Here is a 110,318-nt window from a genome sequence, read left to right on the forward strand (position 1 = left end):
GTGACGGCTCGAGCTACACCGAAGCCAAGGTCACCGACCAGAACATCGTCTTGACGGACGCGTCGGGAGCCAAGCACACCTGGACCAAGAAGAGCGCCGGTGGCTACACGCCGCCGCAGGACGAGGACGGTGTCCTGGCGCTCGACGTGGCCGGCAAGGTCACGTTGACCGACGGCGGTGAGGTGTTCGTCTTCCGCGCCGACGGCAGGCTCGAGAGCCAGACCGCCAGCACCGATTCACGGAAGCCCGCGGCGCTGCAGTACGTCTACGACGGCACCCCGTCGCGGCTGCGCGAGATCAAGGACCCGGTCTCCGGCCGGTCTCACGTCCTGCACTACAACCGCGCCGGAGACGACTGCTACGGCGGCGTCACCCCACCACCCGGCGCCCAGGCGCTGCCGCCGTCGCAGATGCTGTGCCGGATCAGCTACTGGGACGGCACCGAGACGCGGCTCTGGTACGTCGACGGCCGCCTCGGCCGGATCGAAGACCCGGGTTCGGAGGTCACTGACTACGGCTACAACGCCGCGGGGCTGCTCACCGGCGCACGATCGAGCCTGGCGAACGACTGGATCGCCGCCGACCCGGCCAACCGGAAGGCCAACGAGGGCGACCTCACCACGGTCGTCACCTACGACACCGGCGCCAAGCCCAAGGCGACCAACGTCAGTTCGGCGGTCGCCGGGATCGGCAAGCCCCGCGAGGGCACCGGCTACCGCTACGACCCGGCCAATCGCACGACGTATGTGGACACCGCGGGGCTTTCGCCGGCGATCGGGTTTTCCGGCAAGGTCACCTACGACGACGCCGATCGCACCCTGTCCACGACGGACAGTGCCGGCCGCGTGTCGACGCAGGAGTGGGGGCCCAAGGACCTCTCACTGTCGACAACGGACCCGGCGGGTCGCAAGTCCACGACGGTGTACGACTACGCGGATCGCCCGGTCGACTCCTACGGACCGGCACCCGCATCCTGTTTCACCGGTCAGCTGCCGAGCGGAACGTGCCCCGGCGGCATGGCACACGGCCACAACGGCTATGACGAGGGCGTCAACGGCCTGGCCGTCTCGTGGTACGACAACGACAAGCTGTCGGGCGCGCCGAAGACCTACACCACCGGTTTCGGCACCGCCGACGGCTCGCTCGTGAAGAACTGGAACAGCGACGCACCGGGCACCGGGCTCCCCGCGGACCACTTCTCGCTCCGCGCCGCCGGCGACATCGTGTTCCCCGCGGCCGGGGACTACACCCTGCGGCTGCTCGCCGACGACGGCGTGCGGGTCTGGATCGACGACCAGCTGATCGTCGACGACTGGATCAACACCACGCCGAAGTGGCGCCAGGCCGTCGTGCACGCCGACGCGGCCGGGCAAGCGAAACGGATCCGGATCGACTACTACGAATTCGATCTCACCGCGCAGCTGGAACTGCATTGGACGACTCCATCCGGCACTCAGCAGCCGGTACCCGGCACGCAGCTGCGTCCGCGCTACGGGCTGAAGACGTCGACGACGGCCTCGGAGTCCGACGGGGTCGCGGACAAGACGGCCACCACCAAGTTCGGCGAGAACGGCCTCGACCCGGTGTACGGACTGGCGACGTCGGGGCTGGCCAGTCCCAACGGACTGAAGGTCGCGGGTTCGGTGTCGTACGAACCGCCCGGAACGGGCTATCTGCGCAAGACCGGCAAGACCATGCCGTCCGGCGCGAAGACCACCTACGCCTACTACGGCGACACCGAAAGCCGCGTCAACCCGTGTGCTCCCGGCAGCGCCGCGGTCAACCAGGGCGGCCTGCCGAAGCTGATCACGTCCACCGCACCCGCGGCGGGCCCGGCCCGGGTCGACGAGCAGGTCTACGACGCTTCCGGCCGGGTGGTTGCCGAGGCGTCCGGTGGCGACTGGACATGCACCAGCTACGACAGCCGTGACCGGCCGCTGCAGGAGAAGGTGCCGGCGAGCAAGGACGCCCCGGCCCGGACCGTGACGCACGACTACGCGGTCGGTGGCGACCCGCTCACGTCGTCGGTCAGCGACGACAAGGGCACCGTGACCACGGTCAGCGACCTGCTCGGGCGGGTCGTCGGCTACACCGACGTCAACGGCGTGCGCACCAGCACGAGCTACGACCAGGTCGGCCGGGTGACGTCGTCGACGATGACGCCACCCGACCCGGCGGACCCGCCGCGCACGGTGTCCTTCACCTACGACGACGCCGGACGGGTGCTCACCCAGAAGCTCGACGGCCAGGTCCTCGCGACGGTCGGCTACGACAACGGCGGCGAGCTCGCCTCGGTCACCTACGGCAACGGCACGTCGCTGGCCTCGGTCACCAAGGACAACGGCGCCCGGCTCCTGTCCTTGGGGTGGAAGACGAGCGACGGGAAGGACGTCGTCTCGAAGGTCGGTCGCACGTCGGCGGGGACGATCGTCGACGAGTCCCTCGCCGGGACCGACGCCCGTCCGAACGCGCCGAACTACGTCTACGACGGGGTCGGCAGGCTGACCGAGGCCTACGTGGCCGGCCACCACTACACCTACGACTTCACCTCGAGCGCGTCGGCCACCTGCCCGGCGGGCACCCAGGCGAACGCCGGGCTGAACACGAACCGGATGCGGCTGCTCGACGAAACCTCAAGCGGCACCGCCGAAACCCGGTACTGCTACGACGCGGCGGACCGGCTGCTGGCCACGGAAGGGGCCTCCGCGCTTTCCGGGTTCACCTACGACGCGGAGGGCAACACCACGGGGTGGACGGCGGCCGACGGCAGCGCGACGACGCTGGCGTGGGACGGCTCCGGCCGCAACATCGGCGCGAAGACCACCGCCGGGGCGGGCGCGGCGGACATCGCCTACACGCGTGACGTGACCAACCGCATCGTCCGGCGCGACCCGCGCAACTGCGACAACAACACTGTCGTGCGCTACGGCTACACCGGCGACGGGGACAGCGCGGACCTCACGCTGAGCACGGGCGGCCGGCTCACCACTCTCTCGCTGACGCTGCCGGGCGGGGTGCTCTACACGACGAAGGTGGGCTCCGACGGCGCGTTCACCCCGTCGTTCGACCACCCGTCGATCCGCGGTGACCTGGTGCTGTCCACCGATGCGGCCGGCCACCAGGCCGGCGAACTGCGCACGTTCGACCCGTACGGCCAGCCGCTGGCCGCTTCGGGCGCGGTCGACACCCAGAACGTGCCGGACAACTCGCCGGGCTCGATGGACTACGGGTGGCTCGGCCAATACCAGCGGCCTTACGAGCACACCGGTGCGCTGTCGCTGGTCCAGATGGGTGCCCGTCCGTACAGCCCGCTGCTGGGCCGGTTCCTCTCGGTCGACCCGGTCGAGGGCGGCTCGGCCAACGACTACGACTACGTGGCCGGCGACCCGATCAACGCGATGGACCTCGACGGCAACTCGTGGTTCAGCTCGATCGTCAAGGCGGTCACGAAGGTCGCCGAGGTGGTCTCCTGGATTCCGGGGCCGATCGGCGCGGTGGCCAGCGGCGTCGCCGCGGTCGGCAACGCCATCCAGGGCAACTGGGGCGCGGCCGCGATGTACGCGTTCGGCGCGGTCACCGGCGGACTGGGCGGCGCCGTCGTCAAGGCGGCGAAGTTCGTGGGCAAGGCGGCGAAGTTCGTGGGCCCGGCGGTGAGGGCCGCGGGCAAGGTCGCTTCCGCCGCCAAGAGGTCCGCGTCGATAGCCACGAAGGCCACGGCCAAGTTCTTCCGCAACGGCAACAACTACGTGCGGATCGGCAAGCCGAACAACTTGTCCAGATGGCGTGTGTCGCTCGGTCCGGCGCCCAAGCACTACAAGAAGCTCGGCCGGCTCGGAAAGGCCTTGAACCCGATCCACGTCCACCTGGAATGGCGCAAGGTCGGCATAGACTTCAACTGGTTGCACAAGTCGCATTACAAGAAGTGGTGAGCACATGACATCCGGAGCGGGCCACCGGCTCCTCGAGTTCCTCGGCGAACTGCGGGCGAGCACCGGGTGGACGGTGGTCGTCACCGACGAGACCGGCGCCTTGTCGAGGTGGCGGCTGAGCGGATCGACGTGGCAGGCCGTCGTGACGGTGGAGCCGCAGCGCTGGCTCGGCCTGGAGTTCGAAGCGCGTGAGCCGGTGACCGGCAAGCGCGCCACCTACGACATCGACACCGACCTGTACGACATATCGCGGGACGACCAGCGCCAATTCGCGGAGGAAATCGAACGGGACATCATCGAATTCCTCGACGACTTGCGGAGGGGAGTCGTGCTGCGGGGGAACGACGGGACGAAATTCGTGCTCGTTTTCCCGCTGGGCGGTTCCTATGTCCGCGTGGTCCAGGGCCGCGTCACGACCAGCGCTTCCACGCACGCCGATCTGGCGGCCGCAAGGAAGGGCGGTGACTACGTCCCGCTGGAATGAGGAGCGGGCCGGCCGGGTGTTCAGCCGGGGCCGGCCGCTGGAGCACGCCTACGGCCTGGAGGTGTTCCTCCCCGGAGAGAGGCACATGTCGATCGCCTTCGACTTCGTGTCCGAGCGACCGGGTGAGCGACGGATGATCACCTGGGAATTCGCGGAGGTCGAGGTGATGCGCATCGAGCCCGATCTGCCCACCGGGGTCGACCCCGGCTACGGGCACGCTCTCCTCTTCGGCGTCGCGCACTGGGTCGACGCCGCAACCGGGCGAGAGGGATTCACAGTGTCCACGACGACCTTCGAAGCCGAGTGCTACGCGATGGAGCTGCACTTGAAGGTTGCGCACCCGGTCGAGGTCTGCCCGTGGGGACAGGACGGGCCGGGCCCTTCGGGCAACACCGCGGTATGACGGCGCTTCTGAACAACCTGGTTCCGGTTCTGACGTCCTCGCAGGCAAAGCTTCAACAAAACTGCGAGAGGGGCGCCGAGATGGGATTCACCGCTAAGAAGACAATCAAAACGGCCGTGGTTGCCGGGGCGTTCGCCGCCGTCGCTTTGGTTTCCGCGTGCGGTGGGAACAGTGTTGCCGGCCATGGTTCTCCGGGGAAAAGCGAGGCCGTGGAGCAGGTGCCGGACGGGGGTGGCCCGGGGGTCGCCACCGGCGGTTCCGGTAGCGCGGGTTCCAGTGCCGTGTCGAACGGTGACGTCGATTGCAGCCGGTACGGCGGGCAGGTCGGCGCACCCGGGCGGCCGAAGCTGGACCTGATCGCGGTGGCGGCCACCGATGGCACCACGCCGGGCTGCACCGAGGCGTTCGACGTGATCGCCGAGTACTACCGGAAGCTGCCGCAGGCCGAAGGCCCCGGCGAGCGGGTCATCGACGTCCAGGGGAAGTGGACCTGCGCCCGTCAGGCGGGCTCCGCGGGCAGCAGCCAGGGTGCGGTGGTCTGCGGTGTGCCCAACAGTTCGCTGCAACTGGAGACCAGGCCCTCGGGCGGCGCCGGCAAGGAGCCTGTCCGCAAGTTCCCGAACACCACCCAGACGGTGCAGTTCACCGGGTACGACGCCGGGGTGCAGATGGTCCGCTTCCAGCTGGTCACCCGTCAGCAGGGCGGTCCGGACAACAGCCACTACGTGCCGGTCGACGGCAAGACCTACCGGCTTCCGCTGCAGAAGGGCGGCGAGGTGTTCAGTGCGGCCACCCTGTGCCCCGGCGAATCGGTCACCATCGACGGACAGGGCTACGGAAACGGGCCGTGCGGCCAGGATCAGCTGCTCCGGCAGCTCCAGAGCGGCGGCTCGGTGCTGGCGCAGATCATCGTGAACGGCGACGACCGGATCACCACGGTCAAGGAGATCTACCACCCCTGACGCCGCGCTGACGGCCGCGGTGAGCGACCGGACAACCTGATGGACAAATCCTTGACCGCTATGACCTGCGTCACGTAAGTTCCCCGGCAGCTTGAATCGTTTCAATCGAACCGTGCGCCCCGAACCCTCGTTCGGCGGCACAGCCGGGGAGGATCACGATGACCGAGAAGGATCCCGTGATCGGCGGGGAGTTCCGGCTGTCCCGGCGACGGGTGCTCGCGCTCGCCTCGGCCGCCGCCGTCGCCGGGACGGCCGGTGGGTGGCCCATCGCCTACGCCGCGCCGGACACCGGTGATCGCGCGGGCCGGTTCGCCGATCCGCGCCCGGACTCGCGGCCCACCGTGCTGTGGTTCTGGAATGGCACCGTCACGACCGCCCTCGTGGCCGGCGGGCTGGCGGACCTGCGGGACAAGGGCGTCCACGAAGTGCTCGTGTTCCCGTTCGAGACGGCGGCGCTGAAACCCGCGTTCTTCACCGAGGACTGGTTCGCGCTCATCGAGTTCACCTTGCGCGAAGCGCAGCGCCACGGCATGCACCTGTGGCTGTTCAACGACGACTACTTCCCGAGCGGCCGCGCCGGCGGCCTGGTCGTCGACGGCGGGAAGATCGGCGACCGGGTCTACGAGCCGCGGCCTGACCTGCGGCTCAAGGGCGTGGGGCACCAGGTCCTGACCGTCGCGGGCGGGGTGCCGGTGGCGCTGGTGAGCCGGGGGCTGTCGGTGTCGGGCGGCCGGTTGCTGGTCGACGCCGAGGCCCGCGACGGCGTCACGTTGCTGCGCGAGGGTGCCCGGTGGCAGGACTACGACGTCGTGGCGAAGGTCCGGGTCGAGCGGGCCACGGCCGGGCTGATGGTGCGCAGCGCCGACGAGGGCAACGGCGTCCTCGCCGACCTGCGCGCCGATGGCGCGGTCGACGTCTGGCAGCAGAGCGGCGGCGCGTTCGCGCTGGTTCGCAGCGGCACCCCGGTGCCGGGCTTCGACCCCGGCGCGGACCACGAGCTGGTCGTCGGCGTCCGGGGCACGACCCTGACGGTGTCCCTGGACGGCGCCGGACAGGCGCCGGCCGAGGTCTCGCCCGCCTCCGGCCGGGTCGGGGTCCGTGCGGTGGCGACCCAGCGGTCGTCGTGGGACAGCCTGACCGTGCGCGATCCGGACGGCCGGACGCTGTACGCGGAGACGTTCGACGGGGTGGCCGCGCTCGACGGCTTCGACCTCCCCGCGACCGGCGTGCCGCTGGTCGCCGCGGCCGCGCGGCCGGAGTCCTCGACGGATCCGGCCACCCTGGTGGACCTGACCGCACAGGCCCGGACGGGCGGCACGTGGACGCCGCCGTCGGGGAGCTGGCGGCTGGACCTGTTCACCGTCCGCGACCTGAGCACCCCCACCGGCACCGGGCGCGCCTATCTGGACCTGCTCGACGACGAGGCGGTGCGGCTGTTCGTCGACGCCGTGCCCGGGGAGTACGTGCGCCGGTTCCCGTGGGCGCCGGGTGCGGTCCTGCGCGGGTTCGCCGACGACGAGCCGTACCTCGCCTCGGCCGACGGGCCGTTCAACACGGTTCCGTGGTCGCCCACGCTGGACGCGGAGCTGCACGCGCTCGGGACGTCACCGGGCATCGCGCTGACCGCGGTGCACGACGGCGGCCTCGGCAACGCCGGTCTGCGGCTGCGCGGGGTGTTCTGGCGCGCGGTGAGCAACCGGTTCGCGGCCGCGTACTACAAGACCCAGGGCCGATGGCTGGCCGCGCGTGGGTTGAAGCTGATCTCCAACCCGTTGTGGGACGAGTACGGGCCGGGGGAGCAGCTGCGCAGTTCCGGCAACCTGAACACGAGCAACCAGTGGGCGCAGGTGCCGGGCACCGACCTGATCTTCGACCACTACCAGCGCGGCTACCACCGCACGCTGTCGCGCTGGCCGGCCAGCACCGCGCACCAGCTCGGGCTGGAGCGGGTCTACCTGGAGGCGATGGGCGGCACCGGCTGGCAGGTCACGCCGGCGTTCGTCCGCGAGGTGGTCGGGGCGTTCGCCGTGCGCGGGGTGAACCACACGCTGCTGCACGCGCGGTTCAGCGACGAGAGCCAGATCGTCTACCCGCCGCCGTTCCAGCCGGTCAACCCGTGGTGGGCGGTGTCCGCGCCGCTGAACGACTGGATCGGCCGGCTGATGGAAGCCTGCCGCGCGCCGGCCAGGGCCCGGACCGCGCTGCTGCAGCCGCAACGCGCCGTCGAGTCCACACAGGACACTCCGGCGATGGCCGGCCTCGACACGGCGTTCCTCACCGCCGCCCACGCCCTGGAGGACGTGCAGGTCGACTTCGACTTCCTCGACGAAGGCGCGCTCGACGCCGACCCCGCCCTGGTGGCCCACGCCCGGCCGGACGGGTCGCGGCTGGTCGTCGGGCGGCAGGCCTACGGGATCGTGGTGGTGCCCCGGACGCCGATCCTCGCGGTCGGGTCGGTGCGGACGCTGATCCGGTTCGTCCGCGGCGGGGGCACCGTGGTCGTCGTCGGCGAACCACCGGCTCACGAAGCCGGGGGAGACGACGCGGGCCTGCGCGCCGCGCTCGGCGAGTTGTTCGCCGCGCGCACGGCGGTCCGGGTGGCCGACCCGGTGGCGGCCGCGACGGCGGCGGCCGCCGCGGGTGGCGCGGCGGCGGTGCTGGAGCCGCGGCACGCCGACGTCCGGGTGCTGCGCCTCGAAGGCGACGGGTGCGCCACGTTCGTCGTGCTGAACGAACGCGCCGAGGCGGTGGATCTCACCGCGACGTTCCCGGCGACCGGGGTGCCCGAAGTGTGGGACCCCGACACGGGCGCCACGGCACCGGCGGGGGTGTGGCGGCGGGCGCCGTTCGCGGGCGAGCCCCGCGGCGGCACGGCGGTGGTGCTGCGGCTCGAGCCCAAAGCGACGCTGCTGGTGGTGTTCCGAGCCGGGCGGGAACCCGCGCACGCGGTGTCTTCGTCGGCGCCGGTGGAACGCGTGCGCATCGACACCCGGGCCGCGATCGCCACGGTGCGGGTGACCGGGCCGGGACCGGTCACCGTCACCGCGGTCGCCGGCGGCCGCCGGTACGCAGGCGGCGCCCCGGTTTCCGATCCGCTCACGGCCATCCCGCTCGACGGCGACTGGGTGTTCCGGCCCGACCGCGAGGGCGCTCCGGAGAGCACGCGCCCGCTCGGGTCCTGGACCGCCCTGGACCCGGCGTACTCGGGTGCGGCTTGGTACGAAAAGGAATTCGAAGTGGCCGCGGAGACCTTGGCCGGCCGCAAGTGGCTCCTCGACCTCGGGGAGGTCCACGAGGTGGCCGAGGTCGAGATCAACGGAAAGCCGGCCGGATCCCGGCTGTGGCCGCCGTACCGGCTGGACGTCACGGCGGCGCTGCGGCCGGGCCGGACCAAGCTGCGGGTGCGGGTGACGAACACGGGGGCGAACGCGCGTGGCGAGGCGCTCACGTCCGGCTTGTTCGGTCCGGTGAGCCTGCGGCCGTACCGCCTCGTCGACGTCCCGCTGTCCTGAACCGCCGGCCGTGGCTTGACCGGATGGTCGCCGCCGTCTTCGCCGCGATGGAGCGACATCGGCAGACGGGTGCCGGCGAGGGGCGTACGAATGGTGGCAGACACTTCCCGGACGCGGTGTTAGAACGGAAGTCATGACGCATCGGATTTCTCGGTACGCCGCAATCGTCGTCGGGGTCGTCGCACTGACCGGCGCCGGGGTCGCGCCCGCGCACGCCGTCAGTGGCCCGATCCGGAGCTTCACCGCCACCGCGACCACGCTGACCGCGGTGAACCAGTACTCCTACTTCCCGCTCGGGCCCATCATCCCGCTGCCCGTGTCGATTTCGCGGCTGGTCGACGGGGCCGCGCAGGTCGTGGCCAGTGGCAAGGGTGTCGTGCAGTACCAGTGCGACGGCACCGCGATCAACACCTACACCGCCAACGGCGTGGTACTCAGCGTGCCCTGCGGCTGACCGGGCTTCCGGCCGCGCCCGCCGGCCGGGACGCTGCACCGGTCCGCCCCGCCAGGGACTCGGACAGGGTGACCAGCTCGCGGGCGTCGTCGTCGAGGCCGGCGCCCTCCGGGATCGCTATCGGCATCGGCTCCTCCGGGGCCGGTTCGCGGCGGGCGTGCGCTCGCAACGCCTCCGTGAGGCGATCCGGCAACGGACCCTCCAGGCGCGCGACGTACGGGCTGATCCGGACCAGCCCGTCACGGCATTCGATCACCCTCCGGTAGTAACGGCGGTGGACGCCGAGCACGCTCAGCGCGTCCCACCGGCCCGGCGGTGTGCGGCTCAGCGCGTCCTCCGGGAACGCCTCGTGCAGCTTTGTCCACAACGGACGGAGGCGGTGGTACGTCCGCAGGTGCTGCCACCACACGCGGGCCGCCGCCAGGCGGGTGGCGACGCCGGGGTAGGACAGGCCGACGACCAGCAGGATCGCGCTCGGGAACACCAGCCAGACCGTCGCCTGGACCAGCAGCCGGGGGATCGCCGCGCCCGCCCAGTGCACCAGGACCACCGCGATCAGGGTCGCTCCGCCGAGCGCGCCGATCGCGAACCCCGCCGCCGCCACCGACAGCCCGCGGGCCAGCCGCGGCGCCGCCCCGCGCGCGTAGCGCCGGGCGAAGAAGCAGGCGCTCGCGATGCCGTAGGTGAGGTACAGGTCGGCCGCGAGGTAGAAGACCGAGACCCCGGCGCGGGGGTACTGCGCCGGGGGGACGTCCGGCATGAGCAGGGTGACGGTCGCCATCACCAGGATCGCCGTGCCCAGCGGTACCGCTTCCAGGCAGGCGCGCCGTCGCGCCCGGGCGGGCGGCAGGGCCGAGAACAGGAAGAAGCACGCCAGCGAGAAGACCAGACCGCAGAGGAAGATGTGCTGGAACAGCAGCGGCACGATCCGCCCGGGGTCCGGCTGGTTGACGTCCCCGGCCAAGAGGCCCAGCGGGTAGGCGGCCGCGAAGCAGGCCAGGCAGGCGGTGACCATCCAGCGGGCGACGTCGCCCGGCGCGCGGGTGAGCTGGTAGACCTTCCACAGCAGGGCGGGGAACAGGATCACCCCCTGCACCACGATGAGCGTGATCTTGCTGCTCACAGCCAGCCCAGCCGTTCGTCCAGCGCGGCGTCGATCCCCCGCGCGGCACCCCCGTCCGACGACGGCGGGGCGACCCGGTCGAGGACCGAGGCCCACTCCAGGATGATCGTCGCCACCGTCTCGGCCTCCCGCTCGTGGTCGGTGTCGTAGGAGGTGCGCAGCAGGGCCCGCCGGACCGCCTCCGGTTCCAGGCCCGGTGCCAGCCGGTCGGCCAGGTCGTGGTTCTCCTCGGTGGCGCCGTGGCCGGCCAGCAGGTGGCCCAGCTCGTGCAGGATGATGTGGCGCTGGTGGGGCTTGCTCGTGTCCTGCTGGTAGACGATGTAGTCGGCTCGGGCGGTGGCGATCCAGGCCCCGAACGGCCCGGGCACCGGGATCCGGTGCGGGATCAGCCGGATCGGGCGGCCGCGCTGGTGACCGACGCTGCGGCACAGCTCGAGGACGTCGAGCGGCGGCCGGATGCCCAGCTCGTTCAGCAGCCGCCTGCAGCGGCGCCGCAACTCGCGTTCCTTCACCAGCCGCCTTGCCATCGCCGTCGGAGCACCACGGACGGTAACCCGTTCCGCCCTTACGGTAGACGACGGCACCCCCGTCGATCATCGCCCGCCCCGGGGACCCGGAGCCGCTAACCGTTCTCCCGCGCGATTTCGCACAGCGACGCGCGCAGCGGCGAACTGCCGCTCACCGGGTCGCTCGGTCCCTGGCCCAGCACGAGGTTGAGGTTGGCGCTGCCGTCGCCGGTGACCGGATAACCCGGCTCGCCGAGCCCGGCCGCGGGTTGCCACCAGCCGTGCTGGCCGCACACCACGTCCGGGTGGAGGTTGACGTTGAACTTCGCCCGCGCCCGGACGCTGCCCCGGGGCGTCTCCAGCCGCACCCAGTCGCCGGCGGTGATGCCGCGCGCCGCGGCCGTGTCGGGGTGCAGCTCGACCTGGGGGTCGGGGGCGGACTTGCGCAGGCTGGTGACGGCGCGGTGCTGGGTCTCGCAGAAGAACAGCGACTTGGCGCAGGTGAGGATCAGCGGGTAGCGGGCCGCCAGGTCCGGCCGGGACAGCGGGCTGAGCGACGGCTCGTCGTAGCCCGGCAGCGGGGGGTAGCCCTGCCGGAGCAGCGCCTCGGAGTACAGCTCGACCACGCCGGAGGGCGTCCGGAAGCCGCGCTGCTCGTACTTGCGGTGGACCGTCCGCAACGGCAGGCGGATGCCCTCCGGCGCGGCCCGCAGCTGTTCCAGGCTGACGCCGCTGGGCGCGAGCTGGTGGCGCCAGGCCGCCTCGATGTCGCCGTCGAAGAAGTGCTCGCCCAGGCCGAGCGCGAGGGCGAGGTCGAAGATGATCCGCAGGTCCGGCCGGGCTTCGCCGCGCGGGGTGGCCAAGGGGCGGCGCAGCTGGACGGTGGACTGCGCGTCCTGGCTCGTCTCGAACCCGATCCGCAACGCCTCGGCTTCCCACGCGCTGGTCGCCGGCAACACGATGTCGGCCTGTTCCGCGGTCGGGTTCATGAACAGGTCCGTGTGCACGAAGAAGTCCAGCGCGCCGAGCGCGTCCAGTCCGCGGGCGCTGTCGCCGTGGGCCAGCACCAGGTTGGCGCCGAAGTTGACCAGCGCCCGGGCCCGGTACGGGACGCCGTCCAGCGCCGCCCGGTAGAAGTCCTCGCCGGTGACGAACTCGAACCGCGCCGGGCCGAGCGGCCGCTCGCGGATGCCGATGGCCTTGGCCCGCTGTCCGGCGGAAAGCAGCGGCATCCCGTCGACCGGATTCGCCGGCACCGGCGTGAACAGGACGTTCCCGCCGGGTGCGTCGAGGCAGCCGGTGAGGGCGTACAGCTGGCCGATGGCCCGCACGGTCTGCGTCGCGTTGCTGTGCTGTTCGAGCCCGCTCCAGGTGTAGAACGCGACCGGGCGCGCTTCCCGGAGCAGCCGGGCCGCGGCGGTGATCCGGTCCGCGGGCACGCCGGTGATCCGCTCGGCGACGCCGGGGGTGAACCGGGCGCACTCTTCGGCGATGAGGTCCCACACGCGGCGGGTCGCCACCCCGTCCGGCGGGGGTGTGCCGGGCGCCAGCAGCTCGCCGGTGTCGGCCCGGACCGCCCACGACGCGTTGGTCCACCGGGTGACGAAATCGGGGTCGTACCAGCCGTTTTCGATCATCTCGTTCGTGATGGCCAGCGCGAGTGCCGCGTCCGTGCCGGGCCGGACGCGCAGCCAGTGGTCGGCCTTGCTCGCCAGCCCGGCCCGGCGCGGATCCACCACGACGAGCTTCGCGCCGCGCCGCAGCGCCGCCGTGGTCGCGGTGGCGTGCGCGAGCCGGGACACCGACGGGTTGTACCCCCAGTAGAGGATGCAGCCGGCGTGCTCGAGGTCGGGCAGGTAGCCGCCCGGCACCGGCTCGCCCCAGGTGTACGTGGTGGCCAGGTGGCGGCCCCAGCCGCACAGCTCCATGTAACTCACGAGGTTCGGGCTGCCGAAGGCCCGCCGGAGCCGCGTCAGCCAGTCGACGGAGTCGGACATCGCCGACGTCGACGGCGAGGCGGTGCCGAACACGACCGCTTCCGGCCCGGACTCGGCGGCGATCGCCGTCAGCCGCGCCGCGACGGTGGCCAGCGCCTCGTCCCAGCCGATGCGCTCCCAGCCGGGGTCGGCCGCGCCCTTCGGAGCGGTCCGCCGCAGGGGGTGCCGCAGCCGCCCGGGGTGCGCGACGATCTCCGGCGCGGCCTTGCCCTTGACGCAGATCGCCTGGCCGGTGGGGTGGCCGGGCAGCGGGCGCAGGGCGAGCAGGCGCCCGTCCTCGACGGTGGCGGTGGCCCCGCACCGGGACACGCACAGCGGGCAGAACGTCGCCACTTCGGTCGCCATCGGCGCACCTCCGATGCCCCGTCCGGAGCAATGGAGTCATCCTCGCACCGGCGCGCCCGGCCGGCGCACTACAAGTTGATAAAGGACATTTCGTGGGGAATTCGCGGTTCGCGGTGCCGGTGGGTGATCACTATTCCTTTACGCCGGTTAATTCGGTGGCGCCGCCGACGTGGACGGAGTTAAGTCGATTCCCATGACGCAGGTGCAGGGTACGTGCGATGAGCGGTTCGGAGAAGTGCGCGACGCGCTGGCGGAGTCCTTGGCCAAAGAGGATGTCGGCGCCTCGGTCGCGGTCGTCTTCCGCGGGGAACCCGTGGTCGATCTGTGGGGCGGGTACGCCGATGCCGGTCGAACCGTGGCCTGGGAGCGGGACACGATCACCAACGTCTGGTCCAGCACCAAGACGATGGTCGCGTTGTGCGCCTTGATCCTCGCCGATCGCGGGGAGCTGGACCTCGATGCGCCGCTCGTCCGGTACTGGCCGGAGTTCGGCGCCGCGGACGTGCGGGTACGGCACGTCCTGTCGCACACGTCGGGGCTGCCCGTCTGGGACACACCCATCACCCTCGACGACCTGTGCGACCCGAGCAAAGTCACCGCGTTGCTGGCCGCGCAGAAACCGCGGTGGACGCCGGGGGAAATCGGCTGCTACCACGCACTCACGCAAGGGTTTCTGCTCGGCGAAGTGGTCCGGCGGATCACCGGGAAAACGATCGGCGCGTTCTTCGCCGCGGAGGTCGCCGGCCCGCTGGGCGCGGATTTCCATATCGGGCTGCCCGACGCCGACCACCACCGCGTCGCGCCGTCCCTCGCCCCGCCCGGCGGGCTGACCGTGCCGCCGCCCACCGAGCACTTCGACGTCGCGCCCAATCCCGAGCTGGTGCCCGAGGACACGAACACCGCGGCGTGGCGGCGCGCGGAGATCCCGTCGGGCGCCGGCTACGGCAATGCCCGGTCGGTCGCGGCCGTCCAGTCGGTCCTGTCGGCCGGGGGGACCGCCGGCGGGGTGCGGCTGCTGTCGCGGGCCGGGTGCGAGCGGGCCCTGGAGGAGCAGTACCACGGCCTCGATTACGGCCTGGGCGTCCCGATGCGGTACGGCCTGGGATACGGCATCAGCGGCCGCAACTGCTTCTGGGGCGGCATGGGTGGTTCCCTGGTGTTCAACGACCTCGACGCCGGCCTCACCGTCGCCTACGTGATGAACCAGATGGTCGACGCCATCGTGGGCGACGGCCGGGGCATGAGCATGGTGACCGCGGCTTACGGCGGTCTGGGGTGACGCGTCAGCCGATCCGGTAGAGGTGCCCGTCGCGGACCGCGAGCACGGTGAGCGGCCCGTTCGTGGGACCCGCCGTCGCCTGCCAGGCCGTCGCGCCCGATGCGGCGGCCTGGCCGGTGGTGAGCGGCAGGCCCGCGCTGCCGCCGCCGGTCACCGTGCCGGCCGGGTCGGTGACGAGCACGCAGTCCGGCTGCGTGCCTTCGAAGGCCACCCAGCCGGTGATGACCGCGCCGGGGTCGGTGGCCGGAGCGTCGAGCGCTCCGCGCACCGGCTGGGCCGTGCTCGGGTCGACGTGGTCGCCGAGTTCGGGACCGTGGCAGCCCAGGGTGAAATCGCCGGTGAACGGGTAGGCCCGCAGCGCGCGGGCCGCGGGGCCGGCGGCGCGCTGGATGTGCAGCGCCGCCAGTGCCGCGGGGGCGTCGACGCGCAGCGCGACCGCGGACAGGCTGAGCGGCGCGTAGCTGCGGCGGACCTGGTCGGCCTTGCCGCCGCCGATCGCGTGCGTCACCAGCGCCAGGGTGACGACGGCCGCGACGACGTAGCGGTGTGGCCACTGTGGACGGTGCAGGCCGGCCAGCACCGTCAGCGCGATCGTCGCCAGCGCCGCGACCAGGACGTACCGGCTGATGAGCCCGACGTTGCCGCCGGGCACGTTCGCCGTCGTGCGGCCGAGCGCGAGCATCGCTGCCAGCGTGAAGGCGTAGAGCGCGAGACCGGCCCAGCCCGCGTCGCCGGCCGGCCGGGTGGTGATCGTCCGGCGCAGCAGCAGGCCGAGCAGCGCGATCGTGAGCCCGCCGGCGATGACCGCGACGACGGCGACGTCGACCGACCACAGCCCGCCGACCGCGGCGGCGAAGACGGACAGGCGCCCGTCGGGGTCGAAGGCCGCCGTCGCGCCCGACTGCGTCCCGGCGGGCTTGGTGAGCCACCACGCGCCGAGGACGGCCACGCCGGCCACGGCGGGGATCGCGACCCGGAGCCGGGATTCCCCGCGCAGCCAGGCGACGAAGGCGAGCACGAACCAGATCGGCAGTGCGGCGCCGAAGCAGAGGCACCCCACGACGGCGGCCGCGGACGCGCCGGCCAGACGCCCGCGGTGAGCGCAGGCGACGGCGATCGTGCCCGCGGTCACGGCGGGCACCCAGCTGATGCCGTTGGTGCCCTGCAACCAGAGTTCGGCGGCGTGCGAGGTGAACAGCAGCCACGAGATGGCGGCCGTCAGCGCGCCGCGGGCGGGGTGCGCGGGCAGCATCGTGCGCAGCGCGAGCACGGCGATCGCGAGCAGACCGACCGTCAGCACGGTCAGCACGCGGTTGTCGCCGCCGAACCACGCCGCGTCGGCGTAGAAGAGCAGCGAGGGCACGACGAACGGCTGGTCGACGTGGTAGGTGAAGACCTGGCCGAGCAGCAGGTGGCCGGTGTCGTCGGTGATCTTGGCGAAGACGTGCCAGTAATCGAGCAGCACGTGCATCCGCGGCGCCCGCACCGCGGCCAGCAGCGCCAGCCCGGCGGGCAGGGCGGCGAAGAGCCACCACCCGACGACCGCCGGCCACCCGGCCGAGCGGCGTTCGGCAACCCGCGGGATCGGCGCGGTGACGTCCGGCTCGGGGGCGTCGGCGAGCGCTGGCTGGGGCATGGGTCTCCTGGCCGGGGAACGGTGGGGCCGCCGAATGGTAGCGACGGGCGAGGTCAGTGCGGCTGGGCCGGGGCCCATAGGCCGTCCGCGTCGCCGGCCTCCAGGCGACCCCGGTACACGCCGATCTTGCGGTCGATCAGGACCAGGTTCTCCTGGAGCTCCGCCAGCCTCGCCAGCACGTCGGCGCGGTGCTCCTCCAGCAGCGCCAGGCGTTCCGGCTCGTTGCCGCGGCCGGCGGCGACCAGGTCCGCGTAGCGGCGGATCGTCTTGATCGGCATGCCCGTCGCCCGGAGTTTGGTGCAGATCTTGATCCAGTCCAGGTCCAGCTGCCGGTAGCGGCGGCGGCCGCCGCTCGTGCGGTCGACGCGGGTGACCACCAGGCCCGCCCGTTCGTAGTAGCGCAGCGTGTGCGCGCTTACCCCGGTGCGGCGGGCCGCGTCCGCGATGGTCAGGCCCTCCGCGGGGATCGGCGATTTGACTTCGAGCACGCTCTAAATCCTAGCGTCGATCGCATGAACGTTCCGACCGCAAGCCGCCCGGGTCTCGTGCTCGCGATCTGCTGCGCCAGCATCGTCGTCGTGGTGATGGACATCTCCATCGTCACAGTCGCGCTGCCCTCGATCCGCCGTGACCTGGGCGCGTCCGTCTCCGGCCTGCAGTGGACCGTCGACGCCTACACGCTGGTCCTGGCGGCTTTCCTCGTGCTCGGTGGTTCGGCCGCCGACCGGTTCGGCCGCAAGCGCGTCTTCCAGTGCGGCCTGGCCGTCTTCGGCCTCGGGTCGCTGCTGTGCAGCCTGGCCCCCGGCATCGGCTGGCTGATCGCGGCCCGCGCGCTGCAGGCGGCCGGCGGCACCATGCTCAACCCGGTCGCGATGGCCATCGTCGCCACCACCTTCCCCGCCCCGGCCGAGCGCGCCCGCGCCATCGGCGTGTTCGGCTCGATGTCCGGCCTGGCGCTGGCGCTCGGGCCGATCCTCGGCGGCATGCTCGTCGACGGCTTCGGCTGGCGGGCCGTGTTCTGGGTCAACGTCCCGATCATCGCCGCCGCGCTCGTCGCCACGACGTTGTTCGTGCCCGAGTCGCGCGCGCCGCGGCCCCGCCGCTTCGACCCCGTGGGGCAGGGCTTCGTGCTGGTGGTGCTCGGCAGCGTCGTCGCCGCCCTCATCGAGTCGCACCGGCTGGGCTGGACGTCACCGTGGCTCCTCGGCCTGCTCGCGCTCGCCGGGCTCGGCGTGCCGGGCATCCTCGCCTACGAGCCGCGCCGCGCCGACCCGCTGCTCGAGCTGCGCTTGTTCCGCAGCGTGTCCTTCAGCGCGGCGATCGTCATGGCGTTGTTCGCGCTCTGCGGGTTCGGCGTCTTCCTGTTCTCGACGACGCAGTACCTCCAGGACGTCCGGGGCATGACCCCGTTGGCGGCGGGCCTGTGCCTGCTGCCGGTCGGCGTGCTCGTCCTGGTCCTGTCGCCGCGGACCGGACGGTTCGTCGGCGCGCGCGGCCCGCGGTGGCCGCTGGTCGTCGCCGGTGTCGCACTCGCCGCGGGCGGCGCCGTCTCGGCGGGGCTGGGCCCGGCGACGCCGCTGCCCGTCGTGCTCGCGACCTTCCTGCTGTTCGGCCTGTTCCTCGGCACGGTGAACCCGCCGATCACCAACACCGCCGTCTCCGGGATGCCGGGGTCGATGGCCGGGGTGGCGGCGTCGCTGGCGTCGGCCGGCCGGCAGACCGGCACCACCCTGGGCGTGGCGCTCTCGGGCGCGGGACACGGCGTGTGGTGGCTGGTCGCCGGGCTCGGGGCCGGTCTCGTCGTCCTGGCGCTGCTCAGCACCGGACGCCGGGCGGCCGCGACGGCCGACCGGGCCGCCGCGCTGTTCGACGAGCTCAGCCTCCCGCGACCGACGGGATGATCTGCACCTCGGCGTCTTCGCGCAGCACCGTCGCGGTGCCGCCGCGGTGGCGGCACTCCTCGCCGTCGACGTAGAAGTTGACGTACCGGCGCAGCCCCGCCTGCTCGTCGCGCAGCCGCCGCTCGAGCGCCGGGTACCGCTCGGCGAGCGCGTCGAGCAGGCCGGCCAGCGTGGCCGGCCCGGCGACCTCGACGTCGAGCCGGGACTCGCCGCCGGCCTTTTCCCGCAGCGTCCCGGGCAGCAGCACGGTGATCCGCACGGTTCACACCCTCGCGGCGCGGACGCTCAGCACGTCGGGCAGGTGCGCCGCGACGAGCTGCCAGCTGTCGCCGTCGTCGCGGCTGGCGTAGACGTCGCCGGTCCGCGAACCGAAGTACACCCCGGCCGGGTCGGCGTCGTCGGTGCACATCGCGTCCCGCATGACGCCGGCCCAGTACCCGTCCGGCAGGCCTGCCCCCAGCGCCTCCCACGACTTGCCGGCGTCCTCGCTGCGGTACACCCGGCACCGGCCCTCCGGCGGGAACCGCATCGCGTCGGCGACCAGCGGGAACGTGTAGACGACCTCGGGCCGGTTCGGGTGGACGACGATCGGGAAGCCGAAATCGCTGGGCAGGCCGTCGGCGATCGACTGCCAGGTCGCGCCCGCGTCGTCGCTGCGGTAGACGCCGTGGTGGACCTGCGCGAACAGGCGGTCCGGCTCGGCCGGGTGCCGCGCGACCTTGTGCACGCACTGGCCGTATTCGGGGTACGGGTCGGGCACGTGCACCGCCTTGATGCCGGTGTTGCTCGCTGCCCAGGACTCGCCACCGTCCTCGGTGCGGTAGACGCCGCCGGTGGACATCGCCACGGTGACGCGGCGGGGGTCGGTGGGGTGCGGGAGGACGGTGTGGATGGCCTTGCCGCCGCCCCCGGGCGTCCAGTGCTCGCGGTGCGGGTGGTCCCACAGGCCGCGGACGAGTTCGTAGGTGCGGCCGCCGTCGGTGGAGCGGAAGAGGGCGGACGGCTCGGTGCCGGCGTAGACGACGTCCGGCTCGCCCGCCGGACCCGGTGCGAGCTGCCACGCCCTGGCCAGGGATTCGCCGGTGTCCGCCGGGAACGCGATCGGCGCGTGGTCGGGTTCGGCCCAGGTCGCGCCCAGGTCGTCGCTGGTCGCGACGCTCGGCCCGAAGTGCTCGCTGGTGACCCCGGCGAGCAGCCGCGGCGTGGCGCGGCGCGTGTCGATGCCGACCGCGTACACCTCGGTCATCGGGTGGTGCGGGCCGGTGACCTCCCACGTCGCCCGGTCGTCGGTGCTGGTGGCCAGCCACAGACCCTTGCGCGTGCCGATCGCGAGCAGGACGGACATCGGACACCTTCCTCCGGTGATGCAGCTCACAGGTACTCTGCCGGAAAAATCTCCCCGGGGAAATGTCGAACGCCGGACCGGTGCGTTCGACGCGGGGGTGAAGGCCGGTCAGCGAGTCCGGAAGACAACCGGACCCCGGCCGAAAAGACACCAGGGAGCAAGCCATGCGTTTCCTCATGATGCACCGCGTCGACGAGCGCGACCCGCAGTCGTGGAACCCCAGCCAGGAGTTCATCGAGAAGATGGGCGGGTTCATCCAGGAGTCGGCGGAGAAGGGCATCCTGATCACCGCGGAGGGCGTCCACCCGACGGAGAAGGGCTCGCTGGTCCGCAAGCCCCGCGGCGCGGCGATCCGCGTCACCGACGGGCCGTTCGCCGAGGCCAAGGAGGTCATCGGCGGGTTCGCGCTGATCAACGCGGCGGACCGGGCCGAGGCCGTCGAGTTCGCCAAGCGGTACGTCGAGCTGTTCGACCAGGAGATCGAGGTGGAGATCCGCCAGGTCGTCGAGTTCGACGAGCTGCCGGCGCAGGACTGAGGGCGACCGGTGGCGCTACGCTGGCCGGAACGGCTCTCGGGGGGTTGAGCGATGTTCCTGGTCACCGGCGCCACCGGCAACGTCGGCGCGGAAGTGGTTTCGGCACTCGCGGCGGCGGGGGCCCCGGTCCGGGCGCTGGTGCGCCGGCCGGACGTCACGCTGCCGGACGGGGTGGAGGCCGCGGTGGGCGACCTCGGCTCGCCCGGCAGCCTCACGGACGCTCTCAAGGGTGTCGAAGGCGTCTTCCTGTTGTCCGGGTACGACGACGCGTCCGGCGTGCTGCGGGACGCGGGCGTGCGGCGGGTCGTGCTGCTGTCCGGCGGATCGGCGGCGCTGGAAGACCTGGACAACGCGGTCTCCCGCTACATGACGCTGTCCGAGCGCGCGGTGCGGGAATCGGGCCTGGACTGGACGTTCCTGCGGCCGCGCGCGTTCATGTCGAACGCCCTGCGCTGGCTGCCGCAGCTGCGTTCGGGCGACACGGTCCGCGTCCAGTTCCCGGACGTCCCGGTGGCGTGCATCGATCCGGCGGACATCGCGGCGGTGGCGGTGGCGGCGCTGGCCGGCGGGCACGAAGGGCGTGTGCACGACCTGACCGGCCCGGTGGCGATGCGGCCGGTGGAGCAGGTTTCGGCGCTGGCTTCGGTGCTGGGACGGGATCTCCGGTTCGTGGGACTGTCGAACGACGAGACGCGCGTGGAGCTCGAGGCGGGGATGCCTCGCGAGTACGTCGACGCGTTCTGGAACTTCTACGTCGAGGGCACCTTGGACGAGGCGACGGTGTACCCGACGGTGCCGGAGGTGACCGGGCGGCCGGCGCGGACCTTCGCCCAGTGGGCCGAGGCGCACGCCGGCGCCTTCCGCTGACGCTGTGAAGGGACGCCGGCGATGGCTGGGCGCCGCGCCGCCCGGGGTTGTTCGGCACGGTGGTGACGACCGGGCCGGGAGGCCGGAGGATCGCGGCCTCAGGGGATGAGGACGACCTTGCCCGCCGCGCGTCCGGCGCGGAGGTGGCCGACCGCGGCGGCGGCGTCCGCGAGGGGGTAGGTCCGGTCGAGGGCAGGCGTGAGCTGTCCGGTCTCGATCATTTCGCGCAGGGTCTCGAGGTCCGCGGCCCGAACCCGGGCGACCAGCCCGCACAACCGGTGCCGCACGAACGGGTTCAGCAGCGCCGCCCGGAAGACGCGCTGGATGCCGCCGAGCCACTTGCCGCCTTCGCCGCCGACGATCACCAGCGTGCCGCGCGGGGTCAGCGCCCGGCGCAGGTCGGTCAGCGAACGCAGGCCTGCGGTGTCCAGGATCAGGTCGTACCGCCGGGCCGCGAAGTCCTCGCGCGTGTAGTCCACGACGTGCCCGGCGCCGAGCCCGCGGACGAGGTCCGTCTTGGCGGTGCTGCACACCCCCGTGACGTCCGCGCCGAAGGCCTTGGCCAGTTGCACCGCGAAGGACCCGACGCCGCCGGCCGCACCGATGACCAGGACGCGGTGCCCTGGCCGGACGCGGCCCACGTCGCGCAGGGCCTGCAGGGCGGTACCGCCGGAGACGAGGACGGCCGCCGCCTCCTCGAACGAGACGCGTTCGGGCTTCGCCGCGACGAGGTCCTGCTTCGCGATGGCGTGCTCGGCGAACGCGCCCTCGCAGACGCCGAACACCTCGTCACCGGGCCGGACCCGCGTGACACCGTCGCCGATCTCCTCGACCGTGCCGGCGAAGTCGAGGCCCCGCACCGGCTGCTTGGGCCGGCGCAACCCGAAACCCAGCAGGCGCAGCAGGTACGGCTGCCCGGTGGTCAGGTGCCAGACGCCCGCGTCGACGCCGGCCGCGTGCACGCGCACGAGGACCTCGCCGGCCGCGGGCGATGGTCTGCCGGCCTCGCGCAGTGCGAGGACATCCGGGCTGCCGTAGCGGTCTTGGACGATGGCTTTCACGACGTCTCCTCCGGGTACTGGAACACTTCTTCGAGCGGAACTCCGAACACGTGCGCGATCTGGAAGGCCATCTCGAGCGACGGCGAATACCGGCCCTGCTCGATCGCGATGACGGTCTGGCGGGTGACGCCGAGCCGGGTGGCGAGCTCGGCCTGGGTCAGCCGGCCGTGCGCGAACCGGAGGGCGCGGAGCGAGTTCGTGACGCGGGTCGGCTTCACCACGGCTGGAAACCCCGGTGGTAAGCGAAGATCCGGGCGATCGACCCGAGGATCGCCGAGAGCGTGAACGCCAGGTAGACGGCGTTGGCGATCCAGAAGTGCGGCGCCTCGGCCATCGCCAGGAGCAGGGCCGCGACGGCACCGATGACGACGAACGAATGGCCGGCGTACTCGCCGAACCGGCCGATCTCGCGGTCGCGCTGGTCTTTACCGCCGTCTCCCGAAACCAACGCGGCGACGATGCTCAGCACGATCGTCGCGACGATGGACGCGCCGACCGTCCAGAGCAGCGTCGCGACGTAGGGGACTTCGGCCAGTGGTCGTCCGCCGGCCCGGCCGAGGACCACCACCAGGTACGCCGCGTAGCTCACTATCGCGGCGATGCCGAGGATCCAGGCGCGCTTCTCTTCGTGGGTCACCTCGTCAAGGTAAAATAAACCAGACATCGTGTCAAACTTTCTTGACATGAGAAAATCTTCGGCGAGGGTGTCCAAGGCGGCGTCGGCCGTTCGTAGTCACCGCGTACGGCAACCGAGCCACTGGAGGATCCCGTGAAGTACCTGATGCTGATCAACGCCTCGCTCGACGCGGACGGCGAGGCCATGGGCGGCTGCACGGTCGAGGACTGGCAGCTGTTCGACAAGACCATCAAGGACTCGGGGGTCTACGTCTCCGGGAACTCGCTCGCCGACTTCACCACGGCCACCACCGTCCGGGTCGACGACCACGGCGAGCGGGTCGTCACCGACGGGCCGTTCGCCGAGTCCCGTGAGGTGCTGGGCGGCTACTTCGTCGTCGACGTGCCGGACCTCGACGTCGCCCTCGACTGGGCGGCGCGCTGCCCGGGATCCCGCGGCGGCGGGCACATCGTCGTCCGGCCGCTCGCTTCGTACGGGGACTGACGGCGGTGGCGGGGCGGGCCGAGGCATCCGTCGAGGCGGTGTTCCGGGAGGAGCGCGGGCTGCTGCTCGCCGCGCTCGTGCGGCGGTTCGGCGACCTCGACCTGGCCGAGGAGGTGACGTCGGAGGCGATCGAGGCCGCGCTGGTGCGCTGGCCGGCCGAGGGCGTGCCGCCGAACCCGGGTGCCTGGCTGATGACGACGGCCCGGCGCAAGGCCGTCGACCGGCTGCGCCGTGACCAGGCCTACGCGGCCCGGCTCGCGGTGCTGCAGGTCGAGGCCGAGCGCGCGGCGCCCGCCCCGCCCTCCGACGACGGTGGCCTGCCCGACGAGCGGCTCCAGCTGTTCTTCACCTGCGCCCACCCGGCGTTGCCGGCCGAGGACCGCGCGGCCCTGACGTTGCGCTGCCTCGCCGGGTTGACGACCTCGGAGGTGGCGCGCGCGTTCCTGGTCCCGAGCGCGACGATGGGCAAGCGGATCGTGCGCGCGAAGAGCCGGATCCGCACGCTGCGGATCCCGTTCCGCGTGCCGGACGCCGCCGAGCTGCCCGGGCGGCTGCCGGGCGTGCTGCAGGTCCTCTACTCGATCTTCACCGAGGGCTACGCGGCGAGTTCCGGCCCGGACCTGCAGCGGCTCGACCTGGCGGAGGAGGCGATCCGCCTGGCGCGGATCCTGCGCCGGCTGCTGCCGGGGGAGCGGGAGGTGGCGGGCCTGCTGGCGCTGATGCTGCTGATCCACGCCCGCCACGACGCCCGGACGGGCCCGGACGGCGACCTGGTGCTCCTCGACGACCAGGACCGCGCCCGCTGGGACCGCCCGCTGATCGACGAGGGCGCGGCCTTGGTCGTGGTGGCGCTGACCGGCGGCCCGCCGGGCTGGTACGGCGTCCAGGCGGCGATCGCGGCCCTGCACGACGAGGCCGCGGACGTGGCGAGCACGGACTGGCCGCAGATCGTGGCGTTGTACGACGTGCTGCGCGGGCTGGCGCCCTCACCGGTGGTGGAGCTGAACCGCGCGGTGGCGGTGGCGATGCGCGACGGCCCGGCGGCGGGACTGGCGTTGCTGGAGGGACTGGCGGAGGAGCCGAGGTTGCGCGCGTATAGCCCGTTCCCGGCGGCTCGTGGCGATTTGCTGAGCCGGCTCGGGCGGCTCGAGGAAGCGGCGGTGGCCTACCGGGAGGCGTTGGAGCTGGCGGGAACCGAGCCGGAGCGGGTCCATCTGCGGGGCCGGCTGGCCCAGGTGGCCGAGGTGTGCGGAGAGCGGTGAGCCGCGGATCATGCAGCCTCTCCGCGGTGGTCGCTCGCTGCGGCGCTGCTTGTCCGCGCCGCATTGCGGCTGCGCCGCTTGTCCACGCCGCCGCCTCGCCCGAGGCGCTTCCTGCGCCGCCCTGCTCTCGGGCTGCCGCTTCATCGCTTCCCTTGCGCCGCCGCTACCTCAGGGGGTTCGTCCCGCCTCGTCGGCGTCGCTCGGTCCGTCGCCGGCCCGGAACTGTCGGTGGCCCCCGGTAAGCTGGATACCGGGGGCCGGAGGCCTACCCCGCCCGCAGAGCCGCCACCGCCGGCGCGAACATCGTCGCCTTGATCGCGCCCAGCGTCCCGCGGTCCTTGCCCGCCAGCGCCTGCGCTCGTTCGTGTGCCACCTTCACCACTTCGCCCTCGGCCGCGACCTCGTCCACCAACCCGATCTCCGCCGCCTCCGAGCCGCCGAAACGCCGGCCCGTCGTCATCGAGGCGATCGCCGCCGACGGGGTCAGCTTGCCCTGGATCAGCGCCGCCATCCCCGGCGTGAACGGGATGTTGATGTCCGCCTCCGGGAAACAGAAATAACCCCGGTCGCCGCGCATCACGCGGAAGTCGTGGGCCATGGCCAGCATTGCGCCCGCGCCGAACGCGTGGCCGTTGATCGCCGCGACGGTCGGGACCGGCAATGTCAGTACCCGCGCGAACAGCTCCTGGACCTCCGCGACGTACCCGGCTGCCTGGTCGCCGTGGGCCGTCAGCCATTCGAGGTCGAGGCCGTTCGAATAGAACTTGCCGCCTCCGGTGGTCACCAGGGCGCCCTCGATGTCGTCCAAAAAGGAATGGACGCGCTGCAGCCAGTCCGGTGAGAACCGGTTTTCGTCGTCGCCCAGGTCGAGCACGGAAACGGTCACGGTCGGTCCTTTTCTCGAGGGGGCACGGTCAGCGCCGCCCGCACCGCGGCGGCCAGCCTTTCCCGCACCAGGGGATCGGTGATGTCACGCCGGAAGAACGCCGTCGGCAGGTCGACGACGCACGTCGTGATCACCTCGACCGCCAGGCCGTCGCCGCGGTCCCACAGCCGGCGGCCGAGCCGGACCAGCAGGGCGACCAGGCGTTTGTCCACCGCGTGCAGGGCTTCCGCCAGCTCGCCGGGCAGTTCGGGCCCGAAGAGCCGGTCGCCCCGCACCGTCAGCAGCATCCGCGCCCCCTCGGGACGCAGGGACGCGAACACCGCGGGCGTGTCCGCCGCCGCGACGACCGCCTCCACCGGCGACGAAGCCTGCTCCACGAGCGAGGTCTGGAGGTCGAGGAAGGCCGTCGCCGCGCGCAGCCAGACCCGGGCCCGCAGCGCGCTGAGTGACCCGAACGCGTGGTAGATCGTCCCGTTCGGCACGCCCGCGGCCGCGGCCAGGCCACGCACCGTCACCTCCGCCGAGGAGGCGATGAGCCGCTCGGCGACGTCGAGGAGCGCGTCGAGGTCGTGGACGCGGGGGCGGGGCATGCCGAGACCGTAACAGAGCACGTGCTCCAAAACCAGGGCGGTAAGCTGCCGCCGTGGAGATCTGGATCAACCCGGCGTGCTCGAAGTGCCGGTCCGCGGTGTCGATGCTCGACGAGGCCGGCGCGGAGTACACCGTGCGCCGCTACCTCGAGGACCCGCCGACGGCGGCCGAGCTCGAAGCCGTCCTGGAGCGCCTCGGCCTCGAACCGTGGGACATCACGCGCACCGCCGAGCCCGTCGCGAAGGAACTCGGCCTCAAGACCTGGGGCCGCACGCCCGAAGACCGGCCGAAGTGGATCGACGCGCTGGCCGGGCACCCCAAGCTGATCCAGCGGCCGATCATCACGGCCGACGACGGCACGGCGGTCGTCGCGCGCGACCCCGAGACCGTGCGGTCGGTCCTTTAAGGAATCGCGTCGCCCTTCGCGAGCAGCGGGACGTCCAGGGCCACCGTCTCCGGGTACTTGATCCCGGCGCCGGTGTTGAGCACGACGACGTCTTCGTCGCCCTCGAGCCACCCGGACTCGCGCAGGTGCCGCAGCGCGGCGAAGCACGCGCCGCCCTCCGGGCAGACGAAAGTGCCTTCACGTGAGGCCAGTTCCCGTTGGGCCGCGAGCAGTTCCTCGTCGGTGACGGCGATCGCGGTGCCGCCGGTCGCGTACACGGCGTCGAGCACGAGGAAGTCGCCGAGCGCCTTGGGCACGGTGATGCCGAAGGCGACCGTCCGGGCGTCCGGGAACGGGGTGCTTTCCCGCGCACCGCGCGAAAACGCCGAGACGATTGGCGCGCACCCGGTGGCCTGGACGGCGACGAGCCGGGGCAGCGGGCCGGAAACCCAGCCCAGTTCCCGCATTTCCAGCAACGCCTTGTGGATCCCGATGATGCCGACGCCGCCGCCGGTGGGGTAGAGGATGACGTCGGGCAGGCGCCAGCCGAATTGCTCGGCGAGCTCGTAGCCCATCGTCTTCTTGCCCTCGATGCGGTACGGCTCCTTCAGCGTCGAGACGTCCTGGACCCCTGCACGCCGCTGAACCGCCGCGGCGACGAGCTTGCCCGCGTCGCCGATGAGACCGTCCACCCGGTACAGCTCGGCACCGGCGGCGACGCACTCGCGCATGGTGATCGCCGGGGCGTCGTCCGGCATCGCGACCAGGCTCGACAGCCCCGCGCGCGCCGCGTACAACGCCCACGCCGCGCCGGCGTTGCCGTTCGTCGGCATCGCGATCCCGCGCACGCCCAGCTCGGCCGCTCGCGAGACGCCGACCGCGGCGCCCCGGGCCTTGAACGTGCCGGTCGGGATCAGGCCTTCGTCCTTCATCCACAGGCGCGACAGCCCGAGTTCGCGGCCGTAGCGCGGGAGCCGCAGCAACGGCGTCATGCCTTCGCCGAGGCTGACGACGTGCTCGGCCGAGCGCACGGGCAGCACCTCGTGGTAGCGCCACAGCGTCGGCTCGCGCCCGGCGATCTCCTTCGGCGTCACGGCTTCGCGGACGCCGTCGAGGTCGTAGCGCGCGAGCAGCGGCGCGCCCGCCGCGGAGAGCCCCTGGACCGTGTCGGCGTCGAGGCGTTCGCCGGTCCGGGAGCACTCGAGGTGGCTGAGGAAGGAGTACGGCACGGCGCCGATCCTAGGTCCTAAGGTGAGCACATGGACGCGCTGCGGGTGTGCCTCTACGTCTTCGCCGGGGTGACGCTCGGCACCTGGCTGGTCTCGGTGCTGACCGGGGAGTACTCCTGGGTGGACCGGATCTGGTCGATCGTGCCGGTGGCCTACGTGGGGATCTTCGCCGGCGCCGCCGGGTTCGCCGACACCCGGCTCGACGTGATGTTCGTGCTGGTCACCCTCTGGGGAATCCGGCTGACGTTCAACTTCGCCCGCAAGGGCGGGTACGCGCCCGGCGGCGAGGACTACCGGTGGGCGGTGCTGCGCGAGCGGATGGCGCCGTGGCAGTTCCAGCTGTTCAACTTCTTCTTCATCTCGCTGTACCAGAACGCCATCCTGCTGCTGATCACCCTCCCGGCGCTGACCGCGCTGGAGCACCCCGGCGGGTTCGGGGTCGCGGACGTCGTCGTCGCGGTGGTGTTCGCCGCCTTCCTCGTCGGGGAGACGGTCGCCGACCAGCAGCAGTGGCGGTTCCACCGCGAGAAGCACGCGGGCCGGGCGCCGACGCGGTTCCTGCAGGCCGGGCTGTTCCGCTACTCGCGGCACCCGAACTTCTTCTTCGAGCAGGCGCAGTGGTGGGCGGTCGCGGCGTTCGGGGTGGTCGCCGGCGGTCTGCAGTGGACGGTCGTCGGCGCGGTCCTGCTGACGCTGCTGTTCGTGGGCTCGACGCGGTTCACCGAGAGCATCACGAAGTCCCGGTACCCGGAGTACGCGGACTACCAGCGGCGGACGTCGGCGGTGGTCCCGTGGCCGGTCCGCGGATGACGGTCGTCGCCGCGCTGCAGTTCGCGACCGGTGTCCCGCTCGAGCGGATCCTGGCGTTCGAGGACGAGATCCGGGGCGCCGACCTGGTGGTGCTGCCGGAGGCCGTGCTCGGTGGTTATCCGGGGCGTGTGCCGTTCGTCGAGTACTTCCACGCGGCGGTGGCCGTGCCGGGCCCCGAGACGGCGGCGCTGGCCGGGCTCGCCTCCCGGACCGGCGCGACGCTGGTGGTGGGCGTCATCGAGCGCGACGGCTCCACGCTGTACAGCACGGTGGTGTTCCTCGACCCGGAGCTGGGGCTGGTGGCCAAGCACCGCAAGCTGGTGCCGACGGCGCGGGAACGCGTGTTCTGGGGCCGCGGCGACGGTTCGACGCTCCCGGTGGTCCCGACGGCGGCGGGCCGGGCCGGCGCGGCGATCTGCTGGGAGAACCACATGCCGTTGCTGCGGGCGGCGATGTACGCGAAGGGCGTGGAAATCTGGTGCGCCCCGACGGCGGACGACCGCGACGTCTGGCAGGCGTCGATGCGCCACATCGCCGACGAGGGCCGCTGTTTCGTGGTTTCGGCGTGCCCGTACGAGGCCGGGGGCGACGACCCGTTCCGCGGCGGCAGCGTGATCGTCGGCCCGCTGGGGGACGTGCTGGCGGGCCCGCTGCGTGACGCGGAAGGCCTTATCACGGCGGAGATCGACCTTCAGGAGATCGTGGCCGCGCGGCACAGCCTCGACGTGTCGGGGCACTACGCGCGGCCGGACGTGTTCTCGCTGACGGTGGACGAGCGACCGCGGGACGGCGTCACCTTCCTGCGGTGACGCCGTCCCGCGCGGGGTCACACCGCCAGCCGGCCGCCGTCGACCGGGAGCACCGCGCCGTGGACGAAGCTCGCGTCACCCGCGGCCAGGAACGCGATCGCCGCCGCGATCTCCTCCGGGGCCGCCACTCGCCCGGCCGGGCCCGCCGCCGCCAGCTCGTCCAGGCCGTCGCCGAACGCCGCCGTGCCTTCCGTGCGGGTCGGGCCCGGGCTGACCGCGTTGACCCGCACGCCCGACGGGCCGAACTCCGCCGCCCACGCCTTCGTCATCAGCTCGATGGCCGCCTTCGACGCGCCGTAGGGCGCCATGCCCGCCATGCCGGCTGTCGCGACGATCGTGGACACGTTCACGATCGCGCCGTGGCCGCGCGCGGCCATTTCCGGCGCCAGCTCGGCGACGAGGTAGAACGGAACCTTGACGTTCGTCGTGAAGACCGCGTCGAAGTCCGCCTCCGGGAAGCCCGAAGTCGGCCCGGTCGGGAACACGCCGGCGTTGTTGACCAGCACGTCGATCGGCCCGCCCACCTCACGCGCCCGGCCCGCGAGGGCACGCGCCGACGCGGCGTCCTTCAGGTCCGCCGCGACGAAGTCGGCCTTGCCGCCCGCCGCGCGGATGGTCTCGACGGCCTCGGCGCCGCGCCCGGCGTCCCGGCCGGACAGCACCACGTGCGCGCCCAGCCCGGCCAGCGCGACCGCCGTCGCCCGGCCGATGCCGCTCGTCCCACCGGTCACCAGGGCCGTCGACCCGGACAGTTCCGCAGCTCTTTCGGGGGTCCGGGTGGCGGAGCCCCCGGCCCGGGGCGAAGCCCCGGATGTCACCGCAGTCATGCTCAACTCCTTCGGAACCGGGGTGTTTCCCCGGTCGCAGAGTTCAAGCGAGGCCGCCCGCGAAACCCTTCCGAATGAGCCTTCGGCCCTCCTTATGCCCGCGATCCGTTTCGCCGATGGTCTTCCAGCGCCGCGACGAACTCGGCGACGTCCCGCCGGCGCGACGTCGCCGGCCACACCGCCCAGGTCCGCCGGACGATCGGGTTCCCGGCCAGCGGCACCCAGCGCACGGTGTCCGGCAGCGGGTACGGCCACGCGGGTGGCGCGAACGCGTACGCCCCGCCCGCGCTGACCGCCGGGATCTTGAGCTCGATGATCAGCCGCTGCTCCTCCGGGACCTCCGGCCCGACGTCGAGGCCGTGGCTGCGCAGGATCGCGGCCAGCTCGTCGTACCAGGCCGGGCTGCCCGCGCGCGGGAAGGCGAACCACTCCAGGCCGGCCAGGTCCTCCAGCCGGACCGGCGAGCCCAGCTTCTCCGCCAGGTCCGCGGCCAGCAGGACACCGACGTCCTCGGTCACCACGAGCGCCGCGTCCAGGTCGGGCCCGGGCGGCCGCTCGCGCACCAGCCCGACGTCCAGTTCGCCGGCCCGCAGCGCGGCCACCTGGGCCACCGACGACAGGTGCCGGGCCTGCACCCGCGTGTCCGGCAGCCGCGCGAGCGCCGAGGGCAGCAGCTCCGGCGGCAGTTCCAGGGGGACGCCGACGCGCAGCACGCCGTCCGCGGTGTGCCGGGCCATCGCGGCGAGCGCCTGGTCGTGGCGGGCCAGCACCGCGCGGGCCTCGCCGAGCAACGTCGTCCCGGCGTCGGTGACCTGGACGCCGGTGCTGGTGCGCACCAGCAGCCGGACGCCGAGCCGCCGTTCCAGCGCCGTGATCGTCTGGGACAGTGCCGGCTGGCTCACGTGCAGCCGGCGGGCCGCCTTCGACATCGCGCCCGCCTCGACGACCGCGACGAACGCCCGCAGTTCCCGGATCTCCATCAGCGGCCCCACCGGATCGGCAGCGACTTGAGGCCGTTCTGGAAGTTCGACCGCAGCCGCACCGGCTCGCCCGCGAGTTCCACGAAGCCGAACTGGTCGAGCACCGCGTCGAACATCGCCCGCAGCTGCACCCGCGCGAGGTGCGCGCCGAGGCAGAAGTGCGGGCCGTGGCCGAAGGTCAGGTGGTCGTTCGGGGTGCGGCCGATGTCGAAGGTGTCCGGATCGGGGAACACCGCCGGATCCCGATTGGCCGACGAGAACCAGACCACCACCTTGTCCCCGGCGCGGATGTCCACATCGGACAGCCGGACGTCGGAAACGGCGGTGCGCCGGAAGTGCATGACCGGCGTCCACCAGCGCAGCATCTCCTCGACCGCCGAGGGCAGCAGCGATCGGTCGGCCAGGAGCCGACGGTACTCCGCGGGGTGCGAGAGCAGCGCGAGCAGCCCGCCGGGCAGGCCGTTGCGGAGGGTTTCGTTGCCCGCCACGGAAAACAGCCAGAACAGGTTCTCGAACTCGGCGAGGGAGACGCGGCCGCCGTCGTCGCCGACGTGCCGCATCAGGTTGCTCATCACGTCGTCGCCCGGGTGCTGGCGCTTGTAGTCGCCGAGCGCGTTCGCGTACGCGTAGAGGTCCGGCATGCCCGCGCGGGTCCGCGGGTCCGGCATCGACCCGGCCGGCCCCGGCGCCGGGCGGACGGCGAGCGCGGCCCGGGCGAGCTCGCTCACCTCGGAAACGGAAACCGTCGAGCTCACCGCGTACTCGGCGTCCTGGTAGCCGATCACCCGGTTGCTCCAGTCGTACATCAGCCGCCGGTCCTGTTCCGGCACGCCGAACACCCCGGCCAGGGTGCGCAGCGGCAGGTCGGCGGCCACCTGCGCGAAGTCGCATTCCCCGCGATCGGCGACCGCCGCGACGAGCTCCCGCGCCCAGCCTTCGATCTGCGACGTCAGTTTCGCGATCGCGCGCGGGGTGAACGCCTTGGTGAGCAGCCCGCGCAGCCGGCCGTGCTCCGGCGGGTCCATGTTCAGCATCATCCGGCGCACGTAGGCGAGGTCGGCCGCGTCGCGGATCTGCGTCCCGCCGAGCTGGGAGGAGAACACCGCGGGGTCGCGCAGCACCCGCCGCACCTCGGCGTGGCCCAGTACGGCCCAGAAGTCGTCGACGCGCACCACCGGGCCGGCGCGCCGCAGCCGCGCCAGCTCGTCGTACGGGACACCTTGCACGTAGGTGTCCGGATCGGTGATCCCCACGAGCCGACCCTAGCCGCGGCCCCCGACAGTTTGGGAGGCTGCGCGGATGGACACGCTCAACATGCGCACCGGCGGCAAGGGCGAACCGGCCGTCCTCCTCCTGCACGGCCTCGGCGCGACCGGCGCCGTCTGGGCCCACTTCGCCGTCCTGCTCGACCGGCGCGTCCTGGTGCCCGACCTGCCGGGCCACGGCCCGTCCTCGCCGCTGCCGCACTACAGCTTCGCCACGTTCGCCGAGGCGGTCGCGCGGGCGCTGCCGGACGGCGGCCCGCTGATCGTCGCCGGGCACTCGCTCGGCGGCGTGCTCGCGCTGGAGCTGGCGTCCGGCCGCTACGACGTCGAGGTCGCCGGCGTGCTGGCCCTCGGCGTGAAGGTCGAGTGGAGCCAGGACGACCTGAACCGCGCCGCGTCGTTCGCCGCCCGGCCGCCCCGGGTGTTCGCGACGCGGGAAGACGCCGAGCAGGCCTACCTGAAGGTGTCCGGGCTGCTCGGGATCGCGCCGACCGACCCGGCCGGGCTTCGCGAGACCGAGGGAGGTTGGCGCCTCGCGATGGACCCGGCCGCGTTCGGCCTCGGCGCACCGGACATGCCGGCCCTGCTGGCCGGGGCGCGCTGCCCGGTCGTGCTCGCCGCGGGTGAAAACGACCCGATGAGCCGTCCGGAGCAGCTGCGGGCGCTCGATCCCGACGCCGTCACGCTCGCCGGTCTCGGGCACAACGCCCACGTCGAGGACCCGGCCGCCGTGCGGGCCCTGCTCGAGCGCTTCGGCGTGTGAAGTTCCGGTGCAGCCGTCGTACCCCACGCGACGGCTGCTCCGCGAACCCCTCGCCACCACCGGACGCGAGAAAGCCTAGGAAAGCGTGGTGGACGAGCGCCTGTACCGCCCCTCCCCGCCGCCGTCACCGTCCGTACCTGCGGAAACGGTTATCTTCGCCGATCGGTGGTACAGCTCGGGCGGCACGATCGTGATGCTGGAGAGGTACGTTCCGCTCGGGGCACGCAGGAGAGGACGCCTGTGGACGAAGGCCTGTCGTTCGCCGGATGGCTGCGGGACCGGCGTGCCCTCGCCGGCCTCACCCAGGCCCAGCTCGCCGAGCGCGCGGGAGTGAGCCTGCGCGCGGTGCGCAACGCCGAGCTCGGCAGCGTCCGGCGGCCCCGGCCGGAGACGGCCCGCAAGCTCCGGGAAGCGCTGGCCGAAGCGCCGCCGGAGCCCGTGCGGCTCGGCGTCCTCGGCCCGCTGACGGTGACGCGGGGCACCGAGAGCGTGGAGATCGGCGCGGAGAAGCAGCGCCTGCTGCTGGCGCTGCTGGCCCTGCAGCCGAACCGGACCGTCCGGCGCGAGGACCTCGTCGACGTCATCTGGGACGAGCCGCCGCCGTCGTGCCTGGAGCTGCTCCACACCTACGTCGCGCGGCTGCGGCGGGCGCTGCGGCCCGCCGACCTCATCGCCACGGACAAGGGCGGCTACCGGCTGGCCGTCGGCGAGGACGAGCTCGACCTGCTGCGCTTCGAAGCCCTGCTCGCCCGGGACGCGTTGAAGGAGGCCCTGGAACTCTGGCGCGGCCCGGCGCTCGCCGACGTCGAACGGCTGCGCCAGCACCCCGCCCGGCTCGCGCTGGCGATGCGGCGCGCCAAGGCGGTGCTGGCCTACGCCGGGGTCGCCGACCCCGAAGACGCGGCGGTGCAGCTGCGGGTGCTGACCGCCGAGGAGCCGCTCAACGAGTCGGCGCACGCCAAGCTGGTGCTGGCGCTCGCCGCGTCCGGGCGCCAGGCCGCCGCGCTGGACGTCTTCGAGGAGGTGCGCCGGCGGCTGGACGGCGAGCTCGGCCTGGACCCCGGCCCCGAGCTGCGGGCGGCCCAGCGGCAGGTGCTGCGGCAGGACTTCGCCGCACCGGAGCCGCCGGCCCGGGTGCCGGCGCAGCTGCCCGCCGATGTCCCCGGCTTCCGCGGCCGGGCCGCCCAGCTGGCCGAGCTGGACGCGTTGTTGCGGCGCGACGACGGCGACACCGGCGCGCGCATCGCCGTCCTCTCCGGTACCGGCGGGGTCGGCAAGACCGCGCTCGCCGTCCACTGGGCGCAGCGCGTGCCCGCGGAGTTCCCGGACGGCCAGCTCTACCTCGACCTGCACGGCTACGGCACGGTCCGGCCGGTGGACCCGGGCGACGCGCTGTCCGGGTTCCTGCGCGCCCTCGGCGTCGCGGGCGCGGACATCCCCGCCGAGCCGGACGAGCGCGCCGCGAAGTTCCGCACCGCGCTCACCGGGCGGCGGATGCTGCTGGTGCTGGACAACGCGAACGCGGTCGGGCAGGTCCGTCCGCTGCTGCCCGGCTCGCCGACCTGCCTGGTGCTGGTGACCAGCCGGGACGCGCTGCCCGGCCTGGTCGCCCGCCACGGCGCCCGGCGGGTGCTCGTCGACCTGCTCACCGAGGCGGAAGCCCGCGACCTGCTCCGGGCGCTGCTCGGCCCGCGCGTCGACGACGAACCCGAGGCCGCCGCGGCGCTGATCGGGTACGCGGCCCGGCTGCCGCTGGCCCTGCGGCTGGTCGCGGAGCTGGCGCTGAGCCGGCCGGGCGAGCGGCTCGCCGCCCTGGCCGCCGAGCTGGCCGACGAACGGCGGCGGCTCGACCTGCTCGACGGCGGCGGTGACCCGCTGACCGCCGTCCGCGCCGTGTTCTCCTGGTCCTACCGCAACCTCGCGGCCGACGCCGCGCGCGTGTTCCGGCTCTGCGGCCTGCACCCGGGCCGCGACCTGACGCCGCCCGCGCTGGCCGCGCTCGCCGGCGTGCCCCTGCCGGAGGCCGAACGGCTGGCCGGTGTCCTGGTGCGCGCCCACCTCGCGCAGCAGACCGGTGACGACCGCGTCCAGCTGCACGACCTGCTGCGCGTCTACGCCGCCGAGCTCGCGGCCGGCGATCCCGCCGAGAGCCACGAGGCGCAGCAGCGGCTGTTCGACTTCTACGTCTCCTCGGCCGGCCAGGCCATGGACGTCGTCCTGCCGCAGGAACGGCACCTGCGGCCGCGCGTGCCGGACCCGGACGTCAAGGTGCTCGACGCACCGGCGTGGCTGGAGGCCGAGCGCCGCAACCTCCTGGCGGTCGCCGCGCACGCGACCCGGCACGGCTGGCCGGACCACCTGCGGCTGCTGTCCGGGATCCTGTGGCACTACCTCGACGTCGGCGGTTACCACGAGGAAGCGCTGGTCCTGCACACACACGCGTCGGCGCTGGCCCACCACACCGGCGACCGGGCGGCCGAGGCGGAGCCGCTGATCCTGATCGCGCTGGGCCACTGGCGGGTGGGCCGGTCGCCGGAGGCGCTGCGGTACCTGGAGGAGGCGCTCGTCCTCGCCCGGGAGACCGGTGACTGGCGCACGGAAATCCACTCGGTCAACACCCTGGGGCTGGTGTGCCGGGCGCTGGGCCGGTTCGCCGAGGGGATCCGGTACTCGACGGAAGCGCTCGCGCTGGCCAGGAAGACCGGCGACCGCACCAGCGAAGGGCTGGTCCTGGTGGTGCTGGGCTGTTCCTGCCGCGGCATCGGCCGGTACGGCGAGGCCATCGGTCACCTCGAGGAGGCCCTCGCGCTGGCGCGGGACATCGCCGACCGCACGAGCGAGGGCTACGCGCTGGTCAACCTGGGCGACTCGCTCTCGGCACTGGGCCGGCACGACGAGGCCGTCCGGGCCGTGGAGGAAGGGCTGGTGCACCTGCGTGCGATGGGCGTCCGGGTGAGCGAGGGGTACGCCCTGGGCATCCTCGGCGACGTCGAGCACGCGCGCGGCCGGTACGCCGAAGCCGCGGCGCACCTGGAGCGGGCGCTGGAAATCGCGCAGGAGACGGGAAGCCCGCCCAACCGCAGCGTCGCGCTGAAGCACCTGGGCGACGTCCGGCTGGCGGAGGGCCGGCACGCGGAAGCCGCCCGGCACCTCGAAGAGGCGCTGAGCCTGGCCCGTGAATGCGGTGACCGCGGCGTCGAATCCCGCGTGCTCAACAGCCTGGGCAGCCTGACCGCCGCGCGCGGAGCTTCCGCGGACGCGCTGCGGTACCACCGCGAAGCCCTGGCCGTGGCGAAGGAAACCGGCTGCCGTCCCGAACAGGGCCGGGCCCACTGCGGGCTCGGTGAAGTCCACAGTGGACTCGGTGACCCGGAGGCCGCGCGCGAGCACTGGGAACGCGCGCTGGCCTGTTACGCCGGGGAATGCGTGCCCGGCGCGATCCGGGTCCGCAACCACTTGACGGCCCTGGAGTGTGTCGCGGGGTAGCCGGGCCGCCGGGCGGCGAGGTCGCTTTCGAGGCGTTCCAGGTCCCGGTCGACGACGTCGGTGCTGCCCGCGAGCCGCGGCCGGGGACGCCGGGCGATCACGTCCTGCTCCCGGTGGCCTTGAAGAACGCGTAGTGGAAGGTGCCGTCTTCGCCGGCGGTCCGGTGCAGGTCCGCGACCCCGCGGTCCCAGCGGTCCTGCGTGATCAGCCCGCGGGCGACGGCGGTTTCGCCGACGCCTTCGACCATCGCGGTGAAGGTGTCGCGGGTGAACCCGGCGACCAGCCCGGGCCGCGACGCGTCGACGTAGACCGTCCGCGGCTCCACGGTGACGTCGCCGAACCCGGCGCCGGTCAGCAGCGGGTGGAGACGACGCCCGATGAGCGCGTCGCCGCCGGCGTCGGCCTGCAGCCGGACCAGGCAGTCGATCGCGGCCTGCGCGTGCTCGCTGCGCGGGTGGAAGAACGCCGAACCGTGGTCGCCCTCGATGACGGTGATCGTGCCGCCCGGCCGCAGCAGGGTCTTCAGGTGCGCGAGGGCTTTCTCCGGCTCCGGGAGGTGTTCCAGCACGAAGCAGACGAAGACGTGGTCGTACTCGCCGTCCAGGTCGAACAGGTCCGCTCGGCGGAAGTCGACGCCCTCGACCCGGGTTTTCGCCTGCCGCAGCGACGCTTCCGAGACGTCGACGGCGGTCAGGCGCACGCCCGGGCTGCGGGCCACGAGGTGGACGGTCTGCGCGCCGACGCCGCAGCCGGCCTCCAGCACCCGGCTCCCGGCGGGGTAGGCCGTTCCGGCGTGCAGGAGTTCGGCGAGGGTGTCGGCCTGGTCGCCCAGGCGGCGGGTCTCGGGTTCGGTGTACCCGTGCACGTAAGCGGTGTCCATGAGCCCAGCGTGCTGCGACAATGGTCCGATGGACAGAGCCAAAACCGCGCTCTCCGAGGGGTCCATAGGGTCGGACTTCCTCCAGCTGGACGTCCGCGAGGCACCGCCGGGCGGCCTGGCGGACTGGCTCGCCGGACAGCTGCGTGCGGCGATCGCCGACGGCCGGCTCCCGGTCGGCGCCCGGCTGCCCGCGTCCCGGGTGCTGGCCGCCGAGCTGCGCGTGTCGCGGGGTGTGGTCACCGAGGCCTACCAGCGGCTGATCGACGACGGCCACGCCGCGGGCCGCGGCCGGGCGGGCACGGTCGTCGTCGCCGCGCCCGTGCTGCCGCCGGACCCGTCGCCGGACTCACCGGCCGGTTCGCCGGTGATCACGCCCCGGCCCGGGGTGGCAGTCTTCGACGCGGTCCGCGCGGCCCCGGCCCGGATCGACCTCACCCCCGGCGTCCCGGACCTGACGGCGTTCCCGCGCGCGGCGTGGCTGCGTGCCGAGCGGGCGGTGCTGGACGAGCTGGAGCCGTCCCACTTCGGTTACGGCGACCCGCGCGGCGCGCCTTCGATGCGGCTGGCGGTGTCGCACTGGCTGGCGCGCAACCGCGGGATCCGCGTCGATCCCGGTGAAATCATCGTGGTGGCCGGGGTCGCGCAGGCGTTGACGCTGGTGGGCGCGGTGTTGCGGCAGCACGGCCTGCTTTCGGTGGCCGTCGAAGACCCGAGTTCGCTGGGGGCGCGCCAGCACCTGCACCACTGCGGGTTGGCGACGCCGCCGGTCCCGGTGGACGACGACGGGCTGCTCGTGTCCGAGCTGCGCGCCCCGGCGGTGTTGCTGACCCCGGCCCACCAGTTCCCGATGGGCGTGGTGCTGGGCGGCGAGCGCCGCCGCGAGCTGATGCGCTGGGTGGCCGGCGGCGGCATCGTCATCGAGGACGACTACGACGCGGAGCACCGCTACGACCGCGCACCGGTGCCGGCGGTCCGGTCGATGGTGCCGGAGGTCTGTTACACGGGAAGCGTTTCGAAGCTGCTGGCACCGGCGCTGCGCGTCGGCTGGCTGCTGGCGCCGCCGCGCTTCCGCGACGACCTCGTGGCGGCGAAGCGGTTCGCTGATCTGGGCAATCCGGTGCTGGCCCAGCTGGTCCTGGCGCGCTTGATGGAAACCGGCGAGCTGGAGCGCCAGCTGCGGGTGGTCCGCGCCCGGCACCGCCGTCGCCGCGACGCGATGATCCGTGCTGTCGCTTCCGGCTTGCCGGGCGCGGTGGTCCACGGCGCGGCGGCGGGCCTGCACCTGACGATCACGTTCGACGCCGACATCGACGACGTCGCGGTGGCGGCGGCCGCGCTGGCGGAGGGGGTGAAGGTCCAGCCGCTGTCCTGGCACCGGCAACGGCCGGGACGGCCGGGGCTGGTGCTGGGGTATGCGGCCCGGACGGCGACGGAGATCGAAGAGGGCGTGGCGGTGCTCGGGCGGCTGGTGCGGGGCTCGCGACCGTGACCACAGAGCGTGCCGCCTACTCGAACAGGTGCCTGTTTTCCCTGCTCCAGGCGAGCCGGCCCGCCAGCTGCTCGAGATGGCCGTCGGCAGCCCAGCCGGCCTGAGGCTGGTGCCCCGCGTCGGCCAGCCTCCGGACCTGCGCGAGCACGGTCCGCTGGACGTCGATCACGGCATCGACCAGTCCCGACGTGGACGTCAGGCCGTAGGCGCCGGCGAACACCTCCAAGCGGTGCCGCCGGTGGGGAGGACGACGATAGCGCAGCGACCGCAGGCATTCGGCGTCCTCGCGGAAGGGAGCGACGTACTCCAGGGCGTAGCAGACGTCGTGCAGCCGGGGTGCGGGACGGGCGTAGTCCCAATCGAGGATGCCGACCGGCTGCTCCCCTTGCCAGACGACGTTCCACGGACCGAAGTCACCGTGGCAGATCACCTCGCTGCCACCGGTCCCGGTCGTTCCGTCGAACCACCTGGACTCCGGCGGCGGCCGAAAGCCGGCCACCGCATCGTGGTAGTCCCGCAGCAACCGGGCGAACCTCGCCAGACCGGCATCGCCGACCACCTGGGCCCAGCCCTGCGGGCCGGACTCACCCTCCAGATAGGTCAGCACCTCGCGGCCTTCTTCGTCGAGGCCCAGGACACGAGGTGCCCACCGGAAACCCACGGCCTCGAGATGGCGGAGCAGCGCGTGGACGGCCGGCGACCACGGAAACGTCGGCCGGCGGACGGTGTCGCCGATCCGCACCACCCGCCGATGTGGCCGGTCCTGCAACACCTCTTCCGCGGTCACGCACCCGAACGGTACTCACGGCGCCGCCCGCCTCTGCGGGTCCTCTCGCCGTGAGGGGGACCCCCGGTTTCAACGTTACCGGGAGGCACCGACAGTTCCCGGCCCCGTGACCCGAGTTGTCCACACCCCGACCGGCCACGCCCGAGTTGTGCACAACCCCCGCCGTAAAGAGTCCTCAAAGGACAGTCAAGCGGCTGTGATCATGCTCTCCCGGGCAATTCGTGCTGTTGGTTGCCATACGCAAGCAAGTTGCTTAGCCTAGCTAAGGGACTTTGCGAGCAGAAGGGTTGCACAGTGGCGGAACGCCGGACGTATTCGATCGCGGAACTGGGGCCGCGGTACAAGTGGATCGCGCTGTCCAACACGACGCTGGGCATGCTGATCGCCACGATCAACTCCTCGATCGTGCTGATCGCGCTGCCCGACATCTTCAAGGGCATCGGCATCAACCCCCTGGAACCGGCCAACACGAGCTACCTGCTGTGGATGATCATGGGCTTCCTCGTGGTCACCGCGGTGCTGGTGGTGAGCTTCGGCAGGCTCGGCGACATGTACGGCCGCGCGAGGATGTACAACCTCGGCTTCGCCGTCTTCACCGTTTCCTCCATCATGTTGGCCGTCACCTGGTTCGACGGCGACGCGGCCGCGTTGTGGCTGATCGGCTGGCGGATCGTGCAGGGCGTCGGCGGTGCCTTCCTGATGGCGAACTCCTCGGCGATCCTCACCGACGCCTTCCCGGCCAACCAGCGCGGGCTCGCGCTCGGCATGAACGGTGTCGCGGCCATCGCCGGTTCGTTCCTCGGCCTGGTCGTGGGCGGGGTGCTCGCGCCGGTCGACTGGAACCTGATCTTCCTCGTGTCGGTGCCGTTCGGCGTGATCGGCACGGTCTGGGCGTACCTCAAGCTGCACGACACCGGCATCCGCAAGCACGCGCGGATGGACTGGTGGGGCAACATCACCTTCGCCGTCGGCCTGATCGCGGTGCTGATCGGCATCACCTACGGCATCCAGCCGTACGGCTCGTCCCCGACCGGCTGGGGCAGCCCGTTCGTGCTCAGCTGCCTGATCGGCGGGCTCGCGGTGCTGGTGGCGTTCGTGATCATCGAGTCGAAGGTGGACAACCCGCTGTTCCGCCTGTCGCTGTTCCGGATCCGCTCGTTCACCTGGGGCAACGTCGCGAACCTGACGGCCTCCCTCGGCCGCGGCGGGCTGCAGTTCATCCTGATCATCTGGCTGCAGGGCATCTGGCTGCCCCAGCACGGCTACACGTTCGAGCAGACGCCGCTGTGGGCGGGCATCTACATGCTCCCGATGACGGTCGGCTTCCTGCTGGCCGCGCCGACGTCGGGCATCCTCGCCGACCGGATCGGCAGCCGCCTGCTCGCCTCCACCGGGCTGCTGATCACGGCGATCACGTTCCTGCTGCTGATCATCCTGCCGGTGAACTTCGACTACTGGGCGTTCGCGGCGATCCTGCTGGTCAACGGCATCGGCATGGGCATGTTCTCCTCGCCCAACCGCGCCGAGGTGATGAACAGCCTGCCGGCCGACGCGCGCGGCTCCGGCGCGGGCATGATGACGACGTTCCAGAACGCGGCGATGGTCCTGTCGATCGGCTTCTTCTTCAGCTTGATCATCGCGGGCCTGTCTTCGAGCCTGCCGTCGACGATGAGCCAGGGCTTGATCGAGCACGGCGTCCCGGCGGCCTCGGCGGCGCAGATCGCGAACCTCCCGGCGGTGGCGGTGCTGTTCGCGGCGTTCCTGGGCTACAACCCGATCCAGCAGCTCCTGGGCGGTCAGCTGTCGTCGCTGCCGCCGGACCAGGCCGCGTTCCTGACGGGCCGCAGCTTCTTCCCGAACCTGATTTCGGGCCCGTTCCAGTCGGGATTGGCGGTGGCGTTCGGCTTCGCGATCGTCGTGTGCCTGATCGGCGCGGTGGCTTCGCTGCTGACGAAGGACGCGCGCCCGGAGAACGGCGAGTCGGTGGGGGAGGAGCTGGCCGCCGTGGCCGGGGAGTCGGGTGGCGGGCCGAGCGAACTGGTATCGCCGTCGACTGAACGCTGACGACGAAGCGAGGAAAGCCGGGTGCCGGGTGGCACCCGGCTTTCCTCGTGATTCCGCGGGGCCCTACGCCCAGTCCGGAGACAGGGTGACGCGCACGGAATTGATCAGGTCTGTCTTTTCCGGCCCGACGCGGGAAACGGTCACTGCGTAGACGACCCCGTTGATCCTGACGTGGTCGCCGTCGTCCAGCCGGCCCTTCTTGGCGGCGTCCAGCACGTCCGTCGGTGCCGGAGCCGACGTACCCGCTCGCGCTCGGCTCTCTTGCTGCCACCGTTTGACCGGAAAATCCGGAACGACCGTGGTGGCCGCTGGACCGGACGGCGCCCGAGGTGCCGGGGCGGCGGCCGCCTGGGGGCCCGGGGCAGGCCGGATCCCCGGAGAGCCGGCGATCTCCGCCAGCTCCGAAGCGAGGAAGGCATGACCACTGCGCCCGTCCGGCGCGATCGTCTTGACGATCCCCAAGCCGTTTGTGCCCTGGGCATGGCCGATGACAGCGATGCAGAAGACCGTGTAACTGCCGGCGGCACAGTTCCTCAACTCGACCTCGCGTTCGCTCCAGGAGTCAGTCGATCCCGTGGATTCGCCGGCCATCAATTCTTCCAGGCATATCCGAGTGATGTCGGGAAGGGCCGCGCGGACCGCGTCCACCACCTTGCTGAAACCGGTTCCCGGCGGCCAGAAGTTGTTGACCGCCTTGGTCTGGCCGAAGTCGAAGTGCCGGTAGGTGTGGCGTTGGCAGATGTGATGGACGGCCGCCTCGTCGACGGTCAGCGTCAGTGAGAATCCCCCGGCCGCGGTGGCCGTCCCTTGGGTGATGACCTTACCGCTCGACGAGTACCCCCGGATATCCTCGGGAATCGCCCGTTCCTGCTGGAACAGTTTCGCACCGTCTCCGGCGCCCGGGAACCATCGCAGACCTTTGCGCTGGTGCTGCTTGGTTTTCTCATCGTAGAGCCATTGTTCTTGTTTCGGACCGCTCAGGACGCCGTCGAGCTGCCGGTGCGCAGATTGTGCCGCTCGCAGGTGTTCGGTCATCTCTCGCCAGTCCTCGTCGTGGACGACTGGCTGAGCTTTCAGGCTGAAGTAGACGTCCTCGAGCTTCTTCAGGTGAGCGGACACCTCGTCCAGCCGTCGCTGCCGAGGCTGGTCGGGATCCGGCTCGGTGTCGGCGTCGAAGCCCATCCCCGGGTCGCCGGCCGGACTCGGCGGTCCCACCGACAGGTTGACCGCCATGTTCCACAGGAGTTTGTAGGGGTTACCTGCCGCCGCCTTGGCCACCTCGCTGCCGGCGATCTCACAGCACGCCTCCCAGAACTCCTGCGCACCGGCATGCCCCGGGGTGTCGGCCGAGGCGTGCCAGGAGCGCACGAGCCCCAGGCCGCCGTCATCGACGATGCCGCTCAGCGTTTCCTTGGAAATCTTGTGGTGCAGCGCGCCCAGTCCCCAAGTGGCGGGCAGCGTCATGAGCCCCTTCTGCCTGTTGATCGGCTCGACCGCCCACCTGCTCTTGTCGGCCTGGGTCTTGGCGCTCGTCGGCGGTGGGTGACGCTGGACGCTCACCTCGGCCGGTACCGGCGTCGCCGGAACAGCCGGCGTGGTGCCGAGGAGGCTCGAAACGGTCCGGTTTCCCGCACCGCGTTGAAGGGCGACGACTCCCTTTCGGTCCAGCGGCCGAATCGGCGCGGCCGGAACCGGGGAATTGCCTTTCTTTCGCGCGCCGCCCTGCCCGACCCGCGCCCCGGGCTCAACGGGGCGATCGGTCACGCGGGGAATGCGGTCCACCCCTGTCATGCTCAGCTGCCGGCTGCCCCGGCGGCACGACCGGTCGGCCGGAAACGAGGGCAGGGATTTCAGCCCGCCGGGACACGGCAGCGTCGAGAACGAATACCTGAAATCAGGCTTACCGGCCGACGGTGGCGCGCTGAATCTTCACCGGGTGCGCCGGCGCCCCGTCCAGTGGCCCGTTCGGATCGGTCGGGATGATCCCGTCCGCCACCATCCGATCAATCGCGGACATCCCCCGGATCACCCGCCCCATGACCGAATAGTTCGCCGGGATGTTCGCGAACGAGTGCACGATGAAGAACTCCGACCCGTTCGTCCCGGGCCCCTGGTTGCCCATCGCGATCGTCCCGCGCGGGTACGTCTCGGCGCCCGAGACCTCGTCCGGGAACTTGTACCCCGGCCCGCCCTTCTCGACCTCGTAGATGTCTCCGCACTGGAGAACGCCGAGACGGGAAGAATTCGAAAGCCGCCAGCACTGGGACCGGTCGTAGAACCGCTGCAGAACCAGCGAAACCATGTTTTGGACCGCGCACGGAGCGGCCCCCGCGCGGTCGAGCCGCACGGTCACCGGCCCGTAGTTGAACCGGAAGGTCACGTCCACGGTCCCGCGGGTCGGCGCCACCGGCCACGGACGGACCACGGGGCGCGCCGCCGGGTTGTCCGGGGTCGGCGTGAACGTGCACCGGACCGACGGCACCGAAGCCGAGGCCGGAGCGGCGGGTACCACCAGGGCGCCCAGAACAGCGAACACGGCCAGTCCCCAGCGCAGCTTCATGCCGGGCACGTTAGCGAATGACGAACTACCTGCGCCAGGCCGTGCGCCGCTTGCGGATGTCCAGCACCAGCAGCAGGACGAGGAACAGGGCCAGGCCGACCAGCCACACGTTCTCGGTGTTGTTCTCGTGGTTGCCCTTGATCATCACCAGCAGGATGATCGCGCTGACCCAGCCGGCGATGCGGGTGGCCTTCGGGAACGAGCCGTGCCAGCCCCAGGCCGCGGACGGCTCGTCGCGCGGGTCGACCTCGGGCCGCCTCTTCTCGACCGCCTTGCCTGCCACGATGAACTCCTCAAACCCCGTGAACCTCGGACCCGCCGATGATCCCACACCTCCGGGTGCGCCGCGGAGACCCCCCGCGCGACAATGACCGGCGATGACTACCTCGCGAAGCGTTCTCGTGCTCGGCTCGACCGGGTCCATCGGCGTGCAGGCCCTCGACGTCGCCGCGCGCAACCCGCACCTGTTCCGGGTGGCCGGGATCGCCGCGGGCGGGGCCGATCCGGCCGCGCTCGCCGCGCAGGCGATCGCCCACGGCGTCGAGGCCGTCGCCGTGACCAGGGCCACGGCCGCCGAAGACGTCCAGCTCGCGTTGTACGCCGAAGCGCAGAAGCGCGGGTACGCCCAGGGCGAGTTCAAGCTCCCGCGGCTCTTCGCGGGCACGGACGCCGTCACCGAGCTGATCGACGCGGTCGAGGTCGACACCGTCCTCAACGCGCTCCCGGGCTCCCGCGGCCTCGAGCCGACGCTGCGGGCGCTCGCCACCGGCGCCACCCTGGCCCTGGCCAACAAGGAGTCCCTCATCGCCGGCGGGCCACTGGTGCTCGCCGCCGCCAAGCCCGGGCAGCTCGTGCCCGTCGACTCCGAGCACTCCGCCATCGCCCAGGCCCTGCGCGCCGGGCACCGCAGCGAGGTCGCCCGGCTGGTCCTCACCGCGTCCGGCGGCCCGTTCCGCGGCCGCAAGCGCGCGGAGCTGGCCGGCGTCACCGTCGAGCAGGCGATGGCGCACCCGACCTGGTCCATGGGCCCGCTCATCACGATCAACTCCGCCACCCTGGTCAACAAGGGCCTGGAGCTGATCGAGGCGGCGCTGCTGTTCGGCATCGAGCCCGCGAAGATCGACGTCACCGTGCACCCGCAGTCGATCGTGCATTCAATGGTGACCTTCGCCGACGGCTCGACGATCGCCCAGGCCAGCCCGCCGGACATGCGGCTGCCCATCGCGCTCGCGCTGCACTGGCCCGACCGGGTCCCCGGCGCCGCCGCCGCGTGCACCTGGGACCAGGCCACGACCTGGACGTTCGAGCCGCTGGACGACGAGGCCTTCCCGGCCGTCGAGCTGGCCCGGCACTGCGGCACCGAGGGCGGCTGCCTGCCCGCCGTCTACAACGCCGCGAACGAGGAGCTGGTGTCCGCCTTCCTCGCGCAGAACACCAGCTTCACGTCGATAGTGGACACTGTTTCCGAGGTGGTGGGAGCCGCCGACGAATGGCGTCGCGAACCACGCGACGTCGAGGATGTTCTCGCGGCCGAGCGGTGGGCTCGTGCGCGGGCCGGTTCGATCATCGAGGGGAAGTAGCGGGTGCTCGCCTACATCATCGGTGTGGTGCTCTTCGCGCTGGGGATCTGCGTCTCAGTCGCACTGCACGAGGCCGGCCACATGGTCACCGCGAAGGCCTTCGGCATGAAGGTCCGCCGGTACTTCGTGGGCTTCGGGCCCACGGTGTTCTCCTGGCGCCGCGGCGAGACCGAGTACGGCCTGAAGTGGATCCCGCTCGGCGGGTTCTGCGACATCGCCGGCATGACGGCGCTCGACGAGGTGACCCCGGACGAGGCGCCGCGCGCGATGTGGCGGTTCAAGACCTGGAAGCGCACCGTCGTCATGTCGGCCGGGTCGGTCACCCACTTCATCCTGGGCTTCGTGGTCCTGTACCTGATGGCCGTGACCATGGGCCTGCCGAGCCCGGCGGCCGCCGAAGCGCCCAAGCCGGTGCTGGCGACGACCTCCTGCGCCGTCCCGACCACGTCGAAGGAACAGGCCGCCGCCCAGGCCAAGAACCCCACCTGCCCGCAGGGCGCGCCGACCCCGGCGGCGACGGCCGGGCTGCGGGCCGGCGACACGGTGCTCGCCGTCGGCGGGAAGCCGGTCGCGACCTGGGAGGAGATGCTCACCGCCGTCCAGGCCACCAGCGGCCGGACGGTGTTCGAGGTGCAGCGTGGCACCGAGAAGCTGTGGCTCGTCGTCGACGTGCCGAAGGTGCAGCGCTGGAACGGCTCCGCGGTCAAGGAGGTCGGCATGATCGGCGCCTCGCCCAAGGTGCCGCAGCTGACCACGCAGTACGGCCCGGTCGCCGCGGTCGGCGCCACGTTCGACTTCACCGGCATGATGTTCTCCGAGACGGCGCAGCGGCTCGTCCAGTTCCCCGAGCGCATTCCCGCCGTGGTCACCGCGATCTTCGGCGGCGAACGCGACAAGAACACCCCGGTCAGCGTCGTCGGGGCGAGCCGGCTCGGCGGCGAGGCCGTCGAGAACGGCGTCTGGGTGCTGTTCTTCCTGCTGCTGGCCAGCCTGAACTTCTTCATCGGCGTGTTCAACCTGCTGCCGCTGCTGCCGCTGGACGGCGGCCACATCGCGGTGGTCTGGTACGAGCGCGTCCGCGACTGGATCCGCACGCGGCGGGGCAAGGTGGCCGGGGGACCGGTCGACTACACGAAGCTGTCCGGGATCACGATGGTCCTGGTGCTCATCGGCGGCGCGGTGACGCTACTCACGGTGACCGCCGACATCGTCAACCCGATCCGGATCGGCCAGTAGTCCCACGGAGGGGGTGCGGTCCGCCGGTGACCGCTCACCCCCGCCGTAATGCTGCTCACCGTGACGGTTGACATGGTGAAGGTGGCCCAGTAGGGGTAGGTACGCTGGAAGCCGTGACCGTCGCACTCGGTATGCCCGCCCTGCCCCCGCCCGTCCTGTCCGAGCGCCGCAAGACCCGCCAGCTCCAGGTGGGGTCGGTCGGCGTCGGCAGCGACCACCCGATCTCCGTCCAGTCGATGACGACGACGCTCACCTCCGACGTCAACGCGACTCTGCAGCAGATCGCCGAGCTGACCGCCGCGGGCTGCGACATCGTCCGCGTGGCGTGCCCGTCGGCCGACGACGCCGAGGCGCTGCCCGCGATCGCGCGGAAGTCGCAGATCCCGGTGATCGCCGACATCCACTTCCAGCCGAAGTACGTCTTCGCCGCGATCGAGGCCGGCTGCGCGGCGGTGCGCGTCAACCCGGGCAACATCCGCAAGTTCGACGACCAGGTCAAGGAGATCGCGCAGGCCGCGAAGGACCACGGCACGCCGATCCGGATCGGCGTCAACGCCGGCTCGCTCGACAAGCGGATCATGGACAAGTACGGCAAGGCGACGCCGGAAGCGCTGGCCGAGTCGGCGCTGTGGGAGGCGTCGCTGTTCGCCGAGCACGACTTCCACGACATCAAGATCTCGGTGAAGCACAACGACCCGGTGGTCATGGTGCGCGCCTACGAGATCCTCGCCGAGCAGTGCGACTACCCGCTGCACCTCGGCGTCACCGAGGCCGGGCCGGCCTTCCAGGGCACGATCAAGTCGGCCGTCGCGTTCGGCGCGCTGCTGCGCCAGGGCATCGGCGACACGATCCGCGTCTCGCTGTCCGCGCCGCCGGTCGAAGAGGTCAAGGTCGGCATCCAGATCCTGCAGTCGCTGAACCTCAAGCAGCGCAAGCTGGAGATCGTGTCGTGCCCGTCGTGCGGGCGCGCGCAGGTCGACGTCTACACGCTCGCCGAGCAGGTCACCGCCGGGCTCGAGGGCATGGAGATCCCGCTGCGCGTGGCCGTGATGGGCTGCGTCGTCAACGGCCCGGGCGAGGCCCGCGAGGCCGACCTGGGCGTGGCGTCCGGCAACGGCAAGGGCCAGATCTTCGTCAAGGGCGAGGTCATCAAGACCGTGCCCGAGCACGCGATCGTCGAGACGCTCATCGAAGAGGCCATGCGCATCGCCGAAGAGGCCGGCGAGGCCCTTGGTGAGGGCGCGCCGGTGGTCACCGCCGGCTGAAATCTTCGAGGGGGTTCCGGGTGGCGAAGCCCCCGGCCCGGGGCGAAGCCCCGGCTGTCACAGATCTCCTTCCGGACGACGCTCTCGAGGCGTCATCCGTGGTGGCCAACCGGGCGATGAACCGCGAGCGCCGGTTGGCCGGTCGCGACGGCTATTCGCGGGTGCTCGGCTTCGACATCCCGGGCCTGCCGCCGGGCGCCCGCTGGCTCGATCTGTGCTGCGGCAGCGGACGTGCGCTCCTGGACGCGGCCGGGGCCCGGCCGGATCTGGACATCACGGGCGTCGACCTCGTCGGGTACTTCGCGGCGGCCGGGCCCGTGCGGTTCGAGACGGCGTCGATCACCGCGTGGGAACCCGCGGGCCGGTTCGACCTCGTCAGCTGCGTGCACGGCCTCCACTACGTCGGCGACAAGCTGGGCGCGCTGCTGCGGGCGGCGTCCTGGCTGCGCGACGGCGGCGTGTTCGTGGCGAACTTCGACGTAGCGGGAATCGAAGCGCCGGGTGGGGCGCGTCGGGTGCTGCGCGCCTTGCGCGAAGCGGGTTTCACCTACGACTCGCGAGCACACCGGATCCGGCGGGCCGGCCCCTTCGGCGGCTCGCTGCCCTTCCGCTACCTCGGCGCGGACGACCGGGCGGGCCCGAACTACACGGGCCAGCCCGCCGTCCGCTCGTTCTACGAATCAACCCTGTAGGTGGTGCTGGGCGGCGTCGCGGATCTGCAGGCGGACGTTCTCGAGCGCGGCCGCGACCTCGTCGATCTGCTGGGAAGCGAGCTGGATGGCGCCCTGGATCGCGGTCGCGGTGGACGTCTCCCCGAGCAGGCCGAGCACCTGGGCCTGGAGGTCTTCGAGGTCGCTCTTCGTGGCGAGCGCGATGCCGGTCGGCACCTGGTCGGCGAGCAGCTCCAGCTGCTGCGCCTGCTCCTGGATCGTCATCGGGTGGTTCCTTCCGCGGTGGGGACGCACGTCCGTGTTATCAGACCCGGAACTGGCAGTGACACCTAGGGCTTCGCCCCAGGTCGGGGGCTCCGCCACCCGAGCCCCCGAAAATGTCGGTGGTGACGATTACCCTCGCATTCGTGAGCGTGACCTGGGCCTTCCACGAGCCGCACCCGGTGGTGCGGCCCCTGGTCACGCGCTACGTGGGGTATGCGCAGGACGATGTCACGCTGGCCGTCCACCGCGGCCTGCCGTCCCGGCATGTGACGCTCGTCATCAGCCTCGCCGGGCCCGTGCGGATGGCCGGGCAGAGCTTCCAGGCGCTGGTCGGTGGGCTGCACACGCGCGCGGTGCTGATCCGGCAGGACCGCGTGCAGGAGGGGGTCCAGCTGGAACTGGACCCGCTGGGCGTGCGGACGCTGTTCGGGGTGACGGCGGCCGAGCTGAGCGGCGAGGTCGCCGACCTCGCCGACTTCGGTCTCGGCTCGCTACCGGACCGGCTGCGGGAGCTGCCATGGCGCGAGCGGTTCGCGCTGCTCGACGACGTGCTGGCCGCCCGGGCGGTCGAGCCGGTGGTGCCGCCGCCCGAGCTGGGGGAGGCGTGGCGCCGGCTGCGGGGTGCGGACGGGCAGGTGCGCGTCGCGGACCTCGCGGACGAGGTCGGCTGGAGCCGCCGCCACCTGGGCGAGCGCTTCCGCACGGAGCTGGGGCTGGCGCCGAAGCAGGCGGCGCGGGTGCTGCGGTTCGAGCGGGCCGGGCGCCTGCTGCGGAGCGGGCGGACGGACCTGGCGGCGCTGGCGGCGGAGTGCGGGTTCTACGACCAGGCGCACCTGACGAACGAATGGGGCGCGCTGGCCGGGTGCACGCCGGGGACGTGGATCGCCGAGGAGCTCCCGTTCCTCCAAGACCAGGAGGCGGAGGTGGCGCGAAGCTGACGGCATGACTCCTGAACCGAACGTCTGGCCCGCCCTCCGGTACGACGACGCCCCCGCGGCGGTCCGCTTCCTCGTCGACGTCCTCGGCTTCACCGAAGCGCTGGTGGTGCCCGAGGGGGAGCTGATCGCGCACGCCGAGCTGCGCTGGCCCGAGGGCGGTGCGGTGATGCTGGGCAGCGTCCGCCCACCGGACGGCGTCCACGACGCGATGAAGCCGGGCACGGCCGCGGTGTACGTGGTGTCGGACCAGGTCGACGAGGTGTACGCGCGGGTGCAGGCCGCGGGTGCGGAGATCACGGCCGAGCTGACGGACACCGAGTACGGCTCGCACACGTTCAGCCTGCGCGACCCGGAGGGCAACGCCTGGACGCTCGGCACCTACCGCGGCGCGGCCTGACCCGCCGCCGGGAGGGACGCCCCGCTACTGCACCGGCCGCTCGAAGGTCACCAGCAGTCCCTCGACGCCGCCGGGGCCGACCCGGCCCTTCACCTCCGCCGAGGTGATGGCCTTGAGCTGCCACCCGTCCTCGGCGTGGTCGTTCAGCAGTTTCTCCAGCTTGCCGCCCGACATCTTGCCGCCGAGCAGCTTCTCGCGGACCTCGACGACCTTGTACGTATAACGCTGCATACTTCCGATACTGCCCGGAATGCCCGGCGTCGGCTGTTCATCTCACCGTGTCGGGAGGCTTGCGTTCCGTTCAGCAGTCGAATCTGGCACCCTGGAGCCCGTGTTGCGGCTTGCAGGTGCACGGCTGCTCGATGATCGGGACTATCCGGCGGTCCGGGCCGCGCTGGCCGCCGACCCGGTGGGCAGCTGCATGGTCAGCGCCCGGGTCGAGGCCGCGGGCCTCGACCCGTGGCGGCTCGGTGGCGAGCTCTGGGCCGCCGACAGCCGTCCGGTCCGGGCCGGGCGGCTCCAAGGACTGTGCTTTTCCGGGCCCAACCTCATCCCGCTGCGCGGCAACGCGCCCGCGTTGCGCTCCTTCGCCGACCGCGCCCTGAGAAGGCAACGCACCTGCTCCTCGCTCGTCGGCCCGGCCGAGCAGGTCCTCGGCCTGTGGGACGAGCTCGAAGGCGAGTGGGGCCCGGCCCGCGAGGTCCGCGGCGACCAGCCGCTGATGGCGCTGGACAGCACCCCGCTCGTCGCCGCCGATCCGCTGGTCCGGCCCGTCCGGCCGGACGAGCTCGAGCGATACCTGCCCGCGGCCGTCTCGATGTTCATCGAGGAGGTCGGTGTCGATCCGCGCAGCGGTGACGGCGGCGCCAGCTACCGCGCCCGGGTCACCGAGCTGATCGGTGCCGGTCGCGCGTTCGCCCGCTTCGAGGACGGCGAGGTCGTCTTCAAGGCCGAGATCGGCGCCATGTCGGCCACCGTCGGGCAGATCCAGGGCGTCTGGGTGCACCCCGACCGCCGGGGCGACGGGCTCGGCACCGCCGGCACCGCCGCGGTCGTGAACCGGCTCGTCCGCGGGCTCGGCCGCACCGCCAGCCTCTACGTCAACGCCTTCAACACCCCCGCCCTCGCGGCCTACCGCAAGATCGGGTTCGAGCAGGTCGGCCAGTACGCGACGGTGCTGTTCTAACCACTCTTCCGTGGCGGTGTTTCGAAGCCACCACAACGCTCTGACCAGGCATCATCCCGCCATGAGTGCACGTCGAGGCCGCAGTGCGCTCGCGGTGCTGCTGCTCGTCGCCGCGACCACGGCCGGGTGCTCGGGCGACGGTCCCGAGGACGCCCTCTCCGCCTTCCTGGACGCCGTCGCGTCCGGGGACGTCGCCGCCGCGGCGGCGAACACCGACTCCCCGGAAGCCGCGAAGGCCGTCCTGAGCCAGGTCCGCGGCGTGCTCGGCCCCGAGGCCCTCGACGTCGACGACGAAGAGGTGAAACAGCCCGACGGCGACGTCGTGACCGCCGGCTACCGGCTCACCTGGCACCTGCCGCACGGCCGCAGCTGGTCCTACCGCGCGGACGCCCAGCTGCGGGCGGCCGAGAACGGCTGGCAGGTGCACTGGCAGCCGACGGTCGTGCACCCCCAGCTGGCGGTCGGGCAGACCCTCGGCATGCTGCCGCAGCTGCCGGAGACGGCGCCGGTCCTCGACCGCGACGGCGTGCCGCTGATGCGCCCGCAGACGGTGATCGGCGTGGTCGTCGACCCGCAGAAGGCCGGCGACGCGAGTGCCGTCGCCGGGACGCTGGCCAAGGCGCTGCACCGGTACGAGCCTTCGGTCACCGGCCGGTCCGTGCTGGACGGGATGAGCAAGACCAAGCCCGGTGACGCCTACCCGGTGATCACCCTGCGCGCCGGCGACTACCAGCGCGTCAAGCCGGCGATCTACGACCTGCCCGGTGTCCGCTTCGCCAGCCAGGAGCGGCTGCTGCCGGTGACCCGCGGGTCGGGGCAGCAGGTCCTGCCCGGCATCCGCGCGCTGGTCGAACAGCAGCTGGCCGGGGCGGCGGGCTGGCGGATCGTCACCCGTGACGTCACCGGCGGCGAGGCCGCCGAGCTCAAGGCCGAGCCGCCGCGGCCCGCGCCCGCCGTCACCAGCACGCTCAGCGCGAAGATCCAGGCCGCCGCCGAGAAGGCCCTCGAAACCGAGCCGTACTCCGCCGCGCTGGTCGCGATCCAGCCCTCGAGCGGGGACATCCTCGCCGTGGCGCAGAACGCCGCCGCCGACGAGGAGGGCTCGCTGGCCCTGTCCGGGCGCTACCCGCCGGGTTCGACGTTCAAGATCGTCACGGCGGCGGCCGCGCTGTCGGCGGGGGAGGTCGAGGCGGACAGCCCGGTCGACTGCCCGGGGACGACGACGGTCGAAAACCGCGTCGTGCCGAACGAAGGCCGGTTCGACCTGGGCCGGGTGCCGCTGAAGACGGCGTTCGCGCGGTCCTGCAACACGACCTTCGCCCGGCTCGCCGCCGGTCTCGGCGGCTCGTCGCTCACCGACACCGCCCGCTCCTTCGGCGTCGGCGCCGACTTCGTCGTTCCGGGCCTGACCACGGTCACCGGCGACGTCCCGGCCAGCGACTCCGCCGTCCAGCGGGCGGAAAACGGCTTCGGCCAGGGCCGGGTGCTGACCAGCCCGTTCGGCATGGCGCTGGTCGCGGCCACCGTGCAGGCCGGGAAGGTGCCGTCGCCGTCGATCGTCAAGGGCATGCCGTCGGCCACGAAGAACGTCGGCGATCCGCCGTCGCAGGAGGTCCTCGACGCACTGCGCGGGATGATGCGGGAGGTCGTCACCGCGGGCACCGCGACCGGGCTGCGGGACATCCCCGGCGTCGCGGGCAAGACCGGCACCGCCCAGTTCGGCGACGGCTCCCACTCGCACGGCTGGTTCGTCGGCTACCGCGGCGACCTGGCGTTCGCCGTGCTCCTCACCGACGCCGGGTCGTCCAAACCGGCGGTGCAGGCCGCGCACCGGTTCCTGGCGGGGATCGGCTGAGCGGGCCGTCGTAAAGTGGGGGGCATGTCCGTTCGTGCCCCGCTCGTTCCCGGCGTCCAGACGCCGCGCCGTGACGTCCCCAGTTCCATCGCCCGTCCCGAGTACGTGGACAAGCCGGCGCCGAAGCGGGACACCGGCAACGGCGTGCGCACGCCCGAGGTGATCGAGGCGATGCGGGTCGCGAGCCGGATCGCGGCCCAGGCCCTGGAGGAGGGCGGCAAGGCCGTCAAGCCCGGCGCCACCACGGACGACATCGACAAGGTGGTGCACGAGTTCCTGCTCGACCACCACGCCTACCCCTCGACGCTGGGCTACCGCCGGTTCCCGAAGTCGTGCTGCACCTCGCTCAACGAGGTGATCTGCCACGGCATCCCGGACTCGACGGTGATCGAGGACGGCGACATCTGCAACATCGACGTCACCGCCTACATCGGCGGCGTCCACGGCGACACGAACGCGACGTTCCTGGCCGGCGACGTCTCCGAGGAGGCGCGCCTGCTGGTGGAGCGCACCCGCGAGGCGACGCTGCGGGCGATCAAGGCGGTCCGGCCGGGCCGCCAGCTCAACGTCATCGGCCGGGTCATCGAGGCCTACGCCAAGCGCTTCGGCTACGGCGTGGTCCGCGACTTCACCGGTCACGGCGTCGGCCCGGCGTTCCACACGCCGCCGACGGTCCTGCACTACGAAGAGCCCTCGGTCGACACGGTGATCGAGGAAGGCATGACCTTCACGATCGAGCCGATGATCACCCTCGGCACCATCGACTACGACATCTGGTCCGACGACTGGACCGTCACCACGAAGGACAAGAAGTGGACGGCCCAGTTCGAGCACACCCTCGTGGTGACGGCCGACGGCAGCGAGATCCTCACCCTGCCGTGAGTCAGTGGCTGGTGGCCTTCTTGTAGCAGCGCACCGAAAGCGGCACGAAGATCGCCAGCAGTACCGCGATCCACAGCACCGAAGCCGGCACGGCGTGCTGCATCGGCCAGGCGTCGTGCACCGGCATCGCCGCGCTGGTGTTGCCGAACAGTTCCCGCGACGCCTGTGTGATCGCCGAGACGGGGTTCCAGTCCGCGATCACGCGCAGCGGCGTGGGCAGGCGGCCGCTGTCGACGAATGTGTTGGCCAGGAACGTGAGCGGGAAGATCGCCACGCTGGAGACGTTGTTGAACACCTCGGGCTTGCGCACGGCCAGGCCGAGGGTGCCCATCACCCACGACAGCGCGTAGGCGAAGGCGAGCAGCAGGAGCACGCCACCCAGCGCCTCCAGCGGGCTCGTGTGGATGCGCCAGCCGACCAGCAGACCGACCAGCCCCATGATCAGCAGGCTCGTCACGTTGAGGATCAGGTCGGCGGTGGTCCGCCCGATCAGCACCGCGGCCGGGGACATCGGCAGCGAGCGGAACCGGTCGATGAGGCCCTTCTGCAGGTCGTCGGTCAGGCCGTAGCCGGTGACGATGCTGCCCATCGCCACCGCGAGGGTGAAGATCCCCGGCAGCATGAACTCGCGGTAGGACATCCCGGGGATGTCGATCACGCTGCCGAACACGTAGCCGAAGAGCAACACGAACATCACCGGCATGAACACGATGGACCCGAGCAGGTCCAGCGACCGGACGATCTTGATCGAGTTGCGCTTGGCGACGGTCACGCCGTCGGTGACGGCCATCTGCACCGCGTTCATCACACGGCCTCCTTCGCGGGTTCGGCCGTCTCGTGGCCGGTGAGTGACAAGAACACGTCGTCGAGGGTGGGACGGCGGACGCCGACGTCGCGGACGTCGACGCCTTCCACGGCGAGCAGCGCGAGGGCCTCGGTAAGCGCTTTCGCGCCGTGGGACACGGGCACGGTGAGCCGGAAGCCTTCGGCCTGCGGCTCGCCGCTGGCCAGCCGGGCCAGCGCCCGCCGCGCGACGACGACGTCGTCGTGCGTGCCGACGGTCAGCTCGATCCGCTCGCCGCCGACGAGGTCCTTGAGCTCGTCGGCGGTGCCGCGGGCGATCACGCGCCCGTGGTCGACGACGGCGATGCTGTCGGCCAGCCGGTCGGCCTCCTCCAGGTACTGCGTGGTCAGCAACAGCGTCGTGCCGCCCGCTACCAGCTCGGTGATGACGTCCCACAGCTCGGTGCGGGCCCGCGGGTCGAGCCCGGTGGTGGGCTCGTCGAGGAACAGCACCGGCGGGTTGGCCACGAGCGCGCCGGCCAGGTCGAGGCGGCGGCGCATGCCGCCGGAGTAGCCCCGGACCGGGCGATCGGCGGCGTCGGCCAGGCTGAACCGGGCGAGCAGCTCCCGGCCGCGGGCCTTGGCCCGCTTGGTCCCCAGGTGGTACAGCCTGCCGACCATCTCGAGGTTCTCGGCCCCGGTCAGTTCCTGGTCGACGGCCGCGTACTGGCCCGAAGCGCCGATGTGCGAGCGCAGCTCCTGCGCGTCCTGCACGACGTCGAACCCGGCGACCGTGGCCCGGCCCGCGTCCGGCTTCTGCAGCGTCGTGAGGATCTGGACGGTGGTGGTCTTCCCGGCGCCGTTCGGCCCGAGCACGCCGAGCACCGTGCCTTCGGGCACCGACAAGGTCATCCCGTCGAGCGCGGTGACCTTCCCGTACTTCTTGACCAGTCCCTCGGCCACGATGGCGTCTGCCATGGATCTTCCCCTTCGCGTGTGGAGTCTTCAGGCCCGGCGGATGACGATGTCGCCGGTGTAGCTGTGGGCTTTGACCTCGACGGTCTCGGTGTTGCTGCCGGGTCCGTCGGCGGCGCTGAGCGTGTTGCGCACGGAGCCGACCAGCGAGTTCAGCTCGAGCCACGCGGCACTGCCCTCGCGGATGCCGACCTCGATCTCGCCGACGGCGGTCTCGAGGACGACCCGGTCCCGCACGACCTCGCCGAGCCGGATGTCGCCGGAGGCGGTCTTGGCGTGCACCCCGGCGTGGGCCAGGTCGACGAGGATGTCGCCGTTGGCGGTGTTGACGCGCAGGTCGCCGGTCACTTCGCCGACGCGGGTCTCGCCGTTGGAGTTCTTGAGGACCGCGGTGCCGTCGATCTCGCGGATCCGCAGCCCGCCGGAGCCGGTGCCGAGCTCGGCGTGCCCGGTGGCGCGTTCGACGGTGACGTCCCCGGTCGCCGTGGACGCCTCGAGCCGGGCGGCTTCGTCCAGGTGGATGTCGCCGACGGACGTCTTGAAGCGGCTGGGGCCGACCCGGCCGGTGACCCGGAAGCCGCCCATCGCGGCGGTGCCGGTGATCTGCGAACCGGCCGGCAGTTCGACCCGGACGTGCAGGGCCCCGCCCCGGCCCCAGAGCTTGGTGACGTACTTGGGGCCCTTGACCAGCAGCTCGCCGCCGGCGAACTCGACCCGGGTCTTCGCGACGGCCTTGACGTCCTCGTTGTCCGCCGGGTCGGCCGGGGTGACCTCGACGGTCGTCTCCGCGCCGTCACCGGCGACGATCCTGACGTCCGCGACGCTCATGTCGATCGTGGCCGTGATCGGCTCGGGGGTGGGGAAAACAGGCATGGCTGCGCCCTCCTGGGGTGCTCGGATGGCGTCTCCGCAGGTGGGAGACGTGAAGGGGGAAAGCTGTTACTGGACCCAGCCGGTGTACTTCTCGCCGAAGGCCGTCCGGCGCTGGGTGGGGCGGTCGCGGTCGGTGCCCAGCGCGCTGCTCGCGGCCCGGACGAGCCAGGCGTTGATGGAGAGGCGGTCCCGGCCGGCGGCTTCCTCGACCCGCTGTTTCAGCTGTTCGGGCAGCCGCAGGTTGATGCGCGCGACGGCGCCGTCGTCGGTCTCGGGCGGTGGCGGGGGTGCCTCGGCGGGCGCCGGTTCGGGTGTCGTGGGCAGCGCGACGGCGAACTCGGCCTCGCGCCGGCGGAGGCGGACTTCCACCGAGCCGGGGGCGAGGTCGCGGGTGATCTCGTCGGCCGCGGCCGAAAGGGCGTCGAGCAGGGTCAGCCGGATCGCCGACTCGAGCGGCGCGGTGAGCCGCTCGGCGAGGGCGACGGCGTCCTCGCCCGCCGCTTCGGCGGCGACCGCGAGCTCCCGGCGGAGTTCGTCCACGAAGGGCGTCAGGTCCATGGCACAAATATGGCACCAAAGTGGTGCCACGACAACCCTGAAATGGCACCCTTAGGGGTCGTCGATGGTGCCAAACCAGGAGAAAGCGCCGGTCAGGCGCGTTCGATGCGCTCCAGGAGCTCGTCGAGGAACCCGCAGGCCTCGGCGGCGGCGCGGTCCGGATTCCGGTCGGCGATGGCCCGGGCGAGCCCTTCGTGGCCGATCTCCGGTGAATGGTCGGCGCCCGGCGCGATGCTGGACGTCGTCGCGATGCTGGCCGCGATGACCTCCGTCAGCCCGCGGTAGAGCTCGGTCAGCAGCCGGTTGTGGCCGGCGCCGACGACCGCGCAGTGGAACTCCGCGTCCGTGCGAGCGAAGTCCTCCCAGCGTCCTTCGCGCAGCTCGACCTCGCGGCGGCCGAGCAGCGACCACAGTCCGGCGACCTCTTCCTCGGTCCGCTCGACGGCGGCGAGCCGCGCGCCTTCCACCTCCAGGGTGCGCCGGACCTGCAGGACTTCCCGCAGTTCCGAGCCGCAGAGCCGCCGGATCGCGCCGGACACCTCGCTCGTGGCGCGCACGTAGGTGCCGTCGCCCTGCCGGACCTCCAGGAGCCCGGTGTGCGCGAGCGCGCGAACGGCTTCACGGACGGTGTTGCGCCCGACGCCGAGCTGCTCGACGAGTTCGGCCTCGGTCGGGATGCGTTCGCCGATCGGCCATTCGCCCTGCGTGACCGCGGTCCGCAGCTGCTCGATGACCTGGTCGACGAGGCCTGCTCGGCGCGTGGTGGCCAGAGGCACAGGATTATCCCTTCATCCAATCATCCTACGTATGCGATAGTAGCGGGCATGCGCGTCGAACACCGTGAACCCGAACTGGACGGTGCCGTCGAGGTCCGGACGCCCGGCGTGGTCGCCGCCGGGGCGCTGCTCGCGATCGCGGTGGTGCTCACCGCCCTGAACCTGCGACCGGCCATCACCGGCGTCGGGCCGATGCTCGCCGAAATGCGTGGGGACCTGGGCACTTCCGTCGTCTGGGCCGGCGTGCTCACGACGTTGCCGACGCTCTGCTTCGCCGGGGCCGGGCTGGCCGCACCGCTGCTCGCCCGCCGGGCCGGGGTCGGCGCCGCCATCGCGATCGCGCTGTGCGCCCTCGCCGCCGGGCTGGTGCTGCGCGTGCTCGACGGACCCGCCGTGGTGCTCGGCGGGACGCTCGTCGCCACCGCCGGGATCGCCCTGATCAACGTGCTCATCCCGGTCGTCATCAAGGACTCCTTCCCGGCTCGCATCGGCCTGCTGACCGGCGTCTACACCGCCGCGCTGCAGGGCGGCGGCGCGCTCGGTTCGGCGGTGACCCCCCGGCTCGGCGACGCCCTCGGCGGCTGGCGCCCGGCGCTGGGCGGCTGGGCGGCGCTGGCCGTCGTCGCGCTGCTGGCCTGGATCCTCGCAGCCCGCGGCACCGGCCGGGCACCGCGGCCCGCCGACGGGGCCGAAGACGGCCGCTCGCTGCTGCGCAACCGGCTGGCCTGGATCGTCACCGGCTTCTTCGGCCTGCAGGCGTTCTACGCCTACGCGGCGATGGGCTGGTTCCCGCAGGTGCTGATGGACGCGGGCGTCCGGCGCGACGACGCCGGGCTGCTGTTCGGCCTGGTTTCGCTGATCGCCGTGCCGATCAGCCTCGTCGTCGCGCCGATGGCGGCCCGGCAGCGCGGGCAGAGCCCGTGGATCGTCGGGCTGAGCGTGTTCGGCGTCGCCGGGACCATCGGCCTGATGCTCGCGCCGTCGTGGTCGCCGCTGCTCTGGAGCATCCTCGTCGGGCTCGGCATGAGCACGTTCTCGCTGGCCCTGACCGTGATCGCGCTGCGCGCGCGGACCGGCGCGGACACCGCCCGGCTGTCCGGGATGGCGCAGGGCTTCGGCTACCTGTTCGCCGCGCTCGGGCCGTTCCTCTTCGGCCTGCTGCACGACCTCGCGGGCGGCTGGACCGTGCCGCTGGCCATGCTGCTCGGCCTGCTCGGCGTCCAGATGACCTTCGGCGCCCTCGCCGGCCGCCACCGCTTCGTCTGAAAGCCGGGAGTGACGCTGGAGGCGTCACTCAGCCGACGGTCAAGCGGGCTTGCAGGGCGGCGAGTTCGGTGGAGGACAGACCGTGGCCGAGGAGGAAGCCGGGCATCGTCAACGACGCGATCGTCGAGCTCAGCGACGCTTCGATGGTGGTGTTCCCGGCCGCGAGCAGCGCGGTCACCACGGTGAGCTGGTCACGGAACCCGAGTTCGTCGTGACGCTGCTTCATCCGGTCGTAGGTCAGCAGGTAGTCGGCGATGATCTCGCCCGGCGCCGCTCCGGCCAGCGTGAGCAGGACAAGGGCCAGCAGCCCGGTCCGGTCCTTGCCGCCGACGCAGTGGAACACCACGCACCCGGGTGGGGCGTTGGCGATCGTGCGCACGGCGGAGATCACCAGCTCGGGGTGTTCGGCGAGCATCGCCGGGTAGTGCAGCGGAGAACCCAAGCTGTCGATCTTCGTCCACCGCTCGTAGAACGGTGTGCCGACCGGATCCAGCGGAGTCCGCGCGGTGGTGATCCCCGCCGGCCTCGGCGCGTGGTCCGGCTCGCGCTCGCCGGGGTTTCGCAGGTCGACCACAGTGCGTACCCCGTAGGCCCAAGCCGCCGCCCACCCGGCCTCGCTCAGGCGCGCCGGCGCCTCCATCCGGACCACCGCCCGCGGTTTGACCCGGCCCAGCCCGCCCAGGTCACGAACGTTGACACACCCGTCCCAAGAAAGCTCTCTGCCACCGGTCACAGTCGCAAGACGCGCCGACCCCGTCCCGGGTTGGCGCACCGATCGGCGTGCGGGAACCGCTCAGTCGAGAGGCAGGTTGAGCAGCGCGTTCTCGATCAGCTCGGGCATCGCCGGGTGGATCCAGTACTGGCCGCGGGCCATGCTCCGCGCGTCGAGGCCGAAGCTCATCGCCTGGATGAGCGGCTGGATCACCGAGGACGCCTGCGGGCCGATGATGTGCGCGCCGAGCAGCTGCCCGGTCGCCGGGTCGGCCAGGAGCTTCGCGAAGCCCGTCGTGTCCTCCATCGCCCAGCCGTAGGCGATCCCGGCGTAGTCCTGCTTCGAGACCACATAGGACACCCCGAGGTCGCGGGCCTTCTGCTCGGTGAGGCCGACCGAAGCCACCTGCGGGTGGGTGAAGACGGCGTGCGGCACGAACCGGTGGTCGGCGGTGATCCGCTCGTCCGGGTGCAGGAGGTTGTGCTGCACCACGCGGGCTTCGTGGTTCGCGACGTGCTTGAGCTCGTGCGGTGACGAGAGGTCGCCGAGCGCGTAGATGCCCTCGACCGCGGTCTGCTGGTAGTCGTCGACCACGACGTGCCCACTGTCCATTGTGGTCACTCCGGTCGTGGCGACGTCGAGGAGGTCGGAATTCGGCTTCCGGCCGGTGGCGATCAGCAGCACGTCGCCCTCGACGGTCTCGGCGCCCTGCGGTCCTTCGAGGTCCAGCGCGACGCCGCGTTCGGTCTTGCGCGCCCGCACGGTCTTGCGGTCGAGGCGGACGTCGAACCGCTCGGCGGCCAGTTCGGTGAAGCGCGCGCTGATGTCCTCGTCCTCCGAGCGCAGCAGCCGCCCGGAGCGGTTGACCAGCGTGACCTGGACGCCGAAGGAGGCGAAGACGTGCGCGAACTCGGCCGCGATGTACCCGCCGCCCAGGATGACGATCCGCTCGGGCAGCTCGTCGAGCCGCATCACGGTGTCGGAGGTGTGGTATTCGACGCCGTCCAGGCCCGGGATGTCCGGGATGACCGGCCGCCCGCCCGCGGCGAGCACGAAGTTGTCGGCGGTCAGCACCTCGTCCGGGCGTCCGTCGGCGAAGCCGACCCGCAGCTCCTTGGGGCCGGTGAAGCGGCCTGTGCCCTCGTAGACGTCGACGTTCGCGTTGTCCTCGTGGCTGCGGCGGTACTCCGCGCCGCCCGCGGCGATCGGGTCGATCCGGCCGAAGACGCGGTCACGGATGTCGCGCCAGCGCACGCCCTTCAGCTCCTCGTCGACACCGTACTTGGCGCTGTGCGAAGGCGTGTACGCGACGTCGGCGGCGTACACGAACATCTTCGTCGGGATGCAGCCCACGTTGAGGCAGGTGCCGCCGAAGGTGCCCTTCTCCACGATCGCCGTCTTCTTGCCGGCGAAACCCGGGCCGAGGATGGAGTTCCCCGATCCCGTCCCGACGATCACCAGGTCGTAGTGGGGCACTGCATCCTCCGCGGGTCCGGGTCCGGTCGATTCACCCTAGCCAACCCCGCCGCGAAGGCGGGTGTTCCCCGTTGTGCTCGACGTCGTACCACGTGGTCAATGGCCGGTCGCGGTGAAGTGCATGCGGTCGGTCGGGCTGCGCCAGTTCCCGCCCCAGCTCCACCCGATCGCCGCGAACGCGCGCACGGTCGCGTCGCCGGCCAGGACCATGCCGGGCCGTTCGCGCGAGCGGCCGACGTACGCCGACGCGAGCTCGGGGAGCACGAGATCGCCCTGGGTGTAGGGGTTGCAGAACGGGTTGACGTCCACGGCGAGCCCGTAGGCGTGCGCCGACCACGTCGTCTGCCCGCGGGCCGGGCGGCAGACGAACGCGCTGGTCGAGTTGCCGTCCCCGGTCGGCGGCGCGGTGAGCTCGGCCGGGCTGGTCACGCGTAGCTCTTCGAGCGGGAAGCGCGCGGCGAAGAGCTGCCCGAAGACCTTCGTGATGCCCGCCGCGCCAGTGGCGTTCACCAGCATTTCGCCGGTGTGCGCGCGGCCGTCGAAGCCCCAGAAGGACATCGTCAGGTAGCGGAGGTCAGCCGCTTTGACGGGGCAGGCGGGTTGCCAGGTGCTGCGCGCGAGGACGTCCGCGGGCACGGCGCTGATCGTCGACGCGTACGCGCTGCCCGCCGGTGGGGGAAGCACGTCTTTTGTCGGAAGTGCCCGGTTCACCAGTTCGGGTGGCGTGGGCTCGACCTCGCCGAAGCCGTCGGGTCGGCGGGGGAGTGGCCGGGCACCCACCTGCCAGGCGACGGCAGGTGCGCTCGACGCCGTCGCCGTCGGGGCCGCGGTGCTCGCCGCGCTCGTCGTCGACGCAGGTGCTGCAGGCGACGCAGTTGCTGCAGGTGCTGCAGGTGCAGCTGGTGGCGTCGGCGGCGCTTCCGGCGAGCACCCGCTCATGGTGAGGGCCAGTGCCGCCCCCGCCGCTGCTTTCCGCCACATCCGGCCAGCTTGGCAGAAGCGGTCCCCGGGCGGAGACCACCCGTTCCAGTGACACCGTTTTGGGCCCCCTCGGCTTAGGGTATTGAGCGAACGTCGTTCACGCACCGGAGTCGTCCGGGTGCCGAGTGCTCAGCTCCGTGCTGCGTCGAAAAGTGCTGCGTCGAAAAGGGGAAGACCCATGTCCGTGAAGTCCCGCCGATCCCTGCTGTTCGTGAGCGGCGCGCTCCTCGCGGTCGCCGCGGTCGCCGTCCCGGTCGTGGTGGGCACGGCGGCGGCGGACCCGGCTTCGGCCAACCAGCCGCGGATCGTGGGCGGCGACAAGGCTTCGCTGTCGGACCACCCGTACGCGGTGTACCTGACCGACGCGGGCGGCAACCAGTTCTGCGGCGCGGTGATCGTCAGCTCCACCTCGGTCGCGACGGCGGCGCACTGCGCCAAGGCGGTGGCGAAGCAGGACATCCGCGTGGTGGCCGGCCGTGAGGACAAGCGCACGAGCGACGGCCAGGTCCTGGGCGTCTCCAAGGTCTGGGTCGGCCAGGGCTACACCGACCCGACGCAGGGGGCCGACGTCGCGGTGCTGACCGTGCGCGGCCAGCTCGACTACCGGCCCGCGAAGCTGCCCGGCAGCGGGGACGCGGGGCTGTACGCCAAGGGCACCCAGGCGACCGTGCTCGGCTGGGGCCGCATCGCCGACGGCGGCGCCCGCTCCGACTACCTGCGCAGTGCCGAGGTCCCGGTGGTGTCGGACAGCGAATGCCACACCGCCTACAGCGTCTACGACCAGCGGACCATGGTGTGCGCGGGCTACGACGAGGGCGGCGTCGACGCCTGCCAGGGCGACTCCGGCGGCCCGCTCGTGATCGGCGACACGCTGATCGGCATCGTCTCCTTCGGCGACGGCTGCGCGAAGGCGAACCGGCCGGGCGTCTACACGCGCGTCTCCACCTACGCCAAGGACATCGAGACCCAGGCCAAGCCCCGGCTCCTCGGCTGAGCGTGCTAAGCAGGGGGTATGCCGACCCTGCACGACGCGACCGGTCCCGAGCTGACCGCCGCCCAGTTGCACGACATCCTCCGCCTGCGCGTCGACGTGTTCGTCGTGGAGCAGAAGGCCGCGTACCCGGAGCTCGACGGCCGTGACCTGAGCCCGGACACCCGCCACCTGTGGTTCGAGGACGCCGGCGCGGTCCTGGCGTACCTGCGGGTCCTGCTCGACCCGGGTGGCATCCGCCGCATCGGCCGCGTGGTGACGGCGGCCCACGCCCGCGGCGCCGGCCTGGCGGCCCGCCTGATGGACGCGGCCCTGACGATCCCGGGCGAGTACGTCCTCGACGCCCAGACGTACGTCCAAGGCTTCTACGCCCGCTACGGCTTCGTCGCGGAAGGCGCGGAATACCTGGACGACGACGGAATCCCCCACATCCGCATGCGCCGCCGCGCCTGAGCACGTCTTCCGGTGCGGGTCAGGCGATCGCGCCGCGCGGGGCTGTCGCGGTGATGACCTTGACCGCACGGTCCACATCGGACTCCGTGAGGTCGGCCCGCGCGGTCAGCCGCAGCCGCGAGATCCCGTCCGGCACCGACGGCGGCCGGAAGCACCCGACGCGGATGCCCTGCTCCGCGCACGCCGCGGCCCACGCCACCGCCGTCTCCGCGGACGGCGCCTGCACCGAAATCACGGCGGCGTCCGGCACGCTTGCCTTCAACCCGGCCGCCTTCAACGACATCGCCAGGTTGCCCGCGTTCTCGAGCACCTTCCCCGCCATTCCCGGCTCTTCCTTCAACGCGTGCAACGCCGCCAACGCGGCCGCGGCGCTCGCGGGCGCCAACGCGGTGTCGAAGATGAAGCTGCGCGCCGTGTCCACGAGGTGCTTGATCACCCGGCGCGGCCCGATCACCGCACCGCCCTGGGCGCCGAGGGACTTCGACAGCGTCAACGTCGTGACGACGTCGGGCGCGCCCGACAGCCCGGCGGCGTGGACCGCGCCGCGGCCGCCCTCGCCGAGGACGCCGAAGCCGTGCGCGTCGTCCACCAGCAGCGCCGCGCCGTGCGCACGGCAGATCCCGGCCAGCTCGTCGAGCGGGGCGAGGTCGCCGTCGACCGAGAACACCGAGTCCGTCACCACCAGCGCCCGCGGCTTGCGGCGGGTCGACAGTGCGTGCTTGATCGCCGACGGCGTCGAGTGCGCGACCGCGGCGACGTCGGCCCGAGACAGCCGGCAGCCCTCGATCAGCGACGCGTGGATGTACTTGTCGGTGACGATCGCGGACTCGGACCCGGACAGCGCCGTCACCGCACCGAGGTTCGCGGCGAAGCCGGAGGAGAACACGAGCGCCGCCTGCGCGCCGCAGAACCGGGCGAGCTCCAGCTCCAGCTCGGTGTGCAGCTCGGTCGATCCGGTGACCAGCCGGGACCCGGTCGACCCGGCACCCCAGCGCAGCGCGGCGGCCGCGGCGGCCCCGGCGACGCGCTTGTCGCGGGCCAGCCCGAGGTAGTCGTTGCCCGCCAGATCCAGCTCGTCGGCCCGCGCGGGACGCGGTCGCAGCTGCCGCACCAGTCCGGCGCTCGCCCGCTTCTTCGCTTCCACGTCGAGCCAGTCGAAAACCTCGTCGGGCGGGAGCGTCGGCGGCGTAGTCACGTCCCGCAGTCTCCCACCCGGACCTCGATGCTCCGCCAAGCGGGCCCGGAAACGCCGGAAGCCCCGGACCGCGAGGTCCGGGGCTTCCGAAGGATGCGAAAGAGACGATCAGCTGTCGTAGCCGCGACGCGGGCCACGGCTCGGACGGCCGTAGCCACCGCCGCCGTTGCCCGAACGGGGCTGACGGCTGCGGCCGCCGAAGCCGCCGGGGCGGCCGCCTTCGCGCGAACCCTGGTAACCGCCACGGTCGCCACCGCGGTCACGGTCGCCGCCGTAGCTGCTGCCGCCGCGCTCGCCGCCCTGGCTGCTGCTGCTGCCGCCGCGGTAACCACCGCGGCTCGAGCCGCCGAAGCCGCGGTCGCCGCGGAAACCGCCACCGCCGCCACGACGCGGGCTCTCGCGCCGACGCTCGATGACCGGCTCGCCGCTGGGCTCGCGGGCACCGGTGATGCGAGTCAGTGCTTCGTCGCCCGGGCGGACCATCGTGGACTCGGCGCGGACGCCGGCTCGGTCGGTCATCCGCTTGACCATGCGACGCTGGTCGTTGGTGACCACCGTGACGACGACGCCGGACGCCCCGGCGCGCGCCGTGCGGCCCGCGCGGTGCAGGTAGTCCTTGTGGTCGGCCGCCGGGTCGACGTGCAGCACCAGCGAGATGTCGTCGACGTGGATGCCGCGCGCGGCGACGTCCGTGGCGACCAGCACCGGGGTGTGGCCTTCCTTGAAGTCGGCGAGGACGCGGTTGCGCTGCCCCTGCGTCTTGCCGCCGTGCAGCGCCGCCGCGTTGACGCCCTGCTCGCGCAGCCGCTCGGCGAGGCGGTCGACGTGGTGCTTGGTGCGCACGAACATGATCGTGCGGCCGTCGCGGGCGCCGATCTGGGTGATGACGTCCTGCTTGTCCTGGTGCGAGACCTGGAGCACGTGGTGGTCCATGGTCGTCACGCTCGCGGTCGACGGCGCGACCGAGTGCGTGACCGGGTCGGTCAGGTACTGCCTGACCAGGCGGTTGACGTCACCGTCGAGGGTCGCGGAGAACAGCAGCCGCTGGCCCCCCGGCGGGGTGAGGTCCATGATCTCGCGGACCTGCGGCATGAAGCCCATGTCCGCCATCTGGTCGGCCTCGTCGAGGGCGATGAAGTTGCAGTCGCCCAGGTGCGCGGTGCCCTGCCGGACGTGGTCCGACAGCCGGCCAGGGGTGGCGATGAGCAGGTCGACGCCGCGGGACAGCGCGTCCGCCTGGCGGGCGAAGGCCATCCCGCCGACGGCGGTGCGGCACCACAGGTTGAGCGACCTGGCCAGCGGGGTGAGCGAGTCGGCGACCTGCATGGCCAGCTCGCGGGTGGGAACGAGGATCAGCGCGCGAGGACGCTTCGGGCGGGCCTTGCCGTCGGCCAGCCGGGCCAGCATGGCCAGGCCGAAGGCGAGGGTCTTGCCGGAGCCGGTCTGGGCGCGGCCCAGCACGTCGCGGCCGGCCAGCGCGTCCGGGATGGTCGCCGACTGGATCGGGAAGGGGCTGTTGATGCCCGCCTCGCTGAGCGCGCGGAGCAGCGGCTCCGGCAGGCCCAGCTCGGCGAAGGTCTTGGTGGCCACGAGCTCGACCGCGTCGTCGCGCAGCATGTCGCCGCCGGCCGGGCGGGTGCGCGGCTTGCGGTCGGGACGGCCCGCGTGAGCGGACGTCGAGGAAGGGCCGGAGTTGAACGTGACGGTCACAAATGCCTCTCGGACGTGGTTCGTCGCAAGGGAGGCCCGGGCAGCCCGCGCGCAGCAGGGCAAGATGGTGTGCGATGGGCGTTCACAGGGACGGACCCGGCACACCGTGTCATCGCTTGCCGACACTGCGCGCCGCTTGGGTTACGGATCACCGCGAGCCATTCGGTGGCTCTGGAGGCGACGGACACCAACTCATCCACGCCGCCGGTTGCGGTCTGTACTTACTGTACCCGAACCGGAGCCAGGACTACTCATCGAGGTCACCGGTTGTGGGCGGCGTCGCAGTCGTGGTCCGGGCCACAGCCGCGACGCCGCCGCGCGATCACCCGAGCCCGGCGGCGGAAACGAGCTCCACCAGCAGTTCTCCGGTTCGCGTCACGTGCTCGCCGAGACCCCGGCCGTGGAACCACCCGGCCAGGTTGCGCACGTCCCGCGCCAGGAACTCGACGCCGCCGGGGTTGGCCACGACGTCGACGACCTGGGGCAGGTCGATCACCATCAGCCGGCCCCGGTGCACGAGCAGGTTGTACGCCGAGAGGTCGCCGTGCGCGAGTCCCTCGGAGGCGAGCAGCTCGAGCGCGGCGGTGGCCTGGAACCACAGGTCCTTCAGCTCGTCCGGATCCGGGCGGAGCTGGGCCAGCCGGGGCGCGGCGGTGCCGTCCTCCTCGCCGAGGAACTCGAGCAGCAGTTCCGTGCCCTCGCGCTGCACCGGGTAGGGCACCGGCGCGCCGAGCGTCCACAGGCGACTCAACGCGGCGAACTCCGCGACCGCCCACTGTTCGGCGATGAGGTTGCGGCCGAACGCGCTGCGCTGCGTCATCGCCCGCATCTCGCGGGAGCGGCGCATCCGCCGTCCTTCGAGGTAGCCGGCGTCGCGGTGGAACAGCTTGTGTTCGTCGCTGCGGTAGCGCTTCGCCGCGAGCAGCGTGCCCGGCGTGCCGGGCAACCCGCGCCGCAGGAGGTGGACGTCGGCCTCCTTGCCGGTCTTGAGGACGCCGAGGTCGGTGTCGACCGCGGCGAGCTCGGTGACGACCCAGTCCGGCCGGGGCGACGGACCGTGTTCGGCGTCGTCCCAGGTGGACCAGCGGTCGGCCCCGTCGGGCAGCTGGTTTTCGGTGTAGGCGTCGTCGCGCAGTTTCGCGAGGCGGACGCGTTCGGCTGCGGTCAGCCGTCCGCTGCGGGTGGGTTCGGGTTCGTCGAACCGCCCGCGGCGCCGCGACCGCGCCTGGCGGCGGGTGGGCTGGTCGTCGAACAGGTCGAAGTCTTCGAAGTCGTGCTGGCGCACTGGTGGGTTGCTCCTTGGTCAGGGGTGCCCACCGGGCGCGTGAAATCAGCCTCGGGGGGCGGGTGGGTGAGGGCGCGAAAGGGCCCGGACAGTCATCACGACAGGCACCTCCCGTTCTCAGCCACCGGCTCCCTGCCGGGTGCGGACAGGATGGCGGACCGATCCGGCGCCGCGCAACCGGATTTAGCCGAGGGCTGCGAAAGGAGTATTTGTGACGTTTCCTTGAATTCGGCCCCGCGGCGTGGTCACGATGAAAGGGCAGGCCGAACGAGGAGGGGCGGCGGATGGACAGCTACGACGTGGTGATCGTCGGCGGGGGGCACAACGGCCTGGTGGCGGCCGCGTACCTGGCGCGGGCGGGCCGGTCGGTGCTCGTGCTCGAACGGCGGGGTGAGACCGGTGGCGCCGCCGTCTCGTTCCGCGCGTTCGCGGGCGTGGACGTCCGGCTTTCGCGCTACTCGTACCTGGTCAGCCTGCTGCCGAAGAAGATCGTGGCCGATCTCGGCCTCGACGTGGAGCTGCGACGGCGCCGGATGTCGTCCTACACCCCGTCGGGCGGCTCCGGTCTCCTTGTCGACAACGACGACGCCGTCCGGACGGCGTCGTCGTTCCGGGCGGTCACCGGGTCCACTTCGGACTTCTCGGCCTGGCAACGGTTCTACGAGCTGACCGGGCGCGTCGCCGGGCGCGCGTTCGGGACGCTCACCGAGCCATTGCTGTCCGAAGTGGACTTCCGCGAGCGCGTCGGCGACGCCGAGGCGTGGTCCTTGCTGTTCGAACGGCCGATCGGCGAAGCGCTCACGTCGTGGTTCGGCCACGACACGGTACGCGGCGTGGTGCTCACCGACGCGCTGATCGGCACGTTCGCCCCGGCGGACGGCGAGGACCTGCGGCAGAACCGGTGCCTGCTCTACCACGTGATCGGCAACGGCACCGGCGACTGGGACGTCCCGGTCGGCGGTATGGGCGCGGTCACCCGTTCGCTCGCGGCGGTGGCCGCCGCGGCGGGCGCGCGCCTGATGACCGGTGCGGAAGTGCTCTCGGCCGACCCGGACGGCGAGGTGCGCTACCGGCGTGACGACGCCGAGTTCGCCGTCCGGGGCGGGCACGTCCTGGCGAACGTCGCGCCGGCGACGCTCGCGCGGCTGCTGGGCGAGGAACCGGCGGAGCGCCCGGAAGGCGCACAGCTGAAGGTGAACATGGTGCTGACGCGGCTGCCGAGGCTGCGTGACCCGGACGTCGATCCGGCCGAGGCGTTCGGGGGCACTTTCCACGTCAACGAAACCTTCACCCAGCTGGAGACGGCGTACCGCGAGGCGGCGGCGGGCGGGATCCCCACGCTGCCGCCCTGCGAGATCTATTGCCACTCGTTGACGGATCCGTCGATCCTCGGCCCGGCCGAACGCTCGGCCGGCACGCACACCCTCACCCTGTTCGGCCTGCACATGCCGGCACGCCTCTTCGAGGGGCGCAACGAAGAGGCACGCGAAGCGGCGTTGCGCGCGACGCTGGCTTCGCTGAACAGCGTGCTGGCCGAGCCGATCGAGGACTGCCTGCTGACCGCGCCGGACGGCAGGCCCTGTGTGGAGGCGAAGACCCCGCTGGACCTGGAAGCCGAGCTGGGCCTTCCGGCGGGGCACATCTTCCACCGGGACCTGTCGTGGCCGTACGCGGAGGATCCGGCCCGGGCGGGTAGCTGGGGCGTCGAAACCGCTCACGAACGCATCCTGTTGTGCGGCGCGGGTGCCGCGAGGGGAGGTGGTGTCAGCGGCATCCCCGGCCACAACGCGGCGATGGCGGTGCTCGGCGCCCCGGGTGCCTGACCGGAATCGGTGATCCTGAATTGCCCACGGCTCATATCCGGTGAGAAAACCACGGTTTCCGCCGAATCGGCGCTGCCCCATGCAGGTGCATCGCGCGGGGCGGCGTTGACACCCGGATCCGCCGGGTGCTCCCATGAAAAGGCCGGTGACGGGTGGGGCGCGGGAGGAGTCACGATGGGCGACCAGGCTGCATTCACGGATTTCCCGCTCGAGATCAGAAGGCGCGCGGCGAGCTACCTCGGCTTGACTTCCCGGACCGGAATTCCCGAAGCGTCACGGATCGGGTCCGAGGGTACCGAGAGTTCCGAAAACACCGAGCGTTCCGAAGGAAAGGAAGGCACCGAAGGAAGCGAGAGCAGCGAGCGTTCCGAGATGACGGAAACCAGCGAGAACACCGAGACCAGCGAATCGATGGAGCGGTATGCCGGCCGGTTCCGCTGAAGGTGACGGCAGCACCATCGCGCCCGGCGAACCGTTCATCCCGGCCGAAGCGCGGCCCCCGGTGGCCGACGAATTGGCGAGAACCGCCTGGCAGGTCGCGGCGGCCCTCGAGGTCTGGGAAACCAGCGGGCGATGACGCTCCTGGTCATCGCCCCGGACACGGACGAGACGGCGGCCCGGTTCGCCGGTTTCGCGGTCCGGCAAGGGATTCCGACGGTCGTCGCGCACGGGTTCGGCCGGGTCGGCGTCTCGGTGCGGGCGACCCGGGAGCGGGTCTGCCGGGCGCGGCTGACGTGCGACGGCGCCGAGATCAGCGGAATCCTCAACCGCGGGACCGGCGGCTGGAGTGACGAGTCGAACCCGGATCGCGCGTTCGCCGCGGCCGAGACCTACGCGGCGTTGTGGTCGGCGGTGGCGTTGTGGCCGGGGCCAGTGGTCAACCGGCCGTCGGAACACGGCTTCCTGGCGCGCCTGGACCCGCTGGAACTCGCCGGCGCCGGCGTCGTCGAGCCGCCGCGCACGGTGATCCTCAACGACGGTTCGGCGCCAGGCCGGGAGGTGTACCGCATTCCCGAGTGGACAGTGGTGGATCCCGACGCGCCGCGCGGCCGGTTCGACGTCGTCCAGATCGCCGACCCCGGCCGCGCGCGCCGGTTCCTCGTCGCCGGAGCCGAGGTCTTCGAGGTGGGCGGCGCCGGAGGACGGCTCGCCCGGGAGACGGCGGATCGGGTGGCTCCGATCGTCGGCTGGCTCCGCGGGCGGGGCACGGTGTTCGCCGACTTCCGGGCGGAACTGGGAGCCTCTGGTCCGCGGCTGGCCGACGTCTCGTGCTGGCCGGGGCACCAGCTGTTCCCGGACCTCGAGGACCAGGTCTACGCGGCGCTGCTGGCCGGGCTCACCCCGTGATCCTCTGCCTGGGCGTCGCGGCCGACCCGACCTTCACGGCCGGGCTGCGGGCCCTGCGCCGGGCCGGGATCGCGTTCCGGCCGGTCGACCTGCCCTCGCTGACCATGCGCGGCAGCATCCGGATTCCCTTGGAGCGCCCGGCCGACACGGTGTTGTCGCTGGACGGCGAGAGCCACCGGGCCGGGGACTTCACCGCCGTCTGGGGCCGGCTCGTGGAGGTCGCCTCCGCCGCGCCCACCGCCGAACTGGCGGCGGCCTCGGCGGGCCAGACCGAGGCGCTGGCGCGGATCCTCGAATTCGTGCCCGGCAAGGTGATGAACCCGCCGCTGCGCGAAGCGTCGGGATTCACCAAGCTGCTGCATTCGGTGGTCCTCGGCGAAGTCGGCGGCTGGCGGATCCCGGAAACCTGCCTCACTTCGGACCCGGGGGAGGCACGGGACTTCGTCCGCGGCTGCCGTGCCGGGGCGATCTTCAAAGGTGCCAGCGCGACGAAGACGTGGGCGACGGTCTTCGAACCGCACCACGAGTCGCGGCTGCCCCGGCTGGTCCACCTGCCGGTGCTGTTCCAGGAGCGGATCGTCGGGCCGGACGTGCGCGTCCACGTCGTGGGGGGCCGCTCGTTCGGCGAGCTGATCGACTCGCCGGTGCTCGACTACCGGACCGTCCGCGGGACCAACGACTACCGCCCGCTGGTCCCGCCCCCGGAGATCGCCGAAGGCTGTGCGCGGCTGACCGGGCACTGCGGCGTCCCGCTGCTGGGCGTCGACTTCAAGATCGAGCGTGCCACCGGCGAGTGGTTCTTCCTGGAGGCCAACTCGATGCCGTGCTTCGAGGGCTACGACGAGCGAGCCGGCGGCGCCATCTCGCGGGCGATCGTCGAGTGGCTCGTCACGCCGTGACGCCGTGTTCCGCGCAGAGGCACCCGATGCCCGGTTCGATCCACTCCCGGCCCGCCCACTCCGGATGGCGCTCGACGAGCACCGCCCGGACCTCGGCGACGAGCTGCTCGGAGTCCATCGCCGAGTCCCGGCGCCGCCACGTCTCGTCGCGCAGCTCCCGCAGGTAGTCGCGGACGTCGGTGAGCACCGGCAGCCCGCCGATGTCGCCGTGGCCGGGGACGACCACTCGGGGCCCGGCTGACACCAGCCGGTCCAGGACGGCGAGCCAGCCGACGCCCGAGACGTCCGTGTCGTGCGGCGGGAACCACGGGAAGATGGCGAACTGCCCGGTCTCGGCCAGGTCGCCGGTGAACAGGACGCCGGCGTCCGGGACCTCGACGACCTGGTCACCGGCGGTGTGGCCGCGGCCGGTGGGACGCAGCCGGACGGTCCGGCCGCCGAGGTCGAGGTCCCGCGTGCCGTCGTGGACCTCGTCGGGCGCCGGCAGCTGGACGCCGTCGAGGCGGCGGGCGATCGTCTCGCCCAGGCCGCGGAACATCGCCAGGTAACCCGGGCCCCGGGTGGCGAGGTCCTCGGCCTGGCCGCGGTTGACCAGGTAGGTCGCCTCGCCGGCGAAGACCTGCGCGCCGAACGCGTGCTCGGGGTGGAAGTGCGTCGTGGTCAGGTACAGGCGCCGGCCCTTCGCCACTTCGCGCGCGAAGGCGAGCACCTGCGCCGCGTTGGCGGTGCCGATGCCCGTGTCGACGACCAGGACGGCCTCGGTGCCGCCGACGACGCCGATGTTGGGCACCAGGTCGACGTGGTCGTTCGGGATCACCAGCAGGTCGGGGGCGATCTCCCGGGCGCCGGAGACGCGCACGGCGGGATCGGTCAGCTCGGTCATGCCCCGATTCCACCGCCGCCCGGGCACCGGCGTCCAAGACCGGTTCGGTGGTGCCGATACCGGGCGAATATCGTCGCCGGTCATGGAGCTGCGCACGCTGCGGTACTTCGTCGCGGTCGCCGAGGAACTCCACTTCGGCCGGGCCGCGGCGCGGCTGCACATGAGCCAGCCGCCGCTGAGCCGGGCGATCAAGCAGCTGGAAACCGACGTCGGGGCCGTCCTGCTGCTGCGGTCCGCCGCGGGCGTCACGCTCACCCCGGCCGGGACGGCGCTCCTGGCCGAGGCGCGGGCCCTGCTCGACCAGGCCGACCAGGCCCGCGTGCGCGTCGCCACGGCGGCGGGTGCGCCGAGCCTCACGGTCGGCATCCTCGGCGACGGCGCCGACCCGGCCGCGACCCGGCTGGCCGACGCGTACCGGCGGCAGCACCCGGACGTCGAGGTCCGCGTCCGCGACGCCGATCTCACCGATCCGACGTGCGGGCTGCGGGCCGGCCTGGTCGACGTCGCGCTGACCCGCGGGCCCTTCGACGAGACCGGCTTGGCGGTGCACGAGCTGCGCGCCGACCCGGTGGGCGCGGTGCTGCGCGCCGACGACCCGCTGGCCGGCCGTGTCCGGGTCACGCTCGCCGACCTGGCCGGACGGCGCTGGTTCCGGTTCCCCGACGGCACGGACCCGGTCTGGCAGGCGTACTGGCACGGCGGCGAACCCCGCGAAGGGCCGGTGGTGCGGGCGGTCCAGGAGTGCTTGCAGGCGGTCTTGTGGAACGGCACCGTCGGGCTGATGCCGCTCGGGCACCGGCCGCCGGGCGAACTGGTCGTGGTGCCGCTGACCGGCCTGGCGCCGAGCCCGGTGGTCGTCGCCTGGAAGGACGCCGGGCCGCTGGTCCGGTCGTTTGCGCAGCTCGCGGCGGCCGCGTACCGGGACTGAACGGCGGTTCGCCGGGCGGCGTGGCGGCCTCTTGAAAACGAACGTTCATTCATTATGCTGGCCGCATGCACACCGCCAGCCGGACCGCCGAGCACGTCGCCTTCTTCCGCGCCCTCGAGACCCGGCGCCGCGACCGGCTCTTCGCCGACGACCACGCCATCCGGTTCCTTTCCGCCCGCTACCGCTGGCTCGTGCGGGCCGCCACGGTCCCGCTCGTCGGGCACGGCATCGCGCGGCTCATCGACCACCGCTACCCGGACGGGCCCCGCACGTCCGCCGTGGCCCGCACCCGGCTGATCGACGACCTGCTCGCCGAAGCCCGGCCGGACCAGGTCCTGCTGCTCGGCGCCGGCTACGACAGCCGGGCCCACCGGATCCCCGGGATGCCGCCCACCTACGAGGTCGACCGCGCGGCCACCCAGCAGGCCAAGCGGCAGCGCGTCCCCGATCGGGCGCACGTGCACTACGTCCCCGTCGATCTCGGCTCCGAAAGCCTCGCCGCGGCCCTCGGCGGTTTCCCCGGGAAGCGCACCGCGGTCATCTGGGAAGGCGTCACTAACTACCTCACCGAGCGGGCCGTCGACGCGACCCTCCGCGACCTGACCAGGATCGTCGCGCGCGGCAGCACGGTCATCTTCACCTACGTCGACCGCTCGGCGCTCGGCGCCGACACCCCGTGGCACCGGGAGGTCGAGAAGGTCGGCGAGCCGTGGACGTTCGGCCTCCACCCCGCCGACGTGCCCGGCTACCTGGCCGAACGGGGCCTCGACCTGAAGGGCGACCTGTCGGCGGAGGAAGCGGCCGCGCGCTACCACCGGGACGAGCCCGCCGCCGGGTTCTACCGGATCGCGTGGGCGGTGGTCCGGTAATGCCCAAGGTCAGCGCGGAACACCTGACGAACCGCCGCCGGCAGATCCTCGACGCCGCGGCCGGCTGCTTCGCCCGCAACGGGTTCCACCGCACGTCGATGCAGGACATCGTCAAGGAGTCCGGTCTGTCCGCCGGGCTGATCTACCGGTACTTCACCGGCAAGGAGGACATGATCCTCGCGATCGTCGGGGAATGGCACACGACCCGCTCGGCCGGCCTCGGCTCCGCGGGCGACCCGCTCACCGCCTACCTCGGCCTCCTCCGGGAGATCGCGGATCCGGCGGCGGCGCAGCAGCGGAACCTCGGGCTGCAGGCGTGGGCCGAAACCGTCCGCGAACCCCGGATCCGCGCTCTCGCGCGCCAAGGCGTGGAGGAGCAGCTCGAGGCGTTCGCGGACGTCGCACCGGAACCCTTGATCCGCGTGCTCGTCGCTGTCTACCAGGGGCTGCTGCTGCAGGCCTCCTGGGACGACAGCCTGGACGTCGAGGCGTTCGTGGCGGCGGTCGGCGACCTCGTGCGGCGCCGTGTCTAGACCACCGGCGCGCGGCGGACGTCGTAGAGGTCCCAGTCCAGCTGCCAGAACGCCTCGATGCCGTGCTCGCGGATGTACTTCCGCTCGGTGTCGTGCACGGGGTAGCAGCCCGCGATGCTGATCGGCGCGCCGCCGATGTCGATCAGCGTGTACTGGTGCGCGTCGAGGCCCGCCGGCGCCGAAACGGCGAACGCCGTCATCGACGACTCCGGGGCGATCGGCTGGCCGAAGTCGATGGTGTCGCCGTAGACGAACGGGCACGTGCCGCGCAGCTGCTCGGCCAGGTAGCCGATGGCCAGCGCCCAGATCGGGTCGTCGGACCGGACGCTGATCCACAGCTCCGGGCGCACGCCGTGCCAGTCCGGGTGGTCGGCCAGGGAAAGGCCGTAGGTCGCCCCGGTCAGGTAGCGCGGTTCGGGCTCGTCGGCGTAGACGAACGCGATGACGTCGTCGAGCCCGGGCTGCGTCGAGGGAATGGGCTGCAGCCGGGGCGCGGCGGACCCCGTCAGGGTGTCGAGATGGGCGGAATACCGCTCGGCACGACTCGGCATGGCGCGCAGCATACGACCGGCCGGCCGTCGGCGTGGGTTATCCCGTTGGTCCGGGCGCGGCAAGATCGGGCAGGGTGGGAGCATGCGAGTGCTCGTGATCGGCAGCGGAATCGGCGGCGCGGCGACGGCCTGGCACCTCGGCCGCCTCGGCGCGGAAGTGATCTTGGCGGACGCGGCCCGCCCGGGGACGGCGACCGAAGCCGGTGCCGGCATCGTCAGTCCCTGGACGTCGCGCCGGGACGACGCGCTGTACCCGCTCGCGGCGGCCGCCGGCCGGTACTACCGGGAGTTCACCGCGGAGCTCGAAGGTTCGTCGTTCGAGGTGGTCGGCGGAATGGTGGTGTCGGCCGACGACGCGGAGCTGGCGGAAGCGCACGAGCGGCTGACGTCCCGGGCGGCGGACGCCCCCGAGATCGGCGAGGTCCGGCGCCTCGACCCGGCGCAGGCCCGCGAGCTGTTCCCGGCGCTGGCGCCCGGGCTGGGCGCGGTGCACCTGGCGGGCGCCGGCCGCGTCGACGGGCACCTGCTGCGCCGCGCCCTGCTGGCGGCCGCCGAGCGCCGGGGCGCGAAGTTCGTCGAGGGCGAAGTCGCGTTCCGCGCCGACGGCACGGTGGCGAGCCCGGACGGCCCGCTCGAAGCGGACAGCGTCGTGGTCGCGGCCGGCGCGTGGAGCCGGGAACTGCTGGCACCGCTGGGCATCGACCTGCCGGTGACGCCGCACCGCGGCCAGATCAGCCACTTCGACCTGCCGGGCACGGAAACGGCGGCGTGGCCGGTGGTCCTCCCGCGCACCGGCCACTACCTCCTGGCGTTCGGCGGCGGCCGGGTGGTGGCGGGCGCGACGCGCGAGGCGGAGTCGGGCTTCGACTACCGCGTCACGGCGGCCGGGCAGCGCGAGGTGCTGGAGAACGCGCTGGCGGTGGCGCCGGGTCTGGCGGACGCGACCCTCGCGGAGACCCGGGTCGGTTTCCGCCCGGGCACGCCGGACGGGCTCCCGGTGCTGGGCCTGATCCGCCCGGGCCTGGCGGTGTCGACGGGCTTCGGCGCGGGCGGGCTGACGAACGCACCGTTCGCCGGAAAGCTGGTGGCGGCGGTGGCGGTGGGCGAGGACCCGGGCTTCGATCTGAGCCCGTTCGCGCCGGACCGGTTTTGAGCGGATTCCGCCTCCGCGTGGCTTCCGAGGAGGACTGGAAGGGGGGCGGCGAGCCTCGACGGGGAGTGAACGACCGCTCCGGGGCGTTGTTCGAGCGGGCCGTCAGCCCTCGGTGACCAGCTCCAGTGCGTGCTCGCCGGTGCGCTCGACCACCAGCCCGGCCTTGGTGATCACCTTCACCAGCTGGTCCACAGTGGACGGCTCGGCGCGGGTGGCCGCCAGCACGTGGGCCAGGCGGCCCTTGTACGCCTTGTTGAAGTGGCTCACCGTCACGCGCTCGCCGCGGGCGTTCTCCGTCACCACGCGGACCGTCACCGCGTCCGGGCGCAGCTTCGCGAACGCCGAGTACGTCCCCGAGCGCAGGTCCACCACCAGGCCCTCGACCTCCCGCAGCACCGGCTCGAGGACCGGCTTCCACAGCCCCCGGACGGTGCCCAGCGCCGGCAGCGAGTTGCCGCCCGAGAGGCGGTACGCCGGGATCGGGTCGGTGGCCGACACCACGCCGAACAGCGATGACGTCACCGCCAGCCGCCGGTGGGCCTTCTCCAGCCCCGCCTTCGTGAAGCTCTTCACGTCCAGTGCGTCGTACAGCACGCCGGTGTAGCGGCGCAGCGCCGGCATCGTCGGGGACGTCCGCAGCTCCGCGTTGCGCGCCACTTCGCCCGCCTGCCGCTCGGTGAGGCCCAGGGCCGCGATGCTGGCCGGGACGTCGGCGGCCAGCTCGGCCAGCGCGTCGGCGAGCTTCGCGCGCGTCGGGTTCAGCTCGGGGAACGACAGCGCGTCGAAGTCGAGCGGGCCGCCGCGGCCGCCGTCGGCCTTGGTCTCGGAAGGGGGGAGGAGCACCAGCACGCCCCGAGCGTAAATCGGGGTGCACGGACGCCGCCGCCCGGCCTAGCCTCCCGGCATGGACCTGACCTGGCGCCCGTTGGCCCTCGACGACGCTCCCGCCCTCGCCCGGCTGTACGCGGCCGCCGAGGAAGTCGACCGGACGGGTGAGCACTTCAGCGCGGAAGACCTCCACGACGAGCTGGACGCCCCCAACGTCGACCTGCCCCGCGCCACCGTCGGCGCCTGGGCGGGCGACCGGCTCGTGGGCTACGGCCTGGTCCGCCGCCGCGACGCCGCCGATCCCGTGCACATGATCCGGCTCCAGTCGGTCGTGCACCCGGAGCACCGCACCGACGCCGTCGGCACTCACCTGGTCGAGTGGTTCGCACGCACGAGCCGCGAGGTCCACGAGCGCGCCTTCCCGGGCGCGCCCCTCGAACTGCACCACGGCAGTCACCAGAACGAGCGCTGGATCGCGGACGTCCTCGCCCGCGCGGGCTACACGCACGGCCGGACGATGGTCAACATGCGCGTCGGCCTCGCGGACCTGCCGCCGCAGCCCCCGCTGCCGGACGGCTTCGAGGCGGTGCCCTTCGACTTCGAGCACGACCTCGCCGCCCTCGACGCCCGCAACGACACCTTCGCCGGCCACTGGGGCAGCACGGTCTACGAGCCGGACGCCTGGCGCCACCTGGTCACCGGCTCGAAGGACTTCCGCCCGGAGCTGTCGTTCCTCGTCCTGGACGGCGACAAGGTGCTGGCCTTCGTGCTGAGCCACCACTACGCGTCCGAAACCGCGGCGACGGGCATCCGCGAGCACTACGCCACCTGGGTGGGAACCCGGGCCGCGCTGCGCGGCCGCGGTGTCGCGTCCGGGCTGCTGGGGCACACGCTCAAGGCGGCGAAGGAGGCAGGATTCGACCGGTCCGCCCTCAACGTCGACGTCGACAATGCGCACCGCGCGCTGGGTGTTTACGAACGGTGCGGATATCGCGTCGACGACGAATGGCACGTGTACGTGCTGTCCTGAAATCGGGACGCCCCACCGCCGATCGGGGAATGGACGGCATTCGTACCATCACGACATGAAGCCGACTTCCACCTCGCCCGGTTCGAGGGCATTGGCCGCGTCGCTGCGCGAAGTGCGAGTAGCGCGGGGAAAGGGACTGCGCGAACTCGCCCGGATGGTCCGGATTCTGCCGCAGTTGCTGTCGGCGTGGGAAAAGGGCCAGCGGGTGCCGCAGCCGGAGGACGTGGCGAGGCTGCTGGGCGCGCTGCGGGTCGACGACGTGACGTACGACCGCATGATGCGCCTGGCCAGGCACGCCCGCGACGACAACTGGCTCGACTCGAACCCGTCGGACTTGCCGCCGGCGCTGAGCGGGATCGTGGAGTACGAGCGCACCGCCACCCGCATCACGAACTGGGAACTCGCCATCGTGCCGGGCCTCCTGCAGACACCGGACTATGCGCGAGCGATCCTGACCAATTCGGAGATCGAGCTGCCGCAAGCCGACACGAGGCTGGTCGCGCGGTTGAACCGGCAAGGGATTTTGGCGAGGCCGGATCCGGTCCGGCTCACCGCTTTGGTGGGCGAGATCGCCATCCGGGAAGAAATCGGCAGTGCCGAGGTGATGTCGGATCAGATGGATCATCTGCTGACGATGATGCAGCGGCCGAACGTTTCGCTCCGGATCGTGCCCGCGAATATCGGCTACCATCGGGGGTTGATGGGCTCATTCATCTTGTACGAGTTCGCCGGTCTCCCGCCGATCGTGCACTTGGAGAACTCGCACGCCACCGCGTTCCTCCACGAAGACGATGTGGTCAACAGCTACCGGAAACAAGCTAAGATCCTCGCTGGCAAGGCACTGAGTGAAGACGACACCCGAGCCGTGCTTCGGGAGGTCGCGCGATAACCCGGGAGGCCTCGGCGTGAAGGACATGGTCTGGCGCAAGTCGAGCTACAGCGGTGCCGAGTCCAACTGCGTCGAGGTGAAGCTCGACCGCTCCGTCGGCATCCGGGACACGAAGGCCCGGGCGCACGGCGAGCTGAACGTCTCGCGCGCCGCGTGGGCCGCCGCCGTCAGTGCTCTACGAGGTTGAGCAGCTCCTCGCCCTTCGCGTACCTCCGCAGCTGCTCGGCCGCGAGCTTCTTCGCGCGCGGGTAGAACGACGCCGACCCGCCCGCGATGTGCGGCGTGATGACGACCCCCGGCACCGTCCACAGTGGATGATCCGCGGGCAGTGGTTCCGGGTCCACGACGTCGAGACCGGCGCGGAGGCGTCCGGTGCGGGTCTCGGCGAGGAGGGCGTCCGTGTCGATCGCCGTGCCGCGGCCGACGTTGATCACCAGGGCGTCGTCGGGGAGGGCGGCGAGCTCGCCGGGGCCGATGAGGCCGCGCGTCGCCGGGGTGTCGGGCAGGATCAGCACGACGATGTCGGCCTCGGGCAGCAGTGCGGGCAGTTCGGCGACGCCGTGGACGTCCTCGGCCGGGCGGGGGCGGCTCGCCACCCGCGTCACCACGGCTTCGGCGGCGACGAGCTGACGTTCGACGGCCTGCCCGATCGAGCCGTACCCGACGAGGAGCACCCGGCTGTCGGCCAGTGACCGCGTGTGTTCGCGGACCCACTCGCCGCGCGTCTGCTGCGCGAACCAGCGCGGCAGGTCCCGCTGCGCCGCGTGGATGAGCGCGAGGGCGTGCTCGGCGACGCTGAGGTCGTGCAGCCCGCGCCCGTTCGCCAGGCGCACGCCGCCGGGGAGCAGCGGCACGAGCGTCTCGACGCCGGCCGACAGCGACTGCACCACCCGCAGCGACGGCAGTTCCTTGATCAGCTTCGGCGGCTCGGGCCCGCGGTCGTAGGGCAGCACGTAGAACTCGACGTCCCCGAGATCGGCCGGAGGGGCGCCGACGCCGTCGTAATACGCGGCGTCGAGCCCCTCCGGCACGTCGATGTCGGTCCACGGCAGCAGTACGCGAGCGCTCATGCCGCCTTTCTACCCGCTACCGCGTGTAGTAGCCCTGCAGGTCGACGATCATGTCCATCGAGCCGTCCGAGTTGCGGACGTCGAACTTCGCCCCCGAACCGAGCCGGACCGTTACGGCGTTGGACGTGTTGTCGCCCACCATGATGTTCACCGTCGAGGGGACGCTGTTGCTGTACGGCAGGTCGTGCGACCAGGCGCTCAGGAACGTCGTGACGCTCGGCTGCGTGCCGGTCAAGTTCACCGCCGCGGCGGTCGCCCCGGCCGGCAGCCCGCCGACCGGCACCGTGCGGATCGCGCCCGGGCCGAGCGGCGCCGGCGTGCCGACACGAGTGTCGAGCAGGCGGGTGGGCGTGCTCAGCGCCGCGTACCGGCTGCCCGAGTCGCCGGGCACGAACGAGCCGACCACCGACAGCAGCACGTGGCTCTGGCCGTGGTGCAGGAAGATGCGGATGGCGCCGTCGTCGCCGATCCGCACGAGCGACTGGGCCGCGCGGTGCTCGTTCGGCACGATGTTCAGCGTCGACGGGCCGGGGGTGCCTTGGGCGAAGACGCTGAAGAAGGTGTCGGAGTCGCTTTCGGTCCCGGTGAGGTTGACGGCCACGGCGACGGCGTCGGCGGGGACGCCCGCCACGCCGCGGACCGGCACCGTCACGACCTCGCCCGGGGTCAGCTTGCCCGGGTGCCCGCCGAGCGGAGTCCGGGTGTCGAGCAGCAGGTCAGGCTGGTCTTTCGGCTGGTAGGTCGACTCGCCGGAGGCGCTGTAGTAGCCGAGGTAGTCGACGATGACGTCGATGTCGCCGGCGTTGTTGCGGACCTTGATCTTGCCGTCCGGCCCGACCGGGACCACGGCCATGCCGGCGGCGGTGCGGCCGCCGGTGATGTTGACGTTGGACGTCGTGGGCAGGGTGTCGCCGTAGGCGGTCAGGAAGGTGCTGGAGGTCCCGCCGGTGCCGACCAGGCTGACCGCGACGGCACTGGCGCCGGCCGGCAGGCCCGGGACGGTGACGGACACGGATTCGCCCGCGGCGAGGGGCTTCTTGTGGCCGCCGGTGTCGGTGCGGGTGTCGAACACGCGCTGGGCGGTGGGGAGTGCGGTGTAGGCGTCGCCGCGGAGGCGGAGGCCGATCCAGGCGGCGATGTCGTCGATGCGGGTCTCGACGGTGCCCTGGCGCGTCTCGTTCGAGCCGAGGCAGCCGGCCTGCCACGAGGAGTGGTGGAGGCCGGCGAGCTCGACGGTGCCGTCGTGCTCGCGCAGGAGGGGACCGCCGGCGTCGCCCTGGCAGGTGGTGGCGGTCGCCGGGTCCCCGAGGACGGCGAGGGTGGTGGCGGTGACGTTCTGCACGGAGACCGGGGCGGTGTGGAGCTTGTCGGGCACCCATTCGGTGGCGGTCCGGCCGTAGCCGGCGACGCGCAGGAGCTCGTTCCGGGCGGGGGCGGCGGTGCCGATGGCGACGGGGGTGACGCCGGTGACCGGCGCGGCCAGCTTGGCCAGGGCGACGTTGCGGTCGGTCCGGAAGAGCAGGTCGACGACGGCGCGTTCGGTGCCGGCGGTGCCCCGCTGCCCGACGACGGCCTTGGTGGCGAGCTTCGGCGGACCGGCCTGGGTGCCGTTTTCGGGGAAGCAGCTCGCGGCGGTGACGACCCACTGCGGCGCGACCAGGGCACCGCTGCACCCGTGGACCCCGCCGACTTCGAGCTTGGTGGCGAAGGCGTAGGCCCCCTCGGCAGCCGGGCTGCCGCCGGTGACGGCGGCGGCGGGAACGGCGGCGACAACGCTGACAACGCCGACAACCGCGGCGGCGAGCGCCACCCCGGCCCTTCTGGGCATGGTGAAGGCACCCTTGACGGGCAGCATGGATCCCCCTGGGAATCGAAATTTCGTCGTGAACGGGATATGTCGAGGTCACCCCGCACCAAGGACCCCCCGTTCCTGGCCGCGCCGATGCTAGCGGGTGGCGTTGGCGGGTGGCCAGTAGCCGAAAGGCGGGTGTGGAGGGGATGGGCTGAACGGACGATCACGCGGCGGGGGCCGAGGGAGCGGCTGTTGCCGCGGGCAAGGCATCGAGTCCGGCCCCTGCTGTGCGGACCACCGAGCAGGCCCCCGTCGCACGGCGTGGCTGAGCGCGAGGGCGTGTTCGGCGACGCTCGGATGCAGCCTGCACCCGTTCTCCGGCGGCAGTGCGCGAGCCGTTTTCCGGTACGAAAAAGCCGGAGTGCGTCTCGCCGGTCGTGGAATCCCTCAAAGGCGCGGAAAGTGTCACGTGGCCGCGCGGCGGGGCGCTCGCCTGGCGGTACGGTGAAGACCTGTACCGCGTTTCCTCTTCAATGGTGCGAAATCGCTCACCCGGAACGTGCCGCCGTGCTCCGCTCAGTGCACCCCCGCCGACACGCAGAACTCGTTGCCCTCCGGGTCCACCAGCACCGTCCACGCCAGCCCCGGGACTTCGTGCTCCGCCACCTCCTTCGCGCCCAGCTCCACCAGCCGCTTCACCTCGGCGTCGCGGTCGTCACCGCCGAAGTCCACGTGCACCCGGTTCTTGCCCGCGCGGGCCTCCGGCACCCGCTGCAGCCCCACCGCCAGCCCGCCTCCCGGTGGCGGTGCCAGCATCACGAACTCGCCGTAGTCCTGCGCCACCGTCGTGCCCAGCGCCGCCGTCCAGAACTCCGCCAGCCCCTGCGGGTCCGCGCAGTCGATCGTGATCATGCCCATGTGGATCGCCATGCCCCGAAGCTAGCGGTCACCACCGACAAAAACGGGCCGCCGAGTAACCCGTTGGAGTCTCGGCCGGGTGGTTGACTACCCTGAGCGGGACTTTCACACCCGCCCGGAGCAGGGAGCCCCCCAGTGATCACCAGGACTTCGTCGTTGTTCCTTCGCACGTTGCGCGAGGATCCGGCGGACGCCGAGGTACCGAGCCACCGGCTCCTGGTACGCGCCGGCTACGTCCGCCGGGTCGCCCCGGGCGGGTACTCCTGGCTGCCGCTCGGCCTGCGCGTGCTGCGCCGCATCGAGGCCGTCGTGCGCGAGGAAATGAACGCCATCGGCGCGCAGGAGATCCAGTTCCCCGCGCTGCTGCCGAAGGAGCCCTACGAGGCCACCGGCCGCTGGACCGAGTACGGCGACGGCCTCTTCCGCCTCAAGGACCGCAAGGGCGCCGACTACCTCCTCGGCCCGACGCACGAGGAGCTCTTCGCCCTCACCGTCAAGGGCGAGTACAGCTCGTACCGCGACTACCCGGTCACGCTCTACCAAATCCAGACGAAGTACCGCGACGAAGCCCGTCCCCGCGCCGGCATCCTGCGCGGCCGCGAGTTCGTCATGAAGGACTCCTACTCCTTCGACCTGGACGACGACGGTCTCGCGCGCTCCTACCAGGCCCACCGCGACGCCTACGTGAAGCTGTTCGACCGGCTCGGCCTCGAGTACGTCGTCGTGAAGGCGACGTCGGGTGCCATGGGCGGCTCGGCGTCCGAGGAGTTCCTCGCGGTCGCCGAGACGGGCGAGGACACCTACGTCCGCAGCACCGAGTCCGGGTACGCGGCGAACGTCGAAGCCGTCGTCACGCCCGCGCCCGCCGCGCAGCCCGTCGAGGGCCGCCCCGAGGCGCAGGTGCACCACACGCCGAACACGCCGACCATCGAGACGCTCGTCGGCTTCCTCAACGAGGCCGGCCTGGGCCGCACGTTCACCGCCGCGGACACGCTGAAGAACGTCATGCTCAAGACGCGTCAGCCGGGCTCGGACGAATGGACGCTCGTCTGCGTCGCCGTCCCGGGTGACCGCGAAGTGGACATGAAGCGCCTCGAAGCGTCGCTGGAGCCGGCCGAGGTCGCGCTGCTCGACGAGGCCGACTTCGCGAAGCACCCGTTCCTCGTCAAGGGCTACATCGGCCCGAAGGCGCTGCAGGACAACGGCGTGCGCTACCTCGCCGACCCCCGGATCGCCCCCGGCACCGCCTGGGTCACCGGCGCCGACAAGGTCGACCACCACGTCGTCGACCTGCTGGCCGGCCGCGACTTCACCCCGGACGGCACGATCGAGGCCGCCGAGGTCCGCGAGGGCGACGCGTCGCCGGACGGGCAGGGCACCCTGGTCGCCGCGCGCGGCATCGAGATCGGGCACATCTTCCAGCTCGGCCGCAAGTACACCGACGCCTTCGAGGTCGACGCGCTCGGCCCGGACTCGAAGCCGATCCGGATCACCATGGGTTCCTACGGCGTCGGCGTCTCGCGGCTGGTCGGCGTGCTCGCCGAGCAGAACCACGACGACCTCGGCCTGATCTGGCCGCGCGTGGTCTCGCCGTTCGACGTGCACATCGTCATCGCGGGCAAGGACGAGACGGTCGCGGCCGGCGCCGAGAAGATCGCCGCCGAGCTGGACGCGGCCGGTGTCGAGGTCATCCTCGACGACCGCAAGGCGACCCCGGGTGTCAAGTTCGCGGACGCGGAGCTGGTCGGCGTCCCGACCATCCTGGTCGTCGGGCGCGGGCTGGCCAACGGCGTCGTCGAGGTCAAGGACCGGCGGACCGGCGAGCGCGAGGAAATCGCGGTCGACGCGATCGTCGAGCACCTGGTCAAGCTCGTCCGGGGCTGATGAGCCGGTTCTCACGGCGTTCCGAAAACACCACAGACGCCACGCCGGGGTACGAGGACAACGCGGCGCTTCGCGGGTTCGGCGGTTACGAACCCGCGGACGCGCCGCGCGCGCAGCCGAAGCGGATCCGCCCGAAGCCGAAGCCGCTGAAGTGGCGGCGGGCGCCGTGGTTCGGCCTGGTGTTCATCGCGCTGGTCGCCGGCGTGCTGAACGCGCTGGGCGTCGGCAAGCAGCACCCGGCGTCGTCCTCGCCGCCGACCGCGCCGCTGGTGGCGACGCCTTCGCCGCGCGCGGCGGTGCCGGCGGTGGTGGCGGGCTGGCAGTCCGTGGCGGGTCGCGACGGCTCGTACGCCTACGACGTCCCGCCGAACTGGCAGCCGGCACCCGGCACCCAGCACGGCTGGGACGGAATCAGGCTGATCACGAGTGCCTTCCTGGGCAAGTGCGGCCAGGCGACGCTGGGTGGCGCGGGCCTCACCACGGAACCCCTGGCCGACGTCGATGCGGCGGCGCGCAAGGCCGCCACGGACCTCGCGACGGCCGCGTACGGCGGGACACCCCAGCTGAGCCCGGGCCCGGACGCGCAGGTCACGAAGGCCGACGGCACGGCGATCCCGGCCCGGATCGTGGTCGCCGAGGTGACCCCGGCGCAGACGGGGGAGTGCGCGGCCCGGCACGCGCTGGTGGCGGCGCTGGCGTTCGGCGGGGATGCGGAGACGTCCGGCGTGGTGGTGGCGTACGCGGACAGCGACCGGTCCGGGCCTTCGATCCGCGAGGACCTGGTGCGGATCGTGCGGAGCTACCGGTTCGTCCCGGTGGCGGACCGGGGAACGACGACTCCGCCGCCGACCACGTACCGCTAGAGCCCGGTTGTCGGCGCTCCCGGCGCCGATGCGATGTGCGCGAACAGATCCGCGGTTTGCCGCGTCCGCTTCCGCCGAGCGCCGGACTTCGGCAGGCTGCGGGGCATGAGCGGTGATGCGGAGAGACGGCTCGCGGTGATCCGGGCCTTCGCGCTCGGCGTGCTGGCGACCGGGGGGTTCGTCCTGATCTTCGGGCCGCTGCTGGCCAAGGCCTGGATCTGGCTCGTCGAGCCGCGGGATCCGGACTGGTGGGGCGCTTCCGGCCAGTGGGTCGGGGGCATCGGCACGATCGGCGCGGTCGTGGTGGCGTTGTGGATCGCCATCCGGGACGGGCGGCTCGCGCAGGCGGACCGGCGGGAACGGGACCTGCGCGAACGGCAGGAGCAGGCCGCGAAGGTCACCGCGTGGATCGAGCGGGCCGAGCCCGGCTCCGGCGCCGCCGGGTACATGGTCGTGTCGAACGCGAACGCCGAGGCGATCAACCACGTCGTCGTCTCGTTCGACCTCGTGCACAACCTGCCGATGACCGGGTCCACCCTGCACCGCGGCCCGCACATCGAGGACGACGAATACCTCTACGCCATCCTCCCGCCCGGGAAGTGGCGGATGCCGATCCGCGAGGAGTGGCAGCGCCCGGACATGACCCCGGGGGTGATGCTCGCCTTCACCGACTCGCGGAACGGCCACTGGCTCCGCCTGACCGACGGCCGGCTGATCCCGAAGGAGCAGAACGTGGTCAGCAGGCGGAAGATCCGGTTCCCGCAGCGGATCAGCGTGCCCGAGAGCTACTGACCAGCTTGGCCAGCTGCCGCAGGCGGACGTCCGGCAGGTACGCCCGGCTCAGGGCCAGGCCGACGCGCGGAAGGTCGGCTTCGTCGCGGAAAGCCAGGTACAGCGGGACGTGCCTGGGCTGGAACTTCGCCTTGAACGCGTGCAGGGAACGGAATCCGTAGTACGGCTCCATCACGCGGCCCAGCGACTCCAGCACCCGGTCCACCGGGCGCGCCGGGCCGGAGCTGCTGCGGGCCAGCGGGGCACCCGAGAGCGAGACGAACCGCGCGCCTTCGTCGCGGAATGCCAGGCATGCCGAGGCGATCAGGAACTCCATCACCGGGCGGAAGCCGTGGGCGCTGCGGCGCATGACGTCCAGCGTCCAGCCGCCGATCTTGCCCGCGCCCGTGTGGACCGGCAGCCACGACGTCACGCCGTGGACCGTGCCCTCCGCGTCGACCGCCAGGCCGACCCGGGTCGCCGGGTCCATCGCCTCGTCGAGGCCGCCGAGGGTGAAGCCCATCTCCGGCATGGCCTTGCCGGACATCCACTCCTCCGACAGCGCCCGGACCTGCGCCAGGATCGGCTCGGGCTGATCGGCCAGGCGGACCAGCCGGAACTCGATGTCCTGCTTGGCCGCCTTGTTCAGCGCCGAGCGGACGTCCTGCCAGGCCTTGCCGCGGAACTCGAGGCCGTCGAGGTCGAGCACGTTGTCCTCGGCCACCTGGACGTGCTGCCAGCCCAGCTCGCGCGTCGCCGCGACGGTGGCCTCCGTGACCGAGAAGACGCACGGCACCAGCCCGGAGTTTTCGCACATCGCGGCGAATTCGGTGACCGTGGCGGCCGCGGTGCCGTCCGGCGCGATCGGGTCGCCGAGCGCGACCGCGACCCCCGCGTGGCGGCGGTAGGCGAGGTACGACCGGCCGTCCCCGCGGACGAAGTAGGTGTTGCGGGGCCAGGTCGTCATCCACGACAGCGTGCTGCCGCCGTGGCGCCCCAGCAGGCTGCGGGCCAGCGCCGGTCCCGGGCCCTGCGCGTGGCGCCGCAGCCGGCGTCGCGACGGCACGCGGAAGGCGTGCCGCGCGGCGATCAGCACGGCCAGCTCGACCGTCCACAAGAGATTGTCCACGAAGAACAGCGGCAGGCCGGCGGTGTCGTAGTCCCCGCCGAAGATGTCGGCCACCCCGAGGAGCGTCGCGACGGCGAGACCCTGCACCGTCACGAACGCCGACAGCCCGACCGCCCAGCGCCACGCGACGCGGCTGCCCTTGCGCAGCCCGTTCAGCATCGGCACCACCAGCAGGACCAGGACGACGAGCTCCGGCGCCGACAGCGAAACGCCGTCGTCGGAGCCGAACGGGCCGTCACCGGGCACCAGGAACATGACGATCTCGGCGATGGTGAGCAGCAGCAGACCGGCCACGGCGAGCACCCGCCATTCCCGCAGGTTCGGCGTCGCCACCTCGCCCGCCTGCCGCGTGCCCACCAGGCGCTTGCCGAGCGGGAGCGCCAGCAGCAGCGCGAAGAAGTGCACGAGGTCGGCCAGCGTGCCGACGTAGATGATCGCGACCCCGGCGTACACGCACAAGCCGGCCCGCAGCCGCAGGGCCCACGGCGGCCGCAGCGTCGCGCTGGCGATCGCCACCGCGGCGAGCGCGCCGCCGGAGAACCCGACGTCCAGGCTGCCCGCGACCCGCTCCGCCCACAGCCAGCCGGAGTTGCGGGAGAGCGCGAGGAACTGGGTCGCGACGAGCACCGAGACGAGCTGGCCGACGATCGTCACGGCCATCGCGCGCCGCGTCCCCAGCTTCCACTCGGCGAAGCCGGCGAAGAGCGCGAAGCTGCCGACCATCGGGAGGTAGTACAACGGGACCACGGCGAAGAACGGCCCGGTGAGCATCGTCCACCACCGGCCCGCCTCCAGCGACGGCAGTCCGTAGGCGACGAACGGGTAGGCCGCGCGGTCTTCGGCGGCGTTCCACAGCGCCCCGGTCACAACGGCCAGCACCAGCATCGCGAGCGTGACGCCGCTGGTGAACGGCAGCCGCTGTCTCAACACCGCAACCGTGCTCCGGATGCGGCCCCCTCCGGCGGGCTTGCCCGCCGTCCCTGCGTCAGTCATGGGGAAGAGTCTGTCGAGTTCCCGCCGCCGTGGACATCGGGCAAGGGAACGAGATTTCCCCTAGGGGAATCGTCCTTTCGGCTGAGGGTCATCCCCCTCCGAAGGAGGATGCGCGCTGGTCAGCGATCGGTCAGGCCCCGGCAGCGCGGCCGACCCTGGCCGGCGCCGGGAGGATTCCCGCAGCGAGCGTACTGCGGGAATCCTCCCGGCCCCTTCGAGCTCCGGGCCGGTCAGCCCTTTTGCTTGTGGCGGGATTGCCAGCTGTCGAACGCGGCGAGAGCGAGCCCCGCGCCCAGCGCGGCCGCTCCGACGATCATCCACGGCACCCGGTCGTAGACGATCAAGCTGACCACGACGAGCACCAGGTAAAGCGGGATCGTGATCGCGTAGAACCGCTGCCGCTTCGACCAGCTGTGCTTGGCTGTCACAGCAGGCCCTTCAGCCCGGCGACGAATTTCCCGCCGACGCCGAAAGCTGCGTAGGCACCGGAGCTGAGCGCATCGTCACGAACTTCCTTCCGTGTACCGCCGCCGATCGTCGACCCGAGGCCGGCTCCGGCGGAAGCCCCCAGCCCACCCAGGACGATACCGACGCCCACACAGCCGGCGCCCGCGGTCACCGGACAGGCCGCGGCGAGACTGCCGACGAGGATTGTGCCGACCACGGCACCGAGCCCTGCACCCCAGGTCGAACCGGTGCTCGCGCCGGTGGGATCGCTGTTGTCGATCGGGTCGCCCTTGCCGTAGGCGTAGGCGTTGTTCTCCTGGCCGGTGGGGTCGGGCTGGGTGAAGCGGGCGTAGGCCGGGTTGTAGTGGCGGTAGCCGGTGAGGTATTCGCTGCTGGCGAGCTGGTAGGTGCCGAGCCAGCGGAGCCGGTTGGCCGAGCCCGCCGGGCCGGTGATGCCGGTGTTGAACCCGTAGGGCGTGTAGGTGTAGCTGGCGGTCACCGCGCCGGTGTCGTCGACCAGGGCGAGGACGCTGCCCTGGTAGTCGGTGATGGCGTTGTGGTGCTTGCCCGCGGCGTCGACCAGCCCGGTGAGGGTGCCGTCGACGTCATGGGCGTAGGTCGTGGCGGCGCCGTTGTCCACGGTCCGCGAAATACCCAGCGCGGTACGGGTGAAAACGTGCGTGACGTCGCTCGACCCGACCCGCTCGGTGATCGAAGCGGGCTGCGTCTGGTCGAGGGTGTCGTAAGACCCGCTGAACAGCGTGCCCGAACTGGACGTGACCGAGGTCCGCTGGTTGGTGTCGCTGTAGTGCGCCTCGCCCCCGGGGTTCGTGGTGATGAGGTTGCCCGCGCCGTCGTAGCCGACCGTGATGCTGTCGATCTTGGTCATCTGGTCGGCGTCGTTGACGGTGTAGGTCCGTCCGTCGCCGGAGGTGATGTTGCCGGCGTTGTCGTAAGCGTAGGTGCGGCTGCCCGCCTTGGTGAGGCGGCCGAAGCCGTCGTAGGTGTTGTCGGCGGTGCCGGTGGAATCGGTGCGGGACTGCACCTGGCCGGTGTCGGTGCCGTCGGCCTTGGTGTAGCGGTAGCTGGTCGACAGCAGCGTCGTGCCCGCGGAGTTCTTGACGGTGATGCCGGTCTGGCGGCCGGCTTTGTCGATGCCGATGGTCTGGGTGCTGCCGCCGGGCAGGGTGGCCGAGGTGCGGTGATCGGCGTTGTCGTAGCCGTAGGTGGTGGTCGTGTTCGCCTGGTCCTTGACCGAGGTCAGCCGGTTCGCCGCGTCGTAGCCGTAGTAGATCCAGCCGGTGGGGTCGTCGACGGCGGTGACGTTCCCGGCCGGGTCGTAGTGGTAGGTCGCGGTCTGCGTGCTGGTGCCCGCGGTGCGCACGACGCGGGTGAGCAGGCGCCGTTCGTAGCTGTTGGTGAAGGTGGCGGTGGGGTAACGGGCGACGGTGCGGTTGCCGGTCTCGTCGTAGGTGTAGGCGGCCAGGCCGGTGCCGTCGGCTTTGGCGACGGAGATGACGTGGTCGAGCCGGTCGTAGCCGTAGACCAGTTTGACGCCGTTGCCGTCGGTCACACTGGCGACGCGCGAGAGCGAGTCGTAGGTGTAGGTGGCCGGTTTCAGCGGCAGCGGCGGGGTGACCTTGGTCAGGTTCCCGGCGCTGTCGTAGCCGTAGCTGGTGACGTGCCCGTTGCCGTCGGTGGCGGTGGCGACCAGGCCGGTGGTGTAGGTGTACTTCGCGACGTCGGCGTTGAGCGCGTCGGAGTGCACGGCGGTGACGTTGCCGGCCTTGTCGTAGGTGTTGTTCACCTTGTTGCCGGAGAAGTCCGCGACCTGGGTGGGCAGGTGCGGGTGCGCGGTGTCGGTGTAGCCGACGCTCATCGCCGCGCCGGTGGGCAGCTTGCCGCCCTTGAGGTTGTTGAGCGGGTCGTAGTCGTAGGTGACCGAGTTGCCGGTCGCGTCGGTCAGCGAGTTCACGTCACCGTGGGACGACCACGCCTGGTCCCGGGAGTGCCCGAGGGCGTCGGTGGCCTTGGTCTGCCGCCCACTGCTGTCGAAGGTGTAGGTGCTCTTGTGCCCGTTCGGGTCGGTGACCGTGGTCGTGCCGGAGTCGTAGGCGTACCCGGTGACACTGGCGACGCCGCCGAAGTTCGGCTCGCTCACCTGTGTCACCCGGCCGCCGCCGTCGTAGGACAGCGTGTACACCCGCCCCAGCGTGGTGGTCAGCGTCGTGATCCGGCCGTCGGCGTCCAGCCCGAACGTCATGCTGTCGCCGGCCCGGTTGGTGATCTTCGTGAGGTGCCCGTTGCCGTCGTAGCCGTAACCACCGGCCGTCAGCCCCGCCGGGTCGGTGACCGCGGTGATGCGGCCGTTGCCGTACGCGGCGGTCGTGACCCGGCCCTGGGTGTCGGTGATCGACGCCAGCGTGCCGTCGGTGGCGTTGTAGCGGTAGGTGATCGTGTGCCCGTTGCGGTCGGCCTGCGAGAACAACCGCCCATCCCCGGTGAACGACCAGGCTTCACCCGAGGAGTCCTGCGTCACGGCGTAGCTGCCGTTGGGCAGTTTCGTCATCGTGGCGTGCATGCCCGACGGCGGGGCGAAACTCCCGTCGTCGTTCCTGGTGAACACCGCGCAGTACCCGGTCGGGTCGTAGAGCACCACCCGCCGGTCGGGGGCGGGGTAGATGTCGAGCTCCAGGTCGGGGCCGCCGGAGACGGTCCAGAACCTCCCGAACGCTCCGGGACGGGTGGTGATGCTGTTGTAGACCGCGTCGACCGACATGTTCAAGCCGGTGCCCTTGACCGTCAGCGCCCGGTCGGTGATGACCGCGTTGCCGTTGTAGCGGTTGACCAGCAACTCCGTGCGGTCCGAGATCGCGTACCGGTCCATCGCGAACCACGGCTGGGTCCCCGACTGGCTCGATGCGCACACATCCGACTGGACCGACGCACCCGATCTCGGCGCCGGTCTCGCCGGCACCTGGTCGGCCGGAACACCGGTCGGCGTGCGGTTCACCTGCGCCGGCGGCGTCCACGACACCGGCAGCGGCACGCCGCCCTGACCGGGCCGCGGGGCGGCCACCGCCGTCGCCGGAACCGCGGCGATCAGTGCGGCCACGGAACTGAACGTGATTGCGCGCAGCACAAAATGCCGCAACGATTTCCGTTGCATAATAAGGTGAATCTCCCCTCGGAACCTGCCGGTTCCACCCCGGGCGACACGATGTCGCCAGACCTCGCGAATTTATGACCACTGATCACCGGATCGCGAGCCGGGAAGGTCTCAACCACTCGAACGTCCTAACGCCGATCACACATATTGCTCCGATCGGCAGACCGCACGCCCGCGCGCAGGGCAGGCCGGAAACCCGGCCCGGGCAAGCTTTTCGGCGGTCGCGGCTCAGCCGAGGACCGCGCGCCGGACCGCCTCGGTGTCGGTCAGGTCGGGCAGCACGGTGTGGGCGCCCTCCGCCCGCAGTTCCTCGGCGGAATAGTGCCCGGTGGCCACGGCGACGGAGATCGCGCCGTTGTCGACCGCGGCCCGGACGTCGTTCGGCGTGTCGCCGATGACGACGACCGCGTCGGCGCCGAACTCGGTGCCGTGCTTGGCCGCCGCCAGCCCCACCGCGTGCGGGACCAGATCGGGGCGGTGCACCGACAGCGTCCCGTAGCCGCCGATCTCCAGGTCGAGGTGCTCGTCCAGGCCGAAGGGGACGAGCTTGTGCCGCGAGATCTCCGGCAGGTTGCCGGTGACGAGCGTCTGCACGACGTCCCCGCCGGCGGCGAACGCGGTCAGCGCCTCCGCCGCCCCCGGCAGCGCGCGGGCCGTCTCCGCGAACGTGTGCCGGTGGCGTTCGGACTCCGCCACCAGCGCCTTGAACAGCGCCTGGATCGTCTCCTCCGCGGCCTCGAAGCCGTTCGCGGTGAGCAGGTCGGTCGTCGTCGCCCGCTCCGTGCGGCCCCCGAACACCGGGTGCACGCGCAGGGTCGCCCCGGTCGCGGCGGTGAACGCGGCCCCGTACCAGGCCGCGCCCAGTTCGGAGAAGTCCACGAGCGTGTGGTCGATGTCCCAGAGCACCAGCCGCTTCTTCGTCACGGCTCCGAGGCTACCGGGGACGTTATTCAACACGCGTTGACTTCGGGGAGGCCGGGTCGTACCTTGGGTCCTAATTCAACAAGTGACGAATAAATGGAGGCAGTGATGACCCGTCCCGCGGGGGTACTCGCTCCGGTCGCCGCCGTGGCCGGCGCGCTGGTGGCGGTGGTGCTCGGATTCCTCACCTTCGGTGCGCAGGCGACTGTCGCGCCCGACGGCGTCCCGGTCGCCGTCGCCGCCCCGCCGGAGATCGCGCAGCGCATCGCCGCGCACGGTGGCGGCCAGCTCGCCTGGACCGTCGCGACCCCGGCCGAAGCGCGGCAGCTCCTGGAAGACAAGAAGGTCTACGGCGTCCTCGAAATCGCGCCGGGGCCGGCCGTGACCGTGGTGACCGTGGTGACCTCGGGGGCGGTCAACCCGGCCGGCACCCAGGTCGCGCAGCAGGCGCTGACCGGCACCGCGACCGCGCTGGGTGGCGCGCCGAAGCAGGAGGTCCTGCACCCGGCGGGGGTCGCGGGCCGGGTCGCGCCGCTGGCCGCGAGCGCGCTGGCGTGGATCGGCGCGCTCGTCGCCGGGCTCGCGCTGACGCAGCTCGCGAAGCGGACCGGCCGCCCGATCGGGGCCGGCGCGCGGTTCCTGCAGGTGACCGGGGCCGGCGTGCTGATCACGGCGGTCGTGGCCGGGTTCTTCGCGCTGTGGGACTCGACGTTGCCGCTGACCGCGGACGTCCTCGGCTTCGTCTTCCTCGCCGCGACGGCCTTCGCGGCACTGCAGGCCGCGCTGCTGCGCCTGCTGGGCCTGCGCGCGATGGCCGTCCTCGCGCCGCTGTACCTGGTCGCGCCCGCGGTGGCCGGGCAGGTGCCCGAGCTGCTCGACCCGGCCTACCGCGCGCTGCTGTGGTCGTGGACGCCGTTCCGGTTCTCGGCCGAAGGCCTGCGCAGCCTGCTGCAGGGCGTACCGGACGCGCCGGACGTGACGACCGGGCTGTGGGTGCTCGGCGCCCTGCTGGCCGGGGGCCTGGTGGTGGCACTGTGGCCGGGCCGGTCAGCCCGCCAGGAGGCTGAACCGCACCTTGCGGACGGGGTTGTCGAGGTTGGTGTCCACTAGGCAGATCGACTGCCAGGTGCCGAGCGCCAGGACACCGCCGAGCACCGGGACCGTCGCGTAGGGCGGCACCAGCGCCGGGAGCACGTGGTCACGGCCGTGACCCGGGCTCCCGTGCCGGTGCCGCCAGCGGCCGTCGCGGGGGAGCAGCTCGTCGAGCGCGGTCAGCAGGTCCTCGTCGCTGCCGGCGCCGGTTTCCAGGATGGCCAGCCCGGCGGTGGCGTGCGGGACCCAGACGTGCAGCAGCCCGTCGGCGGCGTCGGCGTCGCGCAGGAAGGCCTCGGCTTCGTGGGTGAGGTCGTGGACGACGGCTTCGGAGCCGGTGCGGACCTCGATCTCGGTGGAGTACATGCGGCCCAGCCTAAGGAGCCACGGGCTCCTTCGCGGGTTCGGCGGTCACGGTGAACGCGAACGCCGTCAACGCCGCCAGGAGCACCGCGCCGGCGAAGTAGGGGACGGCGGGAGCGACCTCGTACAGGCCGGTCCCCAGCAGCGGCCCGCCCATGAACGCCAGCGCGCTGCTCGACCCCATGAGCCCGGCGACCGCGCCCTGCTCGTCCCGGGTGGCGAGCAGGGTCGGCGCGGACATGAACCCCGGCGTCGCGAACCCCATCCCGGCGCCGAGCGCGGCCACCCCGGCGCCGAGCAGGAGCCCGCCGGAGCCGACGGCCACCACGAGCATCCCGCCGGTCATGACGGACGCGCCCACCCGCACGAGCCGCAGCGGTGTCCAGCCCAGCCGTGGGACGGCGACCACCTGGACGAGGATGATCATCCCGGCGCCGGCCAGCATGACCAGGCTGGTGACGCGGCCGGTGTCCTGGGTGGTCAGGTGCAGCCGGTCCTGCACCAGGAAGCCGACGGTCATCAGGACGATCGCCAACGCGAGGTACAGGCCGAAGCCGATGGTCAGGAACGGCCACAGGCGCCGGTCGAACGGGCTGACCTTCACCCTCACCGGCCGGGTCGCGCGCTTCGGCGGTTTCGGCAGCGCGAACGTGATCACCACGGCGATCACGGCCAGGACGACCGGGGCGGCGTAGACCGGGACGAGCAGGTTCCCGGTGAGGCTCAGCAGGCCGCCCAGCGCGGGACCGGCGGCGAGCGCGAGGCCTTGGGCCGCACCGAAAGCGGCCATGCCCCGCACCCGTTCGGCGGGCCCGTCGGTGACGTCGGCGATGTAGGACTGCGCGGTCACCGGCGTCGCGGCCCAGGTGAGGCCGAACAGGACGCCGCGGGTGAGCAGAACGGCCGTGAACAGTGCCGGCACGGCCAGGGCCTTCGCCAGGCCGAGCTGAGCGACGACGGCGAACCCGAGCAGGCTCGCCATGGCGCCGAGCAGGGAGAACAGCAGCACCGGCCGGTGTCCCCAGTGCGCGGTCCGGCGGCCCCAGAACGGGCTGGCCAGCACGACTCCCGCGCCGCCGACGGCCCACACGGCACCCAGCGCGAACTCGCTGAACCCGAACTCGCGGGCCAGCGGCGGCAGGATCGGGTTGAGCAGCTGCTGACCCGCCATCAGGCCGAACACGGCCAGGCAGACCACCAGGACCGGCCGTCTCACGCCACGGCCGTTTCGTGCTCGGTGCCGGTCCGGGGCGTGATCGACAGCAGGTCGCCGGGCTCGTCGACGCTCAGCCGGTGCCAGCGGCCGGGCGGGACGAGGACCGCTCGCCCGGCCGTCACCGTGGTCACCAGGCCTTCGTCGCGCAGGTGGACGCGCAGCGATCCGGAGAGGACGACGAGGACTTCGTGGCCTCCGGGGTGGCGCTCCCAGACGTGCGAGTGCACGGCGCGGTCGTCGGCGGCGTGGAACGCGCTGAGGGTCCACTGGCGCTCGTCGCCGCTGTCCCCTTGCTCGGCCACGCCCCCGGGCTGCAGCTGAATCACCGTGCTGAACAGGTCGTAGTTTTCGAACATGTTCCGAAAGTAGCACCGGCCGGCCGGAGCTGTCGAACGACTTGCGGGCATGATGGGGGTGTGCCACGACCCGCCGGCCGCATGGGGCGGCCGCCCTCGACGTCCCGCGAACAGATCCTCGAAGCCGCGCGGGCGATCCTCGACCGGGACGGCAGCGAGAAGCTCACGATCCGCCGGCTCGCCGCGGAGCTCGGCGTCGGCGCGACAACGCTGTACCACCACGTGCGCGACAAGGACGACCTGCTGGTCCAGCTGCTCGAGCACTACGCCGGGCAACTGCCGCGGCCGGGGCTGCCGGACGATCCGCGGGAGCGCATCGTCGCGGCGGCGATCCTGATGCACGACGCGCTCGCCGCCCGGCCCGAGCTCGCGGAGGTGCTCACGGCCGACGACTTCCTCGGCGAGTCGGCGTTATGGATGGTCGAGGAGATCGTCGGTGGCGCACGGGGCTGCGGGTGCTCGCCCGAGCGGGCCGTCGAGCTGTACCGGAGCGTCTGGTACTACACGCTCGGCGAAATCCTGGTCCGGGCGCGTGCCGGGCGGCGGGCGGGCGAGGACCGGCCCCGCTACCGCGACCAGGTGTTCGCCGCGCTCGACGACGCCCGCTTCCCGAACCTCGCCGCCGTCGGCGATCGCTGGCCGGAGCTGGCCGCGCGCGACACCTACCGGGCCGGCCTGCGCGCCTTCGTCGACGGGCTGCTCGCTCAGGAATCCAGGTAGCGCAGCACGGCGAGCACCCGGCGGTTGTCCCCTTCGGACGGTGGCAGGCCGAGCTTGCCGAAGATCGACGTCACGTACTTCTCCACCGAGCCGGGCGAAAGGAACAGCTCCGCCGCGATCGCGGAGTTCGACCGGCCTTCCGCCATCAGGCCCAGCACTTCGCGTTCCCGTGGGGTGAGCCCGCTCAGCGCGTCCGTCTGGCGGGTCGCCGAGAACAGCTGGCTGACGACTTCGGGGTCGAGGACCGTTTCGCCGTCCGCCACCCGGCGCAGCGCGTCGAGGAAGTCCGAGACCTCGGCCACGCGGTCCTTGAGCAGGTAGCCGACGCCGCCCGCGTGGTCGGCCAGCAGCTGGGCGGCGTACTTCGTCTCGACGTACTGGGAAAACAGCAGGATCGCGCAGCCCGGGAGCTCGCGACGCAGCGCGATCGCCGCCCGCAGGCCTTCGTCGGTGTGTGTCGGCGGCATCCTGATGTCCACAATGGACACGTCAGGTGCGTGGTCGTTGACCGCTTCGCGCAGCGCTTCGGCGTCCTTCACGGCGGCGACGACTTCGTGGCCGCGGAAGGTCAGCAGCTCGACGAGGCCCTGGCGCAGGATGGTGGAGTCCTCCGCGATGACGATCCGCATGCCGCGAACCCTAGCGGGGCAGCGGCACCCGCGCGGTCACTTCGGTCGGACCGCCCGGCGGGCTGGTGACGGTCAGTTCGCCGTCGACCGTCCGCAGCCGTTCGGCCACGCCGGCCAGCCCGCCACCCGGCACGATCCGCGCGCCGCCATGGCCGCTGTCGCGGACGCGCAACCGCAGGACGTCCCGCTCCTCGGTGACTTCGACCAGTGTCGTCCCGCCGTGTTTCGCGGCGTTCGTGAGCAGTTCGGCGGCGCTGAAGTAGACGATCGTCTCCAGCGAGGGCGGTGGCCGGCGCGGCAGGTCGACCGCGACCCGCGCGTCGATCCCGGACGTCGCGACGAGCGTGGCGAGGGCGACGTCGAGGCCCGCGTCCAGAGCGGCCGGGTGGATGCCGCGGGCGAGGTCGCGCAGTTCGGTCAGCGCCTGTTTGGCGTTGGCGTGCGCGGCGGTGACCAGCTGTTTGACCTGCGGGAGGTCGACGTCCGCCAGTTCGTCCTTGGCCAGGCCGAGCTTCATGGCCAGCGCGACGAGCTGGGCCTGCGCGCCGTCGTGCAGATCGCGTTCGATGCGCCGCAGCCGCAGGGCGGCGTCCTCGACCGCGGTCGCGCGGCTCGCTTCGAGGTCCCGCACCCGTTCGGACAGCACCCGTTCGCCGAGCAGCCCGACGACCAGCAGCCGGTCGAGGGCGACGAAGGCGTGCGTCACCCGCGGCAGCGCGACCAGCACGAGCAGCCCGGACGCCGACCAGGCCAGCGCGCCGACCCAGTGGTCGGCGCGGATGCCGAAGACGGGCAGCTGCCGTTCGCCGAGCGGGAACCAGAGGAAGGAGTAGGTGGTGGCGGCGAAGGCGTAGAGCGTCGCGGAGAAGACGGTGAGCAACCCGGCGAAGGTGAGCGGGAGGCGGAGCACCAGGTACCCGGCGGCGCGCCAGCCCGCGGGATCGCCGACGCGCGCTTTGACCCAGCTCCACAGGCCGGGCTTGAGTTCGGGCCGTCGCGGGGCGGGCACGCTGACACCGAGCAGGGCTTTCGCGAGCCTGCGGTGGGCGGCGCCGAGCCCCCGGGCGTAGGAGACGGCCCCGGCGAGGACGAGGAAGCCGAGCAGGACGGGGGTGAGCCAGAGCCCGAGCGCGAGGACGACGAGAAAGCTGAGCAGCGCGAAGACGGTGAGCGGGCCGGCGAGCCAGAGCCAGAGGTACTCGGCCCGGAAGTCCCGCGTGGCCAGGGGGCCGAAGACGCGGCGCAGCGGGTGGGGTGGGTCGAGCGTGGTCACGGGTTCAGTGTTGCCCGGGGCGGCGGCCGAGCCCATCCGGTTTTCCCCCGTCTGAGCCCCCGGGCGGCCCGGGGGCGCCCCCGAATTCCACGCTGCCGGAGACCACCGACAGTTCCAGCCCCACGGAGAGCCGGCTTGAGGACCTGCATCCCCAAGCCGGCCTTCACGAAACCCGCGTCAGGGAGCGTCCGGGTCGTCTTCCTGGGCCCGCTGCGCGGCTTCCCGCATCTCGATGACGTCGGTGAGCCAGTCGCCCGTCTCCCGGGCGATGTCGCGGATCGCGCCCGTGATGATGCTCGCGATGTTGCCGACGTGCGTTGCCGCTGATTCGGTGATCACCTGCAGGGTGTCCTTCTCTCGTTCGAACTGACCCACCATGTCACCCTCACGCTGCTCGGAGCTGCCGGTCGGGTTCCACGGTAGCCGGGGACGGCGGGGAAGGGAGAGCCAGCTTCACGATCTTCTTCGCCACCGACCAGAGCTGCCTGCGCAGCGGGCCCGTGTGGTACGGCAGCCCGTACTTCTCGCAGATCGCGCGCACCTCGCCGGCGATCTGCGGGTACCGGCGCGCCGGGATGTCGGGGAACAGGTGGTGCTCGATCTGGTGCGACAGGTTGCCGCTCAGGATGTGGAACAGGGGGCCGCCGGTGATGTTCGCCGAACCCAGGATCTGGCGGAGGTACCACTGCCCGCGCGACTCCGAAGCCGTCTCCTCCTCGGTGAAGCTTTCGACGTCCGCCGGGAAGTGGCCGCAGAAGATGATCGCGAACGCCCAGAGGTTGCGGGTCAGGTTCGCCGTCGCGTTGCCAAGGAACGTCAGCGGCGCCAGGGGGCCGGTCAGCAGCGGGAACAGGACGTAGTCCTTGCCGACCTGCCGCGAAGCCTTCCGCAGGATGCGCCGCAGCACCGGCACGTTTTCGGCCCAGGACCGCTCGCCCTTGACGACGTTCTCGACCTCGAGGTCGTGCAGCATGACGCCCCACTGGAAGAAGATCGCCAGCAGCGTCGCGTACACCGGGTTGCCCAGGTAGTAGGGATGCCACTTCTGGGCGGTGTCCATCCGCAGGATCCCGTAGCCGACGTCGCGGTCCTTGTCGACGATGTTCGTGTAGGTGTGGTGGATGTAGTTGTGCGAGTGCCGCCAGTTCTCCGCCGGCGCCACGGTGTCCCACTCGAACCGCTGCGAGCTCAGCGCCGGGTCACGCGTCCAGTCGTACTGGCCGTGCATGACGTTGTGGCCGATCTCCATGTTGTCGAGGATCTTGGCCAGCGACAGCGCGCCGACGCCGGCGAGCCACGCCGGCGGGAAGAACCCGGCGAACAGCAGCGCGCGCCCGGCGACCTCCAGGCCGCGCTGCTTCTTGATGATGTCGTGGATGTAGTCGACGTCCTCCTGGCCCAGGTCGTCGACGATCCGCTGCCGCAGCGCGTCGAGCTCGCGGCCGAACTCCTCGACCTGTGCCGGGGTCAGGCGGTCCTGCAGACCGGTCATGGCAATCTCCTCAAGCGTCGATCTCGACGTCCCCGACCGGGACGGAGATGCAGAGCTGGATTTCTTCGTTGTCGTCGCCGGAAACCTCGCCGGTGCGCGCGTTGCGGACCCGCCCGGCCGTCTTGAGCTGGGTGCAGGAGAAGCAGATGCCCATCCGGCAGCCGTGCTCCGGCGAGAGCCCGGCCTCTTCGGCCTGCTCCAGCAACGGCTTCCCCGAGTTCGCGCACTCGCGGCCGCTGCGCTTGAACCGGACCTGCCCCTCGGCGTTCCCGGTGTCGAAGGTCAGCGCCGGCGGCGTGAACTCTTCGGTGTGCACGCGTTCACCGAGCTGCTCCCGAACCGCGTCCATCAGCGGCTTCGGGCCGCAGACGAACGCTTCCGCGTCGCGGAACCACGGGGCGACCCGTGGCAGGTGTTCCGGCGAGAAGAACCCGGTCAGGTCCCCGCCCTTCGAGTGGGTGTAGGCGTGCACGACCCGCAGCCCGGGGTGCCGGGCGGCGAGCTCGGCCAGTTCGGTGCGGTACAGCGCGTCGGCCGGGCCGTTCGAGTACTGCAGGAACACGATCTCGCCCGGGTGGCCCTCGGCGACCAGGGTGCGCGCCATCGCGAGCACCGGCGTGATGCCGCTGCCGCCCGCGATCAGCAGGACGCGGTCCGGCCGCTCGGCGGGCAACGTGAAGGCGCCGTCCGGAGTGGACAGATTGACGACCGAGCCGACGCCGATCGCGCGGTTCAGGTGCCCGGAGACCAGGCCCTGCTCCTTGATCGTGAACTCCAGCTCGCCGTCGTACTGCGAACCGCACGGCGAATAGCAGCGCGTGCGCCGGACGCCGTCGATCTCCACCTGCAGGCGGACGTACTGGCCGGCGGTGAAGCCGCGCCACGCGCGGCTGGGCTTCACCGTGAGCGTGACGGTGTCGGGCGTCTGCTTGCGCACCGCCGTGACCAGCCCGCGGATCTCGCGGCGGACCAGCATCGGGTCGACGAGCTCCAGGTACCGGTCCATCCCGTGCGGCGTCAGCAGCGCCTCGGCCAGCGAGGCGAGGCCGCGCACCCGCCGGGGGATGAGCGCCGTCATCGGGAACCTCCTCGATTACAGTGAACGGCTGTACACTCAACAGTGCACTGCAGGAGTGGACGCCCTGTCAACGCGAGACCCCGAGGATGTGACGTGAGCAACGCGGTGGACACCCGTACGCTGGACTTCGTGTCCGAACCACTGACGCCGGTGAGCCGCCAGGAGCGCAAACTGCGCACCCGCCAGGCGCTGCTGGACACCGCCCTCGAGCTGCTGGCCGATCGCCCGTTCGCCACGCTGTCGCTCCGCGAGGTCGCGAAGGGCGCAGGCATCGTCCCGACGGCCTTCTACCGGCACTTCGCCTCGATGGAAGACCTCGGCGTCGCGCTCGTCGAAGAGGCGACGCACACGCTGCGCGGCATGATCCGCTCCGCGCGCACGGATCCGGACACCTACCAGGGGATGATCAGCGCGTCGGTGACGACGCTGCACCGGTTCGTCCGGGCGAACGAGGACCATTTCCGGTTCCTCACCCGCGAGCGGTACGCCGGCGGCTCGCTGGCCGAGGCGATCGGCGTCGAACTGCGGCTGTTCTCCGGCGACCTCGCGATCGACCTCGCCCGGTTCCCGAAGCTGCGCGAGTGGAGCACCGAAGACCTCCACATGCTGGCCGACTTGATCGTTTCCGTGATGCTGACGACCATTGTCGAACTGCTGGAAGCCCGCCCGGGTGAAGACGCGAAAATCACCGGAACGGCGGAAAAACGGCTGCGCCTGGTCCTGCTCGGCGTCCCGCACTGGAAAACGACCTGAACGTTTCCCGCACGGCACTCGTATTTCCCAGCACAACCGCGAGACTTGCGACCCACGTCACTGGGGACTGTCGGTCCGGCGTGGTACAACCCTCGGATCGTGCCTCGCCGATGAGGAGGTCGTGTGACGGACAGCGAACAGAGTCAGCAGCTCACCGTGGGTGTGGTGGCCGAATCACGCCCCGGGGAGCGGCGGGTGGCCATGGTGCCCAAGCTCGTCGGGCGGCTCGTGCAGCGCGGGCTGCGCGTCGTCGTCGAGCCGGGCGCCGGATCCGGTGCCCACCTGAGTGACGACGCGTACACCCGAGCAGGCGCCGAACTCGGCGACGCCTGGGGCGCGCCGATCGTCGTGAAGGTCAACCCGCCTTCGCCCGCGGAAGTCGCGAAACTGAGCCGGGGCGCCGTGCTCGTCGGTTTCCTGGATCCGCGCGGCAACCCGGACGGGCTCGCGAAGCTCGAAGAAGCGGGGTTACGCGCCTTCGCGATGGAGGCGGTCCCGCGGATTTCCCGGGCGCAGGCGATGGACGCGCTGTCGTCGCAGGCCAGTATCGGCGGCTACCGCGCGGTGCTGCTCGCCGCGCAGAAGCTCCCGCGGTTCTTCCCGATGCTCACCACCGCGGCCGGCACCGTCCCGCCGGCCAAGGTGCTGGTGCTCGGCGCCGGCGTCGCCGGGCTGCAGGCACTGGCCACCGCGAAACGGCTCGGCGCGCAGACCACCGGCTACGACGTGCGGCCCGAGGTCGCCGAGCAGGTCAAGTCGCTCGGCGCGCAGTTCCTCGACCTCGGCATCGAGGCGGTCGGCGAAGGCGGGTACGCCCGCGAGCTGACGGCCGAGGAGCGCGAAGAACAGCAGCGGCGGCTCACCGAGGCCATCACGAAGTTCGACGTCGTGATCACCACCGCGCTGGTGCCGGGCCGCAAGGCGCCGACGCTCGTGACCGCGGACGCCGTCAAGGGCATGCCCGCCGGGTCGGTCGTCGTCGACCTCGCCGGCGAGACCGGCGGCAACTGCGAGCTGACCAAACCGGGCGAGGACGTCGTGGAGCACGACGTCACCATCTCCTCGCCGCTGAACCTGCCCGCCGAAATGCCTTCGCACGCCAGCGAGCTGTACGCCCGCAACGTCACCGAGCTGCTGGAGCTGCTGGTGACGAAGGAAGGCGCGCTCGAGCTGAACTTCGAAGACGAGATCGTCGCCGGTGCCTGCGTGGCCGGGCGCGAAGGGAGCCCGTCGTGAGCCCACTCGTGCAGAACCTGGCGGTGCTGGTGCTCGCCGGGTTCGTCGGCTTCGCCGTCATCTCGAAGGTGCCCAACACGCTGCACACGCCGCTGATGTCCGGCACCAACGCCATCCACGGCATCGTGCTGCTGGGCGGCCTGGTCGTGCTCGGCCTCGGCGTCGACGGCGTCTTCAACAAGATCCTGCTGGTGATCGCCATCGCCTTCGGCACGATCAACGTCGTCGGCGGGTTCCTCGTCACCGACCGGATGCTGTCGATGTTCAAGGCCAAGAAACCCGTCGCCGGTGAGGAGGACGAGAAGTGACCGACTTCATCGCGATCCTCTACATCATCGCGTTCGCCCTCTTCATCTACGGCCTGATGGGCCTGACCGGCCCGCGCACCGCGGTCCGCGGCAACTGGATCGCCGCGGTCGGCATGGGCATCGCCGTCATCGCCACCCTGCTCACCCCCGGGATGGGCAACTGGGTGCTCATCGCCCTCGGCGTCGGGATCGGCGTCGTCGTCGGCGTCCCGTCGGCGCGCAAGGTCAAGATGACGGCGATGCCGCAGATGGTGGCGCTGTTCAACGGCGTCGGCGGCGGCGCGGTCGCGCTCATCGCGTGGGTGGAGTTCAACTCGACCGGCGGCTACGCGCACGAACCGGCGTACATCGCGATCGCGTCGCTGTTCGCCGCGATCATCGGGTCGATCTCCTTCTGGGGCTCGAACGTCGCCTTCGGCAAGCTCCAGGAGCTGATCAGCGGCCGCCCGATCACCATGGGCAAGCTGCAGCAGCCGGTCAACGCGCTGCTCCTGCTGATCGCGGTCGCGTGCGCGGTGGTCATCATCGCCGGCGGTGACAACGAGCTGCTGATCATCGGGCTGCTGGTCGCGGCGGGCATCCTGGGCCTCACCGTGGTCCTGCCGATCGGCGGCGCGGACATGCCCGTCGTGATCTCCCTGCTCAACGCGTTCACCGGGCTCTCGGCCGCCGCGATGGGCCTGGCGCTGGACAACACGGCGCTGATCGTGGCCGGCATGATCGTCGGCGCGTCCGGCTCGATCCTGACCAACCTGATGGCCAAGGCGATGAACCGGTCCATCCCGGCGATCGTCGCGGGCGGCTTCGGCGGCGGGCCCGCGGTGGCGGCCGGCAGCGGGACGAAGGAAGCCCGTCCGGTGCGCTCGACCAGCGCGGCCGACACCGCGATCCAGATGGCGTACGCCAGCAAGGTCGTCGTCGTGCCGGGTTACGGCATGGCCGTCGCGCAGGCGCAGCACACCGTCCGGGAGATGGCGAAGCTGCTGGAGAAGAAGGGCATCACGGTCGCGTACGCGATCCACCCGGTGGCCGGCCGGATGCCCGGGCACATGAACGTGCTGCTCGCCGAGGCCGACGTGCCGTACGAGCAGCTCAAGGAGATGGACGAGATCAACTCCGAGTTCGCCCAGACCGACGTCGCGCTGGTGATCGGCGCGAACGACGTCACGAACCCGGCCGCGCAGACCGACCCGAGCTCGCCGATCTACGGGATGCCGATCCTCAAGGTCAACGAGAGCCGGTCCGTGATCGTCTTGAAACGCGGGATGGCCTCGGGGTTCGCCGGGATCGACAACGACCTGTTCTACGATCCGAAGACCAGCATGCTCTTCGGGGACGCCAAGTCGTCGGTGGGCGAGATCGTGGAGGAACTCAAGGCGCTATGACGACCGGGTCGGATGTGCGTGCGGCGTTCACGGATCCGGCCGAGAATCTCGCTTTCGACGAAGCGCTCCTCCGGGTTGCGCCCGAGTCACCCGTGCTGTGGCTCTGGCGCAACCCGGTTTGCGTCGTGGTGGGGCGCGGGCAGCGGATCGCGCGCGAAGTGCGGGCCGACGAGTGCGCCCGCGACGGCGTCCCGGTGCTGCGGCGGGCCAGCGGCGGCGGCACGGTGTTCCACGACCCCGGCAACCTGAACGTGACCCTGGTCCTGCCCGGCCCGGCGGACCGGCCCCTGGAGGCGCTCGGCCAGGTGATGAGCGCCGCCGTCGACCAGCTCGGGCTGGTGCCGCGGATCGGCGACCGCGGGCTGTTCGTCGGCGACGCGAAACTGTGCGGGTTCGCCGTGTTCCGCACCAGGACCGGCCTGCTGGCCCACTCGACGCTGCTGGTCGAGACGGCCGCGGGGCTCGTCGGCCGCTACCTGACCGGCGCGCCGCCGGACCCGCGGCCGCTCGACTCGCACCGCAGCCCGGTGGCGTCGCTGGCCGAGCACGGCCTGCGGCCCGGGTTCGGCGCGGTCGAGGCGGCGGTGCGGGCGGCGGCGTCGCAGCTGCTCGGGACGTTCGTGCCCCGGCCGCCGTCGGCGGCCGAGCTGGCGCGGCAGCGGGCGTTGCTGCACACCCGCTACCACTACCCGGCCTGGCACGCCGACGGCGCCCAGCGCGCCGCCTGAGCCGTCTACTTCGGACTTACTCGGCCGCCGAGAACGTGACGGTCGGCACCTTGCGCGCGACGGCCCGCGTGGTGGCCTTCGGCTCCGCGGCCTTTCTGGTGCGCGTGGTCTTCGCCGGCTCGGCCTTCGCGCTGGTCTGCGCCGGCTTGGGTGCGGCGGCCTTCACTCTGGCGGGCTCGGCCTTGGTGGGGACGGGCGTGGCTTTGGCGGGCGCGGCCTTCTTGGCGGCCGGCTTCGGCGGGGTCTTCTCCGCGCCGGGGACGATCCGCGGCCGGTTCTTGCGGCCACCGGTGCGACGGCCGGCGTCGGCGTACCGCTGCAGGAGCCCGCGCAACGCCTCGGCGTTGGCGAAGGAGAGGTCGATGTCGTAGTCGATGCCGTCCAGCCCGAAGCCGACGGTCTCCGCCGCGGGCTCACCGGTCAGATCATCCAGCACCCGCACAGCCGTGTTCCTGGCCACGACAAACCTCCCGTGCTCGAACGTGTGATGTGTTCGCGAGCACCGGGTCCGACGGCACCCGGTGCCGCCGACTGTGTCATCGTTACCGATCCAGCCGGCAGTCACGGCGGAACAGGTGCCGGTGAGCGGGTTGGCTCCGGACCGTGTCCGCCTGCTTTCGGCCGGATCGGTAATTTGCAGCTTCCTGACGGAGGATAGCCGCTGGCTTGCGTGATCCCGCGTAGTGGTGTGACCTGAAGCCATGGCTGGAGAGACTTTTGACGTAGTGGTGATCGGCGCGGGTCCGGTGGGGGAGGTGGCCGCCGAACGGGCGGCCCGCGGAGGCCTGAAGGTCGCCCTCGTCGAGCACGAACGCTTCGGCGGCGAGTGCTCCTACTGGGCCTGCATCCCGAGCAAGGCGTTGCTGCGGCCGGGAAATCTCCTCGCCGCCGCGAAGCGCGTGCCCGGCGTGCCGGTCGGCGACCGGATCGACCCGGCGGCCGTGTTCGCGCGCCGTGACTGGTTCACCGGCAAGGGCGACGACTCGGGACAGGTCGACTGGGCACGCGGCGCGGGTATCGAACCGGTTCGCGGGCACGGCGAAATCACCGGGGAGCGGGAGGTGACCGTCGGCGGCGACCGCGTGCTGACCGCCCGGCACGCGGTGATCGTCTGCACCGGCAGCGTGCCCAGCACGCCGTCGATCCCCGGGCTCGACACGATCCGGCCGTGGGGTTCGCGTGAAGCGACGTCGGCGTCTTCGGTGCCGCCCCGGCTCGGCGTCCTCGGCGGCGGCGTGGTCGGCGTCGAGATGGCGCAGGCGTTCGCGTCGCTGGGGTCGGAGGTCCACCTGGTGATCACCGGCCCGCGGCCGCTGCCGCGCAACGCCGAATTCGCCGGTGACCTCGTGCTGGCGGGGTTGCGCGAAGCCGGCGTCGAGGTGCACACGGATTCGGGCGTTTCGAAGGTCGCGGCCGGGGACTCCGGGACGACGTTGACACTGAAGGACGGCTCGACGCTGGTCGTCGACGAGTTCCTGGTGGCCACGGGCCGCCGTCCCGCGACCGCCGGGCTCGAGCGCTTCGGGATCGAGCCCGGGCACCCGCTGGAGACCGACGACACCGGCCGGGTGTCCGCAGTGGACGGTGACTGGCTGTTCGCGGCCGGCGACGTCACCGGCCGGGCGCCGCTGACCCACCAGGGCAAGTACGGCGCCCGCGCGGCGGGCGACACGGTGGCGGCGCTGGCCGCGGGCAAACCGGTGTCTTCCGCGGCGTGGAGCCCGTTCACGGCCACGGCCGACCACCACGCGGTGCCGCAGGTGGTGTTCACCGACCCGGAGGTGGCGGCGGTCGGCCTGGCGGACGCGCGGCCGGGTTCGGCGGACCGCGTCGTCGACATCGACATCGCGGTGGCGGGCTCGTCCCTGCACGCGGACGGCTACACGGGCAAGGCCCGGATGGTCGTGGACACGGAGCGGAACGTGCTCCTGGGCGTGACGTTCGTCGGCCAGGACGTCTCGGAGCTGCTGCACTCGGCGACCATCGCGATCGTCGGCGAGGTGCCGCTGGACCGGCTGTGGCACGCGGTGCCGTCGTTCCCGACGATCAGCGAGGTCTGGCTGCGGCTGCTGGAGGCGTACGGGCTCTGACGGCTACTGGGCGGGCAGGTCGAGGGCGGCCGCGGCGGCCCTGACCAGGCCGGGATCGTCCGGAGTGGACGGTCCCGGCGCCCAGACGGCCTGCACGAGCCGGACGGACGAGCCGTCGAGCTTGCTGGCGTAGGCGGCGTTCTCGAACCGCGGGACGGGGGTGGCGCCCCACTGGCCGGTCTCGGTGGCGAGGTCGAGGACACCGCCGCCGCCCGGGGTGTCGGCAAGGGCCTTGAAAGCGGCGGCTTGCGCGGCATCGGGGAAGTCGACGATCCCGACGGTGACGGCCCCGCCGCGGCCGTCGACGGTGGCGGCGTAGCTGGCGCGCTTGACGCCGGAGCAGCTGGTCTGCTGCAGGCTGGCCTGGGCGTCCCCGAAGGCGTGGGAGGCACATCGCTGATCGCCGCCGGCGGCGCGAAGGGCGAACTGGAGGCTACGCACCGGCGTGCTGGGCGGCGGCTGGGACTTCGAGCTGGCGGGGGGAGGCGCCGGAGCGGCGGCAGTGCCATCACCGGTGGTGGCCACGGCGACGGCGGCGACGACGAGCAGAACGAGGGCACCGATGGCGCCGAGCGGAAGCCAGCGGACGGTCCGTGGAGTGCGGGCGGGTCCGGGTTCCGGCCGCGGCCGGGGGAAGGGCTGCGGCGAGGCCACGGGAAGAGGGACCGAAGGAACGCCCTGGGGCGGCTCGGGTGCGGCAGGTTGCGGGCCGGCTTGTTCGGCTGCGGCAGGGCGGGGAGCTGGGGGTTCTGGCGGTGCTGGAGCCTCGGGAGCTTGTTCGGCTGCGGCGGCCCGCGGGGCGGTGGGTTCGGGTGCTTGGCCGGGTTCGGTGGGGTGCTCGGGAGCTCGCTCGGCCGCAGCGGAGCGCCCGAGAGCCGCGGTTTGGTTGCTGCTCGGCGACGGAAGGCGGAGGTTTTCAGTCCGCTCGGTCTCGGCAGCGGAGGATTCGGCCGGTTCCGGACCGTCCGGCGGGGTGGCCTCGGCGGGCGGGGGAGTGGTCTCGGTGCCGGGAAACACCGGTCGCGCCGAAGGGTCGGCGAGGCCCGGTTCTGCCTGGGCAGGCGACGG

108 protein-coding genes (1 of these 108 running past the window's edge) are annotated in these 110,318 nt (G+C 72.1%); 54 read left to right on the plus strand and 54 right to left on the minus strand.

Annotated features, from left to right (window positions below):
• From ACFVYA_RS11765 to ACFVYA_RS11790, 6 genes are all read left to right on the plus strand, one after another.
• Window positions 1-3,929 (plus strand): RHS repeat domain-containing protein (locus tag ACFVYA_RS11765; protein WP_387044630.1); only part of this gene is annotated, 3,929 nt, incomplete at its 5' end.
• Window positions 3,930-3,933: 4 nt separating this feature from the next.
• Window positions 3,934-4,413: a hypothetical protein gene (locus tag ACFVYA_RS11770; RefSeq protein WP_387044631.1), complete on the plus strand. Its 480-nt coding sequence runs from the start codon at window positions 3,934-3,936 to the stop codon at window positions 4,411-4,413.
• Complete coding sequence (locus tag ACFVYA_RS11775) at window positions 4,391-4,816, plus strand: hypothetical protein (RefSeq protein ID WP_387044632.1); 426 nt, start codon at window positions 4,391-4,393, stop codon at window positions 4,814-4,816. The genes ACFVYA_RS11770 and ACFVYA_RS11775 overlap by 23 nt, the downstream gene beginning before the upstream one ends.
• 80 nt (window positions 4,817-4,896) lie before the next feature.
• Entirely contained in the window at window positions 4,897-5,778 is an 882-nt protein-coding gene (locus ACFVYA_RS11780) for a hypothetical protein (protein WP_387044712.1), read from the plus strand.
• Window positions 5,779-5,936: 158 nt separating this feature from the next.
• Window positions 5,937-9,290 carry a glycosylhydrolase-like jelly roll fold domain-containing protein gene (locus ACFVYA_RS11785; RefSeq protein WP_387044633.1) on the plus strand — a complete coding sequence of 1,118 codons (3,354 nt, stop codon included), beginning with the start codon at window positions 5,937-5,939 and terminating at the stop codon, window positions 9,288-9,290.
• A gap of 133 nt (window positions 9,291-9,423) precedes the next feature.
• Entirely contained in the window at window positions 9,424-9,744 is a 321-nt protein-coding gene (locus ACFVYA_RS11790; protein ID WP_285989283.1) for a hypothetical protein, read from the plus strand.
• On the opposite strand, the gene ACFVYA_RS11795 is transcribed toward ACFVYA_RS11790, so the two are convergent.
• The 3 genes from ACFVYA_RS11795 to ACFVYA_RS11805 all read right to left on the minus strand — a co-directional run bounded on the left by ACFVYA_RS11795 (window position 9,725) and on the right by ACFVYA_RS11805 (window position 13,715).
• Complete coding sequence (locus ACFVYA_RS11795; RefSeq protein ID WP_387044634.1) at window positions 9,725-10,867, minus strand: MAB_1171c family putative transporter; 1,143 nt, start codon at window positions 10,865-10,867, stop codon at window positions 9,725-9,727. The genes ACFVYA_RS11790 and ACFVYA_RS11795 overlap by 20 nt on opposite strands.
• Entirely contained in the window at window positions 10,864-11,379 is a 516-nt protein-coding gene (locus tag ACFVYA_RS11800) for an ImmA/IrrE family metallo-endopeptidase (RefSeq protein WP_285994120.1), read from the minus strand. Before ACFVYA_RS11800 ends, ACFVYA_RS11795 begins: the two co-directional genes overlap by 4 nt.
• A gap of 110 nt (window positions 11,380-11,489) precedes the next feature.
• Window positions 11,490-13,715 (minus strand): molybdopterin-dependent oxidoreductase, encoded by a 2,226-nt coding sequence (locus ACFVYA_RS11805; protein ID WP_387044635.1) that lies wholly within the window; start codon window positions 13,713-13,715, stop codon window positions 11,490-11,492.
• 193 nt (window positions 13,716-13,908) lie between these two features.
• Here ACFVYA_RS11805 and ACFVYA_RS11810 point away from each other — a divergent pair, with 193 nt between their 5' ends.
• Window positions 13,909-14,994, plus strand: coding sequence for a serine hydrolase domain-containing protein (locus tag ACFVYA_RS11810; protein ID WP_387044636.1), 1,086 nt, complete (start codon window positions 13,909-13,911; stop codon window positions 14,992-14,994).
• 4 nt (window positions 14,995-14,998) lie between these two features.
• Here ACFVYA_RS11810 and ACFVYA_RS11815 read toward each other — a convergent pair whose 3' ends face one another.
• Both ACFVYA_RS11815 and ACFVYA_RS11820 read right to left on the minus strand, forming a co-directional pair.
• Window positions 14,999-16,630, minus strand: coding sequence for a DUF2079 domain-containing protein (locus tag ACFVYA_RS11815; protein ID WP_387044637.1), 1,632 nt, complete (start codon window positions 16,628-16,630; stop codon window positions 14,999-15,001).
• A gap of 53 nt (window positions 16,631-16,683) precedes the next feature.
• Window positions 16,684-17,118, minus strand: coding sequence for a MerR family transcriptional regulator (locus ACFVYA_RS11820; RefSeq protein ID WP_285989288.1), 435 nt, complete (start codon window positions 17,116-17,118; stop codon window positions 16,684-16,686).
• 24 nt (window positions 17,119-17,142) lie between these two features.
• Here ACFVYA_RS11820 and ACFVYA_RS11825 point away from each other — a divergent pair, with 24 nt between their 5' ends.
• The gene (locus ACFVYA_RS11825) at window positions 17,143-18,531 is read left to right on the plus strand and encodes an MFS transporter (protein WP_387044638.1); all 1,389 of its coding nucleotides are present in this window, start codon (window positions 17,143-17,145) and stop codon (window positions 18,529-18,531) included.
• Here ACFVYA_RS11825 and ACFVYA_RS11830 read toward each other — a convergent pair.
• Window positions 18,506-18,790 (minus strand): ubiquitin-like small modifier protein 1, encoded by a 285-nt coding sequence (locus ACFVYA_RS11830; RefSeq protein WP_387044639.1) that lies wholly within the window; start codon window positions 18,788-18,790, stop codon window positions 18,506-18,508. The genes ACFVYA_RS11825 and ACFVYA_RS11830 overlap by 26 nt on opposite strands.
• A gap of 3 nt (window positions 18,791-18,793) precedes the next feature.
• Window positions 18,794-19,876: an exo-alpha-sialidase gene (locus ACFVYA_RS11835; protein ID WP_387044640.1), complete on the minus strand. Its 1,083-nt coding sequence runs from the start codon at window positions 19,874-19,876 to the stop codon at window positions 18,794-18,796.
• Window positions 19,877-20,040: 164 nt separating this feature from the next.
• Here ACFVYA_RS11835 and ACFVYA_RS11840 point away from each other — a divergent pair, with 164 nt between their 5' ends.
• The gene (locus ACFVYA_RS11840) at window positions 20,041-20,412 is read left to right on the plus strand and encodes a YciI family protein (RefSeq protein WP_285989292.1); all 372 of its coding nucleotides are present in this window, start codon (window positions 20,041-20,043) and stop codon (window positions 20,410-20,412) included.
• Window positions 20,413-20,463: 51 nt separating this feature from the next.
• Window positions 20,464-21,279: an NAD(P)H-binding protein gene (locus ACFVYA_RS11845; RefSeq protein ID WP_387044641.1), complete on the plus strand. Its 816-nt coding sequence runs from the start codon at window positions 20,464-20,466 to the stop codon at window positions 21,277-21,279.
• A 98-nt stretch (window positions 21,280-21,377) separates the two neighbouring features.
• Here the strand turns inward: ACFVYA_RS11845 and ACFVYA_RS11850 are convergent, their stop codons facing one another.
• From ACFVYA_RS11850 to ACFVYA_RS11860, 3 genes are read right to left on the minus strand one after another with little or no spacing between them, the layout of a single operon-like run.
• Window positions 21,378-22,340 (minus strand): NAD(P)-dependent alcohol dehydrogenase, encoded by a 963-nt coding sequence (locus ACFVYA_RS11850; protein WP_387044642.1) that lies wholly within the window; start codon window positions 22,338-22,340, stop codon window positions 21,378-21,380.
• Complete coding sequence (locus ACFVYA_RS11855; RefSeq protein WP_285989295.1) at window positions 22,337-22,561, minus strand: helix-turn-helix transcriptional regulator; 225 nt, start codon at window positions 22,559-22,561, stop codon at window positions 22,337-22,339. Before ACFVYA_RS11855 ends, ACFVYA_RS11850 begins: the two co-directional genes overlap by 4 nt.
• Window positions 22,555-23,004 (minus strand): hypothetical protein, encoded by a 450-nt coding sequence (locus ACFVYA_RS11860; protein WP_387044643.1) that lies wholly within the window; start codon window positions 23,002-23,004, stop codon window positions 22,555-22,557. Before ACFVYA_RS11860 ends, ACFVYA_RS11855 begins: the two co-directional genes overlap by 7 nt.
• A gap of 105 nt (window positions 23,005-23,109) precedes the next feature.
• Between ACFVYA_RS11860 and ACFVYA_RS11865 the strand changes: the two genes are divergently transcribed.
• The gene (locus ACFVYA_RS11865; RefSeq protein ID WP_285989297.1) at window positions 23,110-23,460 is read left to right on the plus strand and encodes a YciI family protein; all 351 of its coding nucleotides are present in this window, start codon (window positions 23,110-23,112) and stop codon (window positions 23,458-23,460) included.
• A 5-nt stretch (window positions 23,461-23,465) separates the two neighbouring features.
• On the plus strand, window positions 23,466-24,722 hold the full coding sequence (locus tag ACFVYA_RS11870) for an RNA polymerase sigma factor (RefSeq protein WP_387044644.1): 1,257 nt from the start codon (window positions 23,466-23,468) through the stop codon (window positions 24,720-24,722).
• A gap of 265 nt (window positions 24,723-24,987) precedes the next feature.
• Here the strand turns inward: ACFVYA_RS11870 and ACFVYA_RS11875 are convergent, their stop codons facing one another.
• On the minus strand, window positions 24,988-25,608 hold the full coding sequence (locus ACFVYA_RS11875) for an enoyl-CoA hydratase/isomerase family protein (RefSeq protein ID WP_387044645.1): 621 nt from the start codon (window positions 25,606-25,608) through the stop codon (window positions 24,988-24,990).
• Window positions 25,605-26,198, minus strand: a complete 594-nt coding sequence (locus tag ACFVYA_RS11880) for a TetR/AcrR family transcriptional regulator (protein WP_387044646.1) — start codon at window positions 26,196-26,198, stop codon at window positions 25,605-25,607. Before ACFVYA_RS11880 ends, ACFVYA_RS11875 begins: the two co-directional genes overlap by 4 nt.
• 53 nt (window positions 26,199-26,251) lie before the next feature.
• Here ACFVYA_RS11880 and ACFVYA_RS11885 point away from each other — a divergent pair, with 53 nt between their 5' ends.
• Window positions 26,252-26,605: an arsenate reductase family protein gene (locus ACFVYA_RS11885; protein ID WP_285989301.1), complete on the plus strand. Its 354-nt coding sequence runs from the start codon at window positions 26,252-26,254 to the stop codon at window positions 26,603-26,605.
• Here ACFVYA_RS11885 and ACFVYA_RS11890 read toward each other — a convergent pair.
• Complete coding sequence (locus ACFVYA_RS11890; protein ID WP_387044647.1) at window positions 26,602-27,813, minus strand: threonine synthase; 1,212 nt, start codon at window positions 27,811-27,813, stop codon at window positions 26,602-26,604. The two genes, ACFVYA_RS11885 and ACFVYA_RS11890, sit on opposite strands and share 4 nt — an antisense overlap.
• A gap of 30 nt (window positions 27,814-27,843) precedes the next feature.
• On the opposite strand from ACFVYA_RS11890, the gene ACFVYA_RS11895 reads away from it, so the two are divergent.
• A complete protein-coding gene (locus ACFVYA_RS11895; protein WP_387044648.1) occupies window positions 27,844-28,623 on the plus strand; it encodes a DUF1295 domain-containing protein in 780 nt (259 codons plus the stop codon).
• A complete protein-coding gene (locus tag ACFVYA_RS11900) occupies window positions 28,605-29,432 on the plus strand; it encodes a carbon-nitrogen hydrolase family protein (protein WP_387044649.1) in 828 nt (275 codons plus the stop codon). Before ACFVYA_RS11895 ends, ACFVYA_RS11900 begins: the two co-directional genes overlap by 19 nt.
• Window positions 29,433-29,449: 17 nt before the next feature.
• Here ACFVYA_RS11900 and ACFVYA_RS11905 read toward each other — a convergent pair whose 3' ends face one another.
• From ACFVYA_RS11905 to ACFVYA_RS11915, 3 genes are all read right to left on the minus strand, one after another.
• Complete coding sequence (locus ACFVYA_RS11905) at window positions 29,450-30,259, minus strand: SDR family NAD(P)-dependent oxidoreductase (RefSeq protein ID WP_387044650.1); 810 nt, start codon at window positions 30,257-30,259, stop codon at window positions 29,450-29,452.
• 92 nt (window positions 30,260-30,351) lie between these two features.
• The gene (locus ACFVYA_RS11910) at window positions 30,352-31,239 is read right to left on the minus strand and encodes a LysR family transcriptional regulator (RefSeq protein ID WP_387044651.1); all 888 of its coding nucleotides are present in this window, start codon (window positions 31,237-31,239) and stop codon (window positions 30,352-30,354) included.
• The gene (locus tag ACFVYA_RS11915; protein WP_387044652.1) at window positions 31,239-32,492 is read right to left on the minus strand and encodes a cytochrome P450; all 1,254 of its coding nucleotides are present in this window, start codon (window positions 32,490-32,492) and stop codon (window positions 31,239-31,241) included. The genes ACFVYA_RS11910 and ACFVYA_RS11915 overlap by 1 nt, the downstream gene beginning before the upstream one ends.
• Before the next feature lie 46 nt (window positions 32,493-32,538).
• Between ACFVYA_RS11915 and ACFVYA_RS11920 the strand changes: the two genes are divergently transcribed.
• Together ACFVYA_RS11920 and ACFVYA_RS11925 are read left to right on the plus strand one after the other, a co-directional pair.
• Window positions 32,539-33,267: an alpha/beta fold hydrolase gene (locus ACFVYA_RS11920; protein WP_285989308.1), complete on the plus strand. Its 729-nt coding sequence runs from the start codon at window positions 32,539-32,541 to the stop codon at window positions 33,265-33,267.
• Window positions 33,268-33,507: 240 nt separating this feature from the next.
• A complete protein-coding gene (locus ACFVYA_RS11925; RefSeq protein WP_387044653.1) occupies window positions 33,508-36,753 on the plus strand; it encodes a tetratricopeptide repeat protein in 3,246 nt (1,081 codons plus the stop codon).
• A 97-nt stretch (window positions 36,754-36,850) separates the two neighbouring features.
• On the opposite strand, the gene ACFVYA_RS11930 is transcribed toward ACFVYA_RS11925, so the two are convergent.
• Complete coding sequence (locus ACFVYA_RS11930; protein WP_387044654.1) at window positions 36,851-37,633, minus strand: L-histidine N(alpha)-methyltransferase; 783 nt, start codon at window positions 37,631-37,633, stop codon at window positions 36,851-36,853.
• 28 nt (window positions 37,634-37,661) lie between these two features.
• Here ACFVYA_RS11930 and ACFVYA_RS11935 point away from each other — a divergent pair, with 28 nt between their 5' ends.
• Complete coding sequence (locus ACFVYA_RS11935; protein WP_387044655.1) at window positions 37,662-39,122, plus strand: PLP-dependent aminotransferase family protein; 1,461 nt, start codon at window positions 37,662-37,664, stop codon at window positions 39,120-39,122.
• A 16-nt stretch (window positions 39,123-39,138) separates the two neighbouring features.
• On the opposite strand, the gene ACFVYA_RS11940 is transcribed toward ACFVYA_RS11935, so the two are convergent.
• Entirely contained in the window at window positions 39,139-39,909 is a 771-nt protein-coding gene (locus ACFVYA_RS11940; RefSeq protein WP_387044656.1) for an aminoglycoside phosphotransferase family protein, read from the minus strand.
• Between the two features lie 294 nt (window positions 39,910-40,203).
• Between ACFVYA_RS11940 and ACFVYA_RS11945 the strand changes: the two genes are divergently transcribed.
• Complete coding sequence (locus ACFVYA_RS11945) at window positions 40,204-41,973, plus strand: MFS transporter (protein ID WP_285989313.1); 1,770 nt, start codon at window positions 40,204-40,206, stop codon at window positions 41,971-41,973.
• A gap of 63 nt (window positions 41,974-42,036) precedes the next feature.
• Here the strand turns inward: ACFVYA_RS11945 and ACFVYA_RS11950 are convergent, their stop codons facing one another.
• From ACFVYA_RS11950 to ACFVYA_RS11960, 3 genes are all read right to left on the minus strand, one after another.
• A complete protein-coding gene (locus tag ACFVYA_RS11950) occupies window positions 42,037-43,755 on the minus strand; it encodes a hypothetical protein (protein ID WP_387044657.1) in 1,719 nt (572 codons plus the stop codon).
• Between the two features lie 118 nt (window positions 43,756-43,873).
• A complete protein-coding gene (locus ACFVYA_RS11955) occupies window positions 43,874-44,533 on the minus strand; it encodes a peptidylprolyl isomerase (RefSeq protein ID WP_387044658.1) in 660 nt (219 codons plus the stop codon).
• A gap of 25 nt (window positions 44,534-44,558) precedes the next feature.
• Window positions 44,559-44,816, minus strand: coding sequence for a DUF2631 domain-containing protein (locus ACFVYA_RS11960; RefSeq protein ID WP_285989316.1), 258 nt, complete (start codon window positions 44,814-44,816; stop codon window positions 44,559-44,561).
• Window positions 44,817-44,910: 94 nt separating this feature from the next.
• On the opposite strand from ACFVYA_RS11960, the gene dxr reads away from it, so the two are divergent.
• From dxr to ACFVYA_RS11980, 4 genes are all read left to right on the plus strand, one after another.
• Window positions 44,911-46,113, plus strand: coding sequence for a 1-deoxy-D-xylulose-5-phosphate reductoisomerase (dxr, locus tag ACFVYA_RS11965; protein WP_387044659.1), 1,203 nt, complete (start codon window positions 44,911-44,913; stop codon window positions 46,111-46,113).
• A 3-nt stretch (window positions 46,114-46,116) separates the two neighbouring features.
• A complete protein-coding gene (locus tag ACFVYA_RS11970; RefSeq protein ID WP_285989318.1) occupies window positions 46,117-47,349 on the plus strand; it encodes an RIP metalloprotease in 1,233 nt (410 codons plus the stop codon).
• A 113-nt stretch (window positions 47,350-47,462) separates the two neighbouring features.
• The gene (gene ispG, locus ACFVYA_RS11975) at window positions 47,463-48,614 is read left to right on the plus strand and encodes a flavodoxin-dependent (E)-4-hydroxy-3-methylbut-2-enyl-diphosphate synthase (protein ID WP_285989319.1); all 1,152 of its coding nucleotides are present in this window, start codon (window positions 47,463-47,465) and stop codon (window positions 48,612-48,614) included.
• A 98-nt stretch (window positions 48,615-48,712) separates the two neighbouring features.
• The gene (locus ACFVYA_RS11980; protein WP_387044660.1) at window positions 48,713-49,306 is read left to right on the plus strand and encodes a class I SAM-dependent methyltransferase; all 594 of its coding nucleotides are present in this window, start codon (window positions 48,713-48,715) and stop codon (window positions 49,304-49,306) included.
• On the opposite strand, the gene ACFVYA_RS11985 is transcribed toward ACFVYA_RS11980, so the two are convergent.
• Window positions 49,295-49,549 carry a hypothetical protein gene (locus ACFVYA_RS11985; RefSeq protein ID WP_003057586.1) on the minus strand — a complete coding sequence of 85 codons (255 nt, stop codon included), beginning with the start codon at window positions 49,547-49,549 and terminating at the stop codon, window positions 49,295-49,297. The two genes, ACFVYA_RS11980 and ACFVYA_RS11985, sit on opposite strands and share 12 nt — an antisense overlap.
• A 113-nt stretch (window positions 49,550-49,662) precedes the next feature.
• Here ACFVYA_RS11985 and ACFVYA_RS11990 point away from each other — a divergent pair, with 113 nt between their 5' ends.
• Both ACFVYA_RS11990 and ACFVYA_RS11995 read left to right on the plus strand, forming a co-directional pair.
• Window positions 49,663-50,487, plus strand: coding sequence for a helix-turn-helix domain-containing protein (locus ACFVYA_RS11990; protein WP_387044661.1), 825 nt, complete (start codon window positions 49,663-49,665; stop codon window positions 50,485-50,487).
• A 4-nt stretch (window positions 50,488-50,491) separates the two neighbouring features.
• On the plus strand, window positions 50,492-50,884 hold the full coding sequence (locus ACFVYA_RS11995; RefSeq protein WP_285989322.1) for a VOC family protein: 393 nt from the start codon (window positions 50,492-50,494) through the stop codon (window positions 50,882-50,884).
• A 24-nt stretch (window positions 50,885-50,908) separates the two neighbouring features.
• On the opposite strand, the gene ACFVYA_RS12000 is transcribed toward ACFVYA_RS11995, so the two are convergent.
• A complete protein-coding gene (locus ACFVYA_RS12000; RefSeq protein ID WP_285989323.1) occupies window positions 50,909-51,115 on the minus strand; it encodes a DUF4177 domain-containing protein in 207 nt (68 codons plus the stop codon).
• A gap of 100 nt (window positions 51,116-51,215) precedes the next feature.
• Here ACFVYA_RS12000 and ACFVYA_RS12005 point away from each other — a divergent pair, with 100 nt between their 5' ends.
• The 3 genes from ACFVYA_RS12005 to map all read left to right on the plus strand — a co-directional run bounded on the left by ACFVYA_RS12005 (window position 51,216) and on the right by map (window position 54,807).
• On the plus strand, window positions 51,216-52,070 hold the full coding sequence (locus ACFVYA_RS12005) for a GNAT family N-acetyltransferase (RefSeq protein ID WP_191315022.1): 855 nt from the start codon (window positions 51,216-51,218) through the stop codon (window positions 52,068-52,070).
• Between the two features lie 61 nt (window positions 52,071-52,131).
• Complete coding sequence (locus ACFVYA_RS12010; RefSeq protein ID WP_285989324.1) at window positions 52,132-53,925, plus strand: penicillin-binding transpeptidase domain-containing protein; 1,794 nt, start codon at window positions 52,132-52,134, stop codon at window positions 53,923-53,925.
• A gap of 24 nt (window positions 53,926-53,949) precedes the next feature.
• Window positions 53,950-54,807 (plus strand): type I methionyl aminopeptidase, encoded by an 858-nt coding sequence (gene map / locus ACFVYA_RS12015; protein WP_285989325.1) that lies wholly within the window; start codon window positions 53,950-53,952, stop codon window positions 54,805-54,807.
• Window position 54,808: 1 nt separating this feature from the next.
• On the opposite strand, the gene ACFVYA_RS12020 is transcribed toward map, so the two are convergent.
• The 5 genes from ACFVYA_RS12020 to ACFVYA_RS12040 form a co-directional block, all read right to left on the minus strand.
• Complete coding sequence (locus ACFVYA_RS12020; RefSeq protein ID WP_387044662.1) at window positions 54,809-55,612, minus strand: ABC transporter permease; 804 nt, start codon at window positions 55,610-55,612, stop codon at window positions 54,809-54,811.
• Window positions 55,612-56,568: an ATP-binding cassette domain-containing protein gene (locus ACFVYA_RS12025; protein ID WP_387044663.1), complete on the minus strand. Its 957-nt coding sequence runs from the start codon at window positions 56,566-56,568 to the stop codon at window positions 55,612-55,614. Before ACFVYA_RS12025 ends, ACFVYA_RS12020 begins: the two co-directional genes overlap by 1 nt.
• Before the next feature lie 27 nt (window positions 56,569-56,595).
• Window positions 56,596-57,438, minus strand: coding sequence for a DUF4097 domain-containing protein (locus ACFVYA_RS12030; protein ID WP_387044664.1), 843 nt, complete (start codon window positions 57,436-57,438; stop codon window positions 56,596-56,598).
• A 66-nt stretch (window positions 57,439-57,504) separates the two neighbouring features.
• Window positions 57,505-57,996, minus strand: coding sequence for a hypothetical protein (locus tag ACFVYA_RS12035; RefSeq protein WP_387044665.1), 492 nt, complete (start codon window positions 57,994-57,996; stop codon window positions 57,505-57,507).
• A gap of 92 nt (window positions 57,997-58,088) precedes the next feature.
• Window positions 58,089-58,772, minus strand: coding sequence for a FadR/GntR family transcriptional regulator (locus tag ACFVYA_RS12040; protein ID WP_387044666.1), 684 nt, complete (start codon window positions 58,770-58,772; stop codon window positions 58,089-58,091).
• Between the two features lie 48 nt (window positions 58,773-58,820).
• Between ACFVYA_RS12040 and ACFVYA_RS12045 the strand changes: the two genes are divergently transcribed.
• Window positions 58,821-60,038 carry a CynX/NimT family MFS transporter gene (locus ACFVYA_RS12045; protein WP_387044667.1) on the plus strand — a complete coding sequence of 406 codons (1,218 nt, stop codon included), beginning with the start codon at window positions 58,821-58,823 and terminating at the stop codon, window positions 60,036-60,038.
• 28 nt (window positions 60,039-60,066) lie between these two features.
• Here the strand turns inward: ACFVYA_RS12045 and ACFVYA_RS12050 are convergent, their stop codons facing one another.
• From ACFVYA_RS12050 to ACFVYA_RS12060, 3 genes are all read right to left on the minus strand, one after another.
• Window positions 60,067-60,810, minus strand: coding sequence for a tyrosine-protein phosphatase (locus ACFVYA_RS12050; protein WP_387044668.1), 744 nt, complete (start codon window positions 60,808-60,810; stop codon window positions 60,067-60,069).
• A 21-nt stretch (window positions 60,811-60,831) separates the two neighbouring features.
• On the minus strand, window positions 60,832-62,226 hold the full coding sequence (locus ACFVYA_RS12055) for a mycothione reductase (RefSeq protein ID WP_387044669.1): 1,395 nt from the start codon (window positions 62,224-62,226) through the stop codon (window positions 60,832-60,834).
• Window positions 62,227-62,322: 96 nt separating this feature from the next.
• Entirely contained in the window at window positions 62,323-63,207 is an 885-nt protein-coding gene (locus ACFVYA_RS12060) for a M15 family metallopeptidase (RefSeq protein ID WP_387044670.1), read from the minus strand.
• Between the two features lie 178 nt (window positions 63,208-63,385).
• Between ACFVYA_RS12060 and ACFVYA_RS12065 the strand changes: the two genes are divergently transcribed.
• Entirely contained in the window at window positions 63,386-64,201 is an 816-nt protein-coding gene (locus tag ACFVYA_RS12065) for a S1 family peptidase (protein ID WP_387044671.1), read from the plus strand.
• Between the two features lie 18 nt (window positions 64,202-64,219).
• Window positions 64,220-64,651 carry a GNAT family N-acetyltransferase gene (locus ACFVYA_RS12070; RefSeq protein ID WP_387044672.1) on the plus strand — a complete coding sequence of 144 codons (432 nt, stop codon included), beginning with the start codon at window positions 64,220-64,222 and terminating at the stop codon, window positions 64,649-64,651.
• 19 nt (window positions 64,652-64,670) lie between these two features.
• Here ACFVYA_RS12070 and ACFVYA_RS12075 read toward each other — a convergent pair whose 3' ends face one another.
• The 3 genes from ACFVYA_RS12075 to ACFVYA_RS12085 form a co-directional block, all read right to left on the minus strand.
• Window positions 64,671-65,846, minus strand: a complete 1,176-nt coding sequence (locus ACFVYA_RS12075; protein WP_387044673.1) for an 8-amino-7-oxononanoate synthase — start codon at window positions 65,844-65,846, stop codon at window positions 64,671-64,673.
• 108 nt (window positions 65,847-65,954) lie between these two features.
• Complete coding sequence (locus tag ACFVYA_RS12080; RefSeq protein ID WP_387044674.1) at window positions 65,955-67,556, minus strand: DEAD/DEAH box helicase; 1,602 nt, start codon at window positions 67,554-67,556, stop codon at window positions 65,955-65,957.
• Window positions 67,557-67,878: 322 nt separating this feature from the next.
• The gene (locus ACFVYA_RS12085) at window positions 67,879-68,841 is read right to left on the minus strand and encodes an RIO1 family regulatory kinase/ATPase (protein WP_387044675.1); all 963 of its coding nucleotides are present in this window, start codon (window positions 68,839-68,841) and stop codon (window positions 67,879-67,881) included.
• A gap of 284 nt (window positions 68,842-69,125) precedes the next feature.
• On the opposite strand from ACFVYA_RS12085, the gene ACFVYA_RS12090 reads away from it, so the two are divergent.
• From ACFVYA_RS12090 to ACFVYA_RS12110, 5 genes are all read left to right on the plus strand, one after another.
• The gene (locus tag ACFVYA_RS12090; RefSeq protein WP_387044676.1) at window positions 69,126-70,664 is read left to right on the plus strand and encodes a phytoene desaturase family protein; all 1,539 of its coding nucleotides are present in this window, start codon (window positions 69,126-69,128) and stop codon (window positions 70,662-70,664) included.
• 174 nt (window positions 70,665-70,838) lie between these two features.
• Window positions 70,839-71,105 (plus strand): hypothetical protein, encoded by a 267-nt coding sequence (locus ACFVYA_RS12095; RefSeq protein WP_387044677.1) that lies wholly within the window; start codon window positions 70,839-70,841, stop codon window positions 71,103-71,105.
• A complete protein-coding gene (locus ACFVYA_RS12100; RefSeq protein WP_387044678.1) occupies window positions 71,086-71,241 on the plus strand; it encodes a hypothetical protein in 156 nt (51 codons plus the stop codon). The genes ACFVYA_RS12095 and ACFVYA_RS12100 overlap by 20 nt, the downstream gene beginning before the upstream one ends.
• Window positions 71,238-72,011: a hypothetical protein gene (locus tag ACFVYA_RS12105; RefSeq protein WP_387044679.1), complete on the plus strand. Its 774-nt coding sequence runs from the start codon at window positions 71,238-71,240 to the stop codon at window positions 72,009-72,011. The genes ACFVYA_RS12100 and ACFVYA_RS12105 overlap by 4 nt, the downstream gene beginning before the upstream one ends.
• A complete protein-coding gene (locus ACFVYA_RS12110) occupies window positions 72,008-72,910 on the plus strand; it encodes a hypothetical protein (RefSeq protein WP_387044680.1) in 903 nt (300 codons plus the stop codon). The genes ACFVYA_RS12105 and ACFVYA_RS12110 overlap by 4 nt, the downstream gene beginning before the upstream one ends.
• On the opposite strand, the gene ACFVYA_RS12115 is transcribed toward ACFVYA_RS12110, so the two are convergent.
• Window positions 72,900-73,793: an MBL fold metallo-hydrolase gene (locus tag ACFVYA_RS12115; protein WP_387044681.1), complete on the minus strand. Its 894-nt coding sequence runs from the start codon at window positions 73,791-73,793 to the stop codon at window positions 72,900-72,902. The genes ACFVYA_RS12110 and ACFVYA_RS12115 overlap by 11 nt on opposite strands.
• Before the next feature lie 82 nt (window positions 73,794-73,875).
• Here ACFVYA_RS12115 and ACFVYA_RS12120 point away from each other — a divergent pair, with 82 nt between their 5' ends.
• The 3 genes from ACFVYA_RS12120 to ACFVYA_RS12130 all read left to right on the plus strand — a co-directional run bounded on the left by ACFVYA_RS12120 (window position 73,876) and on the right by ACFVYA_RS12130 (window position 76,123).
• Entirely contained in the window at window positions 73,876-74,721 is an 846-nt protein-coding gene (locus tag ACFVYA_RS12120) for a LysR family transcriptional regulator (RefSeq protein ID WP_387044682.1), read from the plus strand.
• 65 nt (window positions 74,722-74,786) lie between these two features.
• On the plus strand, window positions 74,787-75,590 hold the full coding sequence (locus ACFVYA_RS12125; protein WP_387044683.1) for a class I SAM-dependent methyltransferase: 804 nt from the start codon (window positions 74,787-74,789) through the stop codon (window positions 75,588-75,590).
• The gene (locus ACFVYA_RS12130) at window positions 75,590-76,123 is read left to right on the plus strand and encodes a TetR/AcrR family transcriptional regulator (protein WP_387044684.1); all 534 of its coding nucleotides are present in this window, start codon (window positions 75,590-75,592) and stop codon (window positions 76,121-76,123) included. The genes ACFVYA_RS12125 and ACFVYA_RS12130 overlap by 1 nt, the downstream gene beginning before the upstream one ends.
• On the opposite strand, the gene ACFVYA_RS12135 is transcribed toward ACFVYA_RS12130, so the two are convergent.
• The gene (locus ACFVYA_RS12135; protein WP_285989349.1) at window positions 76,120-76,674 is read right to left on the minus strand and encodes a suppressor of fused domain protein; all 555 of its coding nucleotides are present in this window, start codon (window positions 76,672-76,674) and stop codon (window positions 76,120-76,122) included. The genes ACFVYA_RS12130 and ACFVYA_RS12135 overlap by 4 nt on opposite strands.
• 82 nt (window positions 76,675-76,756) lie before the next feature.
• Here ACFVYA_RS12135 and ACFVYA_RS12140 point away from each other — a divergent pair, with 82 nt between their 5' ends.
• Window positions 76,757-77,827: an NAD(P)/FAD-dependent oxidoreductase gene (locus tag ACFVYA_RS12140; protein ID WP_387044685.1), complete on the plus strand. Its 1,071-nt coding sequence runs from the start codon at window positions 76,757-76,759 to the stop codon at window positions 77,825-77,827.
• A 102-nt stretch (window positions 77,828-77,929) separates the two neighbouring features.
• On the opposite strand, the gene yaaA is transcribed toward ACFVYA_RS12140, so the two are convergent.
• Window positions 77,930-78,676, minus strand: a complete 747-nt coding sequence (gene yaaA / locus ACFVYA_RS12145) for a peroxide stress protein YaaA (protein ID WP_285989351.1) — start codon at window positions 78,674-78,676, stop codon at window positions 77,930-77,932.
• A gap of 55 nt (window positions 78,677-78,731) precedes the next feature.
• Between yaaA and ACFVYA_RS12150 the strand changes: the two genes are divergently transcribed.
• From ACFVYA_RS12150 to ACFVYA_RS12160, 3 genes are read left to right on the plus strand one after another with little or no spacing between them, the layout of a single operon-like run.
• Window positions 78,732-79,685, plus strand: a complete 954-nt coding sequence (locus tag ACFVYA_RS12150) for a GNAT family N-acetyltransferase (protein ID WP_387044686.1) — start codon at window positions 78,732-78,734, stop codon at window positions 79,683-79,685.
• Window positions 79,686-79,740: 55 nt separating this feature from the next.
• Window positions 79,741-80,574, plus strand: a complete 834-nt coding sequence (locus ACFVYA_RS12155) for a helix-turn-helix transcriptional regulator (protein WP_387044687.1) — start codon at window positions 79,741-79,743, stop codon at window positions 80,572-80,574.
• A gap of 25 nt (window positions 80,575-80,599) precedes the next feature.
• Window positions 80,600-80,761, plus strand: coding sequence for a DUF397 domain-containing protein (locus tag ACFVYA_RS12160; RefSeq protein WP_387044713.1), 162 nt, complete (start codon window positions 80,600-80,602; stop codon window positions 80,759-80,761).
• On the opposite strand, the gene ACFVYA_RS12165 is transcribed toward ACFVYA_RS12160, so the two are convergent.
• From ACFVYA_RS12165 to ACFVYA_RS12175, 3 genes are all read right to left on the minus strand, one after another.
• Window positions 80,742-81,644 (minus strand): 2-hydroxyacid dehydrogenase, encoded by a 903-nt coding sequence (locus ACFVYA_RS12165; RefSeq protein ID WP_387044688.1) that lies wholly within the window; start codon window positions 81,642-81,644, stop codon window positions 80,742-80,744. The genes ACFVYA_RS12160 and ACFVYA_RS12165 overlap by 20 nt on opposite strands.
• A gap of 16 nt (window positions 81,645-81,660) precedes the next feature.
• Window positions 81,661-83,472 carry a S1 family peptidase gene (locus ACFVYA_RS12170; protein ID WP_387044689.1) on the minus strand — a complete coding sequence of 604 codons (1,812 nt, stop codon included), beginning with the start codon at window positions 83,470-83,472 and terminating at the stop codon, window positions 81,661-81,663.
• 540 nt (window positions 83,473-84,012) lie between these two features.
• A complete protein-coding gene (locus ACFVYA_RS12175; RefSeq protein WP_387044690.1) occupies window positions 84,013-84,366 on the minus strand; it encodes a VOC family protein in 354 nt (117 codons plus the stop codon).
• Between the two features lie 123 nt (window positions 84,367-84,489).
• Between ACFVYA_RS12175 and ACFVYA_RS12180 the strand changes: the two genes are divergently transcribed.
• From ACFVYA_RS12180 to ACFVYA_RS12190, 3 genes are all read left to right on the plus strand, one after another.
• Window positions 84,490-86,238, plus strand: coding sequence for a proline--tRNA ligase (locus tag ACFVYA_RS12180; RefSeq protein WP_387044691.1), 1,749 nt, complete (start codon window positions 84,490-84,492; stop codon window positions 86,236-86,238).
• Complete coding sequence (locus ACFVYA_RS12185) at window positions 86,238-87,101, plus strand: hypothetical protein (protein ID WP_387044692.1); 864 nt, start codon at window positions 86,238-86,240, stop codon at window positions 87,099-87,101. The genes ACFVYA_RS12180 and ACFVYA_RS12185 overlap by 1 nt, the downstream gene beginning before the upstream one ends.
• Window positions 87,102-87,206: 105 nt before the next feature.
• Window positions 87,207-87,893, plus strand: coding sequence for a hypothetical protein (locus tag ACFVYA_RS12190; RefSeq protein WP_387044693.1), 687 nt, complete (start codon window positions 87,207-87,209; stop codon window positions 87,891-87,893).
• Here the strand turns inward: ACFVYA_RS12190 and ACFVYA_RS12195 are convergent.
• The 4 genes from ACFVYA_RS12195 to ACFVYA_RS12210 form a co-directional block, all read right to left on the minus strand.
• On the minus strand, window positions 87,871-89,931 hold the full coding sequence (locus ACFVYA_RS12195; protein ID WP_387044714.1) for a bifunctional lysylphosphatidylglycerol flippase/synthetase MprF: 2,061 nt from the start codon (window positions 89,929-89,931) through the stop codon (window positions 87,871-87,873). The two genes, ACFVYA_RS12190 and ACFVYA_RS12195, sit on opposite strands and share 23 nt — an antisense overlap.
• A gap of 293 nt (window positions 89,932-90,224) precedes the next feature.
• A complete protein-coding gene (locus ACFVYA_RS12200; protein WP_387044694.1) occupies window positions 90,225-90,422 on the minus strand; it encodes a hypothetical protein in 198 nt (65 codons plus the stop codon).
• Window positions 90,419-93,556 (minus strand): RHS repeat-associated core domain-containing protein, encoded by a 3,138-nt coding sequence (locus ACFVYA_RS12205; protein WP_387044695.1) that lies wholly within the window; start codon window positions 93,554-93,556, stop codon window positions 90,419-90,421. Before ACFVYA_RS12205 ends, ACFVYA_RS12200 begins: the two co-directional genes overlap by 4 nt.
• A gap of 282 nt (window positions 93,557-93,838) precedes the next feature.
• Window positions 93,839-94,534: an HAD family hydrolase gene (locus tag ACFVYA_RS12210; RefSeq protein WP_387044696.1), complete on the minus strand. Its 696-nt coding sequence runs from the start codon at window positions 94,532-94,534 to the stop codon at window positions 93,839-93,841.
• Window positions 94,535-94,639: 105 nt separating this feature from the next.
• On the opposite strand from ACFVYA_RS12210, the gene ACFVYA_RS12215 reads away from it, so the two are divergent.
• Complete coding sequence (locus ACFVYA_RS12215) at window positions 94,640-95,641, plus strand: ABC transporter permease (RefSeq protein ID WP_387044697.1); 1,002 nt, start codon at window positions 94,640-94,642, stop codon at window positions 95,639-95,641.
• Here the strand turns inward: ACFVYA_RS12215 and ACFVYA_RS12220 are convergent.
• From ACFVYA_RS12220 to ACFVYA_RS12230, 3 genes are read right to left on the minus strand one after another with little or no spacing between them, the layout of a single operon-like run.
• Window positions 95,579-95,989 carry a secondary thiamine-phosphate synthase enzyme YjbQ gene (locus tag ACFVYA_RS12220; RefSeq protein ID WP_285989367.1) on the minus strand — a complete coding sequence of 137 codons (411 nt, stop codon included), beginning with the start codon at window positions 95,987-95,989 and terminating at the stop codon, window positions 95,579-95,581. The two genes, ACFVYA_RS12215 and ACFVYA_RS12220, sit on opposite strands and share 63 nt — an antisense overlap.
• 10 nt (window positions 95,990-95,999) lie before the next feature.
• The gene (locus ACFVYA_RS12225) at window positions 96,000-97,202 is read right to left on the minus strand and encodes an MFS transporter (RefSeq protein WP_387044698.1); all 1,203 of its coding nucleotides are present in this window, start codon (window positions 97,200-97,202) and stop codon (window positions 96,000-96,002) included.
• Window positions 97,199-97,558: a cupin domain-containing protein gene (locus tag ACFVYA_RS12230; protein ID WP_387044699.1), complete on the minus strand. Its 360-nt coding sequence runs from the start codon at window positions 97,556-97,558 to the stop codon at window positions 97,199-97,201. Before ACFVYA_RS12230 ends, ACFVYA_RS12225 begins: the two co-directional genes overlap by 4 nt.
• 60 nt (window positions 97,559-97,618) lie before the next feature.
• Between ACFVYA_RS12230 and ACFVYA_RS12235 the strand changes: the two genes are divergently transcribed.
• Complete coding sequence (locus ACFVYA_RS12235; RefSeq protein WP_387044700.1) at window positions 97,619-98,278, plus strand: TetR family transcriptional regulator; 660 nt, start codon at window positions 97,619-97,621, stop codon at window positions 98,276-98,278.
• Here the strand turns inward: ACFVYA_RS12235 and ACFVYA_RS12240 are convergent.
• The 5 genes from ACFVYA_RS12240 to ACFVYA_RS12260 all read right to left on the minus strand — a co-directional run bounded on the left by ACFVYA_RS12240 (window position 98,263) and on the right by ACFVYA_RS12260 (window position 102,750).
• Window positions 98,263-98,907, minus strand: a complete 645-nt coding sequence (locus ACFVYA_RS12240; protein ID WP_387044701.1) for a response regulator — start codon at window positions 98,905-98,907, stop codon at window positions 98,263-98,265. The two genes, ACFVYA_RS12235 and ACFVYA_RS12240, sit on opposite strands and share 16 nt — an antisense overlap.
• Before the next feature lie 10 nt (window positions 98,908-98,917).
• On the minus strand, window positions 98,918-100,216 hold the full coding sequence (locus tag ACFVYA_RS12245) for a sensor histidine kinase (RefSeq protein WP_387044702.1): 1,299 nt from the start codon (window positions 100,214-100,216) through the stop codon (window positions 98,918-98,920).
• Window positions 100,217-100,357: 141 nt separating this feature from the next.
• The gene (locus tag ACFVYA_RS12250) at window positions 100,358-100,558 is read right to left on the minus strand and encodes a hypothetical protein (protein ID WP_285989375.1); all 201 of its coding nucleotides are present in this window, start codon (window positions 100,556-100,558) and stop codon (window positions 100,358-100,360) included.
• A gap of 7 nt (window positions 100,559-100,565) precedes the next feature.
• Window positions 100,566-101,672 carry a fatty acid desaturase family protein gene (locus tag ACFVYA_RS12255; RefSeq protein WP_387044703.1) on the minus strand — a complete coding sequence of 369 codons (1,107 nt, stop codon included), beginning with the start codon at window positions 101,670-101,672 and terminating at the stop codon, window positions 100,566-100,568.
• 10 nt (window positions 101,673-101,682) lie between these two features.
• The gene (locus ACFVYA_RS12260; RefSeq protein WP_387044704.1) at window positions 101,683-102,750 is read right to left on the minus strand and encodes a ferredoxin reductase; all 1,068 of its coding nucleotides are present in this window, start codon (window positions 102,748-102,750) and stop codon (window positions 101,683-101,685) included.
• Window positions 102,751-102,843: 93 nt separating this feature from the next.
• Here ACFVYA_RS12260 and ACFVYA_RS12265 point away from each other — a divergent pair, with 93 nt between their 5' ends.
• From ACFVYA_RS12265 to ACFVYA_RS12285, 5 genes are all read left to right on the plus strand, one after another.
• Window positions 102,844-103,503, plus strand: coding sequence for a TetR family transcriptional regulator (locus tag ACFVYA_RS12265; protein WP_387044705.1), 660 nt, complete (start codon window positions 102,844-102,846; stop codon window positions 103,501-103,503).
• 123 nt (window positions 103,504-103,626) lie between these two features.
• A complete protein-coding gene (locus tag ACFVYA_RS12270) occupies window positions 103,627-104,739 on the plus strand; it encodes a Re/Si-specific NAD(P)(+) transhydrogenase subunit alpha (RefSeq protein ID WP_387044706.1) in 1,113 nt (370 codons plus the stop codon).
• Window positions 104,736-105,047 (plus strand): NAD(P) transhydrogenase subunit alpha, encoded by a 312-nt coding sequence (locus ACFVYA_RS12275; protein WP_285989380.1) that lies wholly within the window; start codon window positions 104,736-104,738, stop codon window positions 105,045-105,047. Before ACFVYA_RS12270 ends, ACFVYA_RS12275 begins: the two co-directional genes overlap by 4 nt.
• Window positions 105,044-106,432, plus strand: coding sequence for an NAD(P)(+) transhydrogenase (Re/Si-specific) subunit beta (locus ACFVYA_RS12280; RefSeq protein WP_387044707.1), 1,389 nt, complete (start codon window positions 105,044-105,046; stop codon window positions 106,430-106,432). The genes ACFVYA_RS12275 and ACFVYA_RS12280 overlap by 4 nt, the downstream gene beginning before the upstream one ends.
• Window positions 106,429-107,160, plus strand: coding sequence for a lipoate--protein ligase family protein (locus ACFVYA_RS12285; RefSeq protein ID WP_387044708.1), 732 nt, complete (start codon window positions 106,429-106,431; stop codon window positions 107,158-107,160). Before ACFVYA_RS12280 ends, ACFVYA_RS12285 begins: the two co-directional genes overlap by 4 nt.
• 16 nt (window positions 107,161-107,176) lie before the next feature.
• Here the strand turns inward: ACFVYA_RS12285 and ACFVYA_RS12290 are convergent, their stop codons facing one another.
• Window positions 107,177-107,620, minus strand: coding sequence for a histone-like nucleoid-structuring protein Lsr2 (locus ACFVYA_RS12290; RefSeq protein ID WP_387044709.1), 444 nt, complete (start codon window positions 107,618-107,620; stop codon window positions 107,177-107,179).
• Window positions 107,621-107,861: 241 nt separating this feature from the next.
• Here ACFVYA_RS12290 and ACFVYA_RS12295 point away from each other — a divergent pair, with 241 nt between their 5' ends.
• Entirely contained in the window at window positions 107,862-109,250 is a 1,389-nt protein-coding gene (locus ACFVYA_RS12295) for an NAD(P)/FAD-dependent oxidoreductase (RefSeq protein WP_285989384.1), read from the plus strand.
• 3 nt (window positions 109,251-109,253) lie between these two features.
• On the opposite strand, the gene ACFVYA_RS12300 is transcribed toward ACFVYA_RS12295, so the two are convergent.
• Window positions 109,254-110,318 carry the 3' portion of a hypothetical protein gene (locus ACFVYA_RS12300; RefSeq protein ID WP_387044710.1) on the minus strand. It continues 957 nt past the right edge of the window, so only the last 1,065 of its 2,022 coding nucleotides appear in the window; the start codon falls outside the window, past its right edge; it ends in the stop codon at window positions 109,254-109,256.

This window comes from Amycolatopsis sp. NPDC058278, assembly GCF_042881395.1.
In the GTDB taxonomy this organism is placed as follows: domain Bacteria; phylum Actinomycetota; class Actinomycetes; order Mycobacteriales; family Pseudonocardiaceae; genus Amycolatopsis.

Excerpts from the sequence above, each read along its gene's own strand:
- ACFVYA_RS12010 (WP_285989324.1), top strand. The coding sequence starts at position 52,132 with ATGAGTGCACGTCGAGGCCGCAGTGCGCTCGCGGTGCTGCTGCTCGTC.
- ACFVYA_RS12115 (WP_387044681.1), bottom strand. The coding sequence starts at position 73,793 with ATGACCGAGCTGACCGATCCCGCCGTGCGCGTCTCCGGCGCCCGGGAG.
- ACFVYA_RS12255 (WP_387044703.1), bottom strand. The coding sequence starts at position 101,672 with ATGACCGGTCTGCAGGACCGCCTGACCCCGGCACAGGTCGAGGAGTTC.
- ACFVYA_RS12105 (WP_387044679.1), top strand. The coding sequence starts at position 71,238 with ATGACGCTCCTGGTCATCGCCCCGGACACGGACGAGACGGCGGCCCGG.
- ACFVYA_RS12120 (WP_387044682.1), top strand. The coding sequence starts at position 73,876 with ATGGAGCTGCGCACGCTGCGGTACTTCGTCGCGGTCGCCGAGGAACTC.
- ACFVYA_RS11825 (WP_387044638.1), top strand. The coding sequence starts at position 17,143 with ATGAACGTTCCGACCGCAAGCCGCCCGGGTCTCGTGCTCGCGATCTGC.
- ACFVYA_RS11785 (WP_387044633.1), top strand. The coding sequence starts at position 5,937 with ATGACCGAGAAGGATCCCGTGATCGGCGGGGAGTTCCGGCTGTCCCGG.
- ACFVYA_RS11810 (WP_387044636.1), top strand. The coding sequence starts at position 13,909 with ATGACGCAGGTGCAGGGTACGTGCGATGAGCGGTTCGGAGAAGTGCGC.
- ACFVYA_RS11780 (WP_387044712.1), top strand. The coding sequence starts at position 4,897 with ATGGGATTCACCGCTAAGAAGACAATCAAAACGGCCGTGGTTGCCGGG.
- ACFVYA_RS12060 (WP_387044670.1), bottom strand. The coding sequence starts at position 63,207 with ATGTGGCGGAAAGCAGCGGCGGGGGCGGCACTGGCCCTCACCATGAGC.
- ACFVYA_RS11990 (WP_387044661.1), top strand. The coding sequence starts at position 49,663 with ATGTCGGTGGTGACGATTACCCTCGCATTCGTGAGCGTGACCTGGGCC.
- ACFVYA_RS12155 (WP_387044687.1), top strand. The coding sequence starts at position 79,741 with ATGAAGCCGACTTCCACCTCGCCCGGTTCGAGGGCATTGGCCGCGTCG.
- ACFVYA_RS12190 (WP_387044693.1), top strand. The coding sequence starts at position 87,207 with ATGAGCGGTGATGCGGAGAGACGGCTCGCGGTGATCCGGGCCTTCGCG.
- ACFVYA_RS11955 (WP_387044658.1), bottom strand. The coding sequence starts at position 44,533 with ATGAAGCTGCGCTGGGGACTGGCCGTGTTCGCTGTTCTGGGCGCCCTG.
- ACFVYA_RS11840 (WP_285989292.1), top strand. The coding sequence starts at position 20,041 with ATGCGTTTCCTCATGATGCACCGCGTCGACGAGCGCGACCCGCAGTCG.
- ACFVYA_RS12260 (WP_387044704.1), bottom strand. The coding sequence starts at position 102,750 with ATGACGGCGCTCATCCCCCGGCGGGTGCGCGGCCTCGCCTCGCTGGCC.
- ACFVYA_RS11910 (WP_387044651.1), bottom strand. The coding sequence starts at position 31,239 with ATGGAGATCCGGGAACTGCGGGCGTTCGTCGCGGTCGTCGAGGCGGGC.
- ACFVYA_RS11805 (WP_387044635.1), bottom strand. The coding sequence starts at position 13,715 with ATGGCGACCGAAGTGGCGACGTTCTGCCCGCTGTGCGTGTCCCGGTGC.
- ACFVYA_RS12065 (WP_387044671.1), top strand. The coding sequence starts at position 63,386 with ATGTCCGTGAAGTCCCGCCGATCCCTGCTGTTCGTGAGCGGCGCGCTC.
- ACFVYA_RS12215 (WP_387044697.1), top strand. The coding sequence starts at position 94,640 with ATGACCCGTCCCGCGGGGGTACTCGCTCCGGTCGCCGCCGTGGCCGGC.
- ACFVYA_RS12130 (WP_387044684.1), top strand. The coding sequence starts at position 75,590 with ATGCCCAAGGTCAGCGCGGAACACCTGACGAACCGCCGCCGGCAGATC.
- ACFVYA_RS12230 (WP_387044699.1), bottom strand. The coding sequence starts at position 97,558 with ATGTTCGAAAACTACGACCTGTTCAGCACGGTGATTCAGCTGCAGCCC.
- ACFVYA_RS12045 (WP_387044667.1), top strand. The coding sequence starts at position 58,821 with ATGCGCGTCGAACACCGTGAACCCGAACTGGACGGTGCCGTCGAGGTC.
- ACFVYA_RS12000 (WP_285989323.1), bottom strand. The coding sequence starts at position 51,115 with ATGCAGCGTTATACGTACAAGGTCGTCGAGGTCCGCGAGAAGCTGCTC.
- ACFVYA_RS11860 (WP_387044643.1), bottom strand. The coding sequence starts at position 23,004 with ATGTCTGGTTTATTTTACCTTGACGAGGTGACCCACGAAGAGAAGCGC.
- ACFVYA_RS11935 (WP_387044655.1), top strand. The coding sequence starts at position 37,662 with ATGGACAGAGCCAAAACCGCGCTCTCCGAGGGGTCCATAGGGTCGGAC.
- ACFVYA_RS12020 (WP_387044662.1), bottom strand. The coding sequence starts at position 55,612 with ATGAACGCGGTGCAGATGGCCGTCACCGACGGCGTGACCGTCGCCAAG.
- ACFVYA_RS12220 (WP_285989367.1), bottom strand. The coding sequence starts at position 95,989 with ATGTACTCCACCGAGATCGAGGTCCGCACCGGCTCCGAAGCCGTCGTC.
- ACFVYA_RS12030 (WP_387044664.1), bottom strand. The coding sequence starts at position 57,438 with ATGCCTGTTTTCCCCACCCCCGAGCCGATCACGGCCACGATCGACATG.
- map (WP_285989325.1), top strand. The coding sequence starts at position 53,950 with ATGTCCGTTCGTGCCCCGCTCGTTCCCGGCGTCCAGACGCCGCGCCGT.
- ACFVYA_RS12170 (WP_387044689.1), bottom strand. The coding sequence starts at position 83,472 with ATGCCCAGAAGGGCCGGGGTGGCGCTCGCCGCCGCGGTTGTCGGCGTT.
- ACFVYA_RS12245 (WP_387044702.1), bottom strand. The coding sequence starts at position 100,216 with ATGGGCTCGGCCGCCGCCCCGGGCAACACTGAACCCGTGACCACGCTC.
- ACFVYA_RS12185 (WP_387044692.1), top strand. The coding sequence starts at position 86,238 with ATGAGCCGGTTCTCACGGCGTTCCGAAAACACCACAGACGCCACGCCG.
- ACFVYA_RS12160 (WP_387044713.1), top strand. The coding sequence starts at position 80,600 with ATGGTCTGGCGCAAGTCGAGCTACAGCGGTGCCGAGTCCAACTGCGTC.
- ACFVYA_RS12100 (WP_387044678.1), top strand. The coding sequence starts at position 71,086 with ATGCCGGCCGGTTCCGCTGAAGGTGACGGCAGCACCATCGCGCCCGGC.
- ACFVYA_RS12285 (WP_387044708.1), top strand. The coding sequence starts at position 106,429 with ATGACGACCGGGTCGGATGTGCGTGCGGCGTTCACGGATCCGGCCGAG.
- ACFVYA_RS12125 (WP_387044683.1), top strand. The coding sequence starts at position 74,787 with ATGCACACCGCCAGCCGGACCGCCGAGCACGTCGCCTTCTTCCGCGCC.
- dxr (WP_387044659.1), top strand. The coding sequence starts at position 44,911 with ATGACTACCTCGCGAAGCGTTCTCGTGCTCGGCTCGACCGGGTCCATC.
- ACFVYA_RS12095 (WP_387044677.1), top strand. The coding sequence starts at position 70,839 with ATGGGCGACCAGGCTGCATTCACGGATTTCCCGCTCGAGATCAGAAGG.
- ACFVYA_RS12250 (WP_285989375.1), bottom strand. The coding sequence starts at position 100,558 with ATGGTGGGTCAGTTCGAACGAGAGAAGGACACCCTGCAGGTGATCACC.
- ACFVYA_RS12140 (WP_387044685.1), top strand. The coding sequence starts at position 76,757 with ATGCGAGTGCTCGTGATCGGCAGCGGAATCGGCGGCGCGGCGACGGCC.
- ACFVYA_RS11920 (WP_285989308.1), top strand. The coding sequence starts at position 32,539 with ATGGACACGCTCAACATGCGCACCGGCGGCAAGGGCGAACCGGCCGTC.
- ACFVYA_RS11770 (WP_387044631.1), top strand. The coding sequence starts at position 3,934 with ATGACATCCGGAGCGGGCCACCGGCTCCTCGAGTTCCTCGGCGAACTG.
- ACFVYA_RS11835 (WP_387044640.1), bottom strand. The coding sequence starts at position 19,876 with ATGTCCGTCCTGCTCGCGATCGGCACGCGCAAGGGTCTGTGGCTGGCC.
- ACFVYA_RS12165 (WP_387044688.1), bottom strand. The coding sequence starts at position 81,644 with ATGAGCGCTCGCGTACTGCTGCCGTGGACCGACATCGACGTGCCGGAG.
- ACFVYA_RS12035 (WP_387044665.1), bottom strand. The coding sequence starts at position 57,996 with ATGGACCTGACGCCCTTCGTGGACGAACTCCGCCGGGAGCTCGCGGTC.
- ACFVYA_RS11815 (WP_387044637.1), bottom strand. The coding sequence starts at position 16,630 with ATGCCCCAGCCAGCGCTCGCCGACGCCCCCGAGCCGGACGTCACCGCG.
- ACFVYA_RS12025 (WP_387044663.1), bottom strand. The coding sequence starts at position 56,568 with ATGGCAGACGCCATCGTGGCCGAGGGACTGGTCAAGAAGTACGGGAAG.
- ACFVYA_RS12240 (WP_387044701.1), bottom strand. The coding sequence starts at position 98,907 with ATGCGGATCGTCATCGCGGAGGACTCCACCATCCTGCGCCAGGGCCTC.
- ACFVYA_RS11790 (WP_285989283.1), top strand. The coding sequence starts at position 9,424 with ATGACGCATCGGATTTCTCGGTACGCCGCAATCGTCGTCGGGGTCGTC.
- ACFVYA_RS11895 (WP_387044648.1), top strand. The coding sequence starts at position 27,844 with ATGGACGCGCTGCGGGTGTGCCTCTACGTCTTCGCCGGGGTGACGCTC.
- ACFVYA_RS12175 (WP_387044690.1), bottom strand. The coding sequence starts at position 84,366 with ATGGCGATCCACATGGGCATGATCACGATCGACTGCGCGGACCCGCAG.
- ACFVYA_RS11905 (WP_387044650.1), bottom strand. The coding sequence starts at position 30,259 with ATGACTGCGGTGACATCCGGGGCTTCGCCCCGGGCCGGGGGCTCCGCC.
- ACFVYA_RS11985 (WP_003057586.1), bottom strand. The coding sequence starts at position 49,549 with ATGACGATCCAGGAGCAGGCGCAGCAGCTGGAGCTGCTCGCCGACCAG.
- ACFVYA_RS12070 (WP_387044672.1), top strand. The coding sequence starts at position 64,220 with ATGCCGACCCTGCACGACGCGACCGGTCCCGAGCTGACCGCCGCCCAG.
- ACFVYA_RS11845 (WP_387044641.1), top strand. The coding sequence starts at position 20,464 with ATGTTCCTGGTCACCGGCGCCACCGGCAACGTCGGCGCGGAAGTGGTT.
- ACFVYA_RS11930 (WP_387044654.1), bottom strand. The coding sequence starts at position 37,633 with ATGGACACCGCTTACGTGCACGGGTACACCGAACCCGAGACCCGCCGC.
- ACFVYA_RS12090 (WP_387044676.1), top strand. The coding sequence starts at position 69,126 with ATGGACAGCTACGACGTGGTGATCGTCGGCGGGGGGCACAACGGCCTG.
- ACFVYA_RS11995 (WP_285989322.1), top strand. The coding sequence starts at position 50,492 with ATGACTCCTGAACCGAACGTCTGGCCCGCCCTCCGGTACGACGACGCC.
- ACFVYA_RS12295 (WP_285989384.1), top strand. The coding sequence starts at position 107,862 with ATGGCTGGAGAGACTTTTGACGTAGTGGTGATCGGCGCGGGTCCGGTG.
- ACFVYA_RS12135 (WP_285989349.1), bottom strand. The coding sequence starts at position 76,674 with ATGCCGAGTCGTGCCGAGCGGTATTCCGCCCATCTCGACACCCTGACG.
- ACFVYA_RS12150 (WP_387044686.1), top strand. The coding sequence starts at position 78,732 with ATGGACCTGACCTGGCGCCCGTTGGCCCTCGACGACGCTCCCGCCCTC.
- ACFVYA_RS11880 (WP_387044646.1), bottom strand. The coding sequence starts at position 26,198 with ATGCCCCGCCCCCGCGTCCACGACCTCGACGCGCTCCTCGACGTCGCC.